This window comes from Pseudomonas kielensis, from assembly GCF_030505375.1.
In the GTDB taxonomy this organism is placed as follows: Bacteria; Pseudomonadota; Gammaproteobacteria; order Pseudomonadales; family Pseudomonadaceae; genus Aquipseudomonas; species Aquipseudomonas kielensis.
In genome coordinates this window covers 1529964-1645306 of the sequence record NZ_CP130043.1, presented here as the reverse complement: position 1 = coordinate 1645306, position 115343 = coordinate 1529964, and the positions used below count along the sequence as shown (strand labels likewise).

Sequence of the window (115343 nt, the reverse complement as noted above, 5' to 3'; positions counted from 1 at the left end):
TGCGCACCGAGCTGCTCAAGGATGCCGAGACCTATGGCGACGACCGTCGCTCGCCGATTGTCGAGCGCACTGAAGCCAAGGCGCTGACCGAGCATGATCTGCTGCCGAACGAGAAAGTTACGGTGGTGCTGTCGGAAAAAGGCTGGGTACGCTCGGCCAAGGGCCACGATATCGACGCCACTGGCCTTTCCTACAAGGCCGGGGACGGTTTCAAGACCGCCGCAGCCGGTCGTTCCAACCAGTTTGCGGTGTTCATCGACTCCACCGGGCGCAGTTACTCGGTGCCGGCCCATACCCTGCCGTCGGCCCGTGGCCAGGGCGAGCCGTTGACCGGCCGCCTGACTCCGCCACCGGGTGCGACCTTCGAGTGTGTCCTGATGCCAGAGGACGACGGCCTGTACGTGATCGCCTCCGATGCGGGTTACGGCTTCGTGGTCAAGGGCGAGGACCTGCAAGCCAAGAACAAGGCGGGCAAGGCGCTGTTGAGCCTGCCGAACAACGCCAAGGTGATCCTGCCGCGTCCGGTTGCGGACCGTGACGAGAACTGGCTGGCTTCGGTGACGACCGAAGGTCGCCTGCTGATCTTCAAAATCAGCGACCTGCCGCAGCTGGGCAAGGGTAAAGGCAACAAAATCATCGGTATCCCCGGCGAACGTGTGGCTAACCGCGAGGAATATGTCACGGATATCGCGGTGCTGCCGGAAGGCGCGACGCTGGTATTGCAGGCGGGTAAGCGCACACTGTCACTCAAGGCCGATGACCTGGAGCACTACAAAGGTGAGCGTGGACGCCGGGGCAATAAACTGCCGCGGGGCTTCCAGCGGGTCGATGCACTATTGGTAGAAACTCTCAATTAAGCGGTCTAGAGCGCTCGATCTACGATTTAACGCGTAGATCGATGCTTTCGCGCTGGAGTCGCCGTGCATATTCACGGATGATATGGCCTTTCAAGCGCCGGCGTGGTCGAGCGTTCTTCATATTATTGAGTATTTTCACAGTGGCTGGCCTTGTGGCCGTCACCTGGATGGGATGATGACTGTTCTGCGCTTTCCTCTAATTTTGTTGCTCGCTGGCGTTCTTGGCCTGGCGGGTTGCAGCGTTCACCAGCCGGTGTCGCTGTATCAGCTGGACAGTGGCACCCCGGCGCAGCCTGCGCAAAGCTCGGGCATGGCGGTGTTGCTGGGTCCGGTATTGATTGCTGATTACCTGCAGCGTGAAACCCTGTTGCAGCGTCAACCGGACGGCAGCCTGCAAGCGTCGACCGACGGTCGTTGGGCGGGCAGCCTGTCTTCGGACATCAGTCAATTGCTGCTGCGTCAGGTCGCGGGTCAACTGGACAGCCAGCGCGTCGTCCTGGCACCGGCGACCCTGGGCTTCACCCCGGACGTGCAGGTACTGCTGTCGATTACCCGCCTGGACTCCGGCGAGTCGCAGCCGGCGGTGCTGGATGCCCAGTGGCGCTTGATCGACCGTCGCGGCCAGGTCCGTGATAACCGCATCATTCACCTGCAAGAGCAACATGCCGGCAGCACCGCCGCGCAGGTCCAGGCCCAGGGCGTGCTGCTGCAGCGTCTGGCCGAGCAGTTGTCGGTGGCCCTGAAGCCGCTGGCCAATCAGCCGCCGGTTGTCGAAGCCCCGCGCAAGCCTGCTGCGGCAAAACCCACGGCCCCCGCCGAGCGCGAGAAGCAGCCGAAGATCCCGATGGCCGCGCCTATTCGCACCGACATGGAAGTGTTCCGCTTCTAAGTCGCACGCCATCCCCACAAGGCCCGCCCAGTGCGGGCTTTGTTGTTTCTGCCAACCCCGAACCCCTGTAGCGGCTCCGAGGTTTCACGCGATGGGCGTTAACGATGACGTGCATTATCTGAAGCAATGGGTTGCTCTTGAGTTCTTCGCGAGCAAGCTCGCTCCTACCTGAATGGCATTTCCCCCCTGTAGCAGCCGCCAGATCCAACGATGACCGACCGGGCGAGGACGGCGTCCTCGAACGCAGCCTCGCGGGGATGGTGGGGATGGAGACGGGCGGGGGCAACAAAAAGCCCGCAGGCGATCACTCGGCTGCGGGCTTGGGTGTGGCGCGCTGGGGCTTAGGCGCGGGTCTCGTGCATGCGCGCCAGTTGCCGTTCCAGCATCGAAGGGTAGGGCTCCATCAGGCGCTCGACGCAACAGGCGCCTTCAGGGCTGGCGATCGGGCGGATGCGGGCGCGCTGGCGGATCAAGGTGTCGTCGCTGATCTTGCGCTCGACCAGCAGCAGGTTGCGGCTGTGCTGGGAGAGGGCGAGGGCGTCCTGGGCGGTTTCGGTCAACAGCAGGTCGATCTGGCTCAGGCCGAAGAGCTCTTCGCCCAGGGTCAGGCCCAGCTGCAATTGCAGGGTGATGCCGCTGTCGGCGACTTCGATCTGCAACTGATGGCCGAGGGCGCGCAACAGCTCGCCACAGCAGATGGCATTGGTCAGGTAGTCTTCGCCGCTGTCCTGGGTGTGGAACAGCATCAGGGTGCTGCCATCGTTGAGGGTATGCAGCTCGCTTTCGTACAGCGACGCCGCCTGGTCCAGGCAGTCGCGGTAGCGGTCCAGCAGTTCGGTCAGGCGCGCCCGTGGCAGGCGTCGCAATTGCTCCTGGGCGCCCAGTTGCACGGCGAGTACGGCGCTGAATTGCGGCTGGCTGGAGGCGGCGGCCTTGGGCTGTGGCTTGACGACCACGGTACTGGTGGCGCTGTCACGAACGTCGGCGAACGGGTCTTCATCATCGTCCGTTTCGTCTTCTTCGGCGCTGATGACATGCCGGGGTGCCGCTTTCAGGCTGGCCACCGGGGCGCTTTCATCGAAGCTCGGGTCCCGCAGGTTGCGCACTTCGAAGGCTGGCTCATCGTCTTCGGCATCGTCGAGTTCGTCGATTTCCGGCTCGGGAACCGCCACCGGCGCTACCGGCTCAGGGGCAAAGCTGGCGTGCAGCTGGCGGGCCAGGTCGCCGATCTCGTCCTGGCGCTGGGTGGCCGGGGTGTGTTCGTCGATGTCACGCAGCCACACCCGCAATTGCAGCAGTGGCGTGGAAATGTGGCGACCCAGGCGCAGGCTCAGGGCCAAGGACAGGGCCAGCAGAATGGCGCTGAGAATGCCCATGCTCTGCAGGCTGATGGTCATCGGTTGTTCGAACTGCTGCATGTCCAGGCTGATGCGCAGTTGCCCGGCCGTCACGTCCTGGAAGGTGATCTTGCTCTCGTACATGCCCTGGGTTTCGCCCAGCAGGCCCTGTTTGGGACGTTGCCCGGCCTCGGCCAGAATCCGGTTGTCCACGCTATAAATAGCGGCGTGGGCCACCAATGGGTTCTTGGTCAGGTTGTTCAGCAGCACGTTGAGGCTGAGGATGTCGTTGGACACCAGCAGCTCGGTGGCCGAGGTTGCCGTCTGGGTGGTCAGGCTCTGACCCAGGGCATCGGCCTGTTCGTGCATCGCCTGCTTGAACTGCAGACCCATCACACAGGCGTAGATCACCAGGGCCAGTGCGACCAGGATCACGTTATGGCTGGCAATGCGCAATGCAATCGGTACACGGCGGTGGCGCAGTGCACGGAAGATCAGCAGGAAGAAGTTATCGGGTTTGACTGGCGTGGGCCGGTTCACTGAGCTCGGCTCTTTTGTCCGTGGAGTTGACGCGCAGTATAGCGATAGCCCCCAGACCGGCAAAGCGCTCGCTGTGCCCGATGGTCACTGAATGTGGGTAGAATGCGGTTTTTTTCCACTTGCGGGGGTGCGCCTTGCGCGAAATCGTCCTGATAAACATCACGGGAGTCGACCGTCCGGGTCTGACTGCGGCCATTACCGGTGTTCTGGCCCAGGGTGGTGTGAACATTCTCGACATCGGCCAGGCGGTGATCCACGACACCCTGTCGTTCGGCATCCTGGTTGAAATTCCCGACACCGAGCAAGGCAAGTCGGTGCTCAAGGACATCCTGTTCACGGCTTACAAGCTCGATCAGCAGGTGCGGTTCACCCCGGTTTCCGAAGAGGACTACCAGCAATGGGTCGGCAACCAGGGTAAAAAACGCCACATCGTGACCCTGCTGACGCGCAAAGTGACGGCCGAGCAATTGCAGAGCGTGAGCTCGATCACGGCCAAGTACGGCCTGAACATCGACCACATCGACCGCCTGTCCGGGCGCATGCCCCTGGACACTCCGGCCGACAAGGGCAAGGGCTGCATCGAGTTTTCGGTGCGCGGCGAAGCGGCTGATCCACAAGCGCTGCGGGCCGAGTTCCTCAGCGTGGCCCAGGAATTGAACGTCGATATCGCGTTCCAGGAAGACTCGCTGTTCCGCCGCAACCGTCGCCTGGCGGTGTTTGACATGGACTCGACGCTGATCGAAGCCGAAGTCATCGATGAACTGGCCAAGGCGGCCGGGGTGGGTGAGCAGGTGTCTGAAATCACCGAGCGGGCCATGGCCGGCGAGCTGGATTTCCGTGCCAGCTTCAAGGAGCGCCTGGCCTTGCTCAAGGGCCTGGATGTCAGTGTGCTGGACTCCATCGGTGCCTCGCTGCGCCTGACCGAAGGTGCCGAAACCCTGTTCGCCGAGCTCAAGCGCCTGGGTTACAAGACGGCGATCCTGTCTGGCGGTTTCACCTACTTTGCCAAGCAGCTGCAAGCCAAGCTGGGCATCGACTACGTGTTTGCCAACGAGCTGGAAGTGATCGACGGCAAAGTCACCGGGGTGGCGGTCGAGCCGATTGTCGACGCCCAGCGCAAAGCGGATCTGCTGCGCGAACTGGCACACAAGGAAGGATTGCGTCTGGAACAGACCATTGCGGTCGGTGACGGGGCCAACGATCTGCCGATGCTGGCGATTGCCGGGTTGGGCGTGGCGTTCCGTGCCAAGCCGCTGGTCAAGCAGTCGGCCAAACAGGCCATTTCCACCCTGGGGCTGGATGGTGTGCTGTACCTGCTGGGCTTCCGCGACCGCGACGGTCAACTCTGATACACCACCTATAAATGTGGGAGCGGGCTTGCCCGCGAAGAGGTCGGCACATTCAACATCTATGTTGATTGTGCTGACGCTTTCGCGGGCAAGCCCGCTCCTACAAGGTACAGCGTGGACTTTAGGCTTTTGGTGAGCCGAGACCCTGGCCCATCACCACTGGCGAACCCGCTGCCAGTTCTTCAGCCCACTGCACTTGATCCGGGCCAAACAGCACTATCGCCGTCGAACCCAGCTTGAAACGACCCAGCTCCGCACCTTTTTCCAGGTGGATCGGTGCGCGGGCGGCTTCGTCGTAGCGGAAGGTTTTCAGTTCGCGCTTGGGTGGCGTGACCAGCCCAGCCCAGACGGTCTCGATCGAGGCAACGATCATCGCACCCACCAGGACCACGGCCATCGGGCCACGCTCGGTGTCGAAAATGCAGGCGACGCGTTCGTTACGGGCAAACAGCTCCGGTACGTTTTCGGCGGTGGTCTGGTTGACCGAGAAGATCCGCCCCGGGATGTAGACCATTTCGCGCAGGGTGCCGGCCAGCGGCATATGCACGCGGTGGTAATCCTTGGGCGACAGGTAGATGGTGGCGAAGTCGCCGCCCATGAACGGCGCGGCATTAGCGGCGTCACCGCCCAGCAGTTCCAGCACGCTGAAGCTGTGGCCCTTGGCCTGGAACACCCGGCCGTGCTCGATCGGGCCGAGCTGGCTGACCGCACCGTCGGCCGGGCTGAGGATCGCGCCCGGAGTCTGGTCCAGGGGGCGGGCACCGTCTTTCAAGGCGCGGGTGAAGAACGCGTTGAAGTGCTCGTAGGCGGTCAGGTCTTCGACCAGCGCCTGGGACATGTCGACCTGGTAACGCTTGGCGAACCAGGCGGTGAAGGCATTCTTGAACCAGCGCACGCGGCATTCGGCAATGCAGCCGGCCAGGCGCGAGAGCAGGTGGTGGGGCAGCAGGTACTGGCTGAGGATAAACAAACGCTTTTTCATTAACTGTCCTTAAAAACCTTAAATCTCAACGGGCGTATCGGGATGGTTGCCCCATTCGCCCCATGAACCGGCGTAGCCTTTGACCCGCGGATAACCGAGCGCCTTGGCCACCAGGTAGGTGAAGCCAGAGCGGTGGTGGGTCTGGCAGTGGGTAATCACTTCTTTGTCAGGGGTAATGCCAAGCTGCTCGAGGATCTGCGCCATGTCGCTGCGGATGCGCAGCTGACGCGCCTGATCCATGCCCGCGGTCCACTCGAAGTTGATCGCGCCGGGAATATGCCCGCCTTTGGCCGCCAGGACTTTCTCCCCGGAATACTCCAGCGGGCCGCGTGCATCCCAGATCGCCAGGTCGGCGGCGCCGAGGCGGCTTTGCAGGTACTCGCGGGTGGCCGTGGGGCCCTCGTGCAAGGTCAGCCCGACCGGGCCGCCGACTGCCGCCGGAACCTCGCCAGACAGCGGCAAGCCTTCGGCCTGCCAGGCCAGCAACCCACCGTCGAGGTAGTGATAGCGGCGGTGACCGATGACATCCAGCAGCCAGATGAAGCGCCCGGCCCAACCGCCACCTTCGTCGTCGTACACCACGTAGACCGCATCGGGGTTATGCCCCAGCTCGCCGAACAGGGCTTCGAGTGCCGCCTGTGGCGGCATCAGGCCCGGTGCTGGCGGCTGGCCCAGTTGGGTGCGCTTGGGGTCGACGAAGCGTGCGCCGGGGATATGCCCTTGCGCATAGCGGGCGCTGCTGGTCAGGTCCACCAGGATCAGTTCGCGGGCGTCGAGGCGAGCGCGCAGGTCGCCCGGCTCGATCACCAACGGCAAGCCAGAGAAGTCAGGCATGTGAGGTCTCCAGAGCACAAAGGGAGACGATTGTAGCGCAAGCACTAACAGAGGGCTTGTGATCAATGAGGGAGGGGGGCGAGCAGGCTCGCCCCCCAGGGGTCATCCCAGGTTCGGCACCTTGGCGATCACCGGCAGGCCCAGGTAGCGGCGCACATCCGAGTCGGACTTGAGGCTGTCATCGAAGAACTCGATCACGAAGGCCAGGCCGATCCCGCCCAGCAAGCCACCGACCAGCACACCAATCAACACCATCCACAGTTTCGGGCTGACCGGTTTGGTATTGACGGTCGCCCAGCTCACCACCGAGACGTTGCCGATCTGCGAACTGGCCTGCTCGTTGAGGAAGCGGGTCTCCTCGAGTTTCTCCAGGTACAGTTTGCGGCTGTCGCGCAGCACCCCGAGTTTCTGCTCCAGTTCCTTGAACTGGGCTTCGACGTTGTTGATCTCGTTGAGCCGGGCGACATCCGCGGCCTCCTGCTCCTTGAGGGTGGCCAGGCCCTGGCGGTAACCGGCCATGGCCGCCTCGCTTTTCATCAGGTCATCGCGCACGCGGGCGTTAAGGGGGTTGATACCGCGCCGCGAGTTGGTGTCGCGCTGGCCGCGCTGTTCGGCGATCCCGCGTTCGACCACGGTGATTTGTTCACGCAATGAACTGACCTTCGGATCGCTCGGCGACAACCGTGCAATGGTGTCGGCCTCCTGGCGCTTGAGGTCAGTCAGTTGTTTGTTCATCTCGCTCAGGGCGTAGCTGTTGGAGCCTTGCTGGCCGTCGAGCTCGGTCACCTGGGGCAGGCCGCTCAACTGACTGCGCAGCACACCGATCTGCTTGTCGGTCTGCTCGACCATCAATGAGGTGGTATCGATGTTTTTGCGCGCGTCCTTGAGTTTCTCGATCTGCATGCTGCGTTGCAGGTCGACATCCATGATCTGCCGGTCATTGCGAAAGTGTTCCAGGGTGGCTTCGATGCCCTTGATCTGACCGTCGAGCTCTTCCAGTTGGGTGGAGATAAAGCCGGTCTGCTCACGCTGGTAGACCCTGACCCGTTCGGTGAGGTAGTGCTTGACCAGTTCGTTGACCCCCAAGGCGGCGGCCTGCGGCGACTTGCTCTTGAGCGTGACCTCGATGATGTTGGAGCTCTTGACCGGTTCTGCGCTCAGGTCATTCTGCAAGCGCGAGATGGCTTTGCTGCGCAGGTCGCGGTTGCCTGATTGCGGGAAGAAGAAACTCTCGAGACCGGCGTAGGCCTGGGTGGCCATCTGTAGCCAGCCCTTGGGGGTGTACCAGGGATGGTCGATGTCGATGCCGGGAAACAGCACTTGCGGCGTCAGCTTGTCGACCACCTGTTCGGACAGGCCCTCGCTGGTGATGATCTCGGCTTCGGAGTGCAGTTGTTCTTCGCGCACCACCGACATCATGGGGGTGCGGAACTGGCTGCTGCTCAGCACCGGCATGTAGATGTCTTCCTGGCCCAGGCGCACCAGGAGGCGGGCGGTCGCGTCGTAGGTTGCCGGGTACACCTTGAGCCCGACAAAACCACCGATCAACACCGCCAGAAAGAAGCAGATCGCGACATAACGCCGCTTGAAGAGAATATTAAGAACGTCGCGGATACTCATGTTCATCCCCTTTTATTGGGCGTATTGGCGATACACGGCAGCGGCGGGCCGCTCGGTACCGTCCGCACGAATCAGGCCGAAGTTCCCCAGGCCATCGGGGGACTCGTAGTCCTCCAGTGAAAACCAGTAGACCCGCTCGACATCGGCCGACAGGTCGCCGCGCAAGCCCTTGCCGAAGCTTTTGCCGCTCAGGTGCTGGTTGATGTAGTCCAGGGTGGCCTTGGTCTTGGCGCTCTGCTCTGCCTCGGTCACGCCCAGGGGCGGGGCTGCCACCACATAGCCCAGCTCGGTGATCCAGATCGGCTTGCTGGACTGGCGCAGGTGCATGAACAGTTGCAGGTTGAAGAGCTTGCCCAGGTAGGTGTTGTCTTCCTTGCTGCCCACAAACCCCATCTTGGCCAGGCTGCTTTCGTCGGCGTCCATGTCCTGGGGGGCGTTGATGCCGCTGGCATCCTTGTTGAACAGGTACGGGTGCACCGCCAGGATGTCGAAGTAGTCGCCGTAGGAAGGGTCGATGTCCCAGAGCATCCACAGGTAAGTGATGTCATTGCGCGAAATACCGGCGTGTACCAGCTTGATGCTCGCCCGTTGCTCCGCCACTGCGTGACTCACGGCTTTCATCATCTTGACGAAGTCCTTGGGCTTGGGCGACGGCCCCCAGAATTGCGGGGTGTTGGGCTCGTTCCAGATTTGCCAGTAGGTGATTCCCGCCTGGGTGGCGGGCCCGTAGCGTTCAATACAGGCTTTGACGAAGGCGGCAAAGTTGTCGTAGTAGTCGCTCGAAGGCGCCAACTCGAAGGTGCCGCTGGATTTGAAGGCGAGCATGGGCAGGGCCCAGTTCGGCGCGTAGTGGACGATCGGCAACAGCTCGATATCCTGCTCGGCGGCGGCCTTGACCAGGTTGTCCATCGGGGTCCAGTCGTAGACGCCTTTCTGGCCTTCCACCAGGCGCCACTCCCAGTCGATACGCACCTGCTTGACGCCCAGGGAGCGGGCCAGGGCAAAGCGTGCGACCAGCTCATCGTAGCCGCCGCCGCCCCATTTGGCGTTGATCCCGTATTTCATCTCGGCCTGCGCCACGGGCACCAGCAAACAGGCGAGCAACCCCAGCAGCAGGCTGCTCCAGAGCCTCACGCGTGGATTAGAAGGTGCCATCCGAACTGTCCCCGCTGTTGTAGTTGCGGTTGACCGAGAAGCCGAAGTTGATGCCTTTGAACAGCAGCAGGTCGGTGATGTATTGCGTCACCCACAGGTTGGCATTGGCAATCGGCGAACGCGGGACATAGATCACGTCGTAGGGGTTCAAGGCCACGGCCATGTCGTTCTTGCCCAGTTCGATGGCCTGGTCGCTCAGGTCCAGGTGGTAGCTCTTGGGCTCGCCATTTTCCTGCTTGCGGATCAGCACCACGGATTCCGGGTGCGCGGTGTAACGCAGGCCCCCGGCACGGTAGATCGCCTGCATCACCGTGATGCCACCCTCCATGGGGATGACCTGGGGCTTGGCCACTTCGCCACCGATGTATGCGCGAAAGCCCTTGAAGGACTTGACCATCACCGACACGCTCGAATCACTGAGCTTGCCCGTGTAGGCCTTGCTGATGGCCGCGCTCAGTTCGTCGGGCGTCAACCCGGCGGCCTTGATGTCCGAGACCCGCTGCATGCTGATGAAGCCATCGGGCCGCACCGGGATCGCCTCGTCGTAGTCCTTGGCGGTGTAGAACTTGATGTCCAGGTCATCACCGGGACGGATCAGGTATTTTCCGCCGGGCACCACCCCATCCTTGCCTAGCAGCGGCAAAGTCTGCGACCCAGCCATCTGTTCGGTCTTGATCGTTGTACAACCACTCAGCAGGCCCCCCATCAGTACAGCGGTTAGCAGAAACTTCGCGCTCGCCCCACACCAGTCCATGATCGCCATGTCCGTTCTTATCCCCAGATGAAATTCATGTTTTTCTTGGCCACGGTTACAACCAGCGATACAACCACTCCGGAATAAAGTTGAGGGTACGATTGAGCACCACGCCCAGAATGTTGCCGCCGCTGTCCTCAAGGCGGTCGCAAACGTACTTGGCGGCATGGCGTCGGCTCTTGTTGGCCTGTGCGACCAGCACAATCGAATTCATGTGGCGAGCGGCAACGATCGACACGGGGGCGAAGGTCGGCGAGGGCATGTCCCAGAGCACCAGATCAAAATGCTCGCGCAGGCGCTCGGCCAGTGCCGCCGGCGATTCACCGCCGTGGCCCAGCAGCTTCAGGCAGCTGTTGACCGACAGGCTGATGCGCACCACCGAATGGTTCGGCACCCGCAGGCGCTTGAGGTCGCCGGCGAGCATTTCGCTGTCGTCGACATTGGCGCTGACTTCGATCACCAGCACGCTGCCAAAGGCGGCGGCCAGGTGGCTGGCGGCCTGCTGCGCGACAAAGGTCGTGCCGACCTTGCGCGCCACACCGATGAACATCAGTTGCGTGAGTGCCTCGTCTGTGGCGTCGCGCAGGACCCTGGCCATGATTTCCTGCATCGGAAACCTCAGTCTTGCCTCGTCTACACCCGCTGAGGGCACGATGGGATGACTGATCGCATTCATGATTGATTCTTCCTTAGTCGCTTATGCAATGGCTCGGGTGATTCGTTTGCCAATCTCGATGACCGGTTTTTCCAGCAACACATGCACGGCATACCCCACCCCAATCGTAGTCAGGCCCGCCAGGATCACCACCCCGACCGCGCCGAAGGGGGTCACGCTGACCACCTTGAACAACCGACCGAAACTGGCGAGCACGAACGGGTGTGTCAGGTAGATGGCGTAGGAGGCATCGCCGATCTGCACCATCCAGTCCCGGCGCGTGGGCACATGGCCGTTGGTGCGGCTTTGCCATTCCAGGGTCAGCCCGGCCAGCATGAAGGCGCCATAGGCCAGGCCAAAGCTCAGGACCCGGACCGGTTGTTCGCGGTTGAGTTGCCCGGAATCGGCGAAGATCGACGCCAGCAGCAGCAGGACACAGCCCGCCACGAAGGGTGGCCAGAAGCCCCAGGCCCGGGCCCGCTCATAGATCTTGAAGACGCCGACCCCGATGGTGAATTGGATGATGAACAGCGAAAACAGGTGGTAGTCCCAGAAGTCGATCCCGCCGTAGACCCGCAGCGCCCACTTGGCCAGGGCCAGCACCGAGAGGGTCACCATCACCCATGGCAAGGCGTTGAGCGTGCTGAAGCGCATGACCAGGAAGACAATGGTGTAGAACACGATTTCATGTTCCAGCGTCCAGCCCACGAACAGGATCGGCAGGCCGGCTTGCGGCAGCATCAGCATCGACTTCAGCGCGCTGGCCCAGTCGTGGCTGCCCGAGCCCATGGTCATGCTCGGGCTGTACAGCCACATCAGCACCACCAGCCCGGTAAACAGCACGTACAGGGGCACGATCCGAAAGACCCGGCTCAGCACCCAGCGCTTGGGCCGGAACGTGCCGCCTGCCGAGACGTAGGTCATGATGAAACCGCTGATCACGAAGAACAGGTCGGGGGCCGAATACCCCACGCGCATGGCGTAGGTGCTGTGAAAGTCGGCCATCACCGGCAGCTTGCGGCCGATGTCTTCGACGTGCACCACCAACACCATCAGCACCGCCAAACCGCGCAGGCGCTGGACGCTGAGCAGCTCACCCTTGGCCACGGCCCAAGGGGCAATCGCCTTGCTGTAGAACCCGGCAAACTGGCGCAATACGGTCATACATTCACACTCCCGCAGATCAGTCCCAGGGGCGGATGGGCCTGTAAGTTGTGGGTGCACTGCTCATACAACGTGCGCAAGGCGCGGATGTGACCGTCGCGGCTGTGGTGGGCCTTGACCCACTCACGAGCTGTGCGGCCCAGCACCGCCAGGCGCTCGGGTTCATCCAGGGCGCGCTGCAGGCCGGCGGCCAGGCCCTTGACGCTGACGTCGGTGACCAGCAGGCCGGTCTGGCCATCGCGCACGTAGTCGGCAATGCCACCGACCGCGAATGCCAGCACCGGCGTCTCGAAGGCCATCGCTTCAATCCCCACCAAGGGACCGGGGTCGTCCCACACCGAAGGCAGGACGAACAGGTCGGCGCCACGGTAGTGCCCGGCCAGTTCCTCGGGGGCCAGCCAGTCGATGAAAGTAATGCGCGAGGTCAGTTGCAGTTTCTCCGCCAGCCCGCGTGCCGAAGCCAGGCGCGGACCGCTGCTGACGGCGACGAGGCGCCAGTCACCCTGGATCTCGGCCAGCGCCTTGACCAGCACCTCCAGGCCCTTGCCCTTGACGGCCTGGCCGGCAAACAGCAACTGCAGGGGGCGTCCTTGCAGCGCAGGCTTGCCGGTGGCCTGGGGCTGCTGGGCCTGTTGGTCGAACCGGCTGAAGTAAGGCACCACATGGATCCGCTGTTCGCTGAAACCATTGATCCGCAGCACCCGGCCCATGTGCTGGCTGCCGACCACGGCCCCGCGAAAGCGCTGGTACATCCCGCGTTCGTTGAGTTTGCCCGCCAGGTCCATCAAGCGCGGTACGCGCCCACCGGCTTTGGGCGGGCCGATCAGGCAACCATTCAAGGCGCAGGACCAGCCCAGCGGACGCTGGCAACGATCCCCCGGAAAGCGCCGACGACCGCGGCGCAGGCACATCGAGGTGTAGTCATGGAACGAGCGCATCAGCGCCAGGCCGCTGTCGGTCAGTGCCGCCAGCAGGTCGCTGTCGCTGCATAGGTGCACGTGCACCAGATCCGGCTCCCAGGCCAGGATGCGTTCCAGGGCCTGGCCGGGCGAATCGGCATCCCCCAGGCCGAGCAATTGCACCCCGGTGCAATCCAGGTGCGCCGGAACCTGTTGCCCCTGGTGCGCCACCAGGGTGCGGTCGCCCTGGGCGTTCAGTGCCCGGGCCAGGTCCAGCACATAGTTGGGCAGGCCACCGATGCCCAGTTCCTCGACCAGCAGCATGATCTTCATCCAGCATCCTCTTGAGTCTTGACGCCGGTCAGCCCCAGGGCGCGGGCGGTACTGTCGGTCAGCCCCAGGCTCAGCAGCAGCACCAGGGTGAAGTGCATGTTTTGCAACAGCAGCATGTCGACCATGGCAAACACGCAGTACGCGGTCAGGGTGCCCACCGCCGCCAGGGTGAAGGTGTCGCCAGGGTCGCCAACGCTGCGGCGCCAGCGCCGGATCAACTGCCGAAAGACCATGACAATGAAGGCCAGGTAGCTGAGCAGCCCCAGGGCGCCGGTGTCGGCGAGTAGTTCCAGGTAAGTGTTGTGGGCATGCGTCGACTGGTAGCCGAGTTCGACGTTGAGGGTCACGCCGCGGGCGTAGAATTCATCGCGGAAATTGCCCAGCCCGACCCCGATCAACGGGTTGTCGAACCACACGTCACGCACCACGCCCCAGATGGTCAGGCGGTCAATCACCGCATCCGGGCGACCCGGCACCAGGCCACTGAGGGTGCCATCCCAGCTGGGCCACAGGCCCAGGCCAATGGGCGCGATCACAGCCACCGCGATCAGCCCCAGCACCAGGAGTTTCCACAACTGCGGGCGCAGCATCAGGCAGATCGCCAACAGGCACGCCAGCCCCCCGAGCAGCCCGCCTCGGGATTGGGCGGCGATCATCCCGGCGATGCTGATGACGATCCCCAGGCCCGCCAGGACCCTGAGGCCAGCGTTGCGTGAATTCAGCAGATGGGCCAGGGAAATGCTGAGCAGCATCACCAGGTACATGGCCAGGCCCTGCGCCCCGCCAAAGGAACTGCCCGCCCGACCGGAGACATCGAAGGTGTGGTGAATCGCCGGTTCATCACCGCTGGGGCCAGGCACCGGGATGCCGAGCATGCCCGTGAGGGTGTGGCCATGGGTGGCATATTCCACCAGGCCATCGATGGCAAAGAAGGCTGGCGTGCAGATCAGGGTGATCGCGGCGAAGCGCCAGAAGCCTTGATCCGGGCGGAATACCATCAACAGCACCGGCAACAGTACGAACCATTCGACGACCCGCAATGACTGCTTGATGCTGGCGCCGGGGGCGATGGAGCCCAGTTGTGCGAGGAACACCGCGATCAGGAAGGGCGTGATGGCGAGGATCAGGAACGGTACGCGCATTCGTCCCAGGTGCGGCGCCTGGGGACGTTGCAGCATGAACAGCCAGAGCAGCGCCCAGAGCACGACAATCGCATCGGCGGCGTTCAGTGGAATACCACCGACGGTTTTCTGGATCGGGATAGCCAGGCTGATCACAAAACCCAGGAACAACCATTGCGGCCGGCGGGCCAGCAGCAGGACGCCGCCGAAGGCCAGCGACAAGGCCATGCCCGCCAGGGGCATGTAGACCGTGGTGAACGCCACCACCAGCCCCAGGACCCCGGCCAGCACCACGCCCCGGCGCTGAGTCCGGTCATCGAGGGGCTCGTAGGGTGAGGGCTCAAACGCCATGGTCTGCTACCTCGATGCGCAGGGGGTTGATCGACATCACCCGGGCATTGGCCCGCAGCAACGCTCGGGCTTCCTCGCGCCGCGCCGGCTGCAGGACGGCGGCCAACAGTGTCTTGGTACTGGCGGCCAGCATCACCAGGTCGGTCAACAGTTTGAGCAGCAGCACTTCGGCCAGGCTGCGGTGCTTGCGGTACAGCCGATAGCGGCTGCGGCGCAGTTCATAGCGCATGCGCAGCGCGGTTTCACTCGGCGCCTGGCGGCGTTGGCCCGCGGGGGCGCGTCCGGAGGAGCTGCCGCCGTGGTGCAGAATCCGCGCGTCGGGCACCAGCAGCAGCTCCCAGCCGGCGTTGCGGGCCCGTACGCACCAGTCGACGTCTTCGTCGTACATGAAGAAGCCTTCGTCAAACAGCCCGACGCTTTGCAGCAGCTCGCCGCGGATCAGCATGCAGGCACCATGCAGGCGCTCAAGGCTGACGGGGGCCGACTGGCCGTCGGCCGGGAACTGCGGGCCGGTCAGCATGCGCTTGACCATCTGGGTCAGGCTGGGGAAGCGGCAGGGGAAATCCTGGTCGGCGCCATCGCTGGCATTGACCACCCGGCCACTGACCGCGCCCACCTTCGGTTGCTGCTCCAGGACCTCGATCAGCCGGTCGAGGGTGCCGGCCTCCACCTGGGCATCACTGTTGAGCAGCAGCACGTAGTCGCTGCGCAAGCCGCGCAGGATCAGGTTGTTGCCGCCGCCAAAACCCAGGTTGTCCGGCGAGGCAATCAATTGGATGTCCGGGCACTGCCGGGCGATCACCGACACGCTGTCATCACCCGAGGCGTTATCGACCACGGCAATGGCCAGCGTCGCCCGGCTGGGCGGGAATCGCTTGAGCGAGGCCACGCACTCGACCACCAACTGCGGCGTGCGGTAATTGACGATGGAAACCGTGAGCGACTTCATCACGCATACCCCTGGAGCAATCGACTCTCTTCATGCAGGCGGGCGCCGAGGGCCAGGCAATGCTGCCTGAGCGCGTTGCTGGTCAGGCCCGGGATGCCATAGGTGGAACGGGCGGCGTCCATATCCAGGCGGAAGGCGTCGAATTCGCGCAGATTGGTCACCAGCAACTCACCGCGGCCAAAACCTTCGAGCAGCCACTGGGCAATGCGTCCGGTGGGTGTGCCTATGCCTGAGCCAAGGTTGAAGATGCCGGGCTGCGGGTTCTCGGCAATCCGCGCCAGCCAATTGGCCAGGATCTCCACCGGAAGGAAGTCGCGTTCGACGAAGGGGCTCATGTCCAGCACGATGCGCTGCTCGCCCAGCAGGCTGCGCAAGGCGATGGCGAAGAAATTGCGCCGGGTTTGCTCAAGCTCGTAGCCGAAGATATTGCTCATGCGCACGATGGTCAGGCGCTCGCCGAGCATCTGCGTCATCGCCCGTTCGGTGATCAGTTTGCCGATTCCGTAGGTCGCCACCGGCTGAGGCTCCTGGGATTCGTGCAAGGCCTGGTCGTTGAGCGCGGGGCCGTACACCAGGCGCGAACTGGCCATGATGTAGCGCACCTGCGCCAGCGGCTCAATGCGCCGGGCCAGCGCCAGCTCGAAGTCCAGGGCGTGCTCGTAGCCGTTGCGCAGGGCGGGGTTGTACGCCAGGTTCAGCACCTGGCTGACACCGTCGAGCCAGGCACTGCCGGCGAGGGCTTCGCGGTGGCCGATAAAACGCCAGCCAGCGGTCTGCCCGCCCTGGCGCAGGGCCTGGGCGATCAGGCTGGTATCCCCGACGACGACGATGCTCATGGCTGGTTCCAGAACAGTGAATGCATGCTCATGCGCCGCCGCCAGGTCAGTGGCACCAGGTGGTAGCGCTCACCAAGCCAGTAGCCCAGGTACTTGCCGGCGGTGCGCAGCAGGATGGAAAAAACGGCCAGGGGCTGGCCACGCTTGAGTGCGGCCTGGATCTCGACCTTGACGAAGCGCAGGCCTTCGCCGGACGTCGACAGGCGCGCCTTGCTCAGTTCGCTGTCCATGGCAATCAGGGTGCCGATGTCGAAGTAGCGCTTGAATTCCTGGCTGATGCTGTAGTCGTGGCTGTGCACGGCCCGGGCCGCGGGTTCGTAGACCCGGGCATACCCTTTGCCGAGCAGGCGTATGGCCGCGGCCATGTCTTCGCCCAGGGGCAGCTGTGTGGGGAAACCGCCAACGGCCTCCAGTGCGTCGCGACGATAGGCGGCAAAGGAGTTGGAGCAGAACACCGCCTTGATCCCGATACGTGCGATGTCAGCCTGGGTCGTGCGCTCATGCCGATCGGGGTAATTGAACTCGCGGGCGAAACGTTCGGTGTCGGTGGCCTCCCGGCGCGGTAACTGCTGGCCATAGACCAAGGCCACCTGTGGGTCGGTGAAGGGTTTGAGCAAGCGTTGCAGCCAATCATCGCCCTGGGGGCAGGCATCTTGAGTGAGGTACACCAGGAACTCGCTGCCCGCGCACAACTGCAGCGCCAGGTTGCGGGTCTTGCCGTGGCCGAACTCACTGCGCTGGATGGTCACCAGGCGGTGCCCGGCGGCCTCGATCATCTGCGGTGTCAGGTCGGTGGACGCGGAGTCGATGAACACCACCTCCCGAGGTGCCTGTTTCAGGGCCGCCAGGGCTGGCAGCAGGGCCTTGAGGTGTTCCTGGGCATTGAGGGTCAGCACGATGATGCTGCTGCGCAGCCCAAGATCGGCGACCTCGTTTGGGGAGGCGACGGGCATGGTCTCAAAATGCATTCTTGCCTCCCAACCCACCAAAGATGGTCTTGATCACGATCCACAGGTCCAACTCTGGCGACCAGTTCTGGATGTACTGCACGTCATAGATGAAGCGCTCGGTCAGCGACTCTTCGGTGAAGGTATTGCCCCGTGAACCGTTGACCTGCGCCCAGCCGGTAATACCGGGGCGCACCTTGTAGCGCTCGACAAAATCCACCACCACGTTTTCGTAGGTCCGGTCGCCGGCCTTGACGCCCGGCGGGTGAGGGCGCGGGCCGATGACCGACATATCGCCCAGCAGCACGTTGATGAACTGCGGGAACTCATCGAGGCTGGTGCGCCGGATGAAGTTGCCGATCCGGGTCACGCGGGCATCCTGGCGCTGGTTCAGGCGGATTTCGCCGGGCGTGGGGTCGAAGCGCATGCTGCGAAACTTGTAGATCTGGAACAGCCGGTTGCGCAGGCCATAACGACCTTGGGTGAACAGCGCCGGGCCAGGCGACTCCAGGCGGATCAGGGCGCCCAGCACCAGGCCAATGGGCAGGAACAGCAACAGCACGACCGCCGAGAAGCTGATGTCGAACACCCGCTTGAGCAGCCGTCCCTCGATGGGCAAGGGGTTCATGCCCAGCAGCAACATGTTGCCGGGTCCGCTGTGCGGGCGGCTGAGGAAGGGATGGCCCAGCACCGGCTCCTCGGGGGCGAGGTAGACGTTGCCCATCTGCCCGCGCAGGCGGGTGGCCAGCGAGCTGACCCGGTCGCCTGCCTGGTTGGGCAGGGCGATGATCACCCCGTCGATGTCCGGTGGCAGTTGGTCCAACTGCGCGGTCCCGCCGGCGAGCAGGGGGAACGGCAGGGTGGAGGTATCAATGCGCGAGCTGCGGTCGTCGATGAAACCGATCACGACGATTTCCGGTTCCCGTGCGGTCAGGTAGCGCGCGATCGCCACGCCTTGCTCGCCCGCACCGACGATGACCAGGCGCAGTTTGCGGTCCCAGGAGCGGGTATAGCGCGACACGTACAGACCGGCCATTTGCGCAAAAAGCACCAGCATGATGAATAGCGCGAGGTAGTACTCGGGAGCCAGCATTGGCATCTGGCCGATCTTCATGAAGACCAGCACCAGCAGGGTCACCAGTGCGCCGTTGAGCACCGAGCTGACCCAGCGCAGGGCTCTGCGATCCTGGCGCGCAAAGCCTTTGTAGACCCGCACGGGCATCACCGCCGAGGCACAGACCACCACAAAGCCGACCGTCCCGGCATCGGCCCACCCGTGATCCATGACCCACCAGTAATGCACGTTGAGCAGTACGATCGCGAGCAATCCTCCCAGCACCCGGCCCAGCCGAGTCAGGAGGATTTCCAGGCCAGCCAAGGCCGGGGCATCAAAACGGCGTGCCCTTTTTTTCGCGCGACTAGCCTGCACCTGTGCGTCCGGGGCTGCGCCCGGGAGCGTTTCGCTAACTGACATGGAATATCCTCGCCTCAACTGCGCAAGTGACAACAACGCTGAGTCAGGAACTAAGGCCTTTGGCGAGCCCGTTGGAGACTTCCTGCACCGGCAGCAAGCCCGCGACTTCGACCTCGACCGCAGCGCTCGCGGGCAACTCGCCAAACAACTCCGGGTAGCGTGCGAAGTTGTCGCGGTACCAGTCCACTAACATGCCGATATCGTCGCTCAGGTTGTTTTTGGGCTTCCAACCCATGTGCATGAGTTTGTCCCAGGACACGGAGTAACGCCCGTCGTTGAACGGCCGGTCGGGGATATAGGTAATGACTTCGCGCGAGGGTTTGTCGAAGGCCTTGCTGATAAGTTCGGCCACTTGCAGGTTGGTATATTCCTCGGTCGTGCCGATGTTGTAGACCTCGCCGACTTCACCTTTTTCAGCGACGAATACCACTGCTTCGGCGAAGTCCTGCGCACTGAGGTAGTGCCGTCGATTGGTGCCATTGCCATGCAGGGTCAGTTTGCGTCCGGTCAGCATGTGGCAGATAAAGCGCGGGATGATTTTTTCCGGGAACTGGCGGATGCCATAGAGGTTGTTGGCCCGGATGATCACGATGGGTTCGTGGTAGGACTGCAGGTAACCCTGCAGGATCATCTCGGCCGCGGCCTTGGAGGATGAGTAGGGGTTGGTGGGGCGCAAGACCTCGTTTTCACTGGCCGCGCCTTCCATGACCTGGCCGTAGACCTCGTCGGTGCTGACATGGACGATCTTCCTGACCTTCTCCTGGCGGCAGGCTTCCATCAACGCATGGGTGCCCAGCACATTGGTGCGGGTGAACTCCAGGGAGTTGCCGAACGAGTTATCCACATGGCTCTCGGCTGCGGCGTGGATTACCAGGTCCGCGTCCTTGACCACCCGGCGGCACATATCCAGGTCGGCAACATCACCGACCAGCAACTGGACGCGGTTGGGAAACAAGTGATGGGAAATATTTCGGACATCACCGGCGTAAGTCATCTTGTCGAAGACCACAACTTTGGCGTCAGAGAAATGCCGGCAAACTTCGTCGACAATATGTGAGCCTGCAAAGCCGGCACCGCCAGTTACTACTATCTTGCGCATGACGTTAACTCCTTGGCCAAAAACCTGAGTCTGATAAAACGTCCAATCCATTCGCCGGCCCCTACTGCGCAGATCAAGGGCCCTTAAGTGTTTCTTGTTACAGATAGTTCCAGCGATAACAGCGAAATTGTGGCGTTTTGATACTTAATAGCCATTAGGCAGAAGTGTCACTTTAGTCACTCGCCTGTATTTCTCCAGTGCAGCGATTAGTTTTTTTTGCCATTACCAGAAACATAGTCGCTAGCATCAAAAGGCCAGCAACATTTGCGCCACAATAGAATTGGGCCAGCAGTTCTAGCGACAGCCGGTCGTGCCAGATCAGGGCCATGACCACCAGCACGGTCAGGTTGGTGCCGTGGTAGAACAGGTTGCTCACCGGCGCCCGCAAGGCCAGGAGCCCGAGTTGTATCGGTGCGGCGGCTGCTACGGCCAACAGGCCGAAGGCCAGGTACACCAGCGCCGGGCCGCCCTTGCTGAAATCGGGGCCGTACAGCAAGCCCAGTAACGGCTCGCCCGCCAGCCATGCCAGCAGCACGAACCCCAGGGCCGGGAGCAGGAATGGCAGCGCCCGCAGCAGCATATAAGGGAGCAAACGTGCCCGGCCTGCCTCTTGATAGTGCGCAATGAAGCGTGGGCGGAAGTGATTGGTCAGGGCGATCAGCAACGGATTGATCAGGTTGGTGACCGCGATACAGGCGGCGTAGAGACCGGCCATCGCCTGGCCGCCCCCCAGCAGCGCCAGCCACGGATACAGCTGCACGCTGGCCACATGGCACAGCCCACCGGCCACCAGCCAGCCGCCGTAGGCCAGGAAGGCTCGCCATTGGGTCGCCAGTTGCCTGAGGGGTGGCCAGAAGAATGACGCCTGGGCCTGAGGCAGGCTCAGCGCAAAGGACAGGGCACACACCCCGGCGATGGCAAAGAACACGGCTTCGGCACTGAGCCATCCGGCCCAGGCCAGTACCCCGAGGGCGGCCAACTGGCCCACGGCACTGGTCAGGTCGAGGACCAGTGCTTGTCTGGAGCGGTTGATCACGTAGAAATGCCGGCGCAGAAACTCGCGCATCACCAGGCCCATCACGGCCAGGGGCAGGGCGGGCCAGAGCTCGCTGGGCAAGCCTGCGCCGAACTGGTGCAGCAGGGTCAGGAGCAACGCCACGACCAGGCCGAGCGCGGCGCTGCCCCACAAGGCGCTGCTGAACAGGGCGTGTGGCTCCCCTTCGCCGCTGGCGCGCAGATAGGTGTAGGGCGTGGCGATCAGCGTGTCGCCCAAAGAGATGATCAGGAAGCAGAAGCTCAAGCCCAGGGCATAGGCGCCCAGGGCTTCTTGCGAGACGCAGCGACCCAGCACCAGGCCTGTGAGGAAGCTGGTCAGGCTCTGCGCTGCCTGGCCGCCGATCACCCAGAAAACGCCATATCCACGACGGCCCAGTCGTGCCCAAGAAAGACTGCCAGACATAATTCCTGTCCTTGGAGAGGGACTGTTGACGTATCACGCCCCCCGCCGTTGCTCGGGGGGCTGCGCAGAATGATCGCTGGTGAGTAAGGATTAGTATCACTTCGCCAGATTGGCAAATCCGTCGGCGGAAAAACGGATGGGCGAGGGGTCAGCGCGCGCTATAGCTATTGAGAGCCTTTTCGATGCACTGCGCGGTTTTGCCGAAGGCCTGGACGCTGATGTCCGCAAACGCGCCGCCACCCTGGTCGGCGACGAGCAACATGACCACCTTGCCCTTGTTGACCAGAGAGCGCAGTAGCAGGTGCTCGCCGTCGAACAGCGCGCGCAGGCTCTGCGGCAGGTGGGCGCAAAACTGGGCATGGTTGGCGGGGGTCAGGCGCAATTGCGCCGGTTGCGCGAGCAAGCGCTGCAGCACGCTGCTCTGGCCAACCGCCAGTTGCAGGGTGGCGCTGTCCTTGGGCAAGCCCCAGGTCTGGTGGACACGCAGGTTGCTCTGAGTGCGGTCGGCCATCAGCAGCATGACCCGGCGCATGCCACAGGCGGCCAGGGCGTCCCGGGCGCAGGTGGTCAGGTGCAGGGCGTTGCTGAACGGGCTCGGCTCGGCCAGCAGTTGGGCGCAGTGCTTGCGCCAGCGCTGCAGGTCTTCGGCCGAGGGGGCAGTGGGAGTCTGTTCGCCGCGGCCCTGGCCTTCTCCCCAGGGCCACAGCAGCGCCTCGGCCGGGTGCCAGAGGTCGGGCTGCCCGTGGTTGCGCGCGCTTTGCACGGCCTGTTGGTGCTGTTGCTGTTGCACCTCATCCATCGGCATCTGCAGGTAAAGGCTGGTCAGGTACTGCCAGCGCAGGGTGTGCGGGCCGACCCAGGACTGTTGGGCCGACAAGGCCAGGCCGTTGGCCAGCAGCACGCTGTTGGCGGGCTGGTTGAGCCAGCGGCGCAGGGTCGGGTCGTCATCCAGGCGGTTTTGCTGGCGCAGGGGATGGTCGGCGTCGCGGGCAATGTGCAGCACTTGCACCAGTTCGCGTTGTTCGGTGAGCAGCAGGCGATAGCCCTGGGCGACCCAGAAGGGCAGGTGCCACAGCTCTACCAGCACCTGGCAGAGTTCCAGCAGGCGCACCCCGAACAGCTGTTTTTCGACTTTGCGCGCTGATTCGCCCTGGTGGATCACCCGGCGTTCCCATTCCTGGAGCAACTGCGGATGACTCAGGGCCAGCGGCCACAGAGGGGCCAGGAACAACAGGCTGCCCCAGTGGATGTCCTGCCACAGGCGCGCCAGGCGGCTGGCAAAAAAACCGTTGGCCTGTTGCGAGGCGTGCTGGCTGATCAGTTGCAGTTTGCGCAGTGCCGGCGGGATATCGCGCTCGGGCATGGCGGGCAGGCGCGCCAGGAGTTCGGCGGTGCGTTTGAGGCCCAGGCGATTGAGCGCTACTTCCAGGTTTTCACAGGGTTCGCTGAGGCTGCCGCGGGCGTGACGATTGGCTTCGCGGATCACGCTCAGGGCCAGGGCCGGGCTGCCTTGCATCAAGTCGGCGATATCGCGCAGGGAGCTGCGACTGCTGTTGATGGCTTTGCTCACGCGGTCATGGCTGGCCTGCGGGACAGGCAAGACCACCGCGTCGAGGCGCTGGACCCAGTCCTGCAGGGTAGAGGGGATTGCCGTTGGGACGTTCGTTTCATTAACCATGGTCGGACGCGATCATCGTTGACTTCAAACACGCCCGGGGCGGGGCAAATTGGCTTTTCGCCATAACTGGCTATAGTCTGGCGCAGTTTTGCCGATAAGTAGAAGAAGAGATTGTTTAACTTCCGAATATGACCTTGAACCCGACTTAAGTAAGTACCTTCTACCTATGGCTAAAATTATCGGCATCATCGTCGTATTCGCGAGCGTGCTCGGCGGATACGTGCTTTCCCATGGCAAGATTGCCGCCCTGATCCAGCCCTTCGAGGTGCTGATTATCGGCGGCGCAGCCCTGGGTGCATTCCTCCAGGCCAACCCCAGCTACATGACCATGCACGTGCTCAAGAAGTCCCTGAGCATGTTCAGCACACGCTTCACCCATGCCTTCTACCTGGAGGTGCTGGGCCTGATCTACGAGATCCTCAACAAGAGCCGCCGCGAAGGCATGATGGCGATTGAAGGGGATATCGAGGACGCCGCCGCCAGCCCGATTTTTGCCAAGTACCCGACGGTGCTCAAGGATGAACGCATGACCGCGTTCATCTGCGACTACTTGCGCATCATGTCCTCCGGCAACATGGCGCCCCATGAGCTCGAAGGCCTGTTCGACATGGAGCTGTACAGCCTCAAGGAAGACCTGGAACACCCCTCCCATGCCGTCAACGGCATTGCCGATGCGATGCCCGGTTTTGGTATCGTCGCGGCGGTACTGGGGATCGTGGTCACCATGGCCTCGCTCGGCGAGGGCGACCAGAAGTCTATCGGCCTGCACGTCGGTGCGGCACTGGTGGGGACCTTCTTCGGTATTCTCGCCGCCTACGGTTTTTTCGGTCCGCTGGCCCATTCCCTGGCCCACGACGCCAAGGAAGAGCTGAACGTCTACGAAGCCATCAAGGCCTCGCTGGTGGCCTCGGCTTCCGGCATGCCGCCGTCGCTGGCGGTGGAATTCGGGCGCAAGGTGCTGTACCCGGCGCACCGTCCTAGCTTCGCCGAGCTGGAACAAGCAGTTCGCGGTCGCTGAGTCATGGAAAACAATCAGCCGATAATCATCAAGCGCGTCAAGCGCATCGCGGCCGGGCATCACGGGGGCGCCTGGAAAATCGCGTTCGCTGACTTCGCGACGGCGATGATGGCGTTTTTCCTGGTGCTGTGGCTGCTGTCCACCGCCACGCCGGAGCAGAAGATCGCCATCGCCGGCTATTTCAAGGACCCGATCGGCTTCACCGAGAGCGGTACGCCGTACGTCATCGACCTCGGCGGTTCGCCGGAGCTGGCGCCGGACAAGACCCTCAACCCCGAGGCCAAATTCCAGCCACAGCCGGACAAGGTGACGGTCGATACCGAGCAGGCCGAAGGCATGGCCGAACAGGTCGAGCAAGAGCGCCTCGAACTGCTGCTGCAGGAACTGCAGAACAAGGTCGAAGAAAACCCGCAACTGCAGAAATTCAAGGACCAGATCCTGTTCGAGATCACCCCGGACGGCTTGCGCATCCAGATCATCGATTCGGAAAACCGGCCAATGTTCGACTCCGGCAGTGCACGCCTGAAGCCGTACTTCGAAGACATCCTGCTGGCCATGGCGGACACCATCAAGGCGGTGCCCAACAAGATCAGCATCAGCGGCCACACCGATGCCAAGCCTTATACCGGCAGCGGTGAATTCGGCAACTGGGAGCTGTCGTCCAACCGTGCCAACGCCGCCCGGCGGGCGCTGGTGGCGGGCAGCTATCCGGAGACCCAGGTGGCGCGGGTGGTGGGCTACGCGTCGTCGGCCATGTTCGACCGCAAGAACCCGTTCAACCCGATCAACCGCCGGATCGACATTGTGGTCCTGACCAAGAAAGCCCAGCGTGCCATCGAAGGCGAGCAGGGCGCCGAACCGGCACCGGTACCCACCCAGGGCCAGGGCGCCCCGGGCGAAGTACCGGCGGTGCCGGTCGACCCGCACGCCTTGCCCGCAGACCAGCAACCGCTGCCGGCCCATGAGCTGCGCGAGCGCTTGAATCTGTTTGATGATCCGCTGCCCAAGCCGGCAGAGCCGCCCAAGCAGTGACCCACAAAAAAGCCGACAGCGATGTCGGCTTTTTTATGCTCGCCGTTCGCTTTAAAAGCCGCGGCGTACCCTGGCCTTGAGTTCGGTATGGAAGCGATCTGCATTAGTCCGGTTGTTCGCGCGTAGCGACTCGTTGCTGACGATCGAGTCCAGCGTCATTGCGCGTCTGTGTGTCTGCTCGTCGCGGTAGGCGTCGATAAAGAAATCGAGGTCGGCAATCCTCGACAGTTTTGGCCACTTGTCGAGGTACTCTGGCAGTTCGCCGGCGCCGGTCTTGAATGAGCAAATTCGCCGATCACTGATGGTCGCTTCGCCAATTTCGAAGGGTACCCACCAGGAGTGCGCGGTTTTGTCCGACACCACTGCCAGCAAATGGCTGCACTCGGTAATGTTGCGGGTAATTACCCCGGTGATGTCGTCGGTGGTTTGCGATTCGGGATCCAGTACATCCAGATAGGTTTTTATCCCAGCCTGGCTCAACCGTTCGTTGATGGTCATGGCTATGGGGCGGTCGGTGTGGCGGTAGCTGATAAAGACGGGCATCAGAAGTGTCCCTTGATCGCGAGTTCGCGGTAATAGGCGCCGAGGGCGGTGAGCCGGCAACCGGTGGAGTGGATGGCGGCGTAGTACATGTGCTCGGCGTCAACGGGCTCGATCAGGCTGTGGCGATTGCACTTTTGCAGTTGGGCAAAGATGTCGCCGTTCTCGGGGCTGTAGGCCTTTTCCGTGGGTTCGAAGCTGGGGTCCAGAGGGAAGACAAAACTGGCCTCGGGGAACCATTGGGGCAGTTTTCGCAGTGTGTCCTCGGCGATCAGCGGCGCGACTTCGCGCAAGGCGACGAATTGCGACACGTTGGTCTTGAAGACTGGACGCTGCTCCCACGCGCCCAGCGCGTTGTCGACAAACGAGTAGACGCTGCCGGGTGTGACTTTGCCCAGTACGTTGGCCGCACCGCCATGTAATGCCTGCAGTAACAGGCCGGTAAAAACGCCGTGGCCGGCCCTTTCCATGGCGGGCTGCTCTTTCTTGCACGCGGTGAGGATGGTCAAGCCCTCACCGATCATGCTGCTTCCACCCCTTAAACCGCGGACATCGGCGGCCGCGCCGGCTTCGCAGCAATCGAGAATGATGATTTTGTTTTTGATCTGGGTGGCATTGCTGGCCCAGAGGAGGATGTCGCTGATGCGGATGCCGTCATCGCTGCGTTCGAAATCCTGGGGGATCAGCAATCCCTCATCAATGCTCGTGTCAAATTGTCCGTGGCCGGCGAAGTACAACAGGGCGACATCACAATCCCCGGAGAACAACTCTTGAATGCTCTGCTTCAACAGCCGGCCGGTCAGGATTTCTTCGGCGGAGGTCATGATCTTGTTGCTGAAGTTGGGGCGGCCGCTGGCATGGCGCTCCAGCAAGGATGCCATGGCCATGGCGTCGTTGTTGCAGCCGCTCAGTGGTGTGACGTGGTTGTAGTGGTTGATGCCGATGAACAATCCCTTGCGCATGGTTATACCGCCGTGTGCTGGCGGATCGCGTTGACGATGCTGTCGGTGTTCCACGCACATTCGGCGTGCGCCGCGTCACGCACGACCGTCGACATGCGCTCGGCGGCGAAAGGCCTGATCGCGATGATCACCTTGCCAAGACGTTTGGCAATCTCGATTTCCTTGTTGATCCACTTGCTGTACGTCGAATACACGCCCGCCATGATCAACACCGCAGAGCAGGGGCGGATCTTGTTTTCGATGGCCAGTTCCAGTTGCATGTCGTTCAAGGCGCCGACGATCGGATTTTGCGGCGGCACCGAGAAGTTCTTGAAGGAAAAGGTCGGGTGTGCGGTCAGCAACTCCACCAGCCGATCGTGTTTGTCGGCGTAGTTCCACGAGTGGCTGATGAACAGATGATAGGTTTGCATGGGTTTCCCTCGGTATCGCCTGAATGCGAGAGAGAGTGAATGTATGCACTTGAATGGGGGTCGCAAGGCCGGCAAAGAGAAAGAGAAGTGCCCTACAAGCAGGCGTGCGCGGGCCCTACAGAAATTTCTGATGTTTAAAAGGTGAGGGGATTTGTCGGGCAGTACGAACGGCCCGCCGCTCCATCAGCGTTGGAGCGGCGAGCGCGTCTGTTTAGTAGCAGGTTTCGGGCAGGCTGGCGATGATCGAGCGGTAGCTGTTCATCCGTTGCTGCTGCACGCGGCCATCTTCCAGGGCCTTGAGCAGGGCGCAGCCAGGCTCGCGGTCGTGCTTGCAGTCGCGGAAGCGGCAGGTGCCGATCAGGTCGTTGAACTCGATGAAACCGGCTTCGACGTCGGCGCGGCTGACGTGGCCCAGGCCGAACTCACGAATGCCCGGGGAGTCGATCAGCTCACCGCCACCTGGGAAGTGGAACAACCGCGCGGTGGTGGTGGTATGCGTGCCTTGGCCAGACAGCTCGGACAGCGGCCCGACGCGGGTTTCGACTTCCGGTAGCAGGCTGTTGACCAGCGACGACTTGCCGACGCCGGACTGGCCGACAAACACACTGATGCGTCCGTCCAGCTGCTGTTGCAGGGTTTCCATGCCGTTACCGTGATGCGCCGAGACTTCCAGCACCGGGTAGCCGAGGGTGCGATACACCGCCAGCAGGGCGTTGAGCGCCGGGGCGTTGTGCTCGTCGATCAGGTCGAACTTGTTGAGCAGCAACAACGGGCGGATGCCAGCGTGTTCGGCGGCTACCAGGTAGCGGTCGATCAGGTTGGCGTGGGGCTCGGGGAGCGGGGCGAAGACGATGACGATCATGTCGACGTTGGCCGCGACCGGCTTGAGCTGGCCACGGCTGTCCGGACGGCACAGCTCGGTGTTGCGCGGCAGTTGCGCGACGATCACCCCGATGCCCTGGTTGCCGGCACGCCAGACGACCTTGTCGCCGGTCACCAGCGCAGGCAGGTTGGCGCGCAAGTGGCAGCGGAACACCTGGCCGGCCAGTTCGCCTTCGAAAGCCTCGACCTCGACCTGGACGCCAAAGTGGGCGATGACCAAGCCGGTCTGCTCGGGACCGAGGTCGCCACCTTCCAGCGCTTGCACGGCGCTGGATTCGCGTTTGGCGGCGCGGGCGGCGCGCTCGCCTTGAATCTTTTCGATGCGCCAGTTTTGACGACGATTGAGTTGGCGTTTGGCCATGGGTGTTCCGTGTTGATAATGCAGCGATTAGGTAAAACGGCCGCGAGTTTAGCACGCCCACGGGGTTGCCTAGGCTAAACTGCGCAACACTGCTTAGGAGCCGACACATGCAAAACCCACAGAATCTGATCTGGATCGATCTGGAAATGACCGGTCTGAACCCGGACACCGACGTCATCATCGAGATGGCGACCATTGTCACCGACAGCAATCTCAATACCCTGGCCGAAGGCCCGGTGATCGCGATTCACCACAGCGACGAGATCCTGGCCGGCATGGACGAGTGGAACACCCGTCAACACGGCGGTTCCGGGCTGACCCAGCGCGTGCGCGACAGCCGCATCAGCATGGCCGAAGCCGAAGCCCAGACGATCGCGTTTCTGGAGCAGTGGGTGCCCAAGGGCAAGTCGCCGATCTGCGGCAACAGCATCTGCCAGGACCGACGCTTCCTTTATACCCACATGAAATCCCTGGAAAGCTACTTCCATTACCGCAACCTGGATGTTTCGACGCTGAAAGAGTTGGCCGCACGCTGGGCACCGGAGGTGCGCGACAGCTTCAAAAAGGGCAGCACCCACCTGGCGCTGGACGATATTCGCGAATCCATCGCCGAGTTGCAGCACTACCGCCAGCACTTCATCAAAGCCTGACCCAGCAAAGCAGGCTGATCAGCATATGCCCTCTTTTGGTGCCGATCCGAAATGGCTAGACTGCGCGCCTTCCTGCAAGGACCGCCACCATGTTGCTGATGCTCTACCTGATTGCCATTACCGCTGAAGCCATGACTGGCGCGTTGTCTGCCGGCCGTCGGGGCATGGATTGGTTCGGTGTGGTGCTGATTGCCTGCGTCACCGCCCTGGGCGGTGGTTCAGTGCGTGATGTGTTGCTGGGGCATTACCCGCTGACGTGGGTCAAGCACCCGGAGTACCTGGTGCTGACATCGGTGGCGGCGATGTTCACCGTGTTCACTGCGCGCTGGATGCGCCACCTGCGCTCGCTGTTCCTGGTGCTGGACGCCGTAGGGCTGGTGGCCTTTACCCTGATCGGTTGCATGACCGCCCTGGAAATGGGCCACGGCATGCTGGTGGCGTCTGTCAGCGGGGTGATCACCGGGGTATTCGGCGGCATCCTGCGCGACATCTTCTGCAACGACATCCCGCTGATCTTCCGTCGCGAGCTTTACGCCAGCGTCTCGTTTGCGGCTGCCTGGTGCTACATGTTCTGCCTGTACCTGCAGTTGCCGGGGGAGCAAGCGATCCTGATCACCCTGTTCGGCGGATTCCTGCTGCGCTTGCTGGCGATCCGCTTTCATTGGGAAATGCCCAAGTTCGTTTACAACGACGAGGCCTGATGTCGCTTGAGGGCCCATTGCACGTGCTCGCGCACCAGTTCTGAAGGGTGCTCCGCGCGCGCCTTCAGGGCTTCCAGCACCGGAATGCTCGACGGCGCGTTACCCAGGCCCACGGCCAGGTTGCGCAGCCAGCGCTCATAACCGGCGCGGCGCAGGGGCGAGCCCTCGGTGCTGCTGAGGAATTTGTCTTCATCCCACAGGAACAGTTCGGCCAGTCCGGCGTTGTCCAGGTTGTGGCGGGGCTTGAAGTCGCTTTCGCCGCTGGGGCGGGCGAAGCGGTTCCAGGGGCAGACGATCTGGCAGTCGTCGCAGCCGAACACCCGGTTGCCGATCAGCGGACGCAACTCTTCGGGTATCGGGCCTTTGAGTTCAATGGTCAGGTACGAGATGCAGCGTCGCGCATCCAGCACGTAGGGGCCGACAAAGGCGTTGGTCGGGCAGATGTCCAGGCAGGCGGTGCAGCGCCCGCAGTGTTCGGTGCTGTGGGGTGGGTCCACGGGCAGCGGCAGGTCGACGAACAGTTCGCTCAAAAAGAAGTAACTGCCGGCCTTGCGGTTCAGTACCAGGGTATTTTTGCCTATCCAGCCCAGGCCGGCCTGTTCGGCGATGGCTTTTTCCAGGACCGGCGCGCTGTCGACGAAGGCTCGATAGCCGAACGGGCCGATCACCGCCTGAATCTTTTCTGCCAGTTGTTGCACGCGCTTGCGGATAAGCTTGTGGTAATCGCGGCCCAGGGCGTAGCGCGAGACGTAGGCTTTTTCCGGTTGGGCCAGTAACTGCGCCATCTGGGTGTCGCCGGGCAGGTAGTCCATGCGCAGCGAGACCACGCGCAAGGTGCCCGGCACCAGTTCCTCGGGATGGGAGCGTTTGCTGCCGTGGGCGCCCATGTATTCCATTTCACCGTGGTAGCCGGCGGCGAGCCAGCGCTCCAGGTGCTGCTCATGCTCAGCCAGGTCCAGACCGCTGATGCCGACTTGTTGAAAGCCCAGTTCGCGGCCCCAGTCCTTGATCGATTGGGCGAGTGCGGGGAGGTCTGTAGTAATTGCGGGCATGAGACAAGAGAAACCGGAGTCTGAGGTGCGTATAATTCTGCCAGACATCGGAGCCCGAAGACGCATGCCGCAGACAAATCACCCTTTACCCGACGTTCAGTCACTGGACCCCGGCCATTTGCCGAGGCTCGCCGCACGTTCGGCGAGCGCTCATAAAGGCCAGTTTGGCCATGTGTTGTTGATCGGCGGCGACCGCGGGTTTGGCGGCGCCATCCTGCTCAGTGCCCAGAGCGCCCTGCGTTGTGGGGCCGGGCTGGTCTCGCTGGCCACCCGTAGCGAGCATGTGCCGGCGGCACTGGCCCGGTTGCCCGAAGTCATGGCGCTGGGCACCTCGTCGGCGAACCAGTTGATGGGCCTGCTGGAACAGGCGTCAGTGCTGGTGGTGGGGCCTGGGCTGGGGCAGGGCGCCTGGGGGCGCAGCCTGTTGTCGGCCGCCGCGAACACAGCGCTGCCCCAGGTCTGGGATGCCGATGCGCTGAATCTGTTGGCCCATGGTGGTGTCAGCCTGCCCAAGGGCTGTGTGATCACCCCGCATCCAGGCGAGGCGGCGCGACTATTGGGGATTTCGACAGCTGAGGTTCAGGCAGACCGTCTTAGCGTGGCGCGCGCGTTGAGCCAGCGATTTGATGCGGTCACCGTATTGAAGGGGGCGGGCAGTCTGATCGCCAGCCCCGATGGTCGTGTCTATCGTTGCGACCGTGGTCACCCGGCCATGGCTAGCGCGGGCCTGGGCGATGTCCTGGCCGGTTTGCTGGGGGCGTTGCTGGCCCAGGGGATGGCTGCGTTCGAGGCCGCTGCGCTGGCGGTATGGCTACATGCCACGGCGGGCGAGCGTGAAGGTAAATTGGGCCGAGGGCTGGCGGCCAGTGATCTGATTCCCGCCATTCGTCAGTTGCTGGAGGAGCAAGCACCGTGTCTGAAGTAACCCTGTATCTGGCTGATGAAGACGCCATGGTGGCGCTGGGTACCCGAATTGCCCAAGTGACCCAGGGGCATGGCATCGTGTTTCTGGACGGCGACCTGGGGGCGGGTAAAACCACCCTGTCCCGGGGCATCATTCGCGGCCTGGGCCATGTAGGCTCGGTAAAGAGCCCTACATTCACCTTGGTCGAACCCTACGAAATCGGTGAGATCCGCGCTTTCCACTTCGACCTGTACCGCTTGGTCGATCCGGAAGAGTTGGAGTACCTGGGTATTCGTGATTACCTCGAAGACGATGCGTTGTGCTTGATCGAGTGGCCCCAGAAGGGTGCAGGCTTTTTGCCAAAGCCCGACCTGACCATTACCATTAGCCCGCATGACAGCGGACGTTCGCTGAGTTTGTTGCCCCAGGGCCCGCGTGGCGAGACCTGGTGTGCCGCTTTGGCATTGGAATTCAAATAAATGATGGGGTTAGGTATGCGCTTTCGCGCGTTGGTTGCTGTCGTAGGAATGCTGCTTACGGCACTGGCCGTTGACGCTGTGGCCGCGACCAAGGTCAACAGTGTTCGCCTGTGGCGGGCACCGGACAACACGCGACTGGTGTTTGACCTGTCTGGCACCGTCCAGCACAGCGTTTTTACCCTGACGGCCCCAGATCGCCTGGTGATCGACATCAATGGTGCCGTACTCGGCGCACCGCTCAACGTCGCCACCGCGAACACCCCGATTACCTCGATGCGTTCGGCCCAGCGTACGCCGACCGACCTGCGGGTGGTCATCGACCTGAAAAAGGCGGTGACCCCGAAAAGCTTCGTACTGCCGCCCAATGCGCAGTATGGCAACCGCCTGGTAGTCGATCTGTTCGACAACCCGGCCGACGCCGCACCGCCGCCGGCCCCGACGCCTAGCGTTGCGACCATTCCGGCGGTGCCGGTGACGCCGACCGCGCCGGCAATCAAGCTGCCACCTGCACCACCAGCCCCACCCGGCAAGCGTGACATCATTGTGGTGATCGACGCCGGTCACGGCGGTGAAGACCCGGGCGCCTCGGGTTCGCGTGGCCAGCGTGAGAAAGACGTGGTGCTGGCCATCGCCCGTGAACTGCAGCGTCAGGTCAACGGCATCAAGGGCTTCCGCGCCGAACTGACCCGTACCGGCGACTATTTCATTCCGTTGCGCGGACGTACCGAAATCGCCCGCAAGAAGGGCGCCGACCTGTTCGTTTCGATCCACGCCGACGCCGCGCCGTCGAAAGCCGCCTTCGGCGCCTCGGTATTTGCCCTGTCCGACCGTGGTGCGACTTCCGAGACCGCGCGCTGGCTGGCTGACAGCGAAAACCGTTCCGACCTGATCGGCGGTGCCGGCAACGTCAGCCTCGACGACAAGGACCGGATGCTTGCCGGGGTGCTGCTCGATCTGTCGATGACCGCGTCGCTGACCTCCAGCCTCAACGTTGGCCAGAAGGTCTTGAGCAACATCGGCCGTGTGACGCCGCTGCACAAGCAGCGCGTCGAGCAGGCCGGGTTCATGGTGCTCAAATCCCCGGATATTCCGTCGATCCTGGTGGAAACCGGGTTCATCTCCAACGCCAATGAAGCCTCGAAACTGGCGGCCCCGAGCCACCAGCAGGCCCTTGCGCGCTCCATCAGCAGCGGCGTGCGGCAGTTCTTCCAGCAAAACCCGCCACCGGGCACCTACATTGCCTGGCTGCGTGATTCCGGGAAAATCGCCCAGGGCCCGCGCGACCATACCGTGCGCCCCGGCGAGACACTGGCGATGATTGCGGTGCGTTACCAGGTGTCTGCGGCCTCCTTGCGCAGCGCCAACAACCTGCAATCCGATGAGCTGAAGATCGGCCAGCACCTGAACATTCCAGGCACCGAACTGGCGGCCAAGGAATGAACGACTCGGTGAACAGCGGCGCGCGCATCGAACTGCTCAGCCCGCGCCTGGCGAACCAGATTGCCGCGGGTGAAGTCGTCGAGCGCCCGGCCTCGGTCATCAAGGAGTTGCTGGAGAACAGCCTGGACTCCGGCGCTCGGCGCATTGATGTCGATGTCGAGCAGGGTGGGGTCAAGCTGCTGCGGGTTCGCGACGATGGTCGGGGGATCCCGGCCGATGACCTGCCCCTGGCCCTGGCCCGTCACGCCACCAGCAAGATCCGCAACCTGGAAGATCTCGAGCAGGTGATGAGCCTGGGGTTCCGCGGCGAGGCCCTGGCCTCCATCAGTTCCGTGGCGCGCCTGACCCTGACATCCCGCACCCGGGATGCCGACCAGGCCTGGCAGGTCGAGACCGAAGGCCGCGACATGGCCGCGCGGGTCCAGCCAGCGGCCCATCCGGTGGGCACCTCGGTGGAAGTGCGCGACCTGTTTTTCAATACCCCGGCGCGACGCAAGTTCCTCAAGACTGAAAAAACCGAATTCGATCACCTGCAAGAAGTGATCAAGCGCCTGGCACTGGCGCGCTTTGATGTGGCCTTCCACCTGCGTCACAACGGCAAGACCATCCTCAGCCTGCACGAAGCCCATGATGATGCGGCCCGTGCGCGGCGGGTGGCAGCCATCTGCGGCTCGGGTTTCCTGGAGCAGGCCTTGCCGATCGAAATCGAGCGCAATGGCCTGCATTTGTGGGGCTGGGTCGGGCTGCCGACGTTCAACCGCAGCCAGGCGGACATGCAGTATTTCTTCGTCAATGGCCGTGCCGTGCGCGACAAACTGGTGGCCCATGCGGTGCGCCAGGCGTATCGCGACGTGCTGTTCAACGGGCGCCATCCGACGTTCGCGCTGTTTTTCGAAGTCGATCCGGCGGCGGTCGACGTTAACGTGCACCCGACCAAGCACGAAGTGCGCTTTCGTGATGGGCGCATGGTTCACGATTTCCTGTATGGCACTCTGCACCGGGCCCTCGGCGATGTGCGTCCGGAGGACCAGTTGGCAGCGCCAGCGCCGGTCGCCGGCATGGTGCGTCCCACCGGGATCGAGGCCGGGGAATTCGGCCCGCAAGGGGAAATGCGCCTGGCCGCCAATGCGCTGCTTGAGCAACCCCAGGGCCAGCCGACATTCAATACCGGCGCTGCGCCGGGCTCGGGTGCCGGTGCCGGTTATCAGTACCAGTACACGCCACGGCCCCAGGGCGCCGGCGTGCCGGTGGCTGAGGCCCAGGCGGCCTATCGTGAGTTCTTTGCGCCCTTGCCCGAGGCGAATGCCGCGGCGTTGCCCGAAGGCCAGGACGACATTCCACCCTTGGGCTACGCCCTGGCGCAGCTCAAGGGCATCTACATTCTTGCGGAAAACGCCCAGGGCCTGGTGCTGGTGGACATGCACGCCGCCCACGAGCGGATCATGTACGAGCGTCTGAAGGTGGCGATGGCCAGCGAAGGCCTGAGCGGCCAGCCGTTGCTGGTGCCCGAATCCCTGGCGGTCAGCCAGCGCGAAGCCGATTGTGCCGAAGAGCACGTCAGCTGGTTCCAGCGCCTGGGCTTCGAGCTGCAGCGCCTGGGTCCGGAAACCCTGGGTATCCGGCAGATCCCGGCGCTGCTCAAGCAGGCCGAGGCCAACCGCCTGGTGCAGGATGTCCTGGCGGACCTGATGGAGTACGGCACCAGCGATCGGATCCAGGCGCACCTCAACGAGTTGCTCGGGACCATGGCCTGCCACGGCGCGATCCGCGCCAACCGGCGCCTGGCCGTACCGGAAATGAACGGTCTGCTGCGTGACATGGAAAACACCGAGCGCAGCGGTCAATGCAACCATGGCCGACCGACCTGGACCCAATTGGGCCTGGACGATCTGGACAAACTGTTCTTGCGCGGTCGTTGATGAGCCAGCTCCCTCCAGCGATTTTCCTGATGGGCCCGACCGCTGCGGGCAAGACCGACCTGGCCATCGAGTTGACCAAGGTGCTGCCCTGCGAGCTGATCAGCGTCGACTCGGCGCTGGTCTACCGGGGCATGGACATTGGCACGGCCAAGCCCTCAAAGGCTTTGCTGGCCGAGTTCCCCCACCGCCTGATCGATATTCTCGACCCGGCCGATGCCTATTCGGCCGCGGATTTTCGCCGCGATGCCCTTGAGGCCATGGCCGACATCACCGCGCGCGGCAAGATCCCGCTGCTGGTGGGCGGCACCATGCTTTATTACAAGGCGTTGATCGACGGCCTGGCCGAGATGCCCGCCGCCGATCCGCAGATTCGTGCCGAGATCGAGGCGCAGGCGGCCCACCTTGGCTGGCAGGCCCTGCACGATCAATTGGCGGTGATCGACCCGGTTTCCGCGGCCCGCATTCACCCCAATGATCCGCAGCGTCTGAGCCGGGCGCTGGAAGTCTATCGGGCCAGCGGCCAGAGCATGACCGAGCTGCGCGCACGACAATCTGCGCAAAGTACTGAAGCAGGCGCTTCGGGACGCCCACAATTGCCCTATACTGTCGCAAACTTGGCCATTGCCCCGGCAAATCGCCAGGTGCTGCATGAGCGAATTAAACAAAGATTCACACAAATGTTGGAACAGGGATTCATTGATGAGGTCGTAGCCCTGCGTAAAAGAAGTGACCTGCATTCGGGGTTGCCGTCTATACGCGCTGTAGGCTACCGACAAGTCTGGGATTACCTGGATGGCAAGCTGACGTCAGCCGAGATGCAGGAACGTGGAATCATCGCCACGCGCCAATTGGCGAAGCGCCAGTTCACCTGGCTGCGCAGTTGGGCTGATTTACACTGGCTGGACAGCCTTGATTGCGACAATCTGCCACGCGCCTTGAAATACTTGGGAACGGTCTCCATATTGAGCTGAGTCCTTGCAATTGCCGTCTATCCTTGGGGGTGTGACGGCTGAAAGCTTTCTGCTTACCTATTTTTTTATTATTGAATCCTTAAAGGAGTGCGGCACATGTCAAAAGGGCATTCGCTACAAGACCCTTACTTGAATACTTTACGTAAAGAGAAAGTTGGGGTTTCCATCTACCTGGTCAACGGGATCAAACTGCAAGGCACGATCGAGTCGTTCGACCAGTTCGTCATCCTGCTGAAGAACACCGTCAGCCAGATGGTCTACAAGCACGCTATCTCTACAGTGGTACCGGTTCGTCCAATTCGTCTGCCTAGCGCAACCGAATCCGAACAAGGTGACGCTGAGCCAGGTAACGCCTGATAGGAGTCTCCTTTGTTCTTTGAGCGCCACGGTGGTGGTGAACGAGTGATCCTTGTTCACTTGGATGGACAGGACCCTGAGGCGCGCGAAGATCCGCAGGAGTTTCAGGAACTGGCTAATTCGGCGGGCGCCGAGACCGTTGCGTTTTTTAACGTGCCGCGTCATCGGCCAACCGCCAAATTCCTGATTGGCAGCGGCAAGGTCGAGGAGCTACGCGACCTGGTCCATGCCGAAAAGGCTGATCTGGTAATTTTCAATCACATCCTCACGCCCAGTCAGGAACGTAACCTCGAACGTGTCTTCGAGTGTCGCGTGATCGACCGTACCGGTCTGATTCTCGATATTTTCGCCCAACGCGCCCGTACCCATGAAGGCAAGCTCCAGGTCGAACTGGCCCAGCTTGACCACATGAGCACCCGCCTGGTTCGTGGCTGGACTCACCTTGAGCGTCAGGGTGGCGGTATCGGCATGCGTGGCCCGGGTGAAACCCAGCTGGAAACCGACCGCCGCCTGCTGCGGGTTCGCCTGCGACAGATCAAGGGGCGGCTGGAGAAAGTGCGCAGCCAGCGCGAGCAATCGCGACGGGGCCGATCGCGTGCCGATATTCCGACCGTGTCTCTGGTGGGGTATACCAACGCCGGTAAATCCACGCTCTTCAACAACGTGACGAAATCCGACGTGTACGCGGCCGACCAGTTGTTTGCCACGCTGGACCCGACCTTGCGCCGTCTGGAACTGGACGACCTGGGGCCGATTGTTCTGGCGGACACTGTGGGTTTCATCCGTCACTTGCCGCACAAGCTGGTCGAGGCATTTCGGTCTACGCTCGAAGAGTCGAGCAACTCCGACCTGCTGCTGCACGTGATCGATGCGGCCGAACCGGACCGCATGTTGCAGATCGAGCAGGTGATGGTGGTACTGGGTGAGATTGGGGCTCAGGACTTGCCGATCCTCGAGGTCTATAACAAACTCGATTTGCTTGAAGGCGTTGAGCCACAAATCCAGCGCGATGCCGATGGCAAACCGCAACGGGTGTGGCTCTCGGCGCGTGATGGCAGTGGCCTGGAATTGCTTGAGCAAGCCATCGCCGAGTTGTTGGGCAGTGATTTGTTTGTGGGCACATTGCGTTTACCGCAACGATTCGCTCGACTGCGTGCACAGTTCTTTGAACTGGGCGCAGTGCAGAAAGAAGAGCACGACGAAGAAGGCATCTGTTTGCTGGACGTTCGTTTGCCACGGGTCGAGCTCAATCGACTGGTGAGCCGCGAGGGAATGCAGCCGCTGGAATTTATCGAGCAACACACTTTGCAATAAAAGCCTGAAAAAGCGGTTGTGCCGCTATGACAGGCATTCTGTAGCATTGGTCGGCGCGCCGTGGGTGCGTCTTTGCTTTATCAGATGGAGAGCGCTATGGCTTGGAATGAGCCGGGTGGCAACTCGAATAATCAGGATCCTTGGGGTGGTAAGCGCCGCAATAATGGCGACCGCAAGGGGCCACCAGATCTCGACGAGGCCTTCCGAAAGCTGCAGGAAAGCCTGAATGGGTTGTTCGGTGGTGGTAAGAAACGTGGTGACGATGGCGGTAGTTCGAGCAAGGGCGGCGGTTACGGCCTGCTCGGCATCGGCCTCGTGGTGCTGGCGGCCGTGTGGCTGTACAGCGCGGTGTACGTGGTCGACGAGCAGGAGCAAGCCGTGGTGCTGCGCTTCGGCAAGTACTACGAGACCGTTGGCCCGGGCCTGAACATCTACCTCCCGCCGATCGACAAAAAGTACATGGAAAACGTCACGCGTGAGCGTGCCTATACCAAGCAGGGTCAAATGCTGACTGAAGACGAGAACATCGTCGAAGTGCCGCTGACCGTGCAGTACAAGATCAGCAACCTGCAGGACTTCGTGCTGAACGTCGATCAGCCGGAAGTCAGCCTGCAGCACGCAACCGACAGTGCCCTGCGCCACGTGGTGGGTTCTACCGCCATGGACCAGGTACTGACGGAAGGTCGTGAATTGATGGCCAGCGAAATCAAGGAGCGTCTGCAACGCTTCCTCGATACCTATCGCACCGGTATCACCGTGACCCAGGTCAACGTACAGAACGCAGCGGCACCGCGTGAAGTACAGGAAGCCTTCGATGACGTGATTCGTGCCCGTGAAGACGAGCAGCGTTCGCGCAACCAGGCTGAAACCTATGCCAACGGCGTTGTGCCGGAAGCTCGTGGCCAGGCCCAGCGCATCATCGAGGACGCCAACGGTTACCGTGACGAAACAGTCTCGCGCGCCAAGGGTGAGGCCGACCGCTTCACCAAGCTGGTGGCCGAGTACCGCAAGGCTCCGGAAGTCACGCGTGAGCGTCTGTACCTGGACACCATGCAGGAAGTCTTCAGCAACACCAGCAAGGTTCTCGTGACCGGCAACAAGAATGGCCAGAGCAATCTGCTGTACTTGCCGCTGGACAAGATGATCGACAGTGGCCGTCCTGCCAGCGCTCCGGCGACCGGCGCCGCGGCCAGCAGCAATGAAGCGAATGCGCGTGCGGCAGCAGATCTGCAGCAACAGGCACGTACCAGGGAGAGTCGCTGATGAGCAATAAATCGCTGATCGCCCTTATTGTCGGCGTTGTCGTGGCGATCGCTGCCTGGAACTGCTTCTACATCGTGGCTCAGACCGAGCGTGCGGTGTTGCTGCAGTTCGGTCGCGTGGTCCAGGCTGATGTCCAGCCAGGTCTGCATGTGAAAGTGCCCTACGTTAACCAGGTGCGTAAGTTTGACGCACGCCTGATGACCCTGGATGCACCGACACAGCGTTTCCTGACACTGGAAAAGAAAGCCGTGATGGTCGATGCCTACGCCAAGTGGCGGGTCAAAGATGCCGAGCGCTTCTACACCGCGACATCCGGCCTCAAGCAGATTGCCGACGAGCGTTTGTCCCGCCGTCTGGAGTCGGGCCTGCGTGACCAGTTTGGTAAGCGCACCCTGCACGAGGTGGTATCGGGTGAACGTGATGCGCTGATGGCGGATATCACGGCTTCGCTGAACAAGATGGCGGAACAAGAGCTGGGCATCGAAGTTGTCGATGTTCGGGTCAAGACCATCGACCTGCCGAAGGAAGTGAACCGCAGCGTGTTCGAGCGTATGAGCACCGAGCGTGAGCGTGAAGCCCGTGAGCACCGTGCCAAGGGTAACGAGCTGGCAGAAGGCATCCGTGCCGACGCCGATCGTCAGCGCCGCGTACTGTTGGCTGAAGCCTATCGTGAATCCGAAGAGGTTCGCGGTGACGGTGATGCCCAGGCCGCTTCGATCTACTCCAAGGCCTACGGCCAGGACCAGGAGTTCTACGCGTTCTACCGTAGCCTGCGCGCCTACCGTGAAAGCTTCGCGAACAAATCCGACGTCATGGTTCTGGATCCAAGCAGCGACTTCTTCCGTTACCTGGAAAAAGCCAAGCCTTGATCCGACACTGATCCAAAAGGAACCCCGCCGGGCGGCTAAAGCCTCTCGCGGGGTGATCCTTTGGGAAAACGTGTGTATGATGCGGCAGCCGGGAAATTCCCGGCTTTTTTGCGTCTGCACGTTTGATTGCGTGCAGTCGGGTTGAACAACTCGACAGGTTTTTCGAGGAAAGTGTTTGGCGAGGCCGGATTCAGGCCGATCGCCACGTCGTCCATGCGCGTGAAATTCTGCGCATGGGCCAGACATTTTCTGCTTCACTCAAGGCCGGCCGAGGGTTGGCCGCCCGGATCAAAGGGGAATGGCGTAATGGCAACGGTAGACCGCTGGCTGCTGCCAGATGGCATCGAAGAAGTACTGCCACCAGAGGCGGCGCGCATTGAAGTGGCGCGCCGTCAGGTGTTGGATCTGTTCCAGAGCTGGGGTTACGAGTTTGTCGTGACTCCCCATATCGAGTACCTGGAATCCCTGCTGACCGGTGCGGGCCAGGACCTGGATCTGCGCACCTTCAAGGTCATCGACCCGCAGTCGGGCCGGCAGATGGGCTTTCGTGCCGACATCACGCCGCAAGTGGCGCGCATCGATGCGCACACCCTGCGTCGCGAAGGCCCGAGCCGCCTGTGCTACGCCGGCAGTGTGCTGCATGCGCAGCCCCGCGCCTTGTCGACTTCGCGCAGCCCGATCCAGTTGGGTGCCGAGTTGTACGGCGATGCCAGCCCGAGCAGTGACGTCGAAGTCATCAGCCTGATGCTGGCCATGTTGCAACTGGCCGACGTGCCGGATGTGCACATGGACCTGGGCCATGTCGGTATCTACCGCGGCCTGGCCCGTGCGGCCGGTCTGTCCGGTGAAGTCGAGCAGCAGCTGTTTGACGCTTTGCAGCGCAAGGCCATCGACGAGGTCATTAACTTGACCGAAGGCCTGCCTGCCGACCTGGCGGGCATGCTGCGGGCGCTGGTCGACCTGTGTGGCGGTCGTGAAGTGCTGGCGGCTGCCCGTGAGCGCCTGGCCCAAGCGCCGGCGCCGGTACTGGCCGCGCTGGACGACCTGCTGGCGATTGCCGAGCGGCTGTCCGTGCGTTTCCCGCAGTTGCCGCTGTACTTCGACCTGGGCGAGCTGCGTGGCTACCACTACCACACCGGTATGGTGTTCGCGGTGTTCGTGCCGGGTGTGGGCCAATCCATTGCCCAGGGCGGTCGTTACGACGACATTGGCGCCGACTTCGGTCGCGCCCGTCCGGCAACCGGCTTCTCCACTGATTTGAAAACCCTGGTGACCCTGGGGCGTGCTGAGATCGAGCTACCGTCTGGCGGTATCTGGATGCCTGACAGTACGGATGCGGCACTCTGGCAGCAGGTTTGCCAGTTGCGCAGTGAGGGTCAGCGTGTCGTCCAGGCATTGCCTGGGCAACCATTGGCCGCCGCCCGTGACGCGGACTGCGACCGGCAATTGATTCAGCAGAACGGGCTTTGGCAAGTATTGCCGCTGGCTTCTTGAGTTTTCCTGCCGGCCGCCGCCGGCACCAAGTTTGCGCGAATGAGGACAAGTGTTATGGGTAAGAATGTCGTAGTCCTGGGCACCCAATGGGGTGATGAGGGCAAAGGCAAGATCGTTGATCTGCTGACCGAACATGCTGCCGCCGTAGTGCGCTACCAAGGTGGCCACAACGCTGGCCACACGCTGGTGATCGATGGCGAAAAAACTGTCTTGCACCTGATCCCCTCGGGCGTGCTGCGCGAAGGCGTGCAGTGCCTGATCGGCAACGGCGTGGTGGTTGCACCAGACGCCCTGCTGCGCGAGATCACCAAGCTGGAAGAGAAAGGTGTACCGGTGCGCGAGCGCCTGCGTGTCAGCCCTTCCTGCCCGCTGATCCTGTCGTATCACGTAGCGCTGGACCAGGCCCGTGAAAAGGCCCGTGGCGAGCTGAAGATCGGTACTACCGGTCGCGGCATCGGCCCAGCCTACGAAGACAAGGTTGCACGTCGTGGCCTGCGTGTGGGCGACCTGCTCAACATGCCGCGCTTTGCAGACAAACTGCGTGAACTGGTGGATTACCACAACTTCATGCTGGTGGGTTACTACAAAGAGCCAGCCATCGACTTCGACAAGACCCTGGCCGAGTGCAAGGAATACGCTGAGCTGCTGACCCCGCTGATGCTGGACGTGACTGCCGAGCTGCACGACCTGCGTCGCGCTGGCAAAGACATCATGTTCGAAGGCGCCCAGGGTTCGTTGCTGGACATCGACCACGGCACCTACCCGTACGTGACCAGCTCCAACACCACCGCCGGCGGCGTTGCGACCGGTTCCGGCGTGGGTCCGATGTTCCTGGACTACATCCTGGGCATCACCAAGGCCTACACCACGCGTGTGGGTTCGGGTCCATTCCCGACTGAGCTGTTCGACGAAGTCGGTGCGCACCTGGCCAAACAGGGTCACGAGTTCGGCGCGACTACCGGCCGTGCCCGTCGTTGTGGCTGGTTCGACGCCGTTATCCTGCGTCGCGCTATCGATGTGAACAGCATCTCGGGTATCTGCCTGACCAAGCTGGACGTACTCGACGGCCTGGAAACCATCAATATCTGCGTTGGCTACAAAGATGCAGAAGGCAACGACATTGCTCCGACCGACGCCGACAGCTACCTGGGCCTGCAGCCTGTGTACGAAGAAGTGCCAGGTTGGACCGAGTCGACGGTGGGTGCCAAAACCCTGGAAGAGCTGCCAGCCAACGCCCGTGCTTACATCAAGCGCGTTGAACAGCTGATCGGCGCGCCGATCGACATTATTTCGACCGGTCCGGACCGCAACGAAACCATCGTTCTGCGTCACCCGTTCGCTTAATAAGCTGTTGATGTAAAAAGCAAAGGGCCCTCGATAGGGCCCTTTGTCGTTTGTGCCTGCCGGGCGGCATGACCTTTGCTGTGCATATCCCTTCGAGCGTGCTATCAGTTTAATAGCATCCAAGTAGAGGGATTTTCTGTGTCGGCCGTTCTCTCACTGTTACAAAGCCGTTTATTGCGGCCCGTATTCGTTACCCTTGGTATCGCCCTTTTGGTGCAGGTACTGGTAGCGGTTGCCCTGACCCGGAGCACCGTGACCGCCCTGGAGGCGGATCTGGGGGTGCGTCTGGGTGCCGATAGCCAGAAGCTTTCGGGTGAGCTGGAGCAGGCTGGGCGCGAAGTTACTTCCAGCCTGGACAACCTCTCCACCAGCACCCGCCAGCGCCTGACGGCCGGCTTGTCTTCGCGACTCGAGGATGAGCAGGCGCAGCTGCGCGCCACCCTGGAAAAGGACCTCAAGGACTCGGCCAATGACATGGCCCAGCTCCTGGCCTCGGTCGCACCCCGCGCCATGTGGGACAGCGATGTTCCGACCTTGTCCGAGTTCGCCCGGCGCGCCCAGCGCAATCCCAATGTGCTGTTTGTGGTGTACGACGATGCCACCGGCCAGCACCTGACCCGCTACCTGAACCGGGAAAACCCGATCAACAAGGCCCTTTTGGAAAAGGGCCAGGGCGAGCGTGCCCTGGATAAAGTGCTGGATGCGGCCAAAAACGATCCGTCGGTGTTCTACGTCGAGGCGTCGATCAACCCCAACGGCGTGGAAATCGGCAAGGTCTTGATGGGCGTTTCCACGGCCTCGGTCGAGGCGGACCTGGCGGCGCTCGACAAGCGCTTCTCGGCGCTGATCGCCAGCAGCGATCAACTGGTCGGTGACAGCCTCAAGGGCGCCGCGGCCGACAGTGCGACAGCGATGCGCGCGCGCCTGCAGTCGGCGCAAGCCACTGCCAGCGAAATGCAGGCCAATACCACCACCACCGTACAAGAGGCCGCGGCGACCCTGCGCTGGCGGATCGGCATGGCGTTGGCCCTGGTCGGCTGTGGCGTGTTGCTGCTGCTCGCGGTGGTCCTCGGGCGGCGAGTCGTCAATCGCCTGAAGTTACTGATTGCGGCGATGGATGACCTGGCGGCAGGTGAGGGCGACCTGACCAAGCGCGTGCAGATCAACAGCCAGGACGAAATTGGCGACATGGCGTCGGCGGTCAATCGGTTTGTGGATAAGTTGCAGCCGATCGTTCGCGAGGCGGGCGACGTGGCCCAGCGCACAGGCGTGGAAATCGGCGCCATGAGCCAGCGTAACGCCGGGGCCGATGCCGCGGCGAAATCCCAGCGCGATGAAGTGGCGGAGAGCCTGCGGGCGCTGTCACAGATGGCGGACGAGGCGCAGGCTGAAAGTCATGCCATGCAGGCAGCCTTGCAGCAGGTGGTGGACATTCGCCAGGCGACCGATGAAAACACCCGAACCTCGGCTCAGGTCGGCAGCCTGATCGAGGCGCTGGCCGGGCAGGTCGATACGGGAGCCAAGGTGATCGAGCGGCTGGCCCAACAAAGCGAGCAGATCGAGGTGGTCCTGGAAGTGATCCACGGGATCGCCGAGCAGACCAACCTGCTGGCCCTCAATGCCGCGATCGAAGCGGCGCGGGCCGGTGAGACCGGGCGTGGCTTCGCGGTCGTGGCGGATGAAGTGCGGGCGCTGGCGAGCAAGACGCAAAGCTCCACCGGCGACATCCAGGCGCACATCGGTGCCTTGCAGCAGGGCGCCCGTGAAGCGGTGGCGGCGATCGGTCAGGCGGGGCGCCAGGCCAACGAAGGGTTGCTGGTATTGCGCGACAGCGCGCGGCTGCAACAGTCGGTGCAGGTCTCTGTCGAGCAGGTGCATGCGGCCATCGGCCTGGCGACCCAGGCGGCGGCGCACCAGGCCAAGGGCGCGCAAGCGGTGCGTGGGCGGGTGCAGACCATCCATGCCCAGGCCGAGAAAGCGGCCCAGGCGGTGGTGGAGACCACGGCCAGTGGCAAGGTGCTGGATGGGTTGGCGGCGCAGTTGAAAGCCAGCTTGGGGCAGTTCCGGGCTTGATGCCGGGTATCGGCAGCCGCTATCGCTAGCGGCTGGCTCCCACGGGCCTGCTCGCGAGGGCAGGCTCAGCGACTCAGATACATCCGGGTAGTCAGCAGATACACCGGCAACCCCGACACCAGAATCAGCAGCGCCGCATAGGGCGCTGCTGCCGCAAATTCGACATTCGCAGTGTGGGCCCAGACCTCGGTGGCCAGGGTGTTGAGTCCGGTCGGGCTGAGCAGCAGGGTCGCCGTCAGCTCTTTCATCGCATCGAGGAACACCAGGGCAAAGGCTGCGCCCAGCGCCGGGAAGATGATCGGCAGCGTCACTCGCACAAAGGCGCTGAATGAGGAGGCGCCTAGGGTGCGGGCGGCCTCTTCGAGTTGCGGAGCCGCCTTGTTCAGGGCCGTGCGGATCGGCGCCTGGGCCAGCGGCAGGAACAGCAAGGCATAGGCGATCAGCAGCAACCCCGAGGTCTGGTACAGCGCCGGCACATAGTGCAAGGCGAAGTACACCAGCGTCAGGGCAATCACCAGGCCGGGCAGCGCGTGCAGCAAGTACGGCAGGCGTTCTGCCCAGAGCGCCAGGCGGCCCTTGTAGCGAACCACCAGCAAACCCACGGGCACCGCCAGCACCAGGCACAGCGCCGCGCCGCCCAGGGACAGGGCCAGGGATGACAGCAGCGCTTCGCTGATGGCCGCCATCGGGAAGGCGGCCGAGGAGCCCACCGCCAGCCAGTACCCGAGCATGCCCAGGGGAATGCCGCTGCCGACAATCGCCAGCAACAGGCAGTAAAGCTGGCCGAGCGGTGCCAAGGCGCCCAGGCGAACCTGCTCGGCATGCCGCGCCGCGCCCTGGCCGATCCGCACGTGACGGCCCTTGCCACGCACCCGCAGCTCCAGCCACAACAGCACCAGGCACAGCGCCAGCAGCACGGCAGAGAGCATGGCTGCGTTGGCGTTGCTGAATTCCAGCTCGAACTGTTGATAGATCGCTGTGGTGAAGGTTTGCAGGCCGATGATCGACAGGGCGCCGAATTCCACCAGCATGTGCAGGGCAATCAGCAGCGAGCCCGCCAGCAGTGAGGGCCAGAGCAGGGGCAGGGTGATCTTGAAGAACACGCCCCAGCGGTTCAGGCCCAGGGTGCGGGCCGATTCCTCCAGGGCGGGGTCGAGATTGCGCAGAGTCGCGGCCACCGGCAGGAAAATCAGCGGGTACTTGGACAGGCTCATCACCAGGATCGCCCCGCCCAGGCCTTCAAAGCTGGAGCTCAGGGAGACCCAGGTAAAACTGCTGACGAAGGCCGGGACGGCAAACGGCAAGCACAGAATCACCCCCCATACGCGCCGCCCCCGCAGGTTGCTGCGCTCCAGCAGCCAGGCCAGCGACAGGCCGACCAGGGCGCAGGCCAGCGTGACGCCGATCATCAGCAGCAGGGTGTTGCGCAGCAGCCCGAACACATAGGGCCGCCAGAGCAGATGCACCGCCTGCGCCCAGCCGGCCTGCCAGGCCTTGAGGCCGACATACAGCAGCGGCAACAGGCTCAGGCAGACCAACAGCAGCACCGGCAGCAGCAGCCAGATCGAAGGCCGTTTGCGCCGCGGTACATAGGCTGCGCGCGAGGCGGAGGCGGGCAGGGAGGCGCTCATCAGTTCAAGCCAACTTCACGTTCCAGTTCCAGGGCTTCCTCGGCATTGCCCAGGTCGGCCGGGGTGACTTTCGGCGCTTGCAGTTCGTTGAACGGTTTGAGTCCGCGGTCAGACGCCATGCCTTTATGCAGCGGGTACTCGGCGGTGGTCTGGGTGATCACGCGCTGGCCCTCTTCGCTGGCCATGTAGGCGAGCAGTTGCTGGGCTTCTTGCGGATGCTTGCTGGACTTGAGCACGGCAGCGCTGGAAACGGTGATCAGGCCGCCCACGTCGCCGTCGCTGAAGTAGTACAGTTTCGAGTCGAGCTGGCCTTTTTCCCGTTGCAGGGCGAACCAGTAGTAGTTGTTCACCAGTACCGTGGCCACTTCACCGTTTTCCACGGCCTTGAGGGCAACCATGTTGTTGCTGTAGGTCTTGCCGAACGCGCGCAAGCCGGTGAGCCATTCTTCGGCTGCATCCATGCCGTGCACTTTGATGATCGCCACGGCCTGCTCCTGGAACGCGCCGCTGGTGGGGACGAACCCGACCTTGCCTTGCCATTTCGGATCGGAGAACGCCATCACCGATTTTGGCAGGTCTTTTTCGTCGATCAGTTTCGGGTTGTAGGCCACCACGCGGACGCGGGCGGTGACGCCGATCCAGGTGCCATTGCTGGCCACGTAATCCTTGGGCAGTACCGCCAGCGTGGCATCGTCGGCCTTGGCCAGCAGGCCTTGTTCGCCCAGCTTGTTCAGCGGCGGCGATTCTTCGGTGTAGATCACGTCGGCGGGGGAGCGGTCGCCTTCTTCCACGACCTGGCTGGCAAGCTGGTTGCTGCTGCCTTTGCGCACGTTGACGTGAATCCCGGTCTTGGCTTCGAAGGCTTTGGCGACGGCATCGCCGACTTCCTTGTGCTGGCCGTTGTAAAGCGTCAGGGAAACCGGATCGGCCGCCTGGGTAAGTGGGCAGGCCAGGGCCAGCCCCAGCAGCGTGAAGGTCAGGCCGCGGCGCAGGGTATTTCGAAGCATCATTCGCAGGGTTCCTCACTGTCGCATTGCAAAAACTTGAAACAATCATAAACGATATTGTTTCTCAAGTGCGCCTTGCGAGGAGATGGGGGCTCTGGTAGGGGGGGCGGCCTGAGGTCGCTGCCGCAGAGATCGCGGGGCGTTTTCAACGGCCGGAAACGCAAAAACCCGCTTTCGCGGGTTTTTGTGAGATTCAAGATCATCGACCTTGAATTTGAATTGGTGCCCAGAAGAAGACTCGAACTTCCACGACCTTGCGGTCACCAGCACCTGAAGCTGGCGTGTCTACCAATTTCACCATCTGGGCAGTATCGACAACGTTGCCGCTGTTGATGTGGCGCACTATACGGAGCGCTGTTTGATCTGTAAACCCCTGATTTAATAAAATTAAATCAAACCGCTAAAATGCAAAAACCCGCTTTCGCGGGTTTTTGTGTGAGCCTTGAAATTGAACTAATCTCAAGCTCGTAATTGGTGCCCAGAAGAAGACTCGAACTTCCACGACCTTGCGGTCACCAGCACCTGAAGCTGGCGTGTCTACCAATTTCACCATCTGGGCAGTATCGGCAACGCTGTACGTCGTCGATGGCGCGCACTATACGGAGCGTCCTTTTAACTGTAAACCCCTGATATCAAAAAAACAGGGAAAATTTTGCGAATACTGCCGGGTGGTCGGATTCCGGCGGCAGGAAAGGGCATTTACGGCGTTCAGTAGCCTGAAATTTCCCGTTTCATTACGCCTATGCCAAACTAACCCGCATATAGACAAGGTGAAAACTCTCTAATGGCCGATTGGCAGTCCCTCGATCCCGAGGCCGCTCGTGAAGCGGAAAAATATGAAAACCCTATTCCTAGCCGCGAACTGATCCTTCAGCACCTTGCTGATCGAGGTTCGCCTGCTAACCGCGAGCAACTGGTCGAAGAGTTTGGTCTGACCACGGAAGACCAGATCGAAGCCCTGCGCCGCCGCTTGCGCGCCATGGAGCGCGACGCTCAACTGATCTACACCCGTCGTGGCACCTACGCACCGGTGGACAAGCTAGACCTGATCCTTGGCCGCATCAGCGGTCACCGTGACGGCTTCGGCTTCCTGGTACCGGATGACGGCAGTGACGACCTGTTCATGAGCCCGGCGCAAATGCGCCTGGTGTTCGACGGCGACCGTGCCCTGGCGCGCGTGTCCGGCCTGGATCGTCGCGGGCGTCGCGAAGGCATGATCGTCGAGGTGGTGTCGCGTGCTCACGAAACCATCGTCGGCCGCTACTTCGAAGAAGGCGGCATTGGCTTTGTCGTCGCCGACAACCCGAAGATCCAGCAGGAAGTGCTGGTGACCCCGGGCCGCAACGCCAACGCCCAGATCGGTCAATTCGTTGAAGTGAAGATCACCCACTGGCCAACCCCACGCTTCCAGCCGCAAGGCGACGTGGTCGAGGTCGTGGGTAACTACATGGCGCCGGGCATGGAAATCGATGTCGCCCTGCGCACCTACGACATTCCTCATGTCTGGCCAGAGGCGGTCCTCAAGGAAGCGGCCAAGCTCAAGCCAGAAGTCGAGGAGAAGGACAAAGAGAAGCGCATCGACCTGCGCCATCTGCCGTTCGTCACCATCGACGGCGAAGATGCCCGCGACTTCGATGACGCCGTCTACTGCGAGTCCAAGCCCGGCAAGCTGCGTCTGTTCTCCGGCGGCTGGAAGTTGTACGTGGCGATTGCCGACGTTTCCAGCTACGTGAAGATCGGTTCGGCCCTGGACAACGAGTCCCAGGTTCGCGGCAACTCGGTGTACTTCCCCGAGCGCGTGATCCCGATGCTGCCTGAGCAACTGTCCAACGGCCTGTGCTCCCTGAACCCGCATGTCGATCGCCTGGCCATGGTTTGCGAGATGACCATCTCCAAGTCCGGCGAAATGACCGACTACTGCTTCTACGAAGCGGTGATCCACTCCCATGCCCGCCTGACCTACAACAAAGTCAGCGCGATGCTGGAAACGCCGAAACTCTCCGAGGCGCGTCAGCTTCGCGGCGAGTACAACGACGTCCTGCCGCACCTCAAGCAGCTCTACTCGCTGTACAAAGTGTTGCTGGCCGCTCGTCACGTGCGTGGCGCCATCGATTTCGAAACCCAGGAAACCCGAATCATCTTCGGTTCCGAGCGCAAGATCGCGGAAATCCGCCCGACTGTGCGTAACGATGCGCACAAGCTGATCGAGGAGTGCATGCTGGCGGCCAACGTGGCCACCGCCGAGTTCCTCAAGAAGCACGAGATTCCTGCCTTGTACCGTGTTCACGATGGCCCGCCACCGGAGCGCCTGGAAAAACTGCGCGCCTTCCTCGGCGAGCTTGGCCTGTCCCTGCACAAAGGCAAGGACGGTCCATCGCCGAAGGATTACCAGGCCTTGCTGGCCGGTATCAAGGATCGCCCGGATTTCCACCTGATCCAGACGGTCATGCTGCGCTCGTTGAGCCAGGCGGTGTACAGCGCGGACAATCAGGGCCACTTCGGCCTGAATTACGAAGCCTATACCCACTTCACCTCGCCGATCCGCCGTTACCCGGACCTGCTCACGCACCGGGCGATTCGCAGTGTCATCCACTCGAAAATGAACACCCCGCACGTCAAGCGTGCTGGCGCGATGACCATTCCGAAAGCGCGTATCTATCCGTACGACGAAGCGACGCTGGAGCAGCTCGGCGAGCAGTGCTCGATGAGCGAGCGCCGCGCCGACGAAGCCACTCGTGACGTAGTGAACTGGCTCAAGTGCGAGTTCATGAAAGATCGCGTAGGTGAGTCGTTCCCGGGCGTGATCACTGCCGTGACCGGTTTTGGCCTGTTCGTCGAGCTGACCGATATCTATGTCGAAGGTCTGGTCCACGTTACCGCATTGCCGGGCGACTACTACCACTTCGACCCCGTGCACCACCGCCTGGCCGGTGAGCGTACCGGTCGCAGCTTCCGCCTCGGCGACACCGTCGAAGTGCGCGTGATGCGGGTTGACCTGGACGAGCGCAAGATCGACTTCGAGATGGCGGAAAAAACCATCAGCGCGCCGATCGGCCGCAAGAAGCGCGGCAGCGAAACCGCCGCTCCGGCTGCCAAGACCGCCGCAGAGCCGGCACCGGCGAAAACCGGTCGTCGTGGTCCTGCCAAGGAAAAGGCCGTCGAAGCCTACCGCCCAAGCGATGCCGCGGCGAAAAACGCCGAAGTGCGCAAGAGCCGGGAAATGAAGCAGGCGTTGCTGGCCGAAGCGAAAAGCGGTGGTAAAGCGGCGTCTGGGGGAAAGACCGGACGGTCGGCGCCTGAAAAGGCCACCGGCGGCAAGCCAGCCAAACCGAGTAAACACCGTAAGGGTCCGCCAAAAGCGGGCTCGGCTCCAGCCAAAAGCGGCGGGGCACGTAAACCTAAGGCCAAGTCATGAGTCAGTTGGAAAAAATCTACGGCGTGCATGCGGTAGAAGCATTGCTGCGTCACCACCCGAAACGCGTCAAGCAGATCTGGCTGGCCGAAGGCCGCAGCGATCCGCGGGTGCAGACGCTGATCGAACTGGCCAGCGAAAACCGCGTTGCGGTCGGCCAGGCCGAGCGTCGTGAGCTGGATGCCTGGGTCGAGGGCGTGCACCAGGGCGTGGTCGCGGACGTCAGTCCGAGCCAGGTCTGGGGTGAGGCCATGCTCGACGAGCTGCTGGACCGTACCGAAGGCGCGCCGCTGTTGCTGGTGCTCGACGGTGTGACCGACCCGCACAACCTCGGTGCCTGCCTGCGCTCGGCCGATGCGGCCGGTGCGCTGGCGGTGATCGTGCCCAAGGACAAGTCAGCGACCCTGACCCCGACTGTGCGAAAAGTAGCCTGTGGCGCCGCGGAAGTGATTCCGTTGGTGGCTGTGACCAACCTGGCGCGCACCCTGGAAAAACTCAAGCAGCGTGGCTTGTGGGTGGTCGGTACGGCGGGCGAAGCCGAGCAGAGCCTGTACCAACAGGACATGACCGGCCCGACGATCCTGATCATGGGCGCCGAAGGCAGTGGCATGCGTCGCCTGACCCGTGACCTGTGCGACTACCTGGTGCACTTGCCGATGACCGGCAGCGTGAGCAGCCTCAACGTGTCCGTGGCCACCGGCGTCTGTCTGTTCGAAGCCCAGCGTCAGCGCAGCGTAAAAGCTGCCGGGACCGGCAAAAAGTCCTGAGCTGTTGCAGATCCCTTGTAGGGGCGAGCTTGCTCGCGATGACGGAGTAACATTCAGCAAAAGTGTTAAAGGTGAGCTCCCATCGCGAGCGACCTCGCTTCCACAGGGGGTTTGGGGTGTCGCGCAAATGAGCGCGCAAACGAACTGTTCAAATATTCACCAATATCCTTGCACCTCTCCTGTCCCTTCTCTACAATTGCGCCCCTTGCTGTGACGGCAGGCACGCATGTGTCTATCGCAAGCAAGTCCATAAGTGTCATTCACTCCTTGTCTGACCGCTTTTGAGCGGCAGGCTACAACCCGTAAGGAGCATTCATGCGTCATTACGAAATCATCTTTTTGGTCCACCCGGATCAAAGCGAGCAAGTCGGCGGCATGGTTGAGCGTTACACCAAGCTGATCGAAGAAGACGGCGGCAAAATCCACCGTCTGGAAGATTGGGGCCGTCGTCAACTGGCCTACGCAATCAACAATGTTCACAAGGCTCACTACGTGATGCTGAACGTTGAGTGCACTGGCAAGGCCCTGGCCGAGCTGGAAGACAACTTCCGCTACAACGATGCAGTGATCCGTAACCTGGTCATCCGTCGCGAAGAAGCCGTTACCGGCCAATCCGAGATGCTCAAGGCTGAAGAAAACCGCAGTGAGCGCCGTGAGCGTCGCGACCGTCCTGAGCACGAAGGCGCCGAAAGCGCTGATAGTGATGACAGCGACAACAGCGATAACGCTGACGAGTAATCCACGGACCTTTTAAGGAGCCTATCAAATGGCACGTTTCTTCCGTCGTCGTAAATTCTGCCGCTTCACCGCTGAAGACGTGAAAGAGATCGATTACAAAGATCTCAACACTCTGAAAGCCTACGTATCCGAGACCGGCAAAATCGTTCCAAGCCGCATCACCGGTACCAAAGCACGTTATCAGCGTCAGCTGGCCACCGCTATCAAGCGCGCCCGCTTCCTGGCCCTGCTGGCCTACACCGACAGCCACGGCCGCTGAGACCGGGCAGTCGACACGTAGCAAAGGATTGAATGCATGCGTGCCATAGCTGAGTTCATCATGCGCGGCCGTATGCAGGCCACTCTCGTAGTGGCCGGATGCGCGGCATTGCCGTTGTTATATTGGTTGGGTGCTGCCGCCGGGAGCCTGGTGCTGCTGCGGCGCGGATTGAAGGACGCCCTGGGCGTCCTTGCTCTGGGGATGCTGCCAGCCTTGATTTGGTGGCTGTATTCCGATGATCCACGGGCACTCATGGTGCTGCTGGGATCCTCGGGCCTTGCGTTGGTTTTACGCGCAAGTGAGTCCTGGAACCGCACGCTGCTGGTCAGCGTAGCGATGGGAGTGGTGTTTTCGGTGGTGCTGGGTGCGGTTTACCGCCCTCACATCGAGATGCTGGCACAGGAACTGGTCAAGATCCTGCCGCTGGCCCTCGGTGACCTCTACCAGCAATTGTCGGTAGAGGAGCGAGCGCGTCTCGCCGCCCTGATTGCACCGGTCCTGACTGGCCTGATAGCGGCCTTGTTGCAAATCGTCAGTGTGCTGAGCCTGATTGTCGGGCGCTACTGGCAGGCGTTGTTGTACAACCCCGGTGGTTTTGGTCGCGAGTTTCGCGCCATCCGAATCCCGCTGGGGCCGGCGATGTTGCTGCTGGCGTGCATGCTTCTGGGGCCGAACTTCGGTACCCAGATGGCCATGTTGACGCCGTTGTGCAGCGTACCGCTGGTGTTCGCCGGGCTGGCCCTGATTCATGGGCTGGTGGCTGAAAAGCGACTGGCCAAGTTTTGGCTGGTGGGGTTGTACGTAACGCTGTTGCTGTTTATGCAGCTGATCTATCCGTTGCTGGTGGTCCTGGCCATTGTCGACAGCCTGATTGATTTTCGCGGTCGTTTGACGCCGAAAGACGTCGATAGCGCGAACGGTGAAGGTTAAAAGTTAAGAGGATTTTCACATGCAACTGATCCTTCTGGAAAAAGTCGCCAACCTGGGCAACCTGGGCGACAAAGTGAACGTTAAGGCTGGTTACGGCCGTAACTACCTGCTGCCTTACGGCAAAGCTACCGCTGCGACCGCTGCCAACCTGGCTGCGTTCGAAGAGCGTCGCGCTGAGCTGGAAAAACTGGCTGCAGACAAAAAAGCTTCGGCTGAAAGCCGCGCTGCCCAACTGGCTGAGCTGGAAGTGACTATCACTGCCACCGCCGGTGACGAAGGCAAGCTGTTCGGTTCGATCGGTACTCACGACATCGCTGATGCACTGACCGCCTCTGGCGTTGAAGTTGCAAAAAGCGAAGTTCGTCTGCCGAACGGCACCATCCGCAACGTAGGTGAATTCGACGTAGCCGTGCACCTGCACGCTGAAGTTGAAGCCACCGTACGCGTTGTCGTGGTAGCAGCTTAAGCAGCACTTGTCGGCTGGCACCCTCGGGTGCTTGCCGGTAACATCGGGCACGATCCTGTTTACAGGTCGTGCCCTTTGTCTTTCTGCAGTTCCTGATTTTCTACAACCTAATTCCAAGTGGCCATGAACGATATCTCCGCTCCTGAGCAATACGATCTGCAAACCGCCGCGCTGAAAGTGCCGCCGCATTCCATCGAGGCCGAACAGGCTGTACTCGGTGGTCTGATGCTGGACAACAACGCCTGGGAACGCGTGCTCGATCAGGTCTCGGACGGTGATTTCTATCGTCATGACCACCGCCTGATTTTCCGTGCGATCGCCAAGCTGGCGGACCAGAACTCGCCGATCGACGTAGTGACCCTCGCCGAACAGCTCGACAAGGAAGGCCAGACCTCCCAGGTGGGCGGCCTCGGCTATCTCGGTGAGCTGGCGAAAAACACCCCCTCGGTGGCCAACATCAAGGCCTATGCCCAGATCGTTCGTGCCCGGGCGACGTTGCGGCAGTTGATCGGCATCGCCACTGAAATTGCCGACAGCGCCTTCAACCCCGAAGGGCGCACCGCGGAAGAGATTCTCGACGAAGCCGAACGGCAGATCTTCCAGATCGCCGAGGCCCGGCCTAAAACCGGCGGCCCGGTGAGCGTGAATGACCTGCTGACCAAGGCCATCGATCGCATCGACACCCTGTTCAACACCGACAACGCCATCACCGGCCTGTCCACCGGCTACACCGACCTCGACGAGAAAACCAGCGGCCTGCAACCGGCTGACTTGATCATCGTCGCCGGCCGTCCGTCCATGGGTAAAACCACCTTTGCGATGAACCTGGTGGAAAACGCCGTGTTGCGCAGCGACAAGTGCGTACTGGTCTACTCCCTCGAGATGCCAGGCGAATCGCTGATCATGCGTATGCTGTCGTCCCTGGGCCGTATCGACCAGACCAAGGTCCGGGCCGGTCGCCTGGACGACGACGATTGGCCGCGCCTGACCTCGGCGGTCAACCTGCTCAACGACCGCAAGCTGTTCATCGACGATACGGCTGGTATCAGCCCCTCGGAAATGCGCGCGCGGACCCGTCGACTGGTGCGTGAGCACGGTGACGTCGCCCTGATCATGATCGACTACCTGCAGCTGATGCAGATCCCGGGGTCGGGTGGCGACAACCGGACCAACGAGATTTCCGAAATCTCCCGTTCCTTGAAGGCCCTGGCCAAGGAATTCAACTGCCCGGTGGTGGCGTTGTCCCAGCTCAACCGCTCCCTGGAGCAACGACCGAACAAACGGCCAATCAACTCCGACCTTCGGGAATCCGGAGCGATCGAGCAGGATGCCGACGTCATCATGTTCGTATACCGGGATGAGGTGTATCACCCGGAAACCGAGCACAAGGGCATCGCCGAGATCATCATCGGCAAGCAGCGGAACGGCCCGATTGGTACCTCGCGTCTGGCGTTCATCGGCAAGTACACGCGCTTCGAAAACCTGGCGCCGGGCAGCTACAATTTCGACGACGAATAAGGGTGTAGTTCCTGAAAGGGCCTCATCGCGGGCAAGCCCGCTGCCATAGGTTGAGTGTGAACCCTGTGGGAGCGGGCTTGCCCGCGATGGCTACGCCATTTATTTCCGACCATAACCGTCGGAATTGGTCAAAATTTGTGCTATATTCCGCCCCCGCGATTTTTCATCTCAACACCGGTCACCGTCATGCAAACAGCCAAGCCGTTATTTGACTATCCCAAGTACTGGGCCGAATGTTTCGGTCCAGCGCCATTCCTGCCAATGAGCAGGGAGGAGATGGATCAGCTTGGCTGGGATTCGTGCGACATCATCATCGTCACCGGTGATGCGTACGTCGACCACCCCTCGTTCGGCATGGCCATCATCGGCCGGCTGCTGGAGTCCCAGGGCTTCCGCGTCGGGATCATTGCCCAGCCGAACTGGCAGTCCAAAGACGATTTCATGAAGCTTGGCGAACCGAACCTGTTCTTCGGCGTCGCGGCCGGCAACATGGACTCGATGATCAACCGCTACACCGCCGACAAGAAGATCCGTTCCGACGACGCCTACACCCCAGGTGGCATGGCCGGCAAACGTCCGGATCGCGCGAGCCTGGTGTACAGCCAGCGCTGCAAGGAAGCCTACAAGAACGTGCCGATCGTACTCGGTGGTATCGAGGCCTCCCTGCGCCGCATCGCCCACTACGATTACTGGCAGGACCGGGTGCGCAACTCGATCCTGATCGACGCCTGCGCCGACATCCTGCTGTACGGCAACGCCGAGCGGGCCATTGTCGAAGTCGCCCAGCGCCTGTCCTACGGGCACAAGATCGAAGACATCACCGACGTGCGCGGTACCGCGTTCATTCGTCGTGACACGCCCGCAGGCTGGTACGAAGTCGACTCCACGCGCATCGACCGTCCGGGCAAGGTCGACAAGATCATCAACCCGTACGTCAACACCCAGGACACCCAGGCCTGCGCCATCGAGCAGGAGAAGGGGCCGGTTGAAGACCCGAGCGAAGCCAAGGTCGTGCAGATCCTGGCCAGCCCGCGCATGACCCGCGACAAGACCGTGATTCGCCTGCCGTCGGTGGAAAAAGTCCGCGGCGACGCGGTGCTCTACGCCCACGCCAACCGGGTATTGCACCTTGAAACCAACCCGGGCAACGCCCGTGCGTTGGTGCAGAAGCATGGCGAAGTCGACGTCTGGTTCAACCCGCCGCCGATTCCGATGACTACCGAAGAAATGGACTACGTGTTCGGCATGCCCTACGCCCGTGTCCCGCACCCGGCGTACGGCAAGGAGAAGATCCCGGCCTACGACATGATCCGCTTCTCGGTGAACATCATGCGCGGCTGCTTCGGTGGCTGTACCTTCTGCTCGATTACCGAGCACGAAGGCCGGATCATCCAGAACCGTTCCGAAGAGTCGATCATTCGCGAAATCGAAGAGATCCGCGACAAGGTGCCAGGCTTCACCGGGGTCATTTCCGACCTGGGCGGGCCGACCGCGAACATGTACCGCATCGCCTGCAAGAGCCCGGAAATCGAATCCGCGTGCCGCAAGCCATCCTGCGTGTTCCCGGGCATCTGCCCGAACCTCAATACCGACCACTCGTCGCTGATCCAGCTGTATCGCAGCGCCCGTGCGTTGCCGGGTGTGAAGAAGATCCTGATCGCGTCGGGCCTGCGCTACGACCTGGCGGTCGAGTCGCCTGAGTACGTCAAGGAGTTGGTGACCCACCACGTCGGTGGTTACCTGAAGATCGCCCCGGAACACACCGAGGAAGGTCCGCTCAACCAGATGATGAAACCGGGCATCGGCAGCTATGACAAGTTCAAGCGCATGTTCGAGAAGTACACCAAGGAAGCGGGCAAGGAACAGTACCTGATTCCGTACTTCATCGCGGCCCACCCGGGCACCACCGACGAAGACATGATGAACCTGGCCCTGTGGCTCAAGGGCAACGGTTTCCGCGCCGACCAGGTGCAGGCGTTCTACCCGTCGCCGATGGCCACCGCCACCGCCATGTACCACTCGGGCAAGAACCCGCTGCGCAAAGTCACCTACAAGAGCGACGGCGTGACCATCGTCAAGAGCGAGGAGCAGCGTCGCCTGCACAAGGCGTTCTTGCGTTACCACGACCCGAAAGGCTGGCCAATGCTGCGTGAAGCGCTGACCCGCATGGGCCGTGCCGACCTGATCGGGCCGGGCAAGAACCAGTTGATCCCGCTGCACCAGCCGGCGACCGACAGCTACCAGAGCGCCCGTCGCAAGAACTCGACGCCGGCGGGCAGCCATAAAGTGGCGGCAACGGAAAAGACCACCAAGATCCTCACCCAGCACACCGGCCTGCCGCCGCGTGCCAGTGACGGTGGCAATCCGTGGGACAAGCGTGAACAGGCCAAGGCTGCGGCGTTCGCCCGCAACCAGCAGGCGGCCAAGGAGCGTAAGGACGCGGCCAAAGGCAAGGGGCCCAAGCCCGCGCGCAAGCCGGTTGTGCCGCGCTAAGCGCTGACGGCCGAGAACAAGACGCCAACCTTCGGGTTGGCGTTTTGCATTGGGCCGAAAAAAGATCCCGCGCCACATTTGCGTGCAGCGCCATCAAAGCAATTCCCCGCATCGCTCGATTTTGGTGCTGTACTGCCTCAAGCAACCGGAGAAAGCGCCAGCGCTGCTGTATGGCATAAGTCTTGCGCGGTGCTCGGTACGCTTTTGGCTCGCAGGAGGCACGCCGTGTCGATTCATGTCGCATTGCACCACGTCACGCATTACCGCTACGACCGCGCCGTCGAACTCGGCCCGCAGATCGTTCGCCTGCGCCCGGCGGCCCATAGCCGCACGCGGATCCTCTCTTATTCGCTCAAAGTGCTGCCCGAGCAGCACTTCATCAACTGGCAGCAAGACCCCCAGGGTAACTACCTGGCGCGCCTGGTGTTCCCGGAGAAGACCGAGCAACTGCGCATCGAAGTCGACTTGCTGGCGGAAATGGCAGTGTTCAATCCCTTCGACTTTTTCCTCGAGCCTTATGCCGAGACCATTCCGTTCGCCTACGCCGCGGACGAACGCAAGGAACTGGCGCCGTACCTGGAAACCCTGCCGCTGACGCCCAGGCTCAAGGCCTACCTCCAGGGCATCGAGCGCACGCCGCTGCCGGCCGTGGATTTCCTGGTGGCCCTCAACCAGCGCCTGAGCGAAGACATCGGTTACCTGATCCGCATGGAGCCCGGGGTCCAGACCCCGGAATACACCCTGGAGCACGCGTCCGGCTCATGCCGCGACTCGGCCTGGTTGCTGGTGCAACTGCTACGCAACCTCGGACTGGCGGCGCGGTTTGTCTCGGGCTACTTGATCCAGCTCACGGCGGACGTGAAGAGCCTCGACGGGCCGTCCGGCACCGAGGTGGATTTCACCGACCTGCACGCCTGGTGCGAAGTCTACCTGCCGGGTGCAGGCTGGATCGGCCTGGACGCCACCTCTGGGCTGTTTGCCGGTGAAGGGCATATTCCGTTGGCCTGTAGTCCCGATCCGTCCTCTGCGGCGCCGATCAGCGGCCTGGTCGAACCCTGTGAGTGTGAATTCAGCCATGAAATGTCGGTGGAGCGGATCTGGGAAGCGCCTCGGGTCACCAAGCCCTACACCGAGGAGCAGTGGCAGGCCATCCAGACCCTCGGCCGGCAGATCGACGGCGACCTGCAGGCTGGCGATGTGCGGCTGACCATGGGCGGCGAGCCGACCTTCGTCTCGATCGACGATCCGGATGGCGCCGAGTGGAACACCGCCGCACTCGGCCCGGACAAGCGCCGGCTGTCGGCCGAGCTGTTCCAGCGCCTGCGCAAGCATTACGCGCCCAAGGGCCTGGTGCATTTCGGCCAGGGCAAGTGGTACCCCGGCGAGCAACTGCCGCGCTGGTCACTCAATTGCTATTGGCGGCGTGACGGCGTGCCGGTCTGGCACAACAGTGCCTTGATAGCCGATGAGCAGCAGGACTACGGCGCGGATGGCGCGTTGGCCGGGCGTTTTCTGGCGAGTGTCGCCGAGCGCTTGAAACTGCCCGCACACTTTGTGTTCCCCGCTTACGAAGATCACTTCTATTACCTGTGGCGCGAAGGCAACTTGCCGCTGAACGTCAGCGCCGAAGACCCGCGCCTGGAGGAGCCGCTGGAGCGTGCACGGTTGCGCAAGGTGTTCAGCCAGGGCCTGGACAAGGTGATCGGCCAGGTCCTGCCGCTGGCGCGCACCGCCAAGGGTGACCAGTGGCAAAGCGGGCGCTGGTATCTGCGCGATGAGCATTGCCGGTTGGTCCCCGGCGATTCCCCCCTGGGCTATCGATTGCCACTGGGCTCCCAGCCTTGGGTGAAAGCCGCGGAGTACCCGTTCATCCATCCGCAGGACCCCAACCAGGACTTCCCGCCGCTGCCGGACACCGCACAATTGGCAGCTCATGCCACGCCTGCAGTGGCCGAGGAGCGTGTGCCGGCACTCGACGAGTCCGCCGACTGGTTGACCCGCACCGCGTTCTGCGCCGAGGCCCGGGAAGGGCGCTTGTACCTGTTCATGCCGCCACTGGAGCGGCTTGAGGATTATCTGGAACTGGTCAGCGCCATCGAGGCCACCGCCGAGGAGCTGCATTGCCCGGTGTTACTGGAGGGGTATGAGCCGCCCAGTGATCCGCGCCTGAGCAATTTCCGGGTGACCCCGGACCCTGGCGTGATCGAGGTCAACGTGCAGCCGTCCGCCAGTTGGGATGAGCTGGTGGAGCGCACCGAGTTCCTCTACGAGGAGGCCCGCCAGACCCGCCTGACCAGCGAGAAATTCATGATCGACGGCCGCCACACCGGCACCGGCGGCGGTAACCATTTTGTATTGGGTGGCGCGACCCCGGCGGACTCGCCCTTTCTGCGTCGTCCGGACCTGCTGCGCAGCCTGATCAGCTACTGGCACAACCACCCGTCCTTGTCCTACCTGTTTTCCGGCCTGTTCATCGGCCCGACGTCCCAGGCGCCGCGGGTCGACGAGGCGCGCAACGATGCCTTGTACGAACTGGAAATTGCCTTCGCGCAAATGCCGGCGCCGGGTGAAGCCTGTGCCCCCTGGCTGGTGGATCGCCTGCTACGCAACCTGTTGATCGATGTCACCGGCAACACCCACCGCGCCGAGTTCTGTATCGACAAACTCTATTCGCCGGACGGTGCCACCGGGCGCCTGGGTCTGCTGGAGTTGCGGGCCTTCGAGATGCCGCCCCACGCACGCATGAGCCTGGTCCAGCAACTGTTGCTGCGGGCATTGGTGGCGCGCTTCTGGCGTGAACCCTATGCGCCCGCCAAGCTGGCGCGCTGGGGCACGGAGCTGCATGACCGGTTCCTGCTGCCGCACTTTATCGAGCAGGACTTCGCCGATGTGCTGGTGGACCTCAACGCCGCCGGGTATGCGTTGCGCGCCGAATGGTTCGCCGCCCACCTGGAGTTTCGTTTTCCCAAGGTCGGCGATTATGCGGTCAGCGGCATCGAACTGGAGCTGCGCCAGGCGCTGGAGCCCTGGCATGTGCTGGGCGAGGAGGGCGCGGCAGGCGGTACCGTGCGGTATGTCGATTCGTCCCTGGAACGCCTGCAGGTCAAGCTCACGGGGTTGGCGCCGCAGCGTTATGTGCTGACCTGCAATGGGGTCGCGGTGCCGCTGCAGCCTACCGGTCGGGTCGGCGAGTTTGTCGCCGGCGTGCGGTTCCGCGCCTGGCAGCCCGCCAACTGCCTGCAGCCAACCATCGGGGTGCATGCGCCCCTGGTGTTCGATCTGCTCGACACCTGGATGCAGCGCTCCCTGGGGGGCTGTCAGTACCACGTTGCCCATCCCGGAGGGCGCAACTACGACAGCCTGCCGGTCAACGCCAACGAAGCCGAGAGCCGGCGCATGGCGCGGTTCTTCCGGCTTGGCCACAGTCCGGGGGCCCTTCAGGTCCCGACCCTGACGATCAGTGATGAGTTGCCCATGACCCTGGATTTGCGCCAGTTTGCGCAGAGCAGCCAATGACAGACCTGCCATAGTTGTGCGCTAACCTGCCTTTTTCTTGAGCCTGCCGAGCGTTCCATGCCTGACCTGCTAGACCATTACCCGCTCACGGCGGGCACCTATCACGAACTGCTCGACGACAGCGGCGGCGTGCGCGCGCATTGGCGGCGCCTGTTCGAGCAGTTGCAACGCAGTTCGCCTGCGCAACTGGTGCAGCGCCAGGCCTTGCTGGCGCGGCAGATCCAGGAAAATGGCGTCACTTACAATGTCTACGCCGACCCCAAGGGCGCCGACCGCCCCTGGGAGCTGGACCTGTTGCCCCACGTGATTGCCGCCGATGAGTGGCAGCACCTGTCGGCTGGAATCGCCCAGCGTGCACGGCTGCTCAACGCGGTGCTGGCGGACCTGTATGGTCCGCAGCGCCTGATTGCCGAGGGCCTGCTGCCGTCGGAGCTGGTGTTTGGCCATAACAATTTCCTGTGGCCTTGCCAGGGGATCCGGCCACCCGCCGAAACCTTCCTGCACCTGTATGCCGTGGACCTGGCGCGCACCCCCGACGGGCGCTGGTGGGTCACCGCGGATCGCACCCAGGCACCGTCCGGTGCCGGATATGCCCTGGAGAGCCGCACCATCGTTTCGCGCGCGTTTCCCGAACTCTACCGCGACCTGCAAGTGCAGCACCTGGCGGGGTTCTTCCGGACCCTGCAGGAAACCCTGGCCCGTCAGGCACCCAGCGCCGAGGAAGTGCCGCTGGTGGTGCTGTTGACTCCCGGGCGTTTCAACGAGAGCTATTTCGAACACCTGTACCTGGCCCGCCAGCTCGGTTATCCGCTGGTCGAAGGCGGTGACCTGACGGTGCGCGATGCCACGGTCTACCTCAAGACCCTGAGCGGCCTGCGCCGGGTCCACGCGATCATGCGCCGGCTCGACGATGACTTCTGCGACCCGCTGGAGCTGCGCACCGACTCGGCCCTCGGCGTCCCGGGGCTGTTGGAGGCGGTGCGCCAGGGCCGGGTGCTGGTGGCCAACGCCCTGGGCAGCGGTGTGCTGGAGTCGCCGGGGCTGTTGGGGTTTCTGCCCAAGATCAATCACTACCTGTTCGGCGAGGAACTGCTCCTGCCGTCCATTGCCACCTGGTGGTGCGGGGAGCCGCCGGTGCTGGAGCAAGCGCTGGAGAAACTGCCGGAGCTGCTGATCAAGCCGGCCTTTCCTTCGCAGAGCTTTGTCCCGGTGTTTGGGCGCGATTTGAGTGAAAAGCAGCGCGATGATCTGGTCCGGCGCATGCGTGCGCGGCCCTACGCCTATGTTGCGCAAGAATTGCCCCAGCTGTCCCAGGCGCCGGTGTGGCAGGCCGAGACGGGCCAGTTGCAACCACGGGCCATCGGCATGCGGGTGTACGCGGTGGCCAGTCACGACGGCTATCGGGTGTTGCCCGGCGGCCTGACCCGGGTGGCCGCCGAGGCGGATGCCGAAGTGGTATCGATGCAGCGCGGCGGCGCGAGCAAGGACACCTGGGTACTGGGCGAGCGGGCCCCCGTCGGCGAGCAATGGAAGGCCCAGCGAACCCTCGGCGTGCATGACCTGGTGCGACGCGATCCGTACCTGCCGTCGCGGGTGGTGGAAAACCTGTTCTGGTTCGGTCGTTACTGCGAGCGCTGTGATGACAGTGCGCGGTTGCTGCGGATCATGCTTGCGCGTTATGTCGACGGCGATGATCCCCAAGCCCTGCAAGCGGCGGTCGAACTGGGTGAAGGCCTGATGCTGCTGCCCGAGGAAGGTGAGTTGCCCGAGCGTCTGCTGGCCGCCTTGCTCGGCGCAGACTGGTCGTTCAGCCTGCGCGCCAACCTGCAGCGCTTGCAGTGGGCGGCGTCCCAGGTGCGCGGCAAGCTGTCGCGCGAGAACTGGCAGGCGCTGGTGGAGTTGCAGCGCGAAGCCATGGAGCTGGAGACGGAGGCCGAGGCCGCCGATTTTGGCGAGCTGCTGGACTTTCTCAACCGCCTGGTGATGTCACTGGCCGCGTTGTCCGGGTTTGCCCTGGACGACATGACCCGCGACGAAGGCTGGCGGTTCTTGATGATCGGCCGGCGCATCGAGCGCTTGCAGTTCCTGAGCAGCAGCCTGGCGGGGTTCCTGCGCGGGGCCGGGGCGTTCGATCAGGCGGGCCTGGAATGGTTGCTGGAGTTGGGTAACAGCAGCATCACCTACCGCTCCCGTTACCTGGCCGTGGCGCAGTTGATCCCGGTGCTGGATCTGTTGCTGCTCGATGAACAGAACCCCCATGCGGTGTTGTTCCAGTTGAAACTGGTGAGCGGTTCCCTGAAGCGCTTGAACCATGACTTCGGCGCACCTGCCGAGGCCGCCTTGCCACTGCTGGTGGAGCGCCTGGCCGGGTTTGACCTTGGCTGCCTGGAGAACCCGCTGTTCGGTGACAGCAGTGTGCGCGCCGCCCTCGATGGCCTGGCGGACTTGCTGCAGGAAGTCGCCGATGTCAGCAATCAGGTGTCCGACCGCCTGGCCTTGCGGCATTTCGCCCATGTCGACGATGTCAGCCAACGTACGGTGTCCGTGTGAACAGTGCCCGCTATCAGATTCTCCACGACACCCATTATCGCTATGACAGCCCGGTGTCCCTGGCCCAGCAGTTGGCCCATCTGTGGCCGCGGCCCTGCGCCTGGCAACGCTGCACCGAGCAGCAGTTGTTGATCAGCCCGTCACCGACGACCCGCCGCGATGAGCTGGACGTGTTCGGCAACCCGCTGACTCGCCTGGCCTTCGAGCGGCCCCACGATGAGTTGCAGGTCAATGCCCGGCTGACCGTTGAGGTGCTGGCCCGGGCATTACCCGACTTCCAGCAGTCGCCGGCCTGGGAGGCGACCCGCAGCGCGCTGACCTACAGTGGCCAGCCGATCGCCGACGAGGTGCTGCAGGCGTGTCGTTATCGCTTCGAATCGCCCTATGTGCACTTGAAAAGCTCCTTCGTCGAGTTCTCCGAAAGCTGTTTTGCGCCGGGACGGCCGCTGATGCTTGGCGTGCAGGCATTGATGCAGAAGATCTTCAGCGAGTTCACCTTCGACGCCGAGGCCACGCAGGTGGCAACGCCGCTGGTGGAAGTGCTGGAGCGGCGGCGGGGGGTGTGCCAGGACTTCGCGCACCTGATGCTGGCCTGCGTGCGTTCCAGGGGCTTGGCGGCGCGTTACGTCAGTGGCTACCTGTTGACGCAGCCACCCCCCGGGCAGGCGCGACTGATCGGCGCCGATGCGTCCCATGCCTGGGTGTCGGTGTTCTGTCCGGTCTTGGGTTGGGTGGATTTTGATCCGACCAATAATATCCAGCCGGCGCTTGAGCACATCAGCCTGGCCTGGGGCCGGGATTTCTCTGATGTGTCGCCGTTGCGTGGGGTGATTCTGGGGGGCGGCAGCCACGACCCGGAAGTGCGGGTGACAGTCTTGCCGTTGGACTAGCGCGTTCCGCCGTAGGAGCTGGCTGGCCAGCTCCTACAGAAGATAGGCGGGACACTGTCCGGTGGGGCTCAGGCGTCTGGCGCCTGCTCTTTCGGTGCTTCTACAGCGTCTTGGGCAGTCACTTCAGTTTCTGCATCCGGGTTCAGTGCGCCGGCCTCTTCATCGGCAGCCGCTTTCTTGCGTTGCAACTTTTCCTCTTTCTTCTGCTCTTTGGCCAAGTCTCTTTGACGCTTGGCGAAGGAGTAATTAGGTTTAGCCATGGGCGATCCTCTGGGGTCGAAGGTGAGGTTGAGCGGCGCGTATTCTGCCTTTAAACCGGGGCCAAGGGTTAATCGGGTTTTTGCCCGTCCCATTTGGGGCTGACCACCGGCTGCCAGGCATCCAGTGCATCCAGCAGATCCTGCGGCGATTCGCTCGTTTGCAGCATGTCACGGTGCTGCCCGCGAACGAAGCCTTCACCGACGACATGATCAAGAAATGCAGTGAGTTTGCTGTAAAAGCCATTCACTTCCAGCAGCCCCAGCGGTTTGCCGTGGTAGCCGAGCTGGCCCCAGGTCCAGACCTCGAACAGCTCCTCGAAGGTGCCCAGGCCGCCGGGCAGGGCGATAAAGGCGTCGCTCAGTTCTGCCATGCGTGCCTTGCGGGCGTGCATGCCATCGACCACTTCCAGGCGCGTCAGGCCGTTGTGGCCGATTTCCTTGTTTTTCAGGCTTTCGGGAATAATTCCGATCACTTCGCCACCGGCCGCCAATGCGGCGTCGGCGACAATCCCCATCAAACCGACCGCGCCGCCGCCATACACCAGCGTCAGCTTGCGCCGGGCCAGCTCCTGGCCCAAGGCAATCGCCGCCCCTCGATAGGCCGGGTGAGTGCCGGTGCTGGCGCCGCAAAACACACAAACAGATGTTAAAGACATGCCTTCCTCCGTGATCAGTGACGAGCGCAGAGTAATGGCTGGCGCCGGGTTGCTCCAAGAATTAATCCGGGGCGCGGGCTTCTTCAAAGGTGCCACTGGCCCCACAGGCGTAGGCGGCGAGCAAACTGCACAACAGGCTATTGAGGGACATGACGGACACTCCATTGGCGGGAACAATGGGCCGATCTTAGGCGGGTGCGGGCTGTCTGGCTGGTAGATTGTTTCGATGGGTGTCATAGCCCGAAAGTTGTATACAATTCTTGACTGAGGTCATAGGAACTTCCGGAAATTTCAGGCAGTCTTTACAAGATATGGATTTTTTAAACCCTGCCTTGGAGATTCACCATGTTTGCCAAACTTGTTGCGGTATCCCTGCTGACACTGGCCAGCAGCCAACTGATGGCTGCCGAATGCAAGGTCACCGTTGACTCCACTGACCAGATGTCCTTCAACACCAAGGCCATCGAAATCGACAAGAGCTGCAAGACCTTCACCGTCGAGCTGACCCACTCCGGCAGCCTGCCGAAGAACGTCATGGGCCACAACCTGGTGATCAGCACTGAAGCTGACATGCAGCCGATCGCCACCGATGGCCTGGCTGCCGGCATCGACAAGAACTACCTCAAGGACGGCGATACCCGCGTGATCGCTCACACCAAGATCATCGGTGCTGGCGAGAAAGATGCCGTGACCTTTGACGTGTCGAAACTCAAAGCCGATGAAAAATACGGTTTCTTCTGCTCCTTCCCTGGCCACATCTCGATGATGAAAGGCACCATTACCCTGAAGTAAGCCTGTAGCGCCCATAAAAAAAGCGTCCTCGGTGGGACGCTTTTTTTTGCCTGGCATTTATCGCGAGCCTCTCGCGATGGCCGCGCTAAAGCCCCTTTAGTCAATCACGGGGCAAACGGCATTACCCGCTTGTGATGGGTCTTTCTATAGGTGTCACAAATGATCCTGAAGGCCTCTTCACGCACCGGCTCACCGTGCAGGAAGGCATCGATCTCGGTGTAGGTGACGCCATGGGACGCTTCGTCCGGTTTACCCGGCGACAGGTCTTCCAGGTCGGCGGTCGGGACTTTTTCCACCAGTGACTCGGGCGCGCCGAAGTGCCGGGCGATGGCCCGTACCTGGTGTTTCACCAGGCCGCTGAGGGGGGCCAGGTCACAGGCGCCGTCGCCGAACTTGGTGAAAAAGCCCATCACTGCTTCGGCGGCGTGGTCAGTACCGATCACCAGGCCGTGGGCGGCCCCGGCGATGGTGTACTGGGCGACCATGCGCATGCGCGCCTTGGTATTGCCCAGCACGAAATCCACCGACACCGCGTGTTTGCCTTCAAAGGCCGCGACCTCACGGGACAGCGCCTTGACCGCCGGGCCGATATTGACCGTGTGGCGCTCATCCGGCGCGATGAAGTCCACCGCAGCCTGGGCTTCGTGTTCATCGAACTGGGTTTCGTACGGCAGGCGTACGGCGATGAATTTGTAGCTCATATCACCGCTGCGCTCGCGCAGTTCATGCATGGCGCGTTGGGCCAGCAGGCCTGCGGTCAGCGAATCGACGCCACCACTGATGCCCAGTACCAGGCTCTTGAGCCCGGAATTGACCAGGCAGTCCTGGATGAAGCCGATCCGCCGCTCGATTTCCGCTTCCAGGGCAGCCTGGTCGGCGAAGGGCGGTTGGACCTTGAGCTGTTCAGCAATCTCACGCTGTACGGCTTGCATGAATTCACTCCTTGCTTGAATTGCCAGATAGGGCGGCAGGTACTTGAAACACATGTCGCAAATAGGCGACGAAATTCGGATCCTTGCAGTGGGTCTTGCCAGGCTCGTCGGAAATCTTGGCGACTGGCTGGCCGTTGCAGGCGGTCATTTTAAGCACGATGCTCATGGGTTCGACACCGGGAATGTCACAGGTCAGGTTGGTGCCGATGCCAAAGCTGACATTGATCCGCCCGCGCAGCGCCCGGAAGATCTCCAGTGAGCGGGGCAGCGTCAGGCTGTCGGAGAACACCAGGGTCTTGCTCATCGGCTCGATACCGAGCTTGTGATAATGAGCGATGGCTTTTTCCGCCCAGAGAATCGGATCTCCGGAGTCGTGGCGCAGGCCGTCGAACAGCTTGGCGAAGTACAGGTCGAAATCGTTGAGGAATGCATCGGTGGTGATGCAGTCGGTCAGGGCAATGCCGAGCAGGCCACGGTATTCACGGACCCAGCAATCGAGGGCGGCGATCTGGCTGTCGATCAGCCTCGGGCCGAGTTGCTGGTGGGCCATGATCCACTCGTGAGCCATGGTGCCCAGCGGTTTCATGTCGATTTCCCGGGACAGGTGCACGTTGCTGGTGCCGACGAAACGCCCCGGGAAGTCGTGCTTGAGCACGTTGACCACTTCTTCCTGGACCCGGTAGGAAAATCGGCGGCGGGTGCCGAAATCTGCGACCTGCAACTCGGACAACTCCTCGCTGCTGGCGTTGGCACTCAACCAGTCGAACTTGCGATACAGCTGCTCGCGGGCTTGTTCCAGCACCACTTCGCGGTAGCGATAGCGGCTGCGCACCTCGCTGACAATCGCCAGCAACGGCACCTCGAACAGAATCACATGCAGCCATGGCCCGCGCAGGCGAATGAACAACTCGCCCTGTTCGATGCCGGTGTGGATGTAGCGCAGATTGAACCGGAACAGACCGAGAAACCGCAGGAAGTCCGGCTTCATGAAACTGATGCGCTCCAGGAAACCCAACTGGTCGGCGCTCAGGCTCAGTTCGGCCAGGCGCTCGATCTGCACACGAATTTCCGCCAGGTAGGGGCGCAGGTCTTCGCTGTTGCGGCAGCGAAACTCCCATTCGACTTCAACGTTGGGGTAGTTGTGCAGCACCGCCTGCATCATGGTCAGCTTGTAGAAGTCGGTGTCGAGCAGGTTCTGCACGATGCGATCGGCAAACACACTCTCGCTCATAACGGGGATCTCCAGGCTGGCCGCAGCCTTTGACGCTGTTTCATTGAAGGGGCGTAGTGGCGCATATCGGCAGTGGTGATTGCCAGTGATTTTTTGGCCGACGCACTCAGCTGGCCGCCGGTGTATCGATCTGCTCCAGCATCCACTTCACAAAATCCCGGACCTTGGGCACTTCCGCCGCGTGTTCCGGGTAGGCCAGGTAATAGGCGTCGCTGCTGGGCATTGCATGCTGCCAGGGAATGACCAGCTTGCCGTCGGCCAGTTCTTCCTCCACCAGAAAACGCGGCAACAGGGCCACGCCACAGCCGACTTGCGCGGCGCGGATGCACATGTAGAACGTCTCGAAGCGCGGCCCGTGGTAGCTATGTTCGGTCTGGTAACCCTGGCTGTCGAACCAGTCGTGCCAGGCCTGGGGCCGCGAGGCATTTTGCAGCAGTACCAGGTCGGTGAGCTGGGTCGGGTCGGTGAAGGGATGGTCTGGCAGGCTGCCGGGCGCACACACGGGGACCAGCTCTTCGCCGAACAGTTTCAGGCACTCGGTGCCCGGCCGGGAGCCCTGGCCGAAGTAGAACGCCAGGTCGGCGCGGCCCTGCAGCAGGTCGTCGGCTTCCTGCTCGCTGCACAGGTCCAGGTGAATCTGCGGATGGCGCAGGCGCCAGCCCTTGAGGCGTGGCACCAACCAACGGGCACCAAAAGTCGGCGGGGTGGACACCCGCAGGACTTCCGTCTCGCCACCGTAGGAGCGCAGGTAATGGGTCGACATCTCGACCTGGGTGAGGATTTTTCGGACTTCAACCAGGTATAGATCCCCAGCCGGAGTCATTTGCAGGCGCCGCCGAACCCGACGAAACAGCAGGTGCTGCAGCAGTTCTTCCAGTTGCGCCACCTGTTTGCTCACTGCGCTCTGAGTCAGGTTCAACTCTTCGGCCGCGCGGGTGAAGCTCAGGTGGCGGGTGACCGCTTCAAAGCACTGCAGGGCAGTGATCGATGGCAAGTGGCGTTTATTCAGCATGGGTGGGCCCTTTGTTCTTGTTGCAACGCGTTGCATGAATAAACGGAATGATATCTCGCCTAATCGTCGTTTGTTGGCTCGTCTGTGTAGCGCTACAACTACAGGCCTGATCAGCCGTCTTGCTGCGGCTGCGAACTTTCCGTTTTTTGCTTGAGGAGTGACCCATGGTTGCCGCATTGCTTGATCGTTTGGGGGTAAACCCGGCCCTGTACCAGAACGGCAAACAGCCGGTGCATTCACCTGTCGACGGCAGCCAGATTGCCTCGGTCAACTGGGAAGGTGCCGCCGAAGTCGAGCAGCAGGTCAGTCGTGCCGAGCATGCGTTCGAGCTGTGGCGCAAGGTGCCAGCACCGCGCCGTGGTGAGCTGGTGCGCCAGTTCGGCGAAGTGCTGCGTGAATACAAGGCCGACCTGGGCGAGCTGGTGTCCTGGGAAGCCGGCAAGATCACTCAGGAAGGCTTGGGTGAAGTGCAGGAAATGATCGACATCTGCGACTTCGCCGTCGGTCTGTCCCGTCAACTCTACGGCTTGACCATCGCCTCCGAGCGCCCGGGCCACCACATGCGTGAAACCTGGCATCCGCTGGGCGTGGTCGGGGTAATCAGTGCATTCAACTTCCCGGTCGCGGTCTGGGCCTGGAACACTACGCTGGCGCTGGTGTGCGGTAACCCGGTGATCTGGAAACCGTCGGAGAAAACCCCGCTCACCGCACTGGCCTGCCAGGCGCTGTTCGAACGGGTGCTGAAGAATTTCAGCGATGCACCGCCCTACCTCAGCCAAGTGATCATCGGTGGCCGCGATGCCGGTGAAGCGCTGGTGGACGACCCGCGCGTGGCCCTGATCAGCGCCACCGGCAGTACCCGCATGGGTCGCGAAGTGGCGCCGAAGATCGCTGCCCGTTTCGCCCGCAGCATTCTCGAACTCGGTGGCAACAACGCAATGATCCTCGGCCCAAGCGCCGACCTGGACATGGCGGTCCGCGCCATTCTGTTCAGCGCCGTCGGCACTGCTGGCCAGCGCTGCACCACCTTGCGCCGACTGATTGCCCACGAATCGGTCAAGGAAGAAATCGTCACCCGTCTCAAGGCTGCCTATTCCAAGGTGCGCATTGGCCATCCGCTGGAAGGCAACCTGGTCGGTCCTCTGATCGACAAGCACAGTTTCGACAACATGCAGGACGCCCTGGAGCAGGCCCTGAGTGAAGGCGGCCGGGTATTCGGCGGCAAGCGCCAGCTCGAATCGCAGTTCCCCAACGCCTACTACGTCTCGCCGGCCATCGTCGAAATGCCCGAGCAAAGCGACGTGGTGTGCAGCGAAACCTTCGCGCCGATCCTGTACGTGGTGGGCTACAACGACTTCGCCGAAGCGCTGCGCCTGAACAACGCTGTACCGCAAGGCCTGTCCTCGTGCATCTTCACCACTGACGTGCGTGAAGCCGAGCAGTTCATGTCGGCGGTGGGCAGCGACTGCGGGATCGCCAACGTCAACATCGGCCCCAGCGGTGCGGAAATCGGCGGCGCGTTTGGCGGCGAGAAAGAAACCGGTGGCGGTCGCGAGTCGGGCTCCGATGCGTGGCGCGGTTACATGCGGCGCCAGACCAACACCGTCAACTACTCGCTGGAACTGCCGTTGGCCCAGGGCATCACGTTTGATTGAAGCTTCAGTCGAGCGGTAGTCCCCAGTGGGCGCGAGCTTGCTCGCTCCCACATTGAATTGTGTGGGTTCGGTTTTTGATCGGGGTCTTGCAATGCCGTTACGCGAAGAATGCTTATGGGAAAAACTGACGCCGCAACGGCCTGACCGGGCGGCGCTCAAGGGCGAGGTGAGGGCCGATGTCTGCGTGATCGGCGCCGGCTTCACCGGCTTGTCGGCGGCCGTGCATTTGCTGGAACAGGGCAAGAGCGTCTGTGTGCTTGAGGCTCAGCGCTGTGGCCAGGGCGGTTCGGGGCGCAACGTCGGGCTGGTGAACGCCGGCATGTGGATTCCCCCGGACGAGATTGAAGAGGGTTTTGGCGAAGTCGTCGGCAGCCAGCTCAATCGTATGCTCGGCGCGGCTCCCGCCCTGGTGTTCAGCCTGATCGACAAGTACCGCATCGACTGCCAGCTGCGCCGCGAGGGCACGCTGCACATGGCCCACAACCGCACTGGCGAAACCGATCTGCGCAGCCGCGAAGCGCAATGGAAACGCCGCGGTGCCCCGGTCGAATTATTGACCGGAGCGGCGTGCGAGCAAGCCACCGGAACCAAGAAAATCGCCGCCGCGTTGCTCGATCGCCGCGCCGGCACGCTCAATCCCATGGCCTACACCAGTGGTCTGGCCAAGGCGGCCGCCGACCTGGGTGGCCGGTTGTTCGACCATAGCGCGGTGACCCGGCTGGAACGCCAGGGCCAGCTCTGGGCGGTGCACACCGCCGAGGGTGCAGTGCTTGCCGAGCAGGTAGTGATCGCTTCCAACGCTTACACCGAGGGCGACTGGACCGAGCTGCGACGCAACTTTTTCCCGGGTTACTACTACCAGGTCGCCTCGGCGCCACTGACCGAAGAAGCCGCGCAGCAGATCCTGCCGGGCGGCCAGGGTTCCTGGGACACGCGCCAGGTGCTGAGCAGCATTCGCCGTGACCAGGACGGTCGCCTGTTGCTCGGCAGCCTGGGCAATGGCAACCGCAAACCCGCCTGGTTCCTCAAGGCCTGGGCCGACCGGGTGCAGCAGCACTATTTCCCCTATCTCAAGCCGGTGGACTGGGAATGCACCTGGACCGGCTGCATCGCCTTTACCCCTGATCACCTGATGCGCCTGTTCGAACCGGCGCCCGGTCTGGTCGCGGTCACCGGCTACAACGGACGAGGGGTGACCACCGGGACCGTGGTCGGCAAAGCCTTCGCCGACTACCTGTGCCACGGCGATCCGCAAGCCTTGCCGATTCCTTTCGCACCCATGCAGCCACTGCTGGGGGTGGGGCTGCGCAGTTGCCTGTACGAAACCGGGTTCTCCCTCTATCACGCGGGCCAGTGCCTGCGGATTGTGATTTAAGCAAGGGAATTTAACGCTTGGACGCGGCGCTTTTGGCGGTAACGACTAGCCTGTAGTGGTGCGGGTTGTAGCAGTCTCGCACCAGTAGTGTGCAGTTCGGTGACGCGGGCTGTTACAGGCTGGTTGCACGTCGTTTCTGCTGACGGTTGCAATAGTGGCACGCGAAGGTTTCACCCTTAAAAAATAACGGTTTCACCTTTCGCGGTTTAGACGGTTGCACGCCCAATGAAAATGGGCCCAAAACTGTTTAAAAAACAATAAGGCAACGACTTGCTCAAGAATAAAAAACCAATGGCACGGCCCTTGCTCTGAGCATTCAGTGAAGTCGCAGTGCCAACTAAAAAAACCTTGGAGCACCACCTCATGTCCCAGACGTTTTACAAGAAAGGCTTTCTGGCCCTCGCAGTGGCTGCTGCGTTGGGCGTTTCTGCGTTTGCTCAGGCCGACATCAAGATCGGTGTAGCGGGTCCAATGACGGGCGCCAACGCGGCATTTGGCGAGCAGTACATGAAGGGTGCACAGGCAGCAGCCGACGCCGTGAACGCCGCAGGCGGCGTGAATGGCGAGAAGATCGTGCTGGTCAAGGGCGATGACGCCTGCGAGCCAAAACAGGCGGTGACGGTCGCCAAGGACCTCACTAACCAGAAGGTTGCCGGCGTAGTCGGTCACTTCTGCTCCTCCTCGACCATTCCAGCCTCGGAGATCTACGACGAAGCCGGGATCATCGCGATCACCCCGGGTTCCACCAACCCACAGGTCACCGAGCGCGGACTGAGCGCCATGTTCCGTATGTGCGGGCGTGACGACCAGCAGGGCATCGTGGCCGGCGACTACATCGTCGATGTGCTCAAGGGCAAAAAAGTCGTCGTGCTGCACGACAAGGACACCTACGGCCAAGGCCTGGCGGATGCCACCAAGGCCCAACTGGTGAAGCGCGGCGTAACGCCGGTGCTGTATGAAGGCCTGACCCGCGGCGAGAAAGACTTCAGCACCATCGTCACCAAAATCCGCGGCGCCGGTGCTGACGTCGTCTACTTCGGCGGCCTGCACCCGGAAGCCGGTCCTCTGGTCCGTCAATTGCGTGAGCAAGGCCTCAAAGACGTCAAGTTCATGTCCGATGACGGCATCGTGACCGACGAACTGGTGACCACCGCTGGCGGCCCGCAATTCGTCGATGGCGTGCTGATGACCTTCGGCGCCGACCCGCGCCTGCTGCCAGAGAGCAAGGCCGTGGTGGATGCCTTCCGCAAGGCCGGCACCGAGCCTGAAGGCTACACCCTGTACGCTTACGCTTCGGTCCAGGCCCTGGCGGCAGGCTTCAACGGCGCCAAGTCGAACAAGGGTGAAGAAGCGGCCAAATGGTTGAAAGCCAACCCGGTCAAGACCGTCATGGGCGAGAAGACCTGGGACGCCAAGGGCGACCTGAAAGTCTCCGACTACGTGGTCTACCAGTGGGACAAGGACGGTAAATACCACCAGCTGGAAAAACAGAAGTAAGGGCTGACGCGATCGGCTGAGCGCCATCAATCCCCGTGGGCGCGGGCTTGCCAGCTCCCACAGGGGATGGTGTCAATCAGTCTGATCGTGGCTGACATTGCTCCGACGTAAATCTGTATTTTCCTTAGAAGAGCCGCACCCCCTCAGGGGTGCAGGTTCTCACTGCGTGAGATTGCGTTATGGATGGTATTTTCCTGCAGCAACTGGTCAACGGCCTGACCCTCGGGTCGGTCTATGGCCTGATCGCCATCGGCTACACAATGGTCTATGGCATCATTGGCATGATCAACTTCGCCCACGGCGAGGTTTACATGATTTCCGCTTACCTCGCGGCAATCAGTCTGGCACTGCTGGCATACTTCGGTATTGAATCCTTCCCGCTACTGATGCTCGGCACCTTGATCTTCACCATCGTGGTCACGGCGGTGTATGGCTGGGTCATCGAGCGCGTCGCCTACAAACCCCTGCGCAACTCCACCCGTCTGGCACCGCTGATCAGCGCCATCGGGATTTCGCTGATCTTGCAGAACTATGCCCAGATCGCCCAGGGCGCCAAGCAACAAGGTGTTCCAACCCTGCTGACGGGAGCCTGGCGCGTCGAAGTCGGCACCGGCTTCGTGCAGTTGACCTACACCAAGGTGTTTATCCTGATTGCCGCATTCGTCGGCATGGCGTTGCTGACCTACATCATCAAGTACACCAAGCTCGGCCGCATGTGCCGTGCCACCCAGCAAGACCGCAAGATGGCTTCGATCCTGGGGATCAATACCGACCGGGTGATTTCCTACGTGTTCATCATCGGTGCGGCAATGGCGGCCCTGGCCGGCGTGCTGATCACCATGAACTACGGCACCTTCGACTTCTATGCCGGCTTCATCATCGGCATCAAGGCCTTCACCGCAGCGGTTCTGGGCGGCATCGGCTCACTGCCAGGGGCAATGCTCGGCGGGATCATCCTCGGGATCTCCGAATCGCTGTTCTCGGGCTTGGTCAACTCGGACTACAAAGACGTCTTCAGCTTCTCGCTGCTGGTGCTTGTTCTGGTCTTTCGGCCCCAAGGCCTGCTCGGCCGTCCTCTTGTGTCGAAGGTGTAAGCGATGTCTTCAACCACTAAAAAATCCATTGATGTCAAAGAAAGTGTGGTCGACGCGATTCTTGCCGGCCTGATTGCCCTGATCGTCTTTGGCCCCATTGTCGGGGTCGTGCTCGATGGCTACAGCTTCAACCTGGAGCCCAAGCGCGTTGCCTGGATCATTGCCGTGGTCATGGCCGGACGCTTCGCCCTGAGCCTGTTCCTGCAGTCGCCCAAGGGCCGACGGATCCTCGAAGGCTTCGAGTCCACCGGCTCCGGCGTGCACGTGCTGGCGCCGGACTACAAGTCGCGGCTGCGCTGGATCATCCCGCTGTTGATCGTCATCGCCGTGGTCTTCCCGTTCTTCTCCAACTCCTACTTGCTGGGCGTGGTGATCCTGGGCCTGATCTACGTGCTGCTGGGCCTGGGCCTGAACATCGTGGTGGGCCTGGCGGGGCTGCTCGACCTGGGCTACGTGGCGTTCTACGCCATCGGTGCCTATGGCCTGGCGCTGGGTTATCAATACCTGGGGCTGGGTTTCTGGACGGTGTTGCCACTGGCGGCGATCACGGCCGCGCTGGCCGGCTGCATCCTCGGTTTCCCGGTGTTGCGCCTGCACGGTGACTACCTGGCCATCGTGACCCTGGGCTTTGGTGAAATCATCCGCCTGATCCTCAACAACTGGCTGTCGCTGACAGGCGGTCCGAACGGCATGGCCGCACCGCTGCCAACCTTCTTCGGCCTGGAGTTCGGCAAGCGCGCCAAAGAGGGCGGGGTGCCGTTCCATGAGTTCTTCGGGATCGCCTACAACCCGGACGTGAAGTACTACTTCATCTACGCCGTGCTGTTCCTGGTGGTGCTGGCCGTGCTGTACATCAAGCACCGCCTGACCCGCATGCCGGTCGGCCGCGCCTGGGAAGCCTTGCGCGAAGACGAAATCGCCTGCCGCTCCATGGGCCTGAACCACGTGCTGGTGAAACTCTCGGCATTCACCATCGGCGCCTCGACTGCAGGCCTGGCCGGGGTGTTCTTTGCCACCTACCAGGGCTTCGTCAACCCGACCTCGTTCACCTTCTTCGAGTCGGCACTGATCCTGGCGATCGTGGTGCTCGGCGGCATGGGCTCGACCATCGGCGTGGTGATCGCTGCGTTCGTCCTGACCGTGGCCCCGGAACTGCTGCGCGGCTTCGCTGAGTACCGGGTGCTGCTGTTCGGCATCCTGATGGTGTTGATGATGATCTGGCGACCGCGCGGCCTGATTCGGATCAGCCGTACCGGTGTGACCCCGCGTAAAGGAGTAGCGCCATGAGCGAAGTGGTACTCAGTGTCGAGAAGCTGATGATGCACTTCGGCGGTATCAAAGCCCTCAGTGACGTCAGCCTCAAAGTCCATCGCAACTCGATCTTCGCCCTGATCGGTCCCAACGGTGCCGGCAAGACCACCGTGTTCAACTGCCTGACGGGTTTCTACAAGGCCTCTGGCGGCAAGATCGAACTCAACACCCGTGGCCAGCACACCAACGTCATCCAGTTGCTGGGCGAGTCCTTCAAGGCCCGCGATTTCGTCTCGCCGAAAAGCTTCGCCAGTCGGCTGTACTACAAAATGTTCGGTGGCACCCACCTGGTGAACCGCGCCGGCCTGGCGCGTACGTTCCAGAACATTCGCCTGTTCAAGGAAATGTCGGTGCTGGAGAACCTGCTGGTGGCCCAGCACATGTGGGTCAACCGCAGCCTGCTGGCCGGCATCCTCAATACCAAGGGCTACCGCAAGGCCGAAAGCGATGCGCTGGACTGCGCGTTCTACTGGCTGGAGGTGGTCGACCTGGTGGACTGCGCCAACCGCCTGGCCGGTGAACTGTCCTACGGTCAGCAGCGCCGCCTGGAAATCGCCCGGGCCATGTGCACACGGCCGCAGATCATCTGCCTGGACGAGCCGGCCGCCGGCCTCAACCCTCAGGAAACCGAAGCACTGAGCGCGATGATCCGGCTGCTGCGCGACGAGCACGATCTGACCGTGGTGCTGATTGAACACGACATGGGCATGGTAATGAGCATTTCCGACCACATCGTGGTGCTGGACCACGGCAACGTGATCGCCGAGGGCGGACCCGAAGCCATTCGCAACGACCCGAAAGTGATCGCCGCCTACCTGGGTGCCGATGAAGAGGAGCTGGTATGAGCCAACCGATTCTCGAACTCAAGGAGCTGGACGTGTTCTACGGGCCGATCCAGGCCCTGAAAAAAGTCTCGCTGCACATCAACGAAGGCGAAACCGTCAGCCTGATCGGCTCCAACGGCGCCGGTAAATCGACCCTGCTGATGTCGATCTTCGGCCAGCCCCGGGCGGCTGACGGGCAGATCATCTACCAGGGGGTGGATATCACCCACAAGTCGTCCCACTACATCGCCTCCAACGGCATCGCGCAGTCGCCGGAAGGGCGGCGGGTATTCCCCGACATGACCGTCGAGGAAAACCTGCTGATGGGCACCATTCCCATTGGCGACAAGTACGCCAGCGAAGACATGCAGCGCATGTTCGAGCTGTTCCCGCGACTCAAGGAACGGCGGACCCAGCGGGCCATGACCATGTCCGGTGGCGAGCAGCAGATGCTCGCCATCGCGCGTGCCTTGATGAGCCGACCCAAGCTGCTGTTGCTCGATGAGCCGAGCCTGGGGCTGGCGCCGATCGTGGTGAAGCAGATCTTCGCCACCTTGCGCGAGCTGGCGAGCACCGGCATGACCATCTTCCTGGTCGAGCAGAACGCCAACCATGCCCTGCGCCTGTCGGATCGCGCCTATGTGATGGTCAACGGGCAGATCCGCCTGACCGGCACCGGCAAGGAGCTGCTGGTCAACGAGGAGGTGCGCAACGCTTACCTTGGCGGTCACTAGACCGGCACGCCGCAAACCAACGCCCTGACGGCCCCGGCCCCAGGGCGTTTTTTTTGCTTTAACGGGGGGCTGATCGTGGATCTTCGCGGTCAATCGGAAAATGTGGACAACAATATTCAGCAGCTGTCAAAGCGCGACATAAAGACGCTGCAAATAGCTGTTTTTCCACAGTTTTGACTTGTCCCCGTTTGCTGTGGAGCTGGCTGTGGGTAACGTGGGTGCAACTCGCTGCAGGCCTTTGTTTACGTGGCTTTCAAGCTTGTGGTTGTTTTTTGTACAGACGCTTTTGCATGACCCTGAGCCTGGATTGTCAACCTTTTTATTGGTCGCCGCGCGCAACGGAAAATCGACCGGGCAGCCTGTGGATAAGTCTGTGGTTAAACTCTGGAAAGACTTGGCAAAGCAGCGAATTTGCTGGCTTGGAGCCATCGCCGATTTGACCGCCCGGTCGCGTTCAACCCGGGAGGGCGACACGTGGGGCGGCCGGGGTCAAGCAAAAAACTTTTCAATCTGCCCGCAAAGCCTTGTGGATAGCGGTGCCCAGGCTTTTGCACTTGCCCCCAAAGATTGTGGACGGGGCTGTGGATAAGGTGCGTGCAGTTGGCTGCGGGCCACGGCCCACAAGGGCTCGGGCAAGTTGGTGGTTTTTTGTCCAGAAAACCTGAGGTTGCCCCCGGGAACGTGGCCGGGCATGCTGCCGCTTGTTTATCTATTTCAAGGCTGTGGATCAGCCCATTCCAGGAGGTCACGATGTCCAACACCCTGTTTATTACCGGCGCCACATCCGGTTTTGGTGAAGCCTGCGCCCGTCGTTTTGCCGAAGCTGGCTGGAAACTGGTGCTGACGGGGCGTCGTGAAGAACGTCTGAATGCCCTGTGTGCCGAATTGTCGAAGCAGACCGAGGTCCATGGTCTGGTGCTCGATGTGCGTGATCGTCAGGCGATGGAAGCGGCCATCGCCAACCTGCCACCCTCCTTTGCCACGCTGCGCGGGCTGATCAACAACGCCGGCCTGGCCCTGGGCGTGGACCCGGCACCCAAGTGCGACCTCGACGATTGGGACACCATGGTCGACACCAACATCAAGGGCCTGATGTACAGCACGCGCCTGTTGTTGCCCCGCCTGATCGCCCACGGCCGCGGCGCCGGGATCATCAACCTGGGCTCCATTGCCGGCAACTACCCGTACCCGGGCAGCCACGTGTATGGCGCGAGCAAGGCCTTCGTCAAACAGTTCTCGTTGAACCTGCGGTGCGACCTGCAGGGCACTGGCGTGCGTGTCAGCAATATCGAGCCGGGCCTGTGCGAAAGCGAGTTCTCGCTGGTGCGCTTTGCCGGCGACCAGGCGCGCTACGACGCGACCTATGCCGGCGCCGAGCCGATCCAGCCGCAGGACATTGCCGAGACCATCTTCTGGGTGCTCAACGCGCCGGCACACATCAACATCAACCGCCTGGAACTGATGCCCGTGAGCCAGACCTGGGGTGGCTTTGCGATTGATCGCAACGCCAAGGGGTAAGAGGGAGGCGTCGAATCGGCCAAAACAGGGCATAAGGTACACTCCTTGTTGAAACCCCCACCGCAAGTCGCGGTTGTCCGGGTTCACAAGGAGGCCATGTGAGTAACCGAGGTGAGCAGGCACTGCTCAAGCAATCGACCATCCTGATGTTAGCCGTGGCGATCGCCGGGATCGTCACGGGTTTTGTTTCCGGGTCCCAATCCATCCTGTTTGATGGTTTCTTTTCGTTGATCGCGACCTTCATCAAGGTCCTGATGTTGATCACCGCCCAACTGATCGCCAAGCAAAGCAATCAGCGCTTCCAGTTCGGCTTCTGGCACCTGGAACCCATGGTGCTGTTGATCGAAGGCAGCTTCCTGCTGCTGATCGCGATCTATGCCTTTCTCAACGGTGTGTTCGGCATCATCAACGGTGGCCGCGAGATTGAGTTGGGGCTGGTGATCGTCTACGCGGCGGTGTTTACCGTTGTCGAGTTCGCCTATTTCTTCTACATCCGCCACCGCAATCGCACGCTTAAGTCCACGTTGATCCAGTTCGACAACATCAGTTGGCTGGTGGACGCCATGCTGTCGGTGGGCTTGCTGGTGAGTTTCCTCACGGCGCTGCTGCTCAAGACCCAGGGGTATGGCCAGTGGGCGCTGTACGTCGACCCGCTGATCCTGATCCTGCTGGCCCTGAGCATGCTGGCACCGGCCTGGAAGATCCTGCGCCCGGCGCTGCGCGATGTGCTGGGCATTGCCCCCGACCAACTGGATGACAAGGTGCGCCAGGTCATGGACGCGGCCAAGGCCGAGCACGGTTTTGCCGACTACGTCAGCTATGTGCAGAAACACGGGCGGGCGCGGTTCATCGAGATTCACGTGGTGTTGCCGGCCGATTACCGGCTGGAGGGCGTGGCGACGCTGGATGCCCTGCGCGAGCAGATTTCGGCGCAGTTGGGCAAGCCGGATGCCGCGCGCTGGCTGACCATCAGCTTTACCGCAGACCCGAAGTGGATTGCTGGCTGAGGACCGAGTCGCGCCAATCGCGGGCAGGTTTTGCTCGCGACAGCGATCGTCACCTCAGCCCAGGTATTCAGCCAACCCGCGATAACAGGTCGCCAGGTGATAGGGCGTGGTCGACGGCATATCCTGGCGGCTGACCGTGCCGCTGGCGTCCAGGCATTCGTGCCAGCCGCCGGCATGCAGGAAGCGTTGCTGCAAGGCGTGCAACTGGCGCAACAGCACCGCCTGGCTGGCGGGGCGCAAGGTCAGGGCCCGCAGGTATTCGGCCTGGGCCCAGATGCGCTGGGTGGCGTCGCGCGGCTGTTCGCCCTCCGCCAGTTCGAGCATGGCGGCGACGGCCCCGGTCTGCGGCTCCACCCCCCGTTGTTCGGTGAAGGCGAAGGCGCGGTCCAGCGAGGCATGCAGCGCCGAGCCGCGCAGGGTCGGCGAGGCGTCCAGCAGGAAAAACCATTCGAACTGATGCCCCGGTTCAAACCAGTTATCCACAGCCCCCAGCGGTTTCTCCATCATCACCCCGTGCTGCGGGTCGATGAAGTGCTGCTGCATGGCGGCGCACAACGCCTTGAGTGCCGCCTCGACGGCCAGGTCCTCGCGCACCGCCAGGATGGCCAGGAAGGCTTCGGCCAGGTGCATCAGCGGGTTTTGCAGGGGGCCTGTGCCGAGTGACGACCAGTCGCGGTCCAGGCTCGCTTCGTACAGGCCGTTGCCACTGGCAAAGTGCTGGGCAAGCACTTGCAGGGCGGCATTGAGCACCGACTCCACCAGCGGCTCACGCACCTTGGCCCAGTAATGGGCGCAGGCGAAGAGGATGAAGGCGTGGGTGTAGAGGTCCTTGCGCTGATCCAGCGGCGCGCCCGAAGGGTCGATGCTGTAGAACCAGCCGCCATGCTCGCCATCATGAAAGTGCTGTTGCAACGAACGGAACAGCGCCGCTGCCCGCTCCTCGGCTGCCGGCACTTCACCGATCAGGCTGGCGAACAGGTACAGCTGGCGCGCGCAGGCCATCGCCCGATAGCGCTGGGGCGGCAATGGCTGGTGCTGGGCATCCAGGGCTTCGTAGGGCAATGCCATTTGCGCATTCCAGCCCGGACCCTGCCAGAGAGGCACGATCACGCCGCGAAAATGCTGCTGCACGGTGGCAAACAGAGCGGTCAGTTCAGGCTGGGAGGCAGAGCGGGGAGCATGGGGCATTGGCTGGCGTCGTCACGGCAGGGGTGTTTGCGCGACATGGTAGCAGGCCTGAGGGAGGCAAGCTTCAAGCTGCTCGCTTCAAGCTGCAAGTCAGAGCCGATCTGCTTGCAGCTTGTTGCCGGCAACGGCACCTCATCAGCCAGCCAGCAGCCAGACCCCGGTCGCCGCCGATGCTGCACCGGCCAGGCGTACCAACGGCGCGGCGGCTTGCGGTAACACGCGCACCAGGGCGTACCCGGCAGCATGCAGGGCCGCGGTGGCAACGACGAAGCCGCCGGCGTAGGTCCAGGGGCTGGACATCTCGGGTAGCTCCAGGCCGTGGGCCACGCCGTGGAACAGGGCAAACAGGGCGGTGGCGCCGACGGCCAGGCTCAGGGCTGGGCGCACTGCCAGCGCCACCGCCAGGCCCAGGGCCAGCACCGAGGCCGCAATCCCGCTCTCCAGGGCCGGCAGGCTCAAGCCCTCGAACCCGAGCACCCCGCCCAGCAGCATGGTGCCGACGAACGTGCAGGGCAGTGCCCAGCGTGCGGCACCTTGCTGTTGCGCAGCCCACAAACCGACGGCGAGCATCGCCAGCAGGTGATCAAGGCCGCCGATGGGGTGGCTGATGCCGGCCAGCAAACCATTGTCACCGTGGCCCGGGTGAGCGAAGGCCAGGGCCGGGGTGAGCAGCAGGGCCGCGGCGGCGAATAGGCGTTTGAGTGTCATGGATAGGCTTCCTTTGCGAGTGTCGTGTGGATAACTGTCAGGCCGCGGTCAGCAGGCCCTGGCGTTCAATGAAGGCGATGATCTGTTCAAGGCCCTGGCCGGTCTTCTGGTTGCTGAAGACAAAGGGTTTGCCGTTGCGCATGCGCTGGGTATCGCTGTCCATCAGGGTCAGAGAGGCGCCCACCAGCGGGGCCAGGTCGATCTTGTTGATCACCAGCAGGTCGGACTTGCAGATCCCTGGCCCGCCTTTGCGCGGCAGCTTGTCGCCCGCCGAGACATCGATCACGTAGATGGTCAGGTCGGACAGCTCGGGGCTGAAGGTCGCCGACAGGTTGTCGCCGCCGGACTCCACCAGGATCAGGTCCAGCCCTGGAAAACGCCGGTTCAGTTGATCAACCGCCTCCAGGTTGATCGAGGCGTCTTCGCGAATCGCCGTGTGCGGGCAGCCACCGGTCTCCACGCCAATGATCCGCTCCGGTGCCAGCGCTTGGTTGCGCACCAGGAAATCGGCGTCTTCGCGGGTATAGATGTCGTTGGTCACCACCGCCAGGTTGTAGCGCTCACGCAGCGCCAGGCACAGGGCCAGGGTCAGGGCGGTTTTGCCGGAACCGACCGGACCGCCGATACCGACACGCAAAGGTTGTGTGTTCATGTGATTCTCCAAAATGACCGGCCCTAGGAACGGAACAGGCGGCTGTACTGGCGCTCATGGGCCATGCACGCCAGGGATAGACCGAACGCGGCGCTGCCGAGGTGTTCGGGGTTGATTCGGTTGGCGTTCTGCTGCGCCTGTTGCAGCAGCGGCAGCAATTCACTGGTCAGGCGCTGCGCCGCTTGCTGGCCCAGCGGCAGGGTTTTCATCAGTACCGCCAGCTGGTTTTCCAGCCAACTCCACAGCCAGGCGGCCAGGGCGTCCTGAGCACTGATGTGCCAGGCCCGGGCGGCCAGCGCCCAGCCCAGGGCCAGATGGGGTTCGTGGCAGCGCTGCAGAAACTCCCGGGCAGGCGGGTCCAGCTCCGGCAAACCGCTGAGCAGCTGTTGCAGGGAGTAGCCCATCTGCCGGCTTTCCTGATGCAGCTCGCGGGTTTCCCGGCTGGCGCGGTGCTGTTCACAGAGGCGCCACAACTGCGGCCAGTCTTCGCTGGCGGCAGCACTGCAGTGGGCGAGCAGCAAGGGCGCTTCAAAGCGTGCGAGGTTGAGCAGCAACTGGTCGCTGATCCAGCGCCTGGCCGTCGAAGGGTCGCTGACGCGGCCGTTGTCCACCGCCATTTCCAGGCCCTGGGAATAGCTGTAGCCGCCAATCGGCAGTTGTGGACTGGCCAGGCGTAGCAGCGCCCAGGCGGGATTCACAGGCGTACGCCGAACTGATGCAGTTTGGGCGCGTAGTTGAAGTCTTCGTCGCCGTGACGCGAGTGGTGATGGCCGCCGCCGTAGGCACCGTGTTCCGGCTGGAACGGCGCCTCGATACTGACGGCCCTGGCACCCAGCTGTTCGAGCATGGCCTTGAGCACGTAGTCGTCGAGCAGGCGCAACCAGCCATCTCCCACTTGCAGGGCCACGTGGCGATTGCCCAGGTGATAGGCCGCGCGAGTCAATTCGAAGGCGTTGGCGCAGGTGACGTGCAGCAGTTGTTCAGGGCGGGCGCAGACCCGCACGATGCGGCCGTCCTCGGCCTCCAGGCATTCGCCGTCGGACAGCGGTGGCTGGCCGCGCTCCAGAAACAGGCCGACGTCTTCCCCCGTGGCACTGAAACAGCGCAGGCGGCTTTTGCTGCGGGCCTCGAAGTTCAGGTGCAACTCGGCGGCCCAGAGGGGTTGAGGGTCGATTCTGCGATGAATCACCAGCATGGCAAGCTTCCGGCAAAGGACGATGCAGGGGCTAGAGCAAGGGGCTTGCCAACAGGAAAGGTTGTAGGAAATTTCCCCGGTTAGCCCGCGAATGCTAGAAAGTGGTGCGGGACAAGGGGCGATGCAGTGGTGTGGTTTGGTGCGAAGAGGCGGGCGGGCGCACCTTTTTGTTGCGCGCCCCGGCGACGGTCCAAGGGCTTACTCGGTACTGCCCAGCCCCTGCCAATGCTTGAGGCCAATAAAGATGAAGCGCAATTGCTGAGTGATCTTCGCTTGCGGGGTCAGATGCTCGGGCAGCGCTTCAGCGGGCGGATCGATAATGTCGGGCAGGGTGGCGAACACGCTCTTGACGATCAGGTCCGCCATCACCGACAGGCCCGCCAGGTCCAGGTGTTGCAGCTTGGGCATCAATGCCAGGTCTGCCGCAAGGTCGGCGCTGATGTTCTCGCGCAACTGGCCAATGGCCTGGCGCACCGGCAGTGATCCGCCGTATTGCTCACGGGCGAGGAACAGGAACTGCGAACGGTTGGCCGCGACCACGTCGAGGAAAATGCGCACCGAGGCATCGATGATCCCGCCCATGACGAACTCGTTGTGGCGCACCAGGCGAATGGTCTCGCGGAAGGTCTGGCCGACTTCGCTGACCAGCACCAGGCCCAGTTGGTCCATATCGGCAAAATGCCGATAGAAGCCTGTGGGGACGATGCCGGCGGTTTTCGCCACTTCGCGCAGGCTCAGGCTGCCGAATCCGCGGCCGCACTCCATCAGGTGGCGAGCTGCGTCCATCAGGGCGTTGCGGGTCTGTTGTTTCTGTTCGGCGCGGGGCAGCATCAGGCGGCTGACTTCTAATCAGGGACAGCGGCGCACTCTAGCAAATCGGCTTTGCTGGCGTCGAACTTCAGTGGGTCGGTGACAGCGAGGGTGTGGCGGGGCGTTGCGGTTGACGCAAAGTCAAAGCCCGACTCCAGGGAATCGGGCTTTTTTCCGGGCCACCATGGGCTCAGCTCACTGCGCTGTTGCGTTCGATGACACGGTCACCGCCACCTTCGGCAACGACCTGGCCTTGTGGGGTACGGTCGTAGCCATCTTCAACCAGGCCTTTTTCTTCCAGGCGATCACGGCCGCCTTCGGCAACGGTCTGGCCTTGTGGAGTGCGGTCGTAGCCATCGGCGGCGACTTTGTTGCGTTCCAGCAGGCGGTCGGAACCCCCTTCGGCAACGGTCTGGCTGAACACCGAATGTTCGGCTTTGGATTGTGGCGTGGCTTGCTCGGCCGCTGGCAAGGCAAAAGCGTTAGCGGCGAGGAGGGAAAGGGTCAGGCTCAGCAGTAATTGGCGTTTCATGATCGGTTGCTCCGTGTGGGGGCGATAAAGTGGGTACGGAGCCAATGCTACTCTCGATAAGTTGATATAAAAGTTCATAAAGACAATGGTAATAATCAACAGAATTGATTGTTCTGCCGGGCGCCTCTAGAGCGGGGGTTTGCGGGGAGCGTTTCGGCACCGGATTGGGTATTTTCGACCCGCTTGTGCGCCCTCGAAGTGCCGCCCAGGTAACAGAATTCTGTCGACTGGGTCAGGAAAAAAGCCGCTATTTACCGCTGAATCGCGTTTTTGGTTAAACCTGCGGGCCATTTGCCAGTCGTAGTTTTCATAGTCGGTCGATTTCTGGCCTAGGATTTTTATCGAGCGTCGCGGTCCGGGCGCCGAGCAGTCATCAGGAGCTTTGTGCAATGACGCGCACCCGTAAAATTCTCGCCTGGGTCTTTGCCAGCCTGGTGCTGTTGATCGCCGTGTTGGTGCTGGTCATCGCGTTCTTCGATTGGAACCGGATCAAGCCAACGCTCAATGCCAAGGTCTCGCAGGAGTTGCATCGGCCCTTTGCCATCAATGGCAACCTGGCGGTGGTGTGGCAGCGCGAACTCGACGAGGGTGGCTGGCGTGCCTGGGTGCCGTGGCCGCATGTGGTGGCCGAGGACCTGAGCCTGGGCAACCCCGACTGGTCCAAACAACCACAGATGGTCAGCCTGAAACGGGTCGAGCTGCGGATCTCGCCGCTGGCCCTGCTGGCGCAGCGCGTGGTGATTCCGCGCATCGACCTGACCGAGCCCAATGCCCAGCTGCAGCGCCTGGCGGACGGACGCGCCAATTGGACCTTCACCTTCGACCCCAAGGACCCGAATGCCGAACCGTCCAGTTGGGCGGTGGATATCGGCGCGATTGGCTTCGACAAAGGCCACGTGACCCTCGACGACCAGAGCCTGAAAACCCGCCTCGACCTGCTGATCGACCCATTGGGCAAGCCGATTCCGTTCAGCGATATCGTCGGTGACGAGACCGCGAAAAAAGCCCAGGACAAGGGCGCGGCGCCTCAGGATTATGCGTTTGCCCTGCAGGTCAAAGGCCAGTACCACGGCCAGGCGCTTACCGGCCAGGGCAAGATCGGCGGCCTGCTGGCCTTGCAGGATGCCGCCAAGCCCTTTGCGCTGCAGGCCCAGGTGCGGATTGCCGACACTCGGGTCGAGCTGGCCGGCACCCTGACCGATCCGCTGAACCTCGGCGCCCTGGACCTGCGCCTGAAACTGGCGGGCAGCAGCCTGGGCAATCTCTACCCATTGACCGGCATCACCCTGCCGGACTCCTCCCCGTACGCCACCGACGGTCATCTGATCGCCAACCTGCGGGCGCAGGAGGGGGCGACGTTCCGCTATGAAGATTTCAACGGCACCATCGGCGGCAGCGACATCCATGGCAACCTGGCCTATGTGGCCAGCAAGCCACGGCCCAAGCTCAGTGGCGCGCTGGTCTCCAATCAGCTGCTGTTCGTCGACCTCGCGCCCTTGATCGGCGCCGACTCCAACGCCAAGCAAAAGGCCCGTGGCGGCGACAGCAAACAGCCGGCCGACAAGGTGCTGCCGGTGGAGGAGTTCCGCACGGAGCGCTGGCGCGATATGGACGCGGATGTCGAATTCACCGGCAAGCGCATCGTCCACAGCGAGAAACTGCCGTTCAATGACCTGTATGCCCACGTGATCCTCAATGACGGCCAGCTCAACCTGCAGCCACTGCGCTTTGGCGTGGCGGGCGGCAAGCTGGACGCGCAGATCCGCCTCAACGGCCAGACCACGCCGCTGGAAGGCCGGGCCAAACTGAGCGCGCGGGGCTTCAAGCTCAAGCAGCTGTTCCCGACCTTTGAGCCGATGAAAACCAGCTTCGGCGAACTCAATGGCGATGCCGACATTGCCGGGCGGGGCAACTCGGTGGCGGCGTTGCTGGGCAGTGCCAATGGCGATTTGAAGATGCTGATCAACGACGGCGCGATCAGCCGGGAACTGATGGAGCTGGCCGGGTTGAACGTGGGCAACTACCTGGTCGGCAAGATCTTTGGCGACAAGGAAGTGAAGATCAATTGCGCGGCGGCCGACTTCGGCATCAAGAGCGGCCTGGCAACCACGCGCCTGTTTGTGTTCGACACCGAGAACGCGATCATCTACATCGACGGCACAGCGAACATGGCCAGCGAACAACTGGACCTGACCATTACCCCAGAGTCCAAGGGCTGGCGGTTGATCTCCTTGCGTTCACCGCTGTACGTGCGCGGCAAGTTCATCAAGCCGGATGCCGGGGTCAAGGGCGTGCCGTTGATGCTGCGCGGCGCGGGGATGGTGGCGTTGGGAGTCATAGCCGGCCCGGCGGCCGGGTTGCTGGCGCTGGTCGCACCCAGTGGTGGCGAACCGAATCAATGTGCACCGTTGCTGGAGCAGATGAAGTCAGGCAAGGCGCCGAAGACCGTGAAGGGCTGATCTGCGGGTTTGACGAGTGAGGGAGCCTTGTTGTGGATCGCCACAACAAGGCTGAACAGGCGAGCCTACAAGTCCTTCAGCAAGTCCGCCATGTCGTCGGCATGCTCTTCTTCCTGGGCCAGGATATCTTCGAACAACCGGCGGGTAGTCGGGTCCTTGTCACCGATGTACTGAATGATCTCGCGATAACTGTCGATTGCGATACGTTCGGCCACCAGGTCCTCGTAGACCATTTCCTTGAGGGTATTACCGGCGACGTATTGCGCATGGGCGTTCTTCGACAGCAAGTCCGGATTGAATTCCGGTTCACCCCCCAGTTGCACGATGCGCTCGGCAAGTTTGTCGGCGTGCTCGGCTTCCTGGGTGGCGTGTTCGAGGAATTCCTGGGCGGCCACCGCGGCCTTCAGGCCATCGGCCATGAAGTAATGGCGTTTGTAGCGCAGCACACACACCAACTCGGTGGCCAGGGATTCATTGAGTAGACGCAGCACCTCCTCGCGGTTGGCGCTGTAGCCTTCGGTCACGGCGCCGTTCTCGACGTGGGTGCGCGCCCGCTGGCGCAGGGTGTTGATATCAGACAACTGTTGCTCGCTCATCTCGATCTCCTCGGGCTGATCACTGGGCATCACACTCTGTTGGCGTGCTCCCTAGGTGTGAGTGATGAGCCGGGAGAAAAGTTTTATCGGATATTGCGAGCCTCGATGACGAGGTTGAAGCGGTCGCGGGGGAATGTCATAGAGTGGTCGTGCAGGCGTCATCCTGGCTGGCGATACTGATGGCTGGCGTCTTGCACCCCCTCCCGGGCCTTCCCATTGATCACAAGGATGTTTTCACATGTCGCAAGACACCGCCCCTCGCTACCCCATGGTGCTGGTCCCGGGCATGCTCGGGTTTGTTCGCCTGGTGCTGTACCCGTACTGGTACGGGATCATCCCGGCGCTGCGTCGGGGCGGGGCCACGGTGATTGCGGTGCAGGTGTCGCCGGTCAACTCCAACGAGGTGCGCGGCGAAGAGCTGCTGCTGCAGATCGAGGCGATCCTGCAGGAAACCGGTGCCAGCAAGGTCAACCTGATCGGCCATAGCCAAGGCTCGTTGACCGCGCGCTACGCCGCCGCCAAACGCCCCGACCTAGTGGCGTCGGTGACCTCGGTGGCCGGCCCCAACCACGGCTCGGAGCTGGCGGACTACCTGCACCAACACTACCCGCCCGAGAGCGCCAAAGGCCGGCTGCTAAGTGCCTTTTTACAAGGCGTCGCCTGGCTGATGGGGCTGCTGGAAACCGGCCACCACGTGCGCCGATGGCCGGTGGACGTGCACGCCTCCCACAACTCGCTGACCAGCGCAGGGGTGGCACGGTTCAACCAATGTTATCCACAGGGCTTGCCCGCGCATTGGGGCGGGCACGGGCCGGAGGAGGTCAATGGTGTGCGTTACTACTCCTGGTCCGGCACCCTGCAGCCGGGCATCACGGATCGTGGCGGCAATCTGATCGACGGCACTAACCGTAGCTGCCGTCTGTTTGCCCGCACCTTCGTCCGCGAGTCCGGGCACTGCGACGGCATGGTCGGGCGCTACAGCTCCCACCTGGGCAAGGTCATCGGTGATGATTTTCCGCTGGATCACTTCGACATCGTCAACCAGTCGCTCGGGCTGGTGGGCAAGGGCGCGGACCCGGTGCGCCTGTTTGTCGAACATGCCCGACGGTTGAAGGCGGCGGGCGTCTAGCGACAGCCGATCATCTGCGACCCAGCACCCGGGTCCAGCGTTCGCACACAATCACTCCGCCCAGGGTCAGCGCCCCGCCGACCAGGTGGTACAGCGCCAGTTCTTCATGCAGCACCACGGCGGCAATCAGCGCGGTAATCAACGGCAGCAAGTTGAAAAACTGCGTGGTCCGGCTTGGGCCCAGGCGCAACACGGCCTGCATCCAGGCCAGTGGTGCAACCATCGAGGCCAGCAGGCAGGCGTACAGCACCAGCGGCACATTGTGGAGGGTCAGGCCGGTTTTCGGCGAAGCGACGAACAGCGGAAACAGCACCACCACCGCCACCAGTATTTGCAGGTAGAGCAGCACCAGGGGCGGCAGGCGCAGTTGCCACTTTTTCAACAGGGTGCTGTAGACCGCATAGGCGAGGGTGGCGATCAGCATCATGGCGTCACCCAGGTTGACCCCATGCTCCAGCAGTGTCGCCAGGCTGCCGGACGACACCACCACCAGCACCCCGGCGAATGACAGCAGTGCCCCGGCCAGCGCCCCGGCGGTCAGGCGCTGACCGAGGCTGATGATTGCCATGGCCAGTGACATCAACGGCATCAGCGACAGGATGATGCCCATGTTGGTGGCCGAGGTCAGGCTCGCGGCGAAGTACGCCAGGCTTTGATACACCGCCATGCCGAGCACGCCGAGGACAAAGATCTTGCCCAGGTTCGGGCGGATGAGCGGCCAATGCTGCACCACTTGCTTGAGCATGAATGGGGTGAACAGCAGGCCGGCGAGCAGCCAGCGATAAAAGCCGATCTCGGCGGGGAAGATCGCCCCGGCCGACATTTTGGTGATTACGGTGTTGCCGGCCCAGATGAAAATGGCCAGCAGGGGATAAGCGAATTGCATGAGGACAACCAGAACGTTAATGAGGGGTGATTATCCGCCTGTCCGGATCAAGGCCTATACTTGAATCCAGACAACCTGCCCTTGAATCCGGACAGCATGAGCCGTAAACACATTGATCTGCTGGATTTCAGCGAACTGCCGGCCCCGGTGTACTTCCGTTATGCCGACTTCGACGCGCACCGGTATGCCGCCGCTCACCGCCACCCATGGGGCACGCTGGAGTATTCGGCCCATGGCGTACTGCATATGGAGGTGGGTGGGAGCCGCTTCATGTCACCGCCGCACTATGCGATCTGGGTACCGCCGCAGACCGAGCATAGTTTCTACAGCCATCAGCCGATCAACTATCGCGCCGTGTGCCTGGCGCCACAGGTGTGTCGCGATCTGCCAGCGCAGGCCTGCACGCTGGCGATCAGTGACATTCTCAAGGCGATCCTCAAGGACTTCGCCACCCGCGATGTGAAAATCCCCACCCTGGCTGCCGACAAGCGCCTGGCCCAGGTGCTGATTGACCAATTGCAGCAGGCACCGGTTCACAGCGGCTATCTGCCCTACGCCAGCAGCGCGGCATTGTCGGGAGTGCTTGAAGCGTTGCAGGCGGCCCCGGGTGACAACCGCACGCAGACGCAATGGGCCGCGCACATGCACATCAGCGAGCGGACGCTGGCGCGCCAATGCCTGCGGGAACTGGGCATGAGTTTCGGCGAGTGGCGCCAGCGCCTGCGCTTCCTGGCCTCGATCGAGGCGTTGGACAGTCCACGCAGCATTCAGGAAGTCGCCTTCGACATGGGCTACAGCACGGCGTCAGCCTTTACCGCGATGTTTCAGCGTCAGGCCGGTTGTACGCCGGAACACTATCGTCGAAACAAAGGGTTTTGAACCGTGGGGGGATCATGTCGACAAGATCCCGTCTTTACGCCTTGGCCAGACGTTTCATACGCATAAGCAAGATCGGTACTTCATCTATCCGGCGACACGAGTTGTACGCTGCGCTGAGTAGTCTCTGAACGAACAAAATCCTGCGTGGTTCTCTGGTGAATCGGGTGCTATCCGGTTGGCCGGCCACGCCTGTTGTTTTGTTCAGCGCAGACTTTCAATCACGCCAAGAACTCAGGTAATGCCAGATGGAACTGACATCACACACCACGACTTCACCCGGGCCCGAGGCTCCGGCCAGCGTGCACCGCGCGTTCATCAAAGAGGCCATCCCTGGCTGGCTGGCGAAAGCCAGGCCGCAGCGACTGGAAGAATTGAGCGCCGCACGCGCCCCTCTCCCGCAGTGGACAAAGGATGTTTCGGCGGCCGACCACCTGGTCCTCAAGCGCATGATGGCCGCGAACTGGTCGGCGCAGAACGCGGTCGACAAGATGTTCGCAGACTTGAAAGACCCCTACGCATTTGCAGAGCCCCTGCTGATGGAGGCATTAAGCACGCAATACGGCGTTCGAGAGAATGTCAGGGAAACTTTTCTGAAGCTGTATTCACCCGCGAGCCATTCGCCTTGGGCCTATGACTTCGGCAAAGGGGCTACCAGTCGTACGATTTCGTTGCTCGATGCGGCACTGCACAACTTCTCAAGTTCGCAAGAATATTTGTCCGGGTCCGACTTTATAACCCGGCCCGATAGCTGGGGGCGTTTCCACATCAAGGACACCCGCCAGAAGATAACGATTGCGCAATTCCAGGCGCTTTGTCGGGCGCTGGACCTGGGGGCCAAGTATGCGGCCTATCTCGATGATTACCTGAACCTCTCCGACGGTCTGGCCAAAGGCGTACTGGAGTACCGAGTCATCGCCAGCCAGAAGGCCGCCTTGTCTGTTGCTCTGGAGTTGGCACGGGTCAAGGGTGATGTGGGTGTTGAGGCCTATCGCTTGGTTCAGGGCCTGATCAACGACCAACCGCAGTCCGCGAATGCCGTCAATTATTACCACTTGAGCATGATGGACACGCGCTTGAGGGGCATCGTGCTGATTGTTCCTGCTCACTTCGACCAGCGGGTGATTGCCTATGTGCCCCATGACCCAGAGCACCCAGTCAAGGAGTATGCCTCCTCGCTGGAGCTGCTCAATGAATTGACGCGCCAGTTGCGAGACCGACGTTATCAGCAGTTTTTCAGTCGCTTCGTCGATCACCGGCAACGGGGGTATTTCTTTGCCGGTCTCAATCAACGCCTGACCCACGTCACCTGGCACCTCAAGGCGCCGGGTGAGGATCTGCCCAGTTGGCGAGAGACGCCGGTAGACCACCCGCGCCTGCATTATGGTGTCGTGTCGTTCAAGGACGACAACGAACATCGTTATGGCGGTAACGTCTGGCGGTACTTGTGCCAGCAGCAGGTGAACAAATTTTTCAACGATGCACGGGACGTGGTGGTTTCTACCGCCGAATCGGACCGCGCGGCGCGTTGGGCGTCGATCGACAACCTGGAAAGAATGCTCGGCGATATTTTCAATGTCGCGCTGATGGTTGTGGCGCCCTTCGTGCCGTTTTTCGGGGAACTGATGCTGGCGTACACCGCCTATCAATTGACCAGCGAAGTCGTCGAAGGGGTCGTGGATTTGAGCGAGGGGCAGTACCTGGAGGCCTCCGATCATCTGCTGGGGGTTGCCCAGAACCTGGCGCAATTGGCGGCCTTCGGGGCGGCTGGTGTCATCGGTGGACAATTTTATGCCAGGCTTTCGCCCATGATCGAAGGATCCCGGCAGGTGACCCTGGCTGATGGTCAGAAGCGCTTGTGGGGGCAGAACCTCGAACCCTACCAGCAACAGAACCTGATCCTGCCTCCAGACTCCAAACCCAATGAACTGTGGCTGCACCCGCATCAGGGCAAGTCGATCCTGCGCGTCGATTCGCGCCACTTCGAGTTGGTCAAGGATCCACAGACCGCTGGCCATCGGGTCGCGCACCCGGGCCGGGCGGATGCCTATCAGCCGACAGTGCAAAGCAATGGCGCCGGGGCGTTCGTGATCGAGGGCGAACGTCCGCAGGAATGGGATGAACACACCCTCATGGCCCGCCAGGGGCCCTTGGTCGAAGGCCTGGACGAGTCCTTTGACGACATGCGCGTGGTCAGTTGCTCACCCGTCGAAGCCTTGCGGCGCACCTATCGGAACAATGAGGCGCCACTGCCGCTGCTCAGCGATACGGCAACCCGGTTCCGGATTGATCAGCAGGTACAGACCTTCATTGAACAGATCGGCAGTGACCTGCCTGCGCACTACCTGCAAGCCGATCCCCTGACGCAACTGCAACTGCTGGACGGGCTGCTGACGGGCGAGCGGCGACTGCAGTTGATTGCCCGCGACGGCACCACAGTGCTCTGGGACAGCGGCTCGATTGCGGCTGCGCCTACGCGGATCTACGAGGACCGCTTGATCAACGGCGACCTGCTCCAGACCTTGTTGTCGCACCTGGATGAAGCCCAAACCCAGCACCTGATGGAGCAGGAACTCGGCGCTTCGGTGAGCACCTGGGAGGCTAATGCTCGCCTCCTCCGGGCAGAGCTCGCGCGCCGTGCAAGCGAGCAACGCATGGCGTTGTTCGAACGGCGCTACACCCTGAGCGAAGCGGGTTGGCCGGCGCAGGTGCAAAGCGTGCGCCGACAAGTGCCGGGGCTGCCGGGCAGTGTCGCTCAGGAGCTATTGAATGTTGCCAGCGCGCAGGAGTTGCAAGCGCTCAGTGAAGGACGGTTGCCAGCCCGACTCAAGGGGTTGGCTCAGGTGGCGCTGGACGAGGTCAGGGTCGCTCGCGCTTATGAAGGCATCTACCTGACCTCGGTCGAGGGTTTTGATACCGACAAGCTGGTCCTGCACTCCCTGGAGAACCTCCCGGGCTGGCCAGCGGATATCCAACTGCAGGTCCGCCGCTACGACGTGGAGGGCAGGATCATGGACAGCATCGGCAACCAGGATGCGAAGCTCAAGCGCACAATCGTGGCGTTGGCCGATGGGCGTTTTCAGGTCTGCGACGAGCAGGGTCAGGTCCTGCATGCGGGGACTGATTTTTATGCCTCGATTCTGCAGGCATTGCCCAATGATGAGCTCAAGGGCTTGAACATTGGCCGGGGCGAAACTGAGCAACTCAAACAAGCGGTGCGTCAGCACTTGCTGCAGCGTGAGCAACTGCCCGCCATCCTGGACGCTCATCCGGTCCCCGTACCACCGACCATTGACCCGCGCTTGCTGCGACTGCGCGGTGGTGCGGCGGGTGACATTCCTGTGGAGGACACGCCTGAGGCGGTGCTGCGGACTCAAGGGCGTCTAAGGGTGCGGGCGGGTATTGCCTATGACGAGGCCGGGCAAGTGAGTACAGACACCTTCGATCAAGGATTGAGGGTTATAGATGCACAGTACTCGTTGAGGGGGCTAGTGACGCTTGAGTGGGCATTCTTCCACGCGCGCGAAAGCCCCTTGGCCACAGCAAGACTCAGGCAAAGCGTCGAGTCTTTACCCGAGTTGAACAAGCTGTTGACGCCTGAACAGTTTTCCAGCCTGTTGGACAATGCGTTCAACGAGCAACAATGGGAACTGTCCGCTGCGCAGCGGGAACTGGCCATGACCGCGCGCTATCTGAATCAAACCGGGCGTGCAGCTGAGTACCATGCGCTGGCGCAGTTGGCGACGGCCGAGGGAGCATCGTTGGACACCGCCGCGGACTTGTTCAGCTACGCACCGGTGTTTGAATGGCCTGCTCAGCCAGGCAAGGTCATTGAAGTCAGCGCGCCAACCCTGGCCAATCTGCAGTTGGCACAACGAACCATCACTCGCAGCAAGGAGCTGCTGCCCCTTTCCGGCAATCAGCGGCCAAGCATCTGGGAAAAAGGTGGTTCGGCCATCGCGAAGCTGAAAAACCTCAGGAAGATCGACCTGGAGACCGGCCTGCCCACCGCCGATCTGACAATCGCCGAAGCCGCCCAGGCGGCCATCAAGATCATGGGCGGCAATTGTTCGGAAAACTCCAAGGTGACCTTTTCGATTCTGGCCAGCCAGCCCAGAACGGCTGCGGTGCATATCGTCAGGGCCAGCGACTTCGACCATCAATACGTGCTCATCGGTGACCTGAGCAAGCCCGCCGAGTTGGTGGTCGCTGACTCCTGGCCCGAACTTCCCGCGGCACACCTGGCCCAGGAAGGCTATTTCAACTTTGACCCCGATCCGGTGATCAGTCTGGAGCCCGGGCCGGCAGTGGCCGAGTACAGCTTTATCCATGACACGCCACCTGGTCCCCCGGCGATACCCGCGCGAGGCAGCGATGACTCGACCCTGCGTGCAATCAAGGTCGCGAAGTTGCATCAGAAAGGGTCTTACGCCCAATGGACCTCATTGAAGGCACTGGGTGCTACCTATCGGGAGCCTGGCGGGCGGCCGGTGTCTTTCGAGCGCTATGGCGCCGAGCTTATTGAGCGCCGAGTAAAGGCTCATGAGGAGTACGAACATGTGATTGGCCCTGTCTAACGAGCTACGAAGTCGGGGCAGGGCAGGTTAATCGCCCCCTGACACTTTCTTCTCCTGGATGAACCTGTAACAGCAGTTGTCTACACTGCCATTCAAGCTGCGCCTCCCGGCGCAGCAACCAGGAGAAGTCGCTATGAAGATGCTGCGTATCCCGTTGTTGATGGTCGGCCTGCTGCTCTGCTCCCAGGGGTTTGCCGCCACGGCGCAACAGGACAAAATGACCACCTGCAACGCTGACGCCACCGCCAAGGCCCTCAAGGGTGACGAGCGCAAAGCCTTCATGAGCAATTGCCTCAAGGCGCAGCCGGCAGCCAATGACGCCAAGGCCCTGACCCCACAGCAAGAGAAGATGAAAACCTGCAACGCCACCGCCGCCACCCAGGCCCTTACCGGCGAGGCGCGCAAGACGTTCATGAGCGATTGCCTGAAGAAAAAGTAACCCTCCAAGCCACCCGTACCGGAGCCAGCGGTACCGATCGATATCGGCCATCCGCTCGCTTCAAGGGCCGAACGCTGGCAGACTGCCAATCCTTTAACGCCGTTTGTTTTGAGGCTGTATGCCAACGTTTTCTCAGCGTCACGTGTTGCTGGTAGTCAGTTGGGTGATCATTTTTGGTGGCTTGCTGCTGGTCCTGCCCTTGCGGTTGTTGCCCAGTCTGCTGGCCGGGTTGCTGGTCTACGAACTGGTCAACATGCTCACCCCTCAACTGCAACGGCTGATCGAAGGACGGCGTGCGCGCTGGTTGGCGGTGGCCTTGCTGGGTACGCTGGTGGTCAGTGTGCTGGCGTTGATCTTTGCTGGCGCCTTCAGCTTTCTGCTGCATGAAGCGGAAAATCCCGGGGCGTCGCTGGATAAATTCATGGGCGTGGTCGATAAGGCGCGCGGCCAGTTACCGCCGTTCGTCGACGCCTATTTGCCGGCCAGTGCCGCCGAGTTCCGCGTGGCCATCGGTGAGTGGCTGAGCAAACATTTGAGCGACCTGCAACTGGTGGGCAAGGACGCGGCGCACATGTTCGTCACCTTGCTGATCGGCATGGTGCTGGGGGCAATCATTGCCCTGCAACGGGTGCCTGACCTGACCAAACGCAAACCCCTGGCCGCCGCGCTGTTCGACCGCCTGCACCTGCTGGTCCAGGCCTTTCGCAACATCGTTTTTGCACAGATCAAGATTTCCCTGCTCAACACGTTCTTCACCGGGATCTTCCTGGCGGTGATCCTGCCGATGTTCGGCATTCACCTGCCGCTGACCAAGACCCTGATCGTGCTGACCTTCCTGCTGGGCTTGCTGCCGGTGATTGGCAACCTGATGTCCAACACCCTGATCACCATCGTCGGCTTGTCACTGTCGATCTGGGTGGCGATGGCGGCGCTGGGCTACCTGATTTTCATCCACAAGCTGGAATACTTCCTCAACGCGCGGATCGTCGGCGGGCAGATCAGTGCCAAGTCGTGGGAGCTGCTCCTGGCGATGCTGGTGTTCGAAGCCGCGTTCGGCCTGCCGGGGGTGGTGGCAGGGCCGATTTACTACGCGTACCTCAAGAGCGAGTTGAAGCAGGCGGGGATGGTCTAGGGTGTGGATGCCTTCGCTGGCCAGCGAAGGCTGCCGCCTCAATCCATCGAACCGTAACGCTTGGCCGCTTCAATCGCCAGACCGCTGCCGATGCTGCCGAAGATGTTGCCTTCGACATGGCGGGCGTTCGGCAGCATGGCCGAGACGCTGTTGCGCAGGGCCGGAATCCCGCTCGAACCGCCGGTGAAGAACACCGTGTCCACCTGGTCGACGCCGACATTGGCGTCCAGCAACAGTTGGCTGACGCTGTTGCGCACGCGCTCCAGCAGGCCGTCGATGGCGGACTCGAACAGTGCCCGGCTCAGTTCCACGCTCAACCCCGGCTCGATGCGGTCCAGCGGCACGTGGCGGCTGTCGGCATGGGTCAGCTGGATCTTGGTTTCTTCCACTTCCATGGCCAGCCAGTGCCCGGCGCGTTGCTCGATCAGCTTGAACAGGCGGTCGATGCCACCGGTGTCCTCGATGTCGTAGCGCATGCTGCCCAAGGCCAGCTGGGATTTTTGCGAGTACACCGAGTTGATGGTGTGCCAGGTGGCCAGGTTCATGTGCTGGCTGGTGGGCATGTAGGCGCCGCTTTTCATCCGGCTGCCGTAGCCGAACAGCGGCATCACGCCTTGCAGGCTCAGTTGCTTGTCGAAATCGGTCCCGCCGACGTGCACGCCGCCCGTGGCGAGGATGTCGTCCTGGCGCTCGCTCAGGCCGCGACGCTCGGGTGACAGGCGCACCAGGGAGAAGTCGGAGGTACCGCCGCCGATGTCGACAATCAGCACCAGCTCTTCACGCTCGATGGTCGACTCGTAGTCGAAGGCGGCCGCGATCGGCTCGTACTGGAACGACACTTCCTTGAAGCCAATGGCGCGGGCCACATCCACCAGGGTGTCTTCGGCTTCCTTGTCGGCCATCGGGTCGTCATCGACGAAGAACACCGGCCGGCCCAGCACCACTTCTTCGAATTCCCGACCGGCGGCGGTCTCGGCGCGTTGCTTCAACTGGCCGATGAACAGGCCCAGCAGGTCCTTGAACGGCATCGCCGTGCCCAGGACACTGGTGTCGTGCTTGATCAGCTTGGAGCCCAGGAGGCTCTTGAGCGAACGCATCAGGCGCCCTTCGTAGCCTTCCAGGTACTCGTGCAGCGCCAGGCGACCGTACACCGGGCGGCGTTCCTCGATGTTGAAGAACACCACCGAAGGCAGGGTGATCTTGTCGTCCTCCAGCGCGATGAGCGTTTCCATGCCAGGGCGCAGCCAGCCGACAGTGGAGTTGGACGTGCCGAAGTCGATACCGCAGGCACGAGCTGGAGATGCGTTTTTCATGTCTTTCTGGTTCCGGTTAAAAAACGGCCGCGCAGTGTATGTCAGTGCGACGCAGAATCGAAGGCCGACTATCCGCTAAATCTCAGCTTTAAGCGCCTTGAAAGACTATCCTTGTTCCCCAAACTTACAGGCATGGCTTGGCAGCCACTGCGCGATCAACGGATCTGCCCGGCTGCCGATAAACTTCTGCTGCGCTGTCCGGTCACAACCTTGAGATCGGTCAAGCCCGCTGCGCCCTGATGGTGCATGCTGGCAGACGGCGCGATATCGATAACGGATGGTGATCCCCGCGATGGACTTCAAAGACTATTACAAGATTCTCGGTGTTGAACCGACCGCTGACGACAAGACGATCAAGGCCGCCTATCGCAAGCTGGCGCGTAAATATCACCCTGACGTCAGCAAGGAAAAGGACGCCGAAGCCAAATTCAAGGACGCCTCGGAAGCCTATGAAGCGCTGAAAAGTGCCGACAAGCGCGCCGAGTACGACGATCTGCGCCGCTATGGCCAGCATGGCCAGCCCTTCCAGGGACCTCCTGGCTGGCAGAGCCGTGGCGGTTTTGGCGGTGCCCAGGACAGCGGCGACTTCTCGGACTTCTTCAGTTCGATCTTCGGTAACCGTGGCCCAGGCTTCGGTGGTGCACAGTCTGGCCGCAGCGCCGGTCGGCGAGGGCAGGACGTGGAAATGGAACTGGCGGTCTTTCTCGAGGAGACCTTGTCGAACGAGTCGAAGAAGATCAGCTTCCAGGTGCCGCAGTACAACGCGGCAGGCCAGCACGTCAGCAACACGGCCAAGAGCCTCAACGTGAAGATCCCCGCCGGCGTGACCGACGGCGAGCGCATCCGCCTCAAAGGCCAGGGCGCGCCAGGGATCGGTGGCGGCGCCAATGGCGACCTGTACCTGACGATTCGTTTTGCGCCGCACCCAAAATTCGACGTCGAAGGCGAGAACCTGATCATCACCCTGCCGCTGGCACCGTGGGAACTGGCCTTGGGCGCCGAGGTGGCGGTGCCGACCCTGACCGGCAAGATCAACCTCAAGGTCCCGGCCGGCAGCCAGAACGGCCAGCGCATGCGCGCCAAGGGCCATGGCCTGCTGAACAAGGCCGGCGAGCGCGGGTACCTGTTCGTGCAGCTCAAGGCCGTGATGCCCAAGATCTGCGACGACGAGGTCAAGGCGCTGTGGCAGGAACTGGCGAAAAAAGCCGCGTTCAACCCACGTGAGCACTTCTGATCGAGAACATTTGAGTTCCAGAACCTGGAGTAACTGACAATGAGCAGTCCCCTGATCGTTCAACTGGACATGGCGCAATTCTGTGAGGCGACCGATCTATCGGACGTCTACGTGATCGAAATCGTCGAGCACGGCATCCTCGAACCTCAGGGCGCACAGCCCAAGGACTGGCGGTTCAACGACTATGAGCTGGCGGTCGCCAAGCGCGCCGCCAAGCTGCGCCACGACCTGGAACTGGAATGGGAGGGCGTTGCCCTGGCGCTCGACCTGCTCGAAGAAGTGCAGCAACTGCGCGCCGAGAACCAGATGCTCAAGCAGCGCCTGGCGCGGTTGGTGGTGGAGTAAGTGTTTTATTCCCCTCGCGCTCTGATTTTGCCTTGAATCGTCGACAAACTGGCTTTTTGCACACTGCGCTGTGTGGGGTTACCGCTGAGGTCGTAAGTTACGGAATATTCGCGGGTGGCGCCACTTGGTAGTGTTCTCGGCGGCGGAACGGGTGCGAGTGGAGGTTCATAGGGGGTGCTCTTCCAGATTTCACGGGAACTACTAGGTTCTCCTGGTTTTTGGTTGGGACTAAGAATGCCTACTTGCCCACCGGTATCATTAAAGCGGGGTAACTGTCTCTTTGGTGGAATCGGCGGAGGAGCTTCACTCCGAATTGCGTGATCACGAAAGCTGCGAGTGGTTTCACCCGAGTGCTTTCTAGCCAATAGCGGCATAGTTGGACGCGTCGCCCTGCCAGGGAAGTTTGGATTGCTAATGCCCATTTGCATTTGGTTGGCAGGTGAGGTGAGGGGAATAGCCGTAGAAGCCGGTTCAGGCGTACGGGGGACTAAAGGGGTTACGCTAGAGGTGCTGGAGGCCCTAGCCAGTGACGTACGGGGGCCGCGGAAAAGTCCCGGCAACTTAATATGCCCCGTCGGATCCGAAAAATTCACCGGGTCCCCCACGCAATACGTATACGCATTCAACCCGCCCCGTCCAAACGGGCTCCAACTGTCTGGACTATGAAAACGCATCAAAATCAGGTTGTAAGCGCGGTAGCCATTGCCCAGCAAATACCCGCGCAGTTGCGCTTCGCGCAGTTCGCCGTTAAAACCCAGCCCCGTCGTCACTGTCTGTTGTCCGGACTGCTGGCCGTAGGGGGAGTAAGCGATAGGGGTGGTCCGATCCCGCGTAATCTCAGCGATGATGGAGTGTTTGTTGTCGGCGGCCAGCAGCAGGGTTCGGGCCTGGCGCGAGCCGTCGTTCCTGGCAGATCGAGAGTGGGTCATGACCGGCCTTCCTTGTGAAGAGGTGCGACGCTAATCAACTTTACCTATAACGTATAACGCTGGTAACTAGCAGAACTGCTAGTAAGGCGTCCCCCTTGCCACTGAAATGCCCCCGTCCGATCAAAACGGACCGCTCGTCGATGGTGCTCGACCTGCCAATACAGCCAGGGCATCAGCTCAGAACAGGAAATATTATTGCGCCATTGATAATGGTATCTGCCGGCTCATTGCACGGCGCATCCGGGCGGGTGGTATATAAGTGTTTTTGGTATTCGGATAGTCGAAGATTAGTACTTTGTTTGGCGCGCTTATTTGCGGCTATTTGGTTTATTTATCTGCTCGTCTTTTTAGTAAGTTTGATGCTCTTGAAAGTAATTTGAGTGAATCAAACGATGGTTGAATTAAATAAGCAGTTAGCAAATGGTGGGGCAGTTGCGCTCGCTGAGGATAAAGGGCCTCACTATGATTTTGTAAAGAATAAACTGCCTGCTTGGCTGTTGGAGGCAACACCGCAAAGACGCAGGGAGCTGCTCGACGCCGGGCTGGCTCGGCCCCGTCGGCATGAAATTGCATCCCAGGATCACCAGGCTGCTTTTAAGCTTAGTAGTCGGCAGAGTTACGCTTCGCAAAATGCGCTCGATCAGATGCTGGTTGACCTCAAGGACATCAAGGCCTTTTCCCGGCCATTGCTGACGGCTGCAATTGCTAAAAAGTTCAACGTCTCGGTGGATGTTGATTACACGCTGTTATCGTATGCGGTCTCGAATCCCGAGCCCTTTGCCAACGATATTCGATTAACCAGCAGTCTGCTGGATGCTGCTTTGCATAACTTTACCGAGGCTGACGAAACTGACACGTATGGAACAACGCGCAGTAGCAACAGTGTGTTGCTTGTTTCACCGCAAGGAAAGTTGCCTTTTACCGTTGAACAATTTGCCGCGTTGTGTCGAGAGTTGGACCTGGGCGCCAAGTATCAGGCGCATATCAACAGCGCACTGGGTGTCGCCGAGGCCGAGTCTGAAAGTGCCCTGAAGGCCAGGGTCATGCTTAGTCAGCAGCATGCGTTCAGTGCAGCCATCGACCTTGCGCGAATGCAGGGTGATATCGACAGGGTCACTCCCGATTCAAGTATTTATCGTCTGCTTATCCGGGTCCGGGACCACTCGGATGACCTGAGTCTGGATGGCAAGCCTGTGCAATTCAACGGGTTGAAACTGCTCGGGGATACCGAGTTGATCGGCGTCGTACTCATTGGGCCGGACCGCATCAGCAGTGAGACGGTGCAGCGCCTGGTTGTCTACATTCCTCATGACCCGTTCAGCCCAATCAAGGAATACCCTTCGGCACAGCATTTCTATAATGAATTGCGTGAGCGATTGCGTGACCCTGCCTATCAGGCGTTTTTCAGTCGGTTTGTCAGGCAGGAAGACAAGGCGCGTTTTTTCAGACGGTTGAATGATCGGCTGTCGCCACTTGAACAGCAGCCCAACAGCCACATTTATGTAAGAACGCCTGACCCTGACGCCAGGATCCATATGGAGGAAACGCCGGTTCGATGGGCGCTGTGGGTTTTTCTGTTCGATCAGCAACTGAACAAACTCCTCAACGATATAGCGTTTGTCGCAGTGTCCACGGCAGATGCCGATGCGCAGGCGCGTAATGACAAACTGCTGGGCTATCTGGGTACGGCGCTGGCGGTCCTCAATGTCGTTGCGTTGTTTGTCCCGCCCCTGGGTGTGGCGATGATGGCGGTAATGGCGACGCAACTGACCGATGAGTTGGTAGAAGGCGTCGAGGCATTGGCGCAGGGCGACAGGAATGAGGGTTTTGTCTATCTGATGGATGTTGCACAAAACATCGCTCAGCTAGCGTCGCTTGCAGCCGTTGGTCCTGAGGGGGCCGAGCCGATTGCCCCCCTCAAGCGTTCGCCGATTATCGATAGTATGAAACAGGTCACCTTGGCGAATGGAGAGACTCGGTTGTGGAAACCCGATCTAAAACCCTACGAGCACCCAGAAGCATTGCCGGCCGCTCTGAAGCCCAATGAACTGGGTTTGCTGCATCACGATGGCCAGGCGTTCCTGGTCCTGGGCGACAAGCACTACCGGGTGAAAATAGACCCTGTCAGCGGCCAGTACCGGATCGTGCATCCTGCCAGGGCAAATGCCTATGCGCCCGAACTCAACCACAACGGCTTCGGCGCCTGGCGCCATGAAGTGGAGCAACCTCGGACCTGGGAGGTCCGTGAATTGATGCGACGAATAGGGCACGGTGTCCGTGAGTTCAGCGACGCCGAGCTTGAACAGATTCGCCATGTCAGCGGCACCGATGAGGGGGTCTTGCGTCGAATGCACGTCGAGAGCGAGCCACCGGCACCGATGTTGGCCGATACGATGACTCGATTTGCCGCGTACAGGCAGGTCGAGGCATTTATCACCGACATGCAGAACGCCTCATCCAGCACTTCTGCAACCGATCACTCGATCAATCAGCTGCATGTCATGACGCGGTACGGCGCGTGGCCGGAGACGGTATCGATACGGATTATTGATGGGCAGGCGAAGACCCTCTGGGAGTACGTCAATCCGCAGGGCGTACAGGGCAAGGTGCGGATCGTGCAGGTCCATGATGCGCAGGTTCGAGGGGGGCGACTGCTGAAAACCATCCTGGAAAGTCTCACTGAAAGTGAAACCGATGTTGTGCTTGGCCAAAAGCCTGGAGCCCCTCGGGATGTTCTGGAGAAGCGTGTCGAGATCCTGCGCGGACGCATCGCTCGGCTGGCCGAAAGCCATAAGGTTGAGTTCTTCAATGATATCTACAACGCCAGGCCCCCCAGCCGCGATCCACGGCTCAGTCTGATCAAGTCGCGCTTTTCCAGCGTACCCGCGAGGGTGATTGAACAGTTGTTGGCCGACGCCCGCCCGGGTGAGCTTCAGCAAATGGCCAAATGGGACTTTGCCGACAAGCTGCAAACCAAGCCCATCCCCCTGCGCCTGGCGGAAGAGCTGCGCTGGATCCAGCGCGAGGTGCGCCTGTCACGAGCCTACGAGGGGCTTTACCTGGGCGATTTGGTGGGGCCGGACGCAGAGGCGCTGGTACTCAACTCACTGAAAAAACTGCCGGGCTGGTCGGATGATGTGCGAATTGAGGTTCGAGACGGCTCGTTCAGCGGAACGCTGCGGGCCAGTGTCGGTCCCGAGCATGCCGATAGCCGAAAGGTGCTGGTGCGCAATGACCTGGGGCGGTACGAGGCTCGTGACCAGGATGATGGGCATTTGCACGGAGCCGATGATCTTTATGCTGCGCTTCAGCATGCCTTGCCGGATATCCAGCGCGAAGCGATAGGCTTGCCTCATGTGGGGCAAGGACCCGCGTTGAAAGCGTTGATCAGGCAGCACCTGCTCACTCGCGGTGAGTTGCGGTCGTTACTGGGGATGCAACCGATCAATCCCGGATTCAGGGCGCCCCAGCGCTGGATCGATAGTCGCCTGGGTTATCCGCTGTCCGGGCGCGGGGCGGGTTTGAATCCCGCGCCGGTATCGGACGAGGCAAGAGTGCTCAAGCTGTTTCCCAACTTCACGGATGGTCAGGTTGACGGTTTTCTGGAGTTGTTGGGCGCTGAGCGAGAGTTGTACCTGGTCAATTTCGAGGCGGAGTATCAACGTTTGCAGAGTTGGTCGCAGCAATGGCTGTCGACCCCGTCCACGCGTGTTTTGCCAAATGGCAGTGTTGTAGCTGTCGAGCAGCATGAAAAACAAGTGGTCGCAGAATTGCTCAAGCGTTGCTGGCAAAGACAGTCACTCAAATACTCGCGCTATGGTGTCCGTCGGGGGTATGAACTGACGCTGCGAGGTCGAGCCATTGGGGCGCTGCCTGCTCTGGAGGTGGACTTTGGTCATGTGAATTTTCTGGACCTCAGTGACATGGGCCTCATGGCGGCGCCCAATGAGTTTCTTGAATCGTTTCCCTTTGTTCAACGCTTGGAACTGCAGGCCAACCGTCTTGTAGACATACCCGCGCAACTGGATGAAATGCCCAGCCTTGTGTATTTGGACCTGTCCAATAATGACCTCAGGTTAACCACCGATGAAGCGCTGTCACTGGCTCGGATGAAGGGGCTCAGAGAGTTGAATCTAAACCACAACCCGTTGGCGCGAGTGCCTGATCTAAGCCAGATGACGGAACTGGGCGTGGTTCGATTGCAGGGCACCGGGATCAGTCAATGGCCAGTAGGGCTGGCCGATCAACCCCGTCTGACCATGGTCGATTTGCGTGATAATCAGCTCACCTCGTTTCCCGAATGGGCGGTGAATCCACCTGCGCAACAGTCGGCGGCCATCAATCGGGTATTGAGGGTCACTGAACTGAACGGAAATCCTCTTTCCGATCAAGGCATCGCGCAATATGGGGAGATTCTGGCGCGTATCTACCTGGACAACGATGAGGCCGGATTGGCGCCGGTTCCCCCTGATGCCCCGGATGATCGTGGTGCTGCCGGTGGCACTCTGGCGCCATCGACACAGCGTGTAGAGCGTTGGTTGCGTGATACGCCGGCGCAGGAGCGCAATACCAGAAGGACGCAATGGGCACTCCTCGACAGCGAAGCCCTCGCCAGAGAAGCCGCCGCAGGGGACGCGGGCAGGGCGGTCAGTGAAAGCGAGGAGTTTTTCCGGTTACTGGAAAAATTGCATGCGACGGCCGAGTACAAAAAAGCCTATCCAGATCTCAAGGCTCGGGTTTGGGCGGTGCTGGATGCGGCCGAAGAAAACGCAGTGCTGCGTCGTGAACTGTTCCAGTTGGCGGGGGAGCCGGAAACCTGCAGTGATCGTGCTGCGCTGATGTTCAGCCAATTGGAAATCAAGGTCCTGACTCATAAGGCCCTGGCGCGCGTAGGCGATAGCGGCGCAGGTCTTCAATTGCTCAAACTGGCCAAAGGCCTGTTTCGTCTGGATGAGGTGGAAGCGTTTGCGCTCAAGGACATTAACGAGCGCATCAAAACGATAGTCCGTTCCGATACAACGACGCACGAAAAGGGTCGCCAGCTGTTGTTGATGGATCAAATCGAAGTGCGGCTTTCTTATCGGGTCAACCTCAGGGACCGGCTTGACCTACCAGGCCAGCCTACGAAGGCTGAATACGCGGGTTTGCAATACGTGCCTCGCGCCAAGCTGCAGGCAGCAGAGCAGTATGTGAACAGCCTGAAGGACTCGAAGGCCGAGATTGAATCGATCGCGCGCCGTGATTTCTGGGCACAGTATCTGAAAGAAAAATACCGTTCCCGGTTCGATCTGGCCTATGAATCAATCCTTGAACGCCTGGAGCAACTGGACATCGCCCGGACCACGATGACCAGTGATGCCTACAACACTCAGTCCAAGGCCCTGGCCGCTGAGGCCAGGGTTGTCGAACAAAGGCTTATCGACCTGCTGACGCCAGAGGAAATACTCAGCCTGGAAGAGGGCGGTAATGGTGCATAACGGATAGATCGAACCCCGAATGTTGCCTGAGGCAGTCTTCGGGGTTTGTGCGCAGTCAGAACAAGAAATACCGCTGCGCCATCGGCAACACATCCGCCGGCTCACACCACAACAGTTCGCCATCGGCCTTGACCTGGTAGGTCTGCGGGTCGACGTCGATGCTGGGCAGGTAGTCGTTGTGGATCAGGTCGGTCTTGCGCACGCTGCGGCAGCCCTTGACCACGGCGATGGTCTTCTTCAAGCCCAATGCCTGCGCCAACCCTGCCTCCTGTGCGGCCTGGCTGATGAAGGTCAGGCTGGTGGCGTGCAACGAGCCGCCAAAGCTTGCGAACATCGGCCGGTAGTGCACCGGTTGTGGCGTTGGAATCGAGGCGTTGGCGTCGCCCATGAGGCTGGCGGCAATCGCTCCGCCCTTGAGAATCAGGCTGGGCTTGACCCCGAAGAACGCCGGGCGCCAGAGCACTAGGTCGGCCCATTTACCCACTTCGATCGAACCCACTTCGTGGCTGATGCCGTGGGTGATCGCCGGGTTGATGGTGTACTTGGCGAGGTAGCGCTTGGCGCGGAAGTTGTCGTTGTCCTGGCCATCACCCGGCAGTGGGCCACGCTGTTGCTTCATCTTGTCGGCGGTTTGCCAGGTGCGGATGATGACTTCGCCGACCCGGCCCATGGCCTGGCTGTCGGAACTGATCATCGAGAACGCCCCGAGGTCGTGCAGGATGTCCTCGGCGGCGATGGTTTCACGGCGGATGCGGCTTTCGGCGAAGGCCACGTCCTCGGCAATGCTGGGGTCCAGGTGATGGCAGACCATCAGCATGTCCAGGTGTTCGTCGATGGTGTTGCGGGTGAACGGCCGGGTCGGATTGGTCGAACTCGGCAGCACGTTGGCAAAACCGCAGGCCTTGATGATGTCCGGGGCGTGACCGCCACCCGCGCCTTCGGTGTGGTAGGTGTGGATGGTGCGGCCTTTGAAGGCGGCGAGGGTGGTTTCGACGAAACCCGACTCATTGAGGGTGTCGGTGTGGATCGCCACCTGCACGTCATACTGGTCGGCCACCGTCAGGCAGTTGTCGATGCTCGCCGGGGTGGTGCCCCAGTCTTCGTGCAGCTTGAGGCCAATGGCGCCGGCCTTGACCTGCTCGATCAACGGTCCCGGCAGGCTGGCGTTGCCCTTGCCGGTGAGGCCGATGTTCATCGGGAAGGCGTCAGCGGCCTGGAGCATGCGCGCCAGGTGCCAGGGCCCGGAGGTGCAGGTGGTGGCGTTGGTGCCGGTGGCAGGACCGGTGCCGCCACCGATCATGGTGGTCACGCCGCTCATCAAGGCTTCTTCGATCTGCTGCGGGCAAATGAAGTGGATATGGCTGTCGATGCCGCCGGCGGTGAGGATCATGCCTTCGCCGGCGATCACTTCGGTCCCGGCGCCGATGGCCATGCTCACATTGGGCTGGATATCCGGGTTACCGGCCTTGCCGATGGCAGCGATGCGCCCGTCCTTGAGGCCGACATCGGCCTTGACGATGCCCCAGTGATCGAGGATCAGCGCGTTGGTGATCACCGTGTCGACGACGTCGGCCGCCAGCAACTGGCTCTGGCCCTGGCCGTCGCGGATCACTTTGCCGCCGCCGAACTTCACTTCTTCGCCGTAGGTGGTGAAGTCCTTCTCGACCTCGATCCACAACTGGGTGTCGGCCAGGCGAACTTTGTCACCGACGGTGGGGCCGAACATGTCGGCGTAGGCTTGGCGGGATATTTTCATTCGTTCGCCTTGAGATTCAGGAAAATTTGAAGTCGTTCGCTGCGCTCACTATCGCGGGCAAGCCCGCTCCCACAGGGGAATGCGATCACCTGTGGGAGCGGGCTTGCCCGCGAAGAGGCCAGGGCAGACGCGGTAAAATTTAAAGGTCACCCATGATCCGTCCGGCAAACCCGAACACCCGGCGATGCCCGGCCAGGTCCACCAACTCCACGTCGCGGCTCTGCCCCGGTTCGAAGCGCACCGCAGTACCGGCCGGGATGTTCAGGCGCATGCCGCGGGTAGCGGCGCGGTCGAAGGTCAGGGCGTCATTGGTTTCGAAAAAGTGATAGTGCGAGCCGACCTGGATCGGCCGGTCGCCACTGTTGGCCACGGTCAGGCTCAGGGTGCGCCGGCCGACGTTGAGCTCGATCTCGCCGGGCTGGATCCGGTATTCGCCAGGAATCATGCAGGTTGTCCCAGGGTCTTGAAGTAGATGGCGGTCGGCGCGTAGTGGCCGTCCGGGCTTTGGCAGTAGTTGGGCAGTTCGCCGACGCGGGTGTAGCCCAGTGACTGGTAGAAAGTTTCCGCGGGCGAGCCGGCCTCGGTATCCAGGTACAACAGGCCACGCTGATGCTGGCGCGCGGCAAGCTCCAGGGCATTCATCAACTGCTGGCCGAGTCCACGTCGACGGGCCTGGTGCAGGACCTGGAGTTTTTGCACCTCGGCGCGATTACGTCCGTTGGCCTTCTGGCACAGGCCCAGTTGCACGCTGGCCAGGACCTTTTCTTCCTGGACCACCACCCACAAGAGCAGGTTGCCGTTCTCCAGGTCGGCCTGGACGGCGTTGAGGTAGGCGCGGGCCTGGGCGTCATCGATATCGGCCAGAAAACCGATCGAGGCCCCGTGCTGCACGGCGTCGAACAGCAAGTCGTTCAAGCCCTGGCGGTAGTGGGCAAAACTTTCCGGGTTGACCCGGCGTAGTTGGGCGGCGTTCATCGTGGCTTACTCCTTGTTGGCCAGGGGTGGCTCAGAGCCTGGATTGAGGGTCAATTGCATGAACGTCAGGTCGAGCCAGCGACCGAACTTGGTGCCCACTTGCGGCATCTGTCCGGTGGTGATGAAGCCGGCCCGCTCATGCAGGCGGATCGATGCCGCGTTGCCGCTCTCGATGGCGGCCACCATTACATGTTTGCCAGCCTCCCTGGCGCGCACCACCAGCGCTTCCATCAGGCGCGGACCGAGGCCGTTGCCACGCTGGTCGTTGCGCACGTACACCGAGTGTTCCACGGTGTGGCGAAACCCATCGAAGGGCCGCCAGTCGCCAAAGGAGGCGTAGCCGAGCACCTGCTCGTCGGCAGCGGCCATGACCAGGACCGGGTAGCCCTGGGCATGGCGGGCGCTGAACCAGGCTTGACGATTGGCCAGGTCGACCGCCTGTTCATTCCAGATCGAGGTGGTGTTGAGCACGGCATCGTTGTAGATGTCGCAAATCGCCGGCAGGTCGGCGGGCACGGCATCGCGGATGTGATACGGCATGGCGCGACCTCAGGCGATGGGTTGATGGACGGTGACCAGTTTGGTGCCGTCGGGAAAGGTGGCTTCGACCTGGATCTCCGGGATCATCTCCGGGATGCCGGGCATCACCTGTTCGCGCTGCAGCAGGGTCGTGCCCAAGTGCATCAGTTCGGCCACGCTCTGGCCGTCCCGCGCGCCTTCGAGCAGCGCGGCGCTGATGTACGCCATGGCCTCCGGGTAATTGAGCTTGACGCCGCGGGCCAACCGCCGCTCAGCCACCAGGCCGGCAGTGAAGATCAACAGCTTGTCTTTTTCGCGTGGGGTCAGGTCCATCGTGTAAATCCATCTGGGCAGAAAAAAAGAGCACTCGTAAGGTCGACCCGAACCCGTTGCCGGTGTTCAGGTATTCCATATTCGCGGCGCCAGCGCCTCGCGGCCGAGCAGGGCCGGGCGCAGCAGTGTCCATAGATCAATCAGCCAACCCCGTGCCAGCAAGGTTTCACTGGCCAGGCAACGGGCGACCAGCAGCCCGGGAAGCTGGGTCAGATCCCCGCGTACCGGGTTGGGCAGCGAACGACAGGCCTGCAGCAGTTCGCTGTCGATCTCGCCGGTCACCAGCAAGGTGGCAAACACCGGCTGGCCGTCCAGGCCAATCGGCGAGTCGAGCAAACCGTCAGCGCCGACAATGCGCTGACGTTCGTGCCAGAGCAACTGGCCGTCGCGGCGGATCTCCAGTTGCGCTTGAAAGTGCCCCTGCTCGAAGCGTTCGCCGCTGGCCGGGCGACCCAGCGCCACCACGTCCCAATAAAACAATCGGGCATCGCCCTGCAGTTCGATCGAGGTCTTGAGCTCGGCCTGGGCGGCGCTGAAGACGATGGTCTCCTGGGGCAGCCATTCCAGGGTGGCACCGGCGGCGACCTGCAAGTCGAGCTGCTGATAGGCGGGGCTGGCGGCGCGATACCACTTGGCGGCGCCGGGGCTGGTCAATTGCGCCCAGGCGTTGGGCCCGACACTGGCGCGGACCTCCAGGCGATCACCGCCGGCAATCCCTCCGGGCGGGTGGACGATGATGTGCTGGCACACTTGGGGGCCTTCGGCGTACAGGTGTTTTTGCACCCGCAGCGGACCCTGGTGGCGACGCAGGGTCGGCCGCGTGCTGTCGCCGAAGCGGGCGTAGCCGAGCTCAAGCTCGGCATGCCAGCTGGGTGTGAATACGATGTGTTGGGCAGGGGCAGTCATATTTTCTGATTATCGTCGGGACGCTAGAGACTAGATCGTTACCAGGCCGCGTACACCCTCGGCTTCCATGTTTTCGCCGCGACCTTGCTGGACGATCTCGCCCCGGGACATCACCAGGTATTGATCGGCCAGCTCAGCGGCGAAGTCGTAGAACTGCTCCACCAGCAGGATCGCCATGTCACCGCGTGCCGCGAGCTGCTTGATCACCGCGCCGATCTCCTTGATCACCGAGGGCTGGATGCCTTCGGTGGGTTCATCGAGGATCAGCAGGCGGGGCCGGCTGGCCAGCGCACGGCCGATGGCCAACTGTTGCTGCTGGCCGCCTGAGAGGTCACCGCCACGGCGTTGCTTCATCTGCAGCAGCACCGGGAACAGCTCGTAGATGAAGGCCGGCACTTCCCGGGCTTCGGCGCCCGGGAAACGCGACAGCCCCATCAACAGGTTTTCCTCGACGCTCAGCCGGGCGAAGATTTCCCGGCCCTGGGGAACATAGGCGATGCCTGCGTGAACCCGCTGGTGCGGTTTGAGCCCGCTGATGGTCTTGCCCTCCCAGTTCACCGCACCTTCCTTGGCTGGCAGCAGGCCCATCAGGCATTTGAGCAGGGTGGTCTTGCCCACGCCGTTACGCCCGAGCAGGCAGGTGACTTCGCCAACCTTCACCTCGAAGCTCAGGCCCCGCAGGATGTGGCTGCCACCGTAGTACTGATGCAATTTATCGACTTGCAGCATGTTCAACTTCTCCTCAATTCCTTGTAGGAGCGGGCGCTCGCTCCTGCAGAGAGCAATCCGCACCTGCGTTCAGCGCCCGAGATAAACCTCGATCACCCGCTCGTTGTCCTGCACCTGCGCCAGCGACCCCTCGGCCAGCACGCTGCCCTGGTGCAATACGGTGACGTGGTCGGCGATCGAACCGACGAAGCCCATGTCGTGTTCCACCACCATCAATGAATGTTGACCGGCCAGGCGCTTGAACAGCTCGGCGGTGAACTCGGTCTCGGCATCGGTCATGCCCGCCACCGGTTCATCGAGCAACAGCAGTTGCGGGTCTTGCATCAGCAGCATGCCGATTTCCAGGAACTGCTTTTGCCCGTGGGACAACAAGCCTGCGGGGCGATTGACCGAGGCGGTCAGGCGAATGGTGTCCAGGACCTCACTGATCCGATCGCGCTGCTCGCCATTGAGCCGGGCGCGCAAACTGGCCCATACCGACTTGTCGGTTTTTTGCGCCAGCTCGAGGTTCTCGAACACGCTGAGGGCTTCGAACACTGTCGGTTTCTGGAACTTGCGGCCGATCCCGGCCTGGGCAATCTGCACTTCGCTCATCCGGGTCAGGTCCAGGGTCTCGCCGAACCAGGCCTTGCCGTGACTGGGCCGGGTCTTGCCGGTGATCACATCCATCAGGGTGGTCTTGCCGGCACCGTTGGGGCCGATGATGCAGCGCAGTTCACCAACGCCGATGTACAGGTTCAGGCTGTTCAGCGCCTTGAAGCCATCGAAGCTGACACTGATGTCCTCCAGGGTGAGGAGGGTGCCGTGGCGGGTGTTCAGGCCTTTTCCGGCGCGCTGTCCAAGGCCGATGGCATCGCGGCTGCTGCCGGCATCCTTGTTCGGTTCCAGGATCGGTTCGAGCATGAAATCGGCGGTCGCAGTGACTCTCATTGTTCACCTCTTTTTTTCAGCAGGCCGATCACGCCTTTGGGCAGGTACAGGGTGACGATGATGAACAGCGCACCGAGGAAGAACAGCCAGTATTCGGGGAAAGCCACGGTGAACCAGCTCTTCATGCCGTTGACCACGCCGGCGCCCAGCAGTGGCCCGATCAGCGTGCCGCGTCCGCCCAGGGCCACCCAGACGGCGGCTTCGATGGAGTTGGTCGGGGACATTTCGCTGGGGTTGATGATGCCCACCTGGGGCACATACAGCGCACCGGCCAGGCCGCACAGCACCGCACTCAAGACCCAGACAAACAGCTTGAACCCGCGTGGGTCGTAGCCGCAGAACATCAGGCGGTTTTCCGCGTCGCGCAGGGCGGTCAGCACCCGGCCGAATTTGCTCTGCGCCAGGCGCCAGCCAATGAACAGGCTGGCCACCAGCAACAACACGGTGGCGCTGAACAGTACCGCGCGAGTTCCGGGTTCGGTGATGCCGAAGCCGAGGATGGTGCGAAAGTTGGTGAAGCCGTTGTTGCCGCCAAACCCGGTCTCGTTGCGGAAAAACAGGAGCATGCCGGCGAAGGTCAGGGCCTGGGTCATGATCGAGAAGTACACGCCCTTGATCCGCGAGCGAAAGGCGAAGAAGCCGAACACCAGCGCCAGCAGACCCGGGGCCAGCACCACCAGGCACAGGGTCCAGAGAAAACTGCTGGTGCCGGTCCAGAACCACGGCAGCTCCGTCCAGGAGAGGAAGGTCATGAACGCCGGCAAGCCGTCCCCCGAGGCCTGGCGCATCAGGTACATGCCCATGGCGTAGCCACCGAGGGCGAAGAACAGGCCGTGGCCCAGGGACAGCAGGCCGGCGTAACCCCAGACCAGATCCAGGGCGAGGGCGACGATGGCGTAGCAGAGGATCTTGCCGACCAGGGTCAGGGTATAGGCCGAGACATGCAGGGCGTTGTCGGCGGGCAGCAGCGACAGCAGCGGTAGCGCCAGCAGCAACAACACCAGCAGCGTACCGACGACAATCGTCACCTTGGGCCCGGCCTTGCGGGTGGCGGTAATGAGCAGGGGCTGGTTCATCAGTCGATTACCCGTCCTTTGAGTGCGAAGAGGCCTTGCGGGCGTTTCTGGATGAACAGAATGATCAGCGCGAGGATCAGGATCTTGCCCAGCACCGCACCGATCTGCGGCTCCAGGATCTTGTTGGCGATCCCCAGGCCGAAGGCGGCGAACACGCTCCCGGCCAGTTGGCCGACGCCACCGAGCACCACCACCAGGAAGGAGTCGATGATGTAGCTCTGGCCGAGGTCCGGGCCGACGTTGCCGATCT

Annotated in this window: 99 protein-coding genes and 2 tRNA genes (2 of these 101 cut by a window edge); 49 read left to right on the top strand and 52 right to left on the bottom strand. The window is 61.9% G+C overall.

Annotation, left to right across the window (positions count from 1 at the left end; translation table 11 throughout):
• Together parC and Q1W70_RS07810 are read left to right on the top strand one after the other, a co-directional pair.
• Positions 1-857: the final stretch of a DNA topoisomerase IV subunit A gene (parC, locus tag Q1W70_RS07815; protein WP_159993410.1), read on the top strand. Its footprint begins 1408 nt before the window's first position; only the last 857 of its 2265 coding nucleotides appear in the window; its start codon lies off the left edge, out of view; it ends in the stop codon at positions 855-857.
• Positions 858-1032: 175 nt separating this feature from the next.
• A complete protein-coding gene (locus Q1W70_RS07810; protein ID WP_166592036.1) occupies positions 1033-1746 on the top strand; it encodes a PqiC family protein in 714 nt (237 codons plus the stop codon).
• Positions 1747-2087: 341 nt separating this feature from the next.
• On the opposite strand, the gene Q1W70_RS07805 is transcribed toward Q1W70_RS07810, so the two are convergent.
• A complete protein-coding gene (locus tag Q1W70_RS07805) occupies positions 2088-3623 on the bottom strand; it encodes an AhpA/YtjB family protein (RefSeq protein ID WP_302098737.1) in 1536 nt (511 codons plus the stop codon).
• Between the two features lie 134 nt (positions 3624-3757).
• Here Q1W70_RS07805 and serB point away from each other — a divergent pair, with 134 nt between their 5' ends.
• Positions 3758-4972 (top strand): phosphoserine phosphatase SerB, encoded by a 1215-nt coding sequence (gene serB, locus Q1W70_RS07800; protein WP_166589802.1) that lies wholly within the window; start codon positions 3758-3760, stop codon positions 4970-4972.
• A 121-nt stretch (positions 4973-5093) separates the two neighbouring features.
• Here the strand turns inward: serB and asd are convergent, their stop codons facing one another.
• From asd to Q1W70_RS07720, 16 genes are all read right to left on the bottom strand, one after another.
• The gene (gene asd / locus Q1W70_RS07795; RefSeq protein ID WP_166589803.1) at positions 5094-5954 is read right to left on the bottom strand and encodes an archaetidylserine decarboxylase; all 861 of its coding nucleotides are present in this window, start codon (positions 5952-5954) and stop codon (positions 5094-5096) included.
• An 18-nt stretch (positions 5955-5972) separates the two neighbouring features.
• Positions 5973-6788: a thiosulfate sulfurtransferase gene (gene rhdA, locus Q1W70_RS07790; protein ID WP_166589804.1), complete on the bottom strand. Its 816-nt coding sequence runs from the start codon at positions 6786-6788 to the stop codon at positions 5973-5975.
• Between the two features lie 102 nt (positions 6789-6890).
• Entirely contained in the window at positions 6891-8408 is a 1518-nt protein-coding gene (locus Q1W70_RS07785) for a GumC family protein (RefSeq protein WP_166589805.1), read from the bottom strand.
• Positions 8409-8420: 12 nt separating this feature from the next.
• The gene (locus Q1W70_RS07780) at positions 8421-9563 is read right to left on the bottom strand and encodes a glycoside hydrolase 5 family protein (protein ID WP_166589806.1); all 1143 of its coding nucleotides are present in this window, start codon (positions 9561-9563) and stop codon (positions 8421-8423) included.
• Positions 9550-10224 (bottom strand): polysaccharide biosynthesis/export family protein, encoded by a 675-nt coding sequence (locus Q1W70_RS07775; protein WP_166589807.1) that lies wholly within the window; start codon positions 10222-10224, stop codon positions 9550-9552. Before Q1W70_RS07775 ends, Q1W70_RS07780 begins: the two co-directional genes overlap by 14 nt.
• A gap of 148 nt (positions 10225-10372) precedes the next feature.
• Positions 10373-10993 carry a P-loop NTPase family protein gene (locus tag Q1W70_RS07770; protein WP_166589808.1) on the bottom strand — a complete coding sequence of 207 codons (621 nt, stop codon included), beginning with the start codon at positions 10991-10993 and terminating at the stop codon, positions 10373-10375.
• A gap of 21 nt (positions 10994-11014) precedes the next feature.
• Entirely contained in the window at positions 11015-12136 is a 1122-nt protein-coding gene (locus Q1W70_RS07765; RefSeq protein WP_166589809.1) for an acyltransferase family protein, read from the bottom strand.
• Positions 12133-13368, bottom strand: a complete 1236-nt coding sequence (locus tag Q1W70_RS07760) for a glycosyltransferase family 4 protein (RefSeq protein ID WP_166589810.1) — start codon at positions 13366-13368, stop codon at positions 12133-12135. The genes Q1W70_RS07765 and Q1W70_RS07760 overlap by 4 nt, the downstream gene beginning before the upstream one ends.
• Positions 13365-14840, bottom strand: a complete 1476-nt coding sequence (locus Q1W70_RS07755; protein ID WP_182343258.1) for an O-antigen ligase family protein — start codon at positions 14838-14840, stop codon at positions 13365-13367. The genes Q1W70_RS07760 and Q1W70_RS07755 overlap by 4 nt, the downstream gene beginning before the upstream one ends.
• Complete coding sequence (locus tag Q1W70_RS07750) at positions 14830-15789, bottom strand: glycosyltransferase family 2 protein (protein ID WP_166589812.1); 960 nt, start codon at positions 15787-15789, stop codon at positions 14830-14832. Before Q1W70_RS07750 ends, Q1W70_RS07755 begins: the two co-directional genes overlap by 11 nt.
• The gene (locus Q1W70_RS07745) at positions 15789-16625 is read right to left on the bottom strand and encodes an NAD-dependent epimerase/dehydratase family protein (protein WP_302098736.1); all 837 of its coding nucleotides are present in this window, start codon (positions 16623-16625) and stop codon (positions 15789-15791) included. The genes Q1W70_RS07750 and Q1W70_RS07745 overlap by 1 nt, the downstream gene beginning before the upstream one ends.
• Positions 16622-17593 (bottom strand): glycosyltransferase family 2 protein, encoded by a 972-nt coding sequence (locus tag Q1W70_RS07740; RefSeq protein ID WP_302098735.1) that lies wholly within the window; start codon positions 17591-17593, stop codon positions 16622-16624. The genes Q1W70_RS07745 and Q1W70_RS07740 overlap by 4 nt, the downstream gene beginning before the upstream one ends.
• Positions 17583-19046, bottom strand: coding sequence for an exopolysaccharide biosynthesis polyprenyl glycosylphosphotransferase (locus Q1W70_RS07735; RefSeq protein ID WP_302098734.1), 1464 nt, complete (start codon positions 19044-19046; stop codon positions 17583-17585). The genes Q1W70_RS07740 and Q1W70_RS07735 overlap by 11 nt, the downstream gene beginning before the upstream one ends.
• A 43-nt stretch (positions 19047-19089) precedes the next feature.
• Positions 19090-20145, bottom strand: a complete 1056-nt coding sequence (locus Q1W70_RS07730) for a GDP-mannose 4,6-dehydratase (protein WP_166589816.1) — start codon at positions 20143-20145, stop codon at positions 19090-19092.
• A 172-nt stretch (positions 20146-20317) separates the two neighbouring features.
• Positions 20318-21604 carry a lipopolysaccharide biosynthesis protein gene (locus tag Q1W70_RS07725; protein ID WP_302098733.1) on the bottom strand — a complete coding sequence of 429 codons (1287 nt, stop codon included), beginning with the start codon at positions 21602-21604 and terminating at the stop codon, positions 20318-20320.
• A gap of 148 nt (positions 21605-21752) precedes the next feature.
• Positions 21753-23282, bottom strand: a complete 1530-nt coding sequence (locus tag Q1W70_RS07720) for an HDOD domain-containing protein (RefSeq protein ID WP_166589818.1) — start codon at positions 23280-23282, stop codon at positions 21753-21755.
• A 166-nt stretch (positions 23283-23448) separates the two neighbouring features.
• Between Q1W70_RS07720 and motA the strand changes: the two genes are divergently transcribed.
• Both motA and motB read left to right on the top strand, forming a co-directional pair.
• Positions 23449-24300 (top strand): flagellar motor stator protein MotA, encoded by an 852-nt coding sequence (gene motA / locus Q1W70_RS07715; protein WP_166589819.1) that lies wholly within the window; start codon positions 23449-23451, stop codon positions 24298-24300.
• A gap of 3 nt (positions 24301-24303) precedes the next feature.
• Positions 24304-25332: a flagellar motor protein MotB gene (motB, locus tag Q1W70_RS07710; RefSeq protein ID WP_166589820.1), complete on the top strand. Its 1029-nt coding sequence runs from the start codon at positions 24304-24306 to the stop codon at positions 25330-25332.
• A 51-nt stretch (positions 25333-25383) separates the two neighbouring features.
• Here the strand turns inward: motB and Q1W70_RS07705 are convergent, their stop codons facing one another.
• The 4 genes from Q1W70_RS07705 to rsgA all read right to left on the bottom strand — a co-directional run bounded on the left by Q1W70_RS07705 (position 25384) and on the right by rsgA (position 28487).
• Complete coding sequence (locus Q1W70_RS07705) at positions 25384-25875, bottom strand: toll/interleukin-1 receptor domain-containing protein (RefSeq protein WP_166589821.1); 492 nt, start codon at positions 25873-25875, stop codon at positions 25384-25386.
• Positions 25875-26834 (bottom strand): caspase family protein, encoded by a 960-nt coding sequence (locus Q1W70_RS07700; protein WP_302098732.1) that lies wholly within the window; start codon positions 26832-26834, stop codon positions 25875-25877. Before Q1W70_RS07700 ends, Q1W70_RS07705 begins: the two co-directional genes overlap by 1 nt.
• A gap of 2 nt (positions 26835-26836) precedes the next feature.
• A complete protein-coding gene (locus tag Q1W70_RS07695; protein ID WP_166589823.1) occupies positions 26837-27244 on the bottom strand; it encodes a TIR domain-containing protein in 408 nt (135 codons plus the stop codon).
• Positions 27245-27455: 211 nt separating this feature from the next.
• Positions 27456-28487, bottom strand: a complete 1032-nt coding sequence (gene rsgA / locus Q1W70_RS07690; protein ID WP_302098731.1) for a small ribosomal subunit biogenesis GTPase RsgA — start codon at positions 28485-28487, stop codon at positions 27456-27458.
• Between the two features lie 107 nt (positions 28488-28594).
• Between rsgA and orn the strand changes: the two genes are divergently transcribed.
• Positions 28595-29137: an oligoribonuclease gene (orn, locus tag Q1W70_RS07685; protein WP_166589825.1), complete on the top strand. Its 543-nt coding sequence runs from the start codon at positions 28595-28597 to the stop codon at positions 29135-29137.
• An 89-nt stretch (positions 29138-29226) separates the two neighbouring features.
• Positions 29227-29838 (top strand): trimeric intracellular cation channel family protein, encoded by a 612-nt coding sequence (locus Q1W70_RS07680; RefSeq protein WP_166589826.1) that lies wholly within the window; start codon positions 29227-29229, stop codon positions 29836-29838.
• On the opposite strand, the gene queG is transcribed toward Q1W70_RS07680, so the two are convergent.
• Positions 29820-30890, bottom strand: a complete 1071-nt coding sequence (queG, locus tag Q1W70_RS07675; protein WP_302098730.1) for a tRNA epoxyqueuosine(34) reductase QueG — start codon at positions 30888-30890, stop codon at positions 29820-29822. The two genes, Q1W70_RS07680 and queG, sit on opposite strands and share 19 nt — an antisense overlap.
• Positions 30891-30954: 64 nt before the next feature.
• Here queG and Q1W70_RS07670 point away from each other — a divergent pair, with 64 nt between their 5' ends.
• The 12 genes from Q1W70_RS07670 (at position 30955) to Q1W70_RS07615 (ending at position 45317) form a co-directional block, all read left to right on the top strand.
• Positions 30955-31815, top strand: a complete 861-nt coding sequence (locus Q1W70_RS07670) for an NAD(P)H-hydrate dehydratase (protein WP_265537113.1) — start codon at positions 30955-30957, stop codon at positions 31813-31815.
• On the top strand, positions 31803-32273 hold the full coding sequence (tsaE, locus tag Q1W70_RS07665) for a tRNA (adenosine(37)-N6)-threonylcarbamoyltransferase complex ATPase subunit type 1 TsaE (protein ID WP_302098729.1): 471 nt from the start codon (positions 31803-31805) through the stop codon (positions 32271-32273). Before Q1W70_RS07670 ends, tsaE begins: the two co-directional genes overlap by 13 nt.
• Before the next feature lie 3 nt (positions 32274-32276).
• Complete coding sequence (locus tag Q1W70_RS07660) at positions 32277-33713, top strand: N-acetylmuramoyl-L-alanine amidase (RefSeq protein WP_198422822.1); 1437 nt, start codon at positions 32277-32279, stop codon at positions 33711-33713.
• Entirely contained in the window at positions 33710-35632 is a 1923-nt protein-coding gene (mutL, locus tag Q1W70_RS07655) for a DNA mismatch repair endonuclease MutL (protein WP_436799881.1), read from the top strand. Before Q1W70_RS07660 ends, mutL begins: the two co-directional genes overlap by 4 nt.
• Complete coding sequence (gene miaA / locus Q1W70_RS07650; RefSeq protein ID WP_166589831.1) at positions 35632-36603, top strand: tRNA (adenosine(37)-N6)-dimethylallyltransferase MiaA; 972 nt, start codon at positions 35632-35634, stop codon at positions 36601-36603. Before mutL ends, miaA begins: the two co-directional genes overlap by 1 nt.
• Positions 36604-36699: 96 nt before the next feature.
• Positions 36700-36960 carry an RNA chaperone Hfq gene (gene hfq, locus Q1W70_RS07645; protein ID WP_010221594.1) on the top strand — a complete coding sequence of 87 codons (261 nt, stop codon included), beginning with the start codon at positions 36700-36702 and terminating at the stop codon, positions 36958-36960.
• Between the two features lie 12 nt (positions 36961-36972).
• Positions 36973-38274 carry a ribosome rescue GTPase HflX gene (gene hflX / locus Q1W70_RS07640; RefSeq protein WP_166589832.1) on the top strand — a complete coding sequence of 434 codons (1302 nt, stop codon included), beginning with the start codon at positions 36973-36975 and terminating at the stop codon, positions 38272-38274.
• A 96-nt stretch (positions 38275-38370) separates the two neighbouring features.
• A complete protein-coding gene (gene hflK, locus Q1W70_RS07635) occupies positions 38371-39537 on the top strand; it encodes an FtsH protease activity modulator HflK (protein WP_166589833.1) in 1167 nt (388 codons plus the stop codon).
• On the top strand, positions 39537-40406 hold the full coding sequence (gene hflC, locus Q1W70_RS07630; protein WP_095169571.1) for a protease modulator HflC: 870 nt from the start codon (positions 39537-39539) through the stop codon (positions 40404-40406). The genes hflK and hflC overlap by 1 nt, the downstream gene beginning before the upstream one ends.
• Before the next feature lie 306 nt (positions 40407-40712).
• Positions 40713-41900, top strand: coding sequence for an ATP phosphoribosyltransferase regulatory subunit (locus Q1W70_RS07625; protein WP_302098728.1), 1188 nt, complete (start codon positions 40713-40715; stop codon positions 41898-41900).
• A 54-nt stretch (positions 41901-41954) separates the two neighbouring features.
• The gene (locus tag Q1W70_RS07620) at positions 41955-43244 is read left to right on the top strand and encodes an adenylosuccinate synthase (RefSeq protein ID WP_166589835.1); all 1290 of its coding nucleotides are present in this window, start codon (positions 41955-41957) and stop codon (positions 43242-43244) included.
• A gap of 138 nt (positions 43245-43382) precedes the next feature.
• Positions 43383-45317 (top strand): methyl-accepting chemotaxis protein, encoded by a 1935-nt coding sequence (locus Q1W70_RS07615; protein ID WP_166589836.1) that lies wholly within the window; start codon positions 43383-43385, stop codon positions 45315-45317.
• Between the two features lie 65 nt (positions 45318-45382).
• On the opposite strand, the gene Q1W70_RS07610 is transcribed toward Q1W70_RS07615, so the two are convergent.
• From Q1W70_RS07610 to Q1W70_RS07595, 4 genes are all read right to left on the bottom strand, one after another.
• Entirely contained in the window at positions 45383-46948 is a 1566-nt protein-coding gene (locus Q1W70_RS07610) for an ABC transporter permease (protein WP_166589837.1), read from the bottom strand.
• Positions 46948-47958 carry an extracellular solute-binding protein gene (locus Q1W70_RS07605; RefSeq protein WP_166589838.1) on the bottom strand — a complete coding sequence of 337 codons (1011 nt, stop codon included), beginning with the start codon at positions 47956-47958 and terminating at the stop codon, positions 46948-46950. Before Q1W70_RS07605 ends, Q1W70_RS07610 begins: the two co-directional genes overlap by 1 nt.
• 217 nt (positions 47959-48175) lie before the next feature.
• A tRNA-Leu gene (locus Q1W70_RS07600) sits at positions 48176-48262 on the bottom strand.
• A 165-nt stretch (positions 48263-48427) separates the two neighbouring features.
• Positions 48428-48514: transfer RNA gene (locus tag Q1W70_RS07595), tRNA-Leu, on the bottom strand.
• Positions 48515-48739: 225 nt separating this feature from the next.
• Between Q1W70_RS07595 and rnr the strand changes: the two genes are divergently transcribed.
• The 11 genes from rnr (at position 48740) to Q1W70_RS07540 (ending at position 65494) form a co-directional block, all read left to right on the top strand.
• The gene (gene rnr / locus Q1W70_RS07590; protein ID WP_166589839.1) at positions 48740-51370 is read left to right on the top strand and encodes a ribonuclease R; all 2631 of its coding nucleotides are present in this window, start codon (positions 48740-48742) and stop codon (positions 51368-51370) included.
• Positions 51367-52134, top strand: coding sequence for a 23S rRNA (guanosine(2251)-2'-O)-methyltransferase RlmB (gene rlmB / locus Q1W70_RS07585; RefSeq protein ID WP_095169564.1), 768 nt, complete (start codon positions 51367-51369; stop codon positions 52132-52134). The genes rnr and rlmB overlap by 4 nt, the downstream gene beginning before the upstream one ends.
• A gap of 315 nt (positions 52135-52449) precedes the next feature.
• Entirely contained in the window at positions 52450-52872 is a 423-nt protein-coding gene (gene rpsF, locus Q1W70_RS07580) for a 30S ribosomal protein S6 (protein WP_003217491.1), read from the top strand.
• Positions 52873-52900: 28 nt separating this feature from the next.
• A complete protein-coding gene (rpsR, locus tag Q1W70_RS07575; RefSeq protein ID WP_002551829.1) occupies positions 52901-53131 on the top strand; it encodes a 30S ribosomal protein S18 in 231 nt (76 codons plus the stop codon).
• Between the two features lie 36 nt (positions 53132-53167).
• Positions 53168-54061: a YybS family protein gene (locus Q1W70_RS07570; protein ID WP_166589840.1), complete on the top strand. Its 894-nt coding sequence runs from the start codon at positions 53168-53170 to the stop codon at positions 54059-54061.
• A gap of 19 nt (positions 54062-54080) precedes the next feature.
• Positions 54081-54527 (top strand): 50S ribosomal protein L9, encoded by a 447-nt coding sequence (rplI, locus tag Q1W70_RS07565; RefSeq protein ID WP_095169562.1) that lies wholly within the window; start codon positions 54081-54083, stop codon positions 54525-54527.
• Between the two features lie 123 nt (positions 54528-54650).
• The gene (dnaB, locus tag Q1W70_RS07560; RefSeq protein ID WP_017336265.1) at positions 54651-56045 is read left to right on the top strand and encodes a replicative DNA helicase; all 1395 of its coding nucleotides are present in this window, start codon (positions 54651-54653) and stop codon (positions 56043-56045) included.
• Between the two features lie 186 nt (positions 56046-56231).
• Positions 56232-58538 carry a YgiQ family radical SAM protein gene (locus Q1W70_RS07555; protein ID WP_166589841.1) on the top strand — a complete coding sequence of 769 codons (2307 nt, stop codon included), beginning with the start codon at positions 56232-56234 and terminating at the stop codon, positions 58536-58538.
• A 225-nt stretch (positions 58539-58763) separates the two neighbouring features.
• On the top strand, positions 58764-62054 hold the full coding sequence (locus Q1W70_RS07550; RefSeq protein ID WP_302098727.1) for a transglutaminase family protein: 3291 nt from the start codon (positions 58764-58766) through the stop codon (positions 62052-62054).
• 57 nt (positions 62055-62111) lie between these two features.
• Positions 62112-64604 carry a circularly permuted type 2 ATP-grasp protein gene (locus Q1W70_RS07545; protein WP_302098726.1) on the top strand — a complete coding sequence of 831 codons (2493 nt, stop codon included), beginning with the start codon at positions 62112-62114 and terminating at the stop codon, positions 64602-64604.
• On the top strand, positions 64601-65494 hold the full coding sequence (locus Q1W70_RS07540; protein WP_166589844.1) for a transglutaminase family protein: 894 nt from the start codon (positions 64601-64603) through the stop codon (positions 65492-65494). The genes Q1W70_RS07545 and Q1W70_RS07540 overlap by 4 nt, the downstream gene beginning before the upstream one ends.
• A 68-nt stretch (positions 65495-65562) precedes the next feature.
• Here Q1W70_RS07540 and Q1W70_RS07535 read toward each other — a convergent pair whose 3' ends face one another.
• Positions 65563-65754 carry a hypothetical protein gene (locus Q1W70_RS07535; RefSeq protein ID WP_166589845.1) on the bottom strand — a complete coding sequence of 64 codons (192 nt, stop codon included), beginning with the start codon at positions 65752-65754 and terminating at the stop codon, positions 65563-65565.
• A 68-nt stretch (positions 65755-65822) separates the two neighbouring features.
• Entirely contained in the window at positions 65823-66410 is a 588-nt protein-coding gene (locus tag Q1W70_RS07530; protein WP_182343268.1) for a cytokinin riboside 5'-monophosphate phosphoribohydrolase, read from the bottom strand.
• Positions 66411-66755: 345 nt separating this feature from the next.
• On the opposite strand from Q1W70_RS07530, the gene azu reads away from it, so the two are divergent.
• Complete coding sequence (gene azu, locus Q1W70_RS07525) at positions 66756-67202, top strand: azurin (RefSeq protein WP_166589847.1); 447 nt, start codon at positions 66756-66758, stop codon at positions 67200-67202.
• Positions 67203-67306: 104 nt separating this feature from the next.
• On the opposite strand, the gene nadE is transcribed toward azu, so the two are convergent.
• The 3 genes from nadE to Q1W70_RS07510 all read right to left on the bottom strand — a co-directional run bounded on the left by nadE (position 67307) and on the right by Q1W70_RS07510 (position 70377).
• Complete coding sequence (gene nadE / locus Q1W70_RS07520; protein WP_182343269.1) at positions 67307-68134, bottom strand: NAD(+) synthase; 828 nt, start codon at positions 68132-68134, stop codon at positions 67307-67309.
• A gap of 4 nt (positions 68135-68138) precedes the next feature.
• Positions 68139-69365 (bottom strand): nicotinate phosphoribosyltransferase, encoded by a 1227-nt coding sequence (pncB, locus tag Q1W70_RS07515; RefSeq protein WP_302098725.1) that lies wholly within the window; start codon positions 69363-69365, stop codon positions 68139-68141.
• Positions 69366-69471: 106 nt separating this feature from the next.
• Entirely contained in the window at positions 69472-70377 is a 906-nt protein-coding gene (locus Q1W70_RS07510) for a LysR family transcriptional regulator (protein ID WP_182343272.1), read from the bottom strand.
• 164 nt (positions 70378-70541) lie between these two features.
• Between Q1W70_RS07510 and amaB the strand changes: the two genes are divergently transcribed.
• The 9 genes from amaB (at position 70542) to Q1W70_RS07465 (ending at position 81392) form a co-directional block, all read left to right on the top strand.
• Positions 70542-72032 carry an L-piperidine-6-carboxylate dehydrogenase gene (amaB, locus tag Q1W70_RS07505; protein ID WP_166589851.1) on the top strand — a complete coding sequence of 497 codons (1491 nt, stop codon included), beginning with the start codon at positions 70542-70544 and terminating at the stop codon, positions 72030-72032.
• A 91-nt stretch (positions 72033-72123) separates the two neighbouring features.
• Complete coding sequence (gene amaA / locus Q1W70_RS07500; protein WP_182343274.1) at positions 72124-73407, top strand: L-pipecolate oxidase; 1284 nt, start codon at positions 72124-72126, stop codon at positions 73405-73407.
• A 363-nt stretch (positions 73408-73770) separates the two neighbouring features.
• The gene (locus Q1W70_RS07495; RefSeq protein WP_166589853.1) at positions 73771-74904 is read left to right on the top strand and encodes a branched-chain amino acid ABC transporter substrate-binding protein; all 1134 of its coding nucleotides are present in this window, start codon (positions 73771-73773) and stop codon (positions 74902-74904) included.
• 179 nt (positions 74905-75083) lie between these two features.
• A complete protein-coding gene (locus tag Q1W70_RS07490) occupies positions 75084-75998 on the top strand; it encodes an ABC transporter permease subunit (RefSeq protein WP_166589854.1) in 915 nt (304 codons plus the stop codon).
• 3 nt (positions 75999-76001) lie between these two features.
• Positions 76002-77285 (top strand): high-affinity branched-chain amino acid ABC transporter permease LivM, encoded by a 1284-nt coding sequence (livM, locus tag Q1W70_RS07485; RefSeq protein WP_166589855.1) that lies wholly within the window; start codon positions 76002-76004, stop codon positions 77283-77285.
• Positions 77282-78154 (top strand): ATP-binding cassette domain-containing protein, encoded by an 873-nt coding sequence (locus Q1W70_RS07480; RefSeq protein ID WP_166589856.1) that lies wholly within the window; start codon positions 77282-77284, stop codon positions 78152-78154. Before livM ends, Q1W70_RS07480 begins: the two co-directional genes overlap by 4 nt.
• Positions 78151-78867, top strand: a complete 717-nt coding sequence (locus Q1W70_RS07475) for an ABC transporter ATP-binding protein (protein WP_166589857.1) — start codon at positions 78151-78153, stop codon at positions 78865-78867. The genes Q1W70_RS07480 and Q1W70_RS07475 overlap by 4 nt, the downstream gene beginning before the upstream one ends.
• A gap of 750 nt (positions 78868-79617) precedes the next feature.
• Entirely contained in the window at positions 79618-80385 is a 768-nt protein-coding gene (locus Q1W70_RS07470; RefSeq protein ID WP_166589858.1) for an SDR family oxidoreductase, read from the top strand.
• A gap of 98 nt (positions 80386-80483) precedes the next feature.
• Complete coding sequence (locus tag Q1W70_RS07465; RefSeq protein ID WP_166589859.1) at positions 80484-81392, top strand: cation diffusion facilitator family transporter; 909 nt, start codon at positions 80484-80486, stop codon at positions 81390-81392.
• Positions 81393-81446: 54 nt separating this feature from the next.
• Here Q1W70_RS07465 and Q1W70_RS07460 read toward each other — a convergent pair whose 3' ends face one another.
• From Q1W70_RS07460 to Q1W70_RS07430, 7 genes are all read right to left on the bottom strand, one after another.
• Positions 81447-82580: an AGE family epimerase/isomerase gene (locus Q1W70_RS07460; RefSeq protein WP_182343278.1), complete on the bottom strand. Its 1134-nt coding sequence runs from the start codon at positions 82578-82580 to the stop codon at positions 81447-81449.
• 135 nt (positions 82581-82715) lie between these two features.
• On the bottom strand, positions 82716-83288 hold the full coding sequence (locus Q1W70_RS07455; protein ID WP_166589861.1) for a HupE/UreJ family protein: 573 nt from the start codon (positions 83286-83288) through the stop codon (positions 82716-82718).
• 37 nt (positions 83289-83325) lie between these two features.
• Positions 83326-83940 (bottom strand): urease accessory protein UreG, encoded by a 615-nt coding sequence (ureG, locus tag Q1W70_RS07450; protein WP_166589862.1) that lies wholly within the window; start codon positions 83938-83940, stop codon positions 83326-83328.
• Positions 83941-83963: 23 nt separating this feature from the next.
• On the bottom strand, positions 83964-84638 hold the full coding sequence (locus Q1W70_RS07445) for an urease accessory protein UreF (RefSeq protein ID WP_302098724.1): 675 nt from the start codon (positions 84636-84638) through the stop codon (positions 83964-83966).
• Entirely contained in the window at positions 84635-85135 is a 501-nt protein-coding gene (ureE, locus tag Q1W70_RS07440; protein WP_182343282.1) for an urease accessory protein UreE, read from the bottom strand. The genes Q1W70_RS07445 and ureE overlap by 4 nt, the downstream gene beginning before the upstream one ends.
• A gap of 198 nt (positions 85136-85333) precedes the next feature.
• The gene (locus Q1W70_RS07435; protein WP_166589865.1) at positions 85334-85966 is read right to left on the bottom strand and encodes a TetR family transcriptional regulator; all 633 of its coding nucleotides are present in this window, start codon (positions 85964-85966) and stop codon (positions 85334-85336) included.
• A gap of 169 nt (positions 85967-86135) precedes the next feature.
• On the bottom strand, positions 86136-86477 hold the full coding sequence (locus Q1W70_RS07430) for a hypothetical protein (RefSeq protein ID WP_166589866.1): 342 nt from the start codon (positions 86475-86477) through the stop codon (positions 86136-86138).
• 389 nt (positions 86478-86866) lie between these two features.
• Between Q1W70_RS07430 and Q1W70_RS07425 the strand changes: the two genes are divergently transcribed.
• Positions 86867-88936 (top strand): AsmA family protein, encoded by a 2070-nt coding sequence (locus Q1W70_RS07425; protein WP_166589867.1) that lies wholly within the window; start codon positions 86867-86869, stop codon positions 88934-88936.
• Positions 88937-89001: 65 nt separating this feature from the next.
• Here Q1W70_RS07425 and Q1W70_RS07420 read toward each other — a convergent pair whose 3' ends face one another.
• Complete coding sequence (locus Q1W70_RS07420) at positions 89002-89532, bottom strand: ferritin-like domain-containing protein (protein ID WP_166589868.1); 531 nt, start codon at positions 89530-89532, stop codon at positions 89002-89004.
• A gap of 238 nt (positions 89533-89770) precedes the next feature.
• Here Q1W70_RS07420 and Q1W70_RS07415 point away from each other — a divergent pair, with 238 nt between their 5' ends.
• Positions 89771-90661 (top strand): esterase/lipase family protein, encoded by an 891-nt coding sequence (locus Q1W70_RS07415; protein ID WP_265537119.1) that lies wholly within the window; start codon positions 89771-89773, stop codon positions 90659-90661.
• A 10-nt stretch (positions 90662-90671) separates the two neighbouring features.
• Here the strand turns inward: Q1W70_RS07415 and Q1W70_RS07410 are convergent, their stop codons facing one another.
• Entirely contained in the window at positions 90672-91547 is an 876-nt protein-coding gene (locus Q1W70_RS07410; protein ID WP_166589870.1) for a DMT family transporter, read from the bottom strand.
• Positions 91548-91643: 96 nt separating this feature from the next.
• Between Q1W70_RS07410 and Q1W70_RS07405 the strand changes: the two genes are divergently transcribed.
• The 4 genes from Q1W70_RS07405 to Q1W70_RS07390 all read left to right on the top strand — a co-directional run bounded on the left by Q1W70_RS07405 (position 91644) and on the right by Q1W70_RS07390 (position 98571).
• A complete protein-coding gene (locus tag Q1W70_RS07405) occupies positions 91644-92426 on the top strand; it encodes an AraC family transcriptional regulator (RefSeq protein WP_166589871.1) in 783 nt (260 codons plus the stop codon).
• A gap of 245 nt (positions 92427-92671) precedes the next feature.
• On the top strand, positions 92672-97000 hold the full coding sequence (locus tag Q1W70_RS07400; protein ID WP_302098723.1) for a dermonecrotic toxin domain-containing protein: 4329 nt from the start codon (positions 92672-92674) through the stop codon (positions 96998-97000).
• A 133-nt stretch (positions 97001-97133) separates the two neighbouring features.
• Complete coding sequence (locus Q1W70_RS07395) at positions 97134-97439, top strand: PsiF family protein (RefSeq protein WP_166589872.1); 306 nt, start codon at positions 97134-97136, stop codon at positions 97437-97439.
• A 118-nt stretch (positions 97440-97557) separates the two neighbouring features.
• Entirely contained in the window at positions 97558-98571 is a 1014-nt protein-coding gene (locus Q1W70_RS07390) for an AI-2E family transporter (RefSeq protein ID WP_095169528.1), read from the top strand.
• Positions 98572-98609: 38 nt separating this feature from the next.
• Here the strand turns inward: Q1W70_RS07390 and Q1W70_RS07385 are convergent, their stop codons facing one another.
• Complete coding sequence (locus tag Q1W70_RS07385) at positions 98610-99884, bottom strand: Hsp70 family protein (RefSeq protein WP_166589873.1); 1275 nt, start codon at positions 99882-99884, stop codon at positions 98610-98612.
• A 292-nt stretch (positions 99885-100176) separates the two neighbouring features.
• Here Q1W70_RS07385 and Q1W70_RS07380 point away from each other — a divergent pair, with 292 nt between their 5' ends.
• Both Q1W70_RS07380 and Q1W70_RS07375 read left to right on the top strand, forming a co-directional pair.
• The gene (locus Q1W70_RS07380) at positions 100177-101118 is read left to right on the top strand and encodes a DnaJ C-terminal domain-containing protein (RefSeq protein WP_166589874.1); all 942 of its coding nucleotides are present in this window, start codon (positions 100177-100179) and stop codon (positions 101116-101118) included.
• A gap of 39 nt (positions 101119-101157) precedes the next feature.
• The gene (locus Q1W70_RS07375; RefSeq protein WP_166589875.1) at positions 101158-101463 is read left to right on the top strand and encodes a chaperone modulator CbpM; all 306 of its coding nucleotides are present in this window, start codon (positions 101158-101160) and stop codon (positions 101461-101463) included.
• A gap of 5 nt (positions 101464-101468) precedes the next feature.
• Here Q1W70_RS07375 and Q1W70_RS07370 read toward each other — a convergent pair whose 3' ends face one another.
• Positions 101469-102392 (bottom strand): RHS repeat-associated core domain-containing protein, encoded by a 924-nt coding sequence (locus Q1W70_RS07370; RefSeq protein WP_166589876.1) that lies wholly within the window; start codon positions 102390-102392, stop codon positions 101469-101471.
• Positions 102393-102784: 392 nt separating this feature from the next.
• Between Q1W70_RS07370 and Q1W70_RS07365 the strand changes: the two genes are divergently transcribed.
• Positions 102785-107869, top strand: coding sequence for an NEL-type E3 ubiquitin ligase domain-containing protein (locus tag Q1W70_RS07365; RefSeq protein WP_166589877.1), 5085 nt, complete (start codon positions 102785-102787; stop codon positions 107867-107869).
• A 55-nt stretch (positions 107870-107924) separates the two neighbouring features.
• Here the strand turns inward: Q1W70_RS07365 and ureC are convergent, their stop codons facing one another.
• The 10 genes from ureC to urtB form a co-directional block, all read right to left on the bottom strand.
• Positions 107925-109625, bottom strand: a complete 1701-nt coding sequence (gene ureC, locus Q1W70_RS07360; RefSeq protein WP_166589878.1) for an urease subunit alpha — start codon at positions 109623-109625, stop codon at positions 107925-107927.
• Between the two features lie 139 nt (positions 109626-109764).
• Complete coding sequence (locus tag Q1W70_RS07355) at positions 109765-110070, bottom strand: urease subunit beta (protein WP_166589879.1); 306 nt, start codon at positions 110068-110070, stop codon at positions 109765-109767.
• Positions 110067-110600, bottom strand: a complete 534-nt coding sequence (locus tag Q1W70_RS07350) for a GNAT family N-acetyltransferase (protein ID WP_166589880.1) — start codon at positions 110598-110600, stop codon at positions 110067-110069. Before Q1W70_RS07350 ends, Q1W70_RS07355 begins: the two co-directional genes overlap by 4 nt.
• Positions 110601-110606: 6 nt before the next feature.
• Positions 110607-111140, bottom strand: coding sequence for a GNAT family N-acetyltransferase (locus Q1W70_RS07345; protein WP_166589881.1), 534 nt, complete (start codon positions 111138-111140; stop codon positions 110607-110609).
• 9 nt (positions 111141-111149) lie between these two features.
• On the bottom strand, positions 111150-111452 hold the full coding sequence (ureA, locus tag Q1W70_RS07340; protein ID WP_166589882.1) for an urease subunit gamma: 303 nt from the start codon (positions 111450-111452) through the stop codon (positions 111150-111152).
• Positions 111453-111518: 66 nt separating this feature from the next.
• Positions 111519-112358 (bottom strand): urease accessory protein UreD, encoded by an 840-nt coding sequence (locus tag Q1W70_RS07335; RefSeq protein ID WP_166589883.1) that lies wholly within the window; start codon positions 112356-112358, stop codon positions 111519-111521.
• A 30-nt stretch (positions 112359-112388) separates the two neighbouring features.
• Complete coding sequence (urtE, locus tag Q1W70_RS07330) at positions 112389-113087, bottom strand: urea ABC transporter ATP-binding subunit UrtE (protein ID WP_166589884.1); 699 nt, start codon at positions 113085-113087, stop codon at positions 112389-112391.
• A 69-nt stretch (positions 113088-113156) separates the two neighbouring features.
• Positions 113157-114017 carry an urea ABC transporter ATP-binding protein UrtD gene (gene urtD / locus Q1W70_RS07325; RefSeq protein WP_166589885.1) on the bottom strand — a complete coding sequence of 287 codons (861 nt, stop codon included), beginning with the start codon at positions 114015-114017 and terminating at the stop codon, positions 113157-113159.
• Positions 114014-115093: an urea ABC transporter permease subunit UrtC gene (urtC, locus tag Q1W70_RS07320; RefSeq protein WP_166589886.1), complete on the bottom strand. Its 1080-nt coding sequence runs from the start codon at positions 115091-115093 to the stop codon at positions 114014-114016. Before urtC ends, urtD begins: the two co-directional genes overlap by 4 nt.
• Positions 115093-115343: the final stretch of an urea ABC transporter permease subunit UrtB gene (gene urtB, locus Q1W70_RS07315; RefSeq protein WP_166589887.1), read on the bottom strand. The gene runs 1252 nt beyond the window's last position; only the last 251 of its 1503 coding nucleotides appear in the window; its start codon lies off the right edge, out of view — the gene reads right to left on this strand; the stop codon is at positions 115093-115095. The genes urtC and urtB overlap by 1 nt, the downstream gene beginning before the upstream one ends.

Coding starts and splice junctions, on each gene's coding strand:
- Q1W70_RS07730 (WP_166589816.1), bottom strand. CDS start 20,145: ATGCGCAAGATAGTAGTAACTGGCGGTGCCGGCTTTGCAGGCTCACAT.
- hfq (WP_010221594.1), top strand. CDS start 36,700: ATGTCAAAAGGGCATTCGCTACAAGACCCTTACTTGAATACTTTACGT.
- Q1W70_RS07400 (WP_302098723.1), top strand. CDS start 92,672: ATGGAACTGACATCACACACCACGACTTCACCCGGGCCCGAGGCTCCG.
- Q1W70_RS07740 (WP_302098735.1), bottom strand. CDS start 17,593: ATGCATTTTGAGACCATGCCCGTCGCCTCCCCAAACGAGGTCGCCGAT.
- rnr (WP_166589839.1), top strand. CDS start 48,740: ATGGCCGATTGGCAGTCCCTCGATCCCGAGGCCGCTCGTGAAGCGGAA.
- Q1W70_RS07380 (WP_166589874.1), top strand. CDS start 100,177: ATGGACTTCAAAGACTATTACAAGATTCTCGGTGTTGAACCGACCGCT.
- Q1W70_RS07570 (WP_166589840.1), top strand. CDS start 53,168: ATGCGTGCCATAGCTGAGTTCATCATGCGCGGCCGTATGCAGGCCACT.
- Q1W70_RS07475 (WP_166589857.1), top strand. CDS start 78,151: ATGAGCCAACCGATTCTCGAACTCAAGGAGCTGGACGTGTTCTACGGG.
- queG (WP_302098730.1), bottom strand. CDS start 30,890: ATGCCCGCAATTACTACAGACCTCCCCGCACTCGCCCAATCGATCAAG.
- motA (WP_166589819.1), top strand. CDS start 23,449: ATGGCTAAAATTATCGGCATCATCGTCGTATTCGCGAGCGTGCTCGGC.
- Q1W70_RS07490 (WP_166589854.1), top strand. CDS start 75,084: ATGGATGGTATTTTCCTGCAGCAACTGGTCAACGGCCTGACCCTCGGG.
- ureE (WP_182343282.1), bottom strand. CDS start 85,135: ATGCTGGTGATTCATCGCAGAATCGACCCTCAACCCCTCTGGGCCGCC.
- nadE (WP_182343269.1), bottom strand. CDS start 68,134: ATGCAAGCCGTACAGCGTGAGATTGCTGAACAGCTCAAGGTCCAACCG.
- rsgA (WP_302098731.1), bottom strand. CDS start 28,487: ATGGCCAAACGCCAACTCAATCGTCGTCAAAACTGGCGCATCGAAAAG.
- hflC (WP_095169571.1), top strand. CDS start 39,537: ATGAGCAATAAATCGCTGATCGCCCTTATTGTCGGCGTTGTCGTGGCG.
- miaA (WP_166589831.1), top strand. CDS start 35,632: ATGAGCCAGCTCCCTCCAGCGATTTTCCTGATGGGCCCGACCGCTGCG.
- amaB (WP_166589851.1), top strand. CDS start 70,542: ATGGTTGCCGCATTGCTTGATCGTTTGGGGGTAAACCCGGCCCTGTAC.
- urtC (WP_166589886.1), bottom strand. CDS start 115,093: ATGAACCAGCCCCTGCTCATTACCGCCACCCGCAAGGCCGGGCCCAAG.
- Q1W70_RS07355 (WP_166589879.1), bottom strand. CDS start 110,070: ATGATTCCTGGCGAATACCGGATCCAGCCCGGCGAGATCGAGCTCAAC.
- hflK (WP_166589833.1), top strand. CDS start 38,371: ATGGCTTGGAATGAGCCGGGTGGCAACTCGAATAATCAGGATCCTTGG.
- rplI (WP_095169562.1), top strand. CDS start 54,081: ATGCAACTGATCCTTCTGGAAAAAGTCGCCAACCTGGGCAACCTGGGC.
- motB (WP_166589820.1), top strand. CDS start 24,304: ATGGAAAACAATCAGCCGATAATCATCAAGCGCGTCAAGCGCATCGCG.
- Q1W70_RS07770 (WP_166589808.1), bottom strand. CDS start 10,993: ATGAATGCGATCAGTCATCCCATCGTGCCCTCAGCGGGTGTAGACGAG.
- Q1W70_RS07420 (WP_166589868.1), bottom strand. CDS start 89,532: ATGAGCGAGCAACAGTTGTCTGATATCAACACCCTGCGCCAGCGGGCG.
- Q1W70_RS07620 (WP_166589835.1), top strand. CDS start 41,955: ATGGGTAAGAATGTCGTAGTCCTGGGCACCCAATGGGGTGATGAGGGC.
- Q1W70_RS07480 (WP_166589856.1), top strand. CDS start 77,282: ATGAGCGAAGTGGTACTCAGTGTCGAGAAGCTGATGATGCACTTCGGC.
- Q1W70_RS07470 (WP_166589858.1), top strand. CDS start 79,618: ATGTCCAACACCCTGTTTATTACCGGCGCCACATCCGGTTTTGGTGAA.
- mutL (WP_436799881.1), top strand. CDS start 33,710: ATGAACGACTCGGTGAACAGCGGCGCGCGCATCGAACTGCTCAGCCCG.
- Q1W70_RS07405 (WP_166589871.1), top strand. CDS start 91,644: ATGAGCCGTAAACACATTGATCTGCTGGATTTCAGCGAACTGCCGGCC.
- Q1W70_RS07680 (WP_166589826.1), top strand. CDS start 29,227: ATGTTGCTGATGCTCTACCTGATTGCCATTACCGCTGAAGCCATGACT.
- Q1W70_RS07545 (WP_302098726.1), top strand. CDS start 62,112: ATGCCTGACCTGCTAGACCATTACCCGCTCACGGCGGGCACCTATCAC.
- Q1W70_RS07785 (WP_166589805.1), bottom strand. CDS start 8,408: ATGAGTATCCGCGACGTTCTTAATATTCTCTTCAAGCGGCGTTATGTC.
- Q1W70_RS07460 (WP_182343278.1), bottom strand. CDS start 82,580: ATGCCCCATGCTCCCCGCTCTGCCTCCCAGCCTGAACTGACCGCTCTG.
- Q1W70_RS07335 (WP_166589883.1), bottom strand. CDS start 112,358: ATGACTGCCCCTGCCCAACACATCGTATTCACACCCAGCTGGCATGCC.
- Q1W70_RS07430 (WP_166589866.1), bottom strand. CDS start 86,477: ATGAAACGCCAATTACTGCTGAGCCTGACCCTTTCCCTCCTCGCCGCT.
- Q1W70_RS07375 (WP_166589875.1), top strand. CDS start 101,158: ATGAGCAGTCCCCTGATCGTTCAACTGGACATGGCGCAATTCTGTGAG.
- Q1W70_RS07705 (WP_166589821.1), bottom strand. CDS start 25,875: ATGCCCGTCTTTATCAGCTACCGCCACACCGACCGCCCCATAGCCATG.
- Q1W70_RS07350 (WP_166589880.1), bottom strand. CDS start 110,600: ATGAACGCCGCCCAACTACGCCGGGTCAACCCGGAAAGTTTTGCCCAC.
- Q1W70_RS07365 (WP_166589877.1), top strand. CDS start 102,785: ATGGTTGAATTAAATAAGCAGTTAGCAAATGGTGGGGCAGTTGCGCTC.
- rpsR (WP_002551829.1), top strand. CDS start 52,901: ATGGCACGTTTCTTCCGTCGTCGTAAATTCTGCCGCTTCACCGCTGAA.
- Q1W70_RS07435 (WP_166589865.1), bottom strand. CDS start 85,966: ATGCTGCCCCGCGCCGAACAGAAACAACAGACCCGCAACGCCCTGATG.
- Q1W70_RS07495 (WP_166589853.1), top strand. CDS start 73,771: ATGTCCCAGACGTTTTACAAGAAAGGCTTTCTGGCCCTCGCAGTGGCT.
- Q1W70_RS07415 (WP_265537119.1), top strand. CDS start 89,771: ATGTCGCAAGACACCGCCCCTCGCTACCCCATGGTGCTGGTCCCGGGC.
- Q1W70_RS07725 (WP_302098733.1), bottom strand. CDS start 21,604: ATGTCTGGCAGTCTTTCTTGGGCACGACTGGGCCGTCGTGGATATGGC.
- Q1W70_RS07780 (WP_166589806.1), bottom strand. CDS start 9,563: ATGGCACCTTCTAATCCACGCGTGAGGCTCTGGAGCAGCCTGCTGCTG.
- orn (WP_166589825.1), top strand. CDS start 28,595: ATGCAAAACCCACAGAATCTGATCTGGATCGATCTGGAAATGACCGGT.
- Q1W70_RS07735 (WP_302098734.1), bottom strand. CDS start 19,046: ATGTCAGTTAGCGAAACGCTCCCGGGCGCAGCCCCGGACGCACAGGTG.
- Q1W70_RS07775 (WP_166589807.1), bottom strand. CDS start 10,224: ATGGCTGGGTCGCAGACTTTGCCGCTGCTAGGCAAGGATGGGGTGGTG.
- rhdA (WP_166589804.1), bottom strand. CDS start 6,788: ATGCCTGACTTCTCTGGCTTGCCGTTGGTGATCGAGCCGGGCGACCTG.
- Q1W70_RS07510 (WP_182343272.1), bottom strand. CDS start 70,377: ATGCTGAATAAACGCCACTTGCCATCGATCACTGCCCTGCAGTGCTTT.
- Q1W70_RS07625 (WP_302098728.1), top strand. CDS start 40,713: ATGGCAACGGTAGACCGCTGGCTGCTGCCAGATGGCATCGAAGAAGTA.
- Q1W70_RS07755 (WP_182343258.1), bottom strand. CDS start 14,840: ATGGCGTTTGAGCCCTCACCCTACGAGCCCCTCGATGACCGGACTCAG.
- Q1W70_RS07670 (WP_265537113.1), top strand. CDS start 30,955: ATGCCGCAGACAAATCACCCTTTACCCGACGTTCAGTCACTGGACCCC.
- Q1W70_RS07555 (WP_166589841.1), top strand. CDS start 56,232: ATGCAAACAGCCAAGCCGTTATTTGACTATCCCAAGTACTGGGCCGAA.
- Q1W70_RS07385 (WP_166589873.1), bottom strand. CDS start 99,884: ATGAAAAACGCATCTCCAGCTCGTGCCTGCGGTATCGACTTCGGCACG.
- dnaB (WP_017336265.1), top strand. CDS start 54,651: ATGAACGATATCTCCGCTCCTGAGCAATACGATCTGCAAACCGCCGCG.
- rlmB (WP_095169564.1), top strand. CDS start 51,367: ATGAGTCAGTTGGAAAAAATCTACGGCGTGCATGCGGTAGAAGCATTG.
- ureC (WP_166589878.1), bottom strand. CDS start 109,625: ATGAAAATATCCCGCCAAGCCTACGCCGACATGTTCGGCCCCACCGTC.
- Q1W70_RS07425 (WP_166589867.1), top strand. CDS start 86,867: ATGACGCGCACCCGTAAAATTCTCGCCTGGGTCTTTGCCAGCCTGGTG.
- Q1W70_RS07455 (WP_166589861.1), bottom strand. CDS start 83,288: ATGACACTCAAACGCCTATTCGCCGCCGCGGCCCTGCTGCTCACCCCG.
- Q1W70_RS07370 (WP_166589876.1), bottom strand. CDS start 102,392: ATGACCCACTCTCGATCTGCCAGGAACGACGGCTCGCGCCAGGCCCGA.
- rpsF (WP_003217491.1), top strand. CDS start 52,450: ATGCGTCATTACGAAATCATCTTTTTGGTCCACCCGGATCAAAGCGAG.
- ureG (WP_166589862.1), bottom strand. CDS start 83,940: ATGAACACACAACCTTTGCGTGTCGGTATCGGCGGTCCGGTCGGTTCC.
- Q1W70_RS07345 (WP_166589881.1), bottom strand. CDS start 111,140: ATGCCGTATCACATCCGCGATGCCGTGCCCGCCGACCTGCCGGCGATT.
- Q1W70_RS07605 (WP_166589838.1), bottom strand. CDS start 47,958: ATGATGCTTCGAAATACCCTGCGCCGCGGCCTGACCTTCACGCTGCTG.
- Q1W70_RS07530 (WP_182343268.1), bottom strand. CDS start 66,410: ATGTCTTTAACATCTGTTTGTGTGTTTTGCGGCGCCAGCACCGGCACT.
- asd (WP_166589803.1), bottom strand. CDS start 5,954: ATGAAAAAGCGTTTGTTTATCCTCAGCCAGTACCTGCTGCCCCACCAC.
- urtD (WP_166589885.1), bottom strand. CDS start 114,017: ATGAGAGTCACTGCGACCGCCGATTTCATGCTCGAACCGATCCTGGAA.
- urtE (WP_166589884.1), bottom strand. CDS start 113,087: ATGCTGCAAGTCGATAAATTGCATCAGTACTACGGTGGCAGCCACATC.
- Q1W70_RS07720 (WP_166589818.1), bottom strand. CDS start 23,282: ATGGTTAATGAAACGAACGTCCCAACGGCAATCCCCTCTACCCTGCAG.
- amaA (WP_182343274.1), top strand. CDS start 72,124: ATGCCGTTACGCGAAGAATGCTTATGGGAAAAACTGACGCCGCAACGG.
- azu (WP_166589847.1), top strand. CDS start 66,756: ATGTTTGCCAAACTTGTTGCGGTATCCCTGCTGACACTGGCCAGCAGC.
- Q1W70_RS07395 (WP_166589872.1), top strand. CDS start 97,134: ATGAAGATGCTGCGTATCCCGTTGTTGATGGTCGGCCTGCTGCTCTGC.
- pncB (WP_302098725.1), bottom strand. CDS start 69,365: ATGAGCGAGAGTGTGTTTGCCGATCGCATCGTGCAGAACCTGCTCGAC.
- Q1W70_RS07750 (WP_166589812.1), bottom strand. CDS start 15,789: ATGAAGTCGCTCACGGTTTCCATCGTCAATTACCGCACGCCGCAGTTG.
- Q1W70_RS07745 (WP_302098736.1), bottom strand. CDS start 16,625: ATGAGCATCGTCGTCGTCGGGGATACCAGCCTGATCGCCCAGGCCCTG.
- Q1W70_RS07390 (WP_095169528.1), top strand. CDS start 97,558: ATGCCAACGTTTTCTCAGCGTCACGTGTTGCTGGTAGTCAGTTGGGTG.
- Q1W70_RS07695 (WP_166589823.1), bottom strand. CDS start 27,244: ATGCAAACCTATCATCTGTTCATCAGCCACTCGTGGAACTACGCCGAC.
- ureA (WP_166589882.1), bottom strand. CDS start 111,452: ATGGACCTGACCCCACGCGAAAAAGACAAGCTGTTGATCTTCACTGCC.
- Q1W70_RS07760 (WP_166589810.1), bottom strand. CDS start 13,368: ATGAAGATCATGCTGCTGGTCGAGGAACTGGGCATCGGTGGCCTGCCC.
- Q1W70_RS07410 (WP_166589870.1), bottom strand. CDS start 91,547: ATGCAATTCGCTTATCCCCTGCTGGCCATTTTCATCTGGGCCGGCAAC.
- Q1W70_RS07535 (WP_166589845.1), bottom strand. CDS start 65,754: ATGGCTAAACCTAATTACTCCTTCGCCAAGCGTCAAAGAGACTTGGCC.
- Q1W70_RS07610 (WP_166589837.1), bottom strand. CDS start 46,948: ATGAGCGCCTCCCTGCCCGCCTCCGCCTCGCGCGCAGCCTATGTACCG.
- Q1W70_RS07660 (WP_198422822.1), top strand. CDS start 32,277: ATGGGGTTAGGTATGCGCTTTCGCGCGTTGGTTGCTGTCGTAGGAATG.
- livM (WP_166589855.1), top strand. CDS start 76,002: ATGTCTTCAACCACTAAAAAATCCATTGATGTCAAAGAAAGTGTGGTC.
- Q1W70_RS07810 (WP_166592036.1), top strand. CDS start 1,033: ATGACTGTTCTGCGCTTTCCTCTAATTTTGTTGCTCGCTGGCGTTCTT.
- Q1W70_RS07765 (WP_166589809.1), bottom strand. CDS start 12,136: ATGACCGTATTGCGCCAGTTTGCCGGGTTCTACAGCAAGGCGATTGCC.
- Q1W70_RS07700 (WP_302098732.1), bottom strand. CDS start 26,834: ATGCGCAAGGGATTGTTCATCGGCATCAACCACTACAACCACGTCACA.